Origin of the sequence: Marinobacter similis (genome assembly GCF_000830985.1) — a bacterium.
GTDB lineage: Bacteria > Pseudomonadota > Gammaproteobacteria > Pseudomonadales > Oleiphilaceae > Marinobacter > Marinobacter similis.
Window position 1 is genome coordinate 56,956 of record NZ_CP007151.1, and the last position, 115,343, is coordinate 172,298.

Here is a 115,343-nt window from a genome sequence, read left to right on the forward strand (position 1 = left end):
CCATGCAAACGGAGCTGTACCGGGTGCCGCTGACGATCACCGCACATACGCTGGGCATTTCAGCGACGGTGGTTTTTGTGTCGGCCATGGTGTCCGGTGGTGTTGCTTGGTGGCGTCTCAGACATCTGGATCTGGTGGCCGTGCTGAAAACCAGAGAGTGAACAAAATGAGAACAAGCATGAATGGACCAGGGACTGGCTATGGTGGTTAAACGTTTTTCGGCGAAATGGGTGTTCTGGGTGGTGTTCGTTGCCTTGGCCCTGGGTGCCTTGTTTGTAACTTTGCGCCCGGACCCGGTCTGGGTGGATCTGGCGCCGGCGACTCGGGGCGCACTGGTTGTGTCGATCACGGAGGAGGGCAAAACCCGGGTCAAGGACCGCTACCTGGTTTCATCGCCGGTGTCGGGGTACCTGCACAGGCTCTCGCTTGAGGTGGGCGATCCGGTTGCACCGGGTCAGTTGCTGACCGAGGTGGACCCCATGCCCGCCAGTGTTCTGGATGCTCGCAGCCGGGCAGAAGCCGAAGCCCGGATTGGCGCCGCCAGCTCAGCGTTGAATTCGGTTCGTCAGAAAGTGACGGCGGCCGAGGCCGAGGCGTCTCTGGCTCAAAAGGAATTGGTGCGTCTTCGGGCCCTGAGCGATAGCCGGTTTGTATCGGAAGACCGACTGCAGCAAGCGGAAGCCGCCGATGCCCGGGCACAGGCGAATCTGCGGTCGGCCCGTTTCGATGAGGAGGTTATGGCCCATGAGCTGAAGGCGGCGCGTACCCGGCTGGAGGTGTCGGCCGCTCGGTCGTCCGGTAATGGCGAGGTGGAGCGGGTACCGGTGAAATCTCCGGTCGCTGGAGCCGTTCTTAATCTGGTTCGCGAGAGTGAAGGCGTGATACAGGCGGGCGAAGCCATTCTGGAGGTGGGTGATCCTGGCGCGCTGGAGGTGGTGGTGGACGTGTTGAGTTTTGACGCTGTGAAACTGGCTTCTGGAATCCGGGTTCACCTCAACGGATGGGGTGGGCCCACCCTTGAGGCGACGGTGAGGCGTGTAGAACCGGTAGGTTTTGAGGACATCTCGGCCCTGGGTGTGGAAGAACAGCGGGTGCAAGTGGTGGCGGATATTGTCAGTCCCCCTGAGGACTGGCAGACGCTGGGTGATGGCTATCGGGTAGATGCCACCTTTGTGCTGTGGGAGGCAGAGGATATGCTGCGGGTGCCAGCCTCGGCGATATTCCAGGAGTCCGGGCAGGACCAGGTTTTCCGGGCGATTGAGGGCCGGGCCGAGCGTACGGCGGTTGCGACGGGCCGGAGCAATGGCCTGGATACGGTTATCCTGGACGGTCTGGCCGAGGGTGATCGGGTCGTGCGCCACCCGGACAGCCAGTTAAAGGACGGAGCAAGGATTCAGGAACGTTGAGAATGACCCGAAAAAACAGGGAAAAATCCCGCGTCGCTCGCTAGACTTGGTGTCCAAGAACAACAAGAGCAAAACAACAAAACGGGAGTTCAGCTCCATGACGCGTTACGACTCGCTCATCCTCGGCGGACGCTACTTTGACGGTACCGGCGGGCCTTCCAGTATTGCCCACATTGCCATTCGTGACGGCCGGGTCGAGCGGGTATTCAATTCAGAACCCGATCTCAGCCTCGCAGACCGTGTGATTGATGCAGAGGGCTGTTGGGTCATGCCAGGGTTTCTGGATACCCATACCCATTACGACGCCGAACTGATCGTGTCGCCTTCGCTGTCCGAGTCGGTGCGGCACGGCGTTACCACCGTGTTGATTGGCAGCTGCTCCCTGAGCATGGTCTGTTCCGACGCGGAAGACGCCTCGGACATCTTTACCCGGGTGGAGACTGTGCCGAGGGAGAAAGTATTGCCCATTCTCCAGCAGCATAAGAGCTGGCGGACGCCCTCGGGCTGGTTGAGCTTCATCCGGCAACAACCGCTCGGCCCCAATGTCATCAGCTTCCTCGGCCACAGTGATCTGCGAGTAGGGGTGATGGGACTCAACCGCGCCACGGATCGCAAGGTAACGCCAACGTCGGAAGAAATGGGGCGGATGGAGCAGCTGCTGGCGGAAGCTCTACAGCTGGGTTTTCTGGGCTTGTCGACCATGTGCCTGAAATGGGACAAGGTAGATGGTGACCGGGAATGGTCCAAGAGTTTGCCCAGTACCTACGCCCGTTGGCGTGAGGTCAGCCGGCTGAACCGGCTATTGCGGCGTTATGGCCGGGTGCATCAGGCGCGCCCAATGCTGCCAATCCGCTCCAGGTCACCCAGTATCTGCGGGAGACCCTGGGCTGGTTTCGCAAACCGCTGAAAACCACGCTGATCGCGATGATTGATTTGAAGGGCAATCCCACCGTTCGGCCCATGGCCAACCTGGTGGCCTGGATTGCCAATGCACTTCGAGGTAACTTTCGCTGGCAGCTCTTGCCAACGCCTTTTGCTATCTATGCCGATGGCATGGACGTCGTGCTGTTTGAGGAGTTCGGGGCCGGTGAGATGGCGCTGGATGTGCGCGATCAGCTTGAACGCAATGAATTGCTGCAAGACGAGAGCTATCGCCGCACCTTCCGGAAATTCTACCGGAACAAACTGTCGCCCCGGGTCTGGCAGCGGGACTTTGGCGACGCCACCATTCTTGGTTGCCCGGATCAGAGCCTGGTTGGACGCAACTTTGCTGAGCTGGCCGCCGAGCGGGGGGTTCACGTGGTGGACTTTTTTCTGGATACGGTGGTGGTTCATGGACGTGACTTGCGCTGGTTCACGGTGATCGGCAACCATCGTGAGGACCGGCTCAAGCAAATGGTCAAGAACCCCCATGCCTTGATCACGTTCTCTGACGCCGGTGCCCACATTCGTAACATGGCGTTCTACAACCTGCCGCTGAGGTTTCTCAAGCTGGTTCGGGACAGCCACCATCAGGACAGCCCAGTGATGTCACTGGAGCGCGCGGTGCATCGTCTCACCGGTGAGCAGGCAGACTGGTTAGGGATTGATGCTGGCCATATCAGAGAAGGGGATCGGGCTGATATCACCATCATCGACCCGCAGGGCCTGGACCAGGATCTGGAACAGGTGACTTGGGCCGAGATGGAAAACTTCGACCTGGAACGCATGGTTAATCGGGTGCCAGGCTGCGTGAAACACGTGCTGATCAATGGCCGCCCGGCAGTGACCGATGAAATGATAACGCCTGAGCTGGGTAAGGAAATGGGCTTTGGCCAATTCCTGTCGGCAACGAGGGATGCCTAGGAAATCACATGACCTCTAGACCTTGGCCTGCATTGATCTGGGCAACGGCTTTTCTTGCCGTATTGATCTGGTCCGCGATTGCTCCCAAAGATCGCGCAACCTGGGCTCTTGAAGTGTTGCCCGCAGTGATCGGGTTCGTACTCGTGGCCTGGTGTTACCTGCGCTTTCCACTGACACCGCTGGTGTATTGGCTGATCCTGGCTCACGCCATTATTTTGATGGTGGGCGGCCACTACACCTACGCCGAGGTGCCGGCGTTTGAGCGGTTGGGTGACTGGATGGGGTGGGAGCGCAACAACTACGACAAGCTTGGGCATTTCGCCCAGGGATTCGTGCCCGCGCTGATCGCCCGTGAACTGGTCATCCGGTTCGAGGTGTTTGCCCGGCGGGGCTGGCCCTCGTTTTTCATTGTCTGTTTCTGTCTTGCGGTGAGTGCCTTTTACGAGCTGATCGAATGGTGGGTCGCGCTCCTCAGCGACGAAGCCGCGGAGGCGTTCCTGGGCACCCAGGGCTATGTCTGGGATACCCAGTCGGATATGGCGTGGGCGCTGTCTGGTGCCATCCTTGCCCTGGTTCTGTTGGGGCGGGTACAGGATCGTCAGCTTGCAGCACTCGCCAGCACCTGAGTCTTAGAGTTCTATTCGCCCTGAATCTTGCTGAGCAGGTCCTTGGCCAGTTCGATAGCCGCAGACCGATGGCTGATATTCTGTTTCTGATACAGGCTACGAATGTGAGTCTTCACCGTGGTGGAGGCCACTTTCAGATGTTCGGCAATCTGATCGTTGGAAAGCCCGGCGTGAATCAGACTCAGGATCTGCCACTCCCTCCGGGTGAGTGGTGACGTACGGATCAGCTCGGGTACGTCCGGCCGGTCGATAATGTCCTGAATGATGGCCTCGTCCAATGAAATCCGGATAGCCCGGCTGAAGTCCCGTTGCTGTTGGGCCAGCTGAATAAGCCGTTCCGCCCGCTGCAGTTCCATGCCGTCAATGGCTTCTTCGTTGATCAGCGCTTTCAGGATAACGATCAGGACTTTGCCAAGCCGGAGGAAACTGCCGACGGCACCGGTAGTGCTGGCCTGCTGGAGCGCCAGGGTCATTTGTTCCAGGGCCTGCTCGCGGTCCTCCAGCTGCCAGTGCAGGTAGGCGAGACCGATGTGATTGCGGTTCTGGTCGGTTTTCAGACCATAGTGTTCGGCTACCCTGGTCAGGGATTCCAGCAGTGGCTTTGCTTCTTGAAGACGCCCCAGGCTCATCAGGCCCGGGCCCGGTTACGGCCGTTGCACTGATGAAAATGGTTGGTTGCCACAGCGGGATCGCAAGGTGGCGCCACGGTTAACCATCGCTGAATGGCATCCTGATCCTTGACTGCATCCCAGTACGACAACATGGTGGCTTGGGCGTTGGCGACCCAGTCCAGATGGTAGTCACCCGCGGCCAGCATCTTCTGAATCTTGCCGATGTAATCGGCGCACAGGCTCTGGCGGCCCCGAGCGTGAGCCACTTTGGCGAGCGACGTGTAGCTTTGCACGTACCAGCGCTCGCCCTGGGCTTCGAGAATCTCGATGCCCTGGAGGGCACAACGCTCTGCGCTCTCCAGGTGATGCCATTCCCACATGATCTGGCTGCGGATCCGGAACAGGAACTCAAGTATTGGCAGGTGGTTGAGTTGATTGTCCTCGGCGTACTGGAAAGCCCGCTCCTGGATGTTATAGGCCTTTTGCAGAAGGCCCATGGCAACGCTGATCTCACTCTGCTGACAAAGAGCCCAAAGGACATTCTGGTGGGCTTGGTGAGCGCGGGCCAAATGCTCGGTGTCTTGCATTCGGGCCAGCGCTTCCTCCAGTTCACCCCGTACAAACAGGGCTTCGCCAATCACCGATGCGGCCGCAACCCGGGATGTTGGAAGGAATCGCGCTTCCTGCTCAATCGCCTCCCGGGCCAGGATCAATGCCCGGTCGCCGTCACCATAGTTCATAGCGACCTGGGCGCGTATGGCGCTGAACTCACCGTGCACGGCTTTTTGTGTGTCCTCACTCATGGAGGCTTGCAGGCGATTTTCGGCCGCAGACAGCCAGTTCTCCACTTCATCAAACTTGTACTGACCCTGCGCGACCCAGGCGCGCAGCAGGGTCAGGGTCGGGTCTTGGGCAATCTGGTCCTGGGACAGGGCATCAAGACAGCGCTGCAGCAGGATGAACTGGCCCTCGGTGAAAAACTTGCGGCCGTGCAGGCTGAGCACGCGGTTAATGCGCTCGGGATCCTCTGCGGCTACTGCGTGCTTGGCAGCCTCTTCAGCGTCGTCCAACTCCAGCCAGGCATCTGCGGCCCGCTGGTGCAGCTCGCGCTGGTTTTCCTGGGTGGTGCAGGTCAGCAAGTGACGCAGGTACACCGAGAATAGCGGGTGGTAGCGGAACCAGAGTGCAGAGGGATCGACCGGCGCAATGAACAGACCCATGGACAGCAGGCTGCTGAGCAGCGACTGGCCATCGGTGTCATCCATAACCCGCATCACCATGCCAGCGTTAAACCGGTCAAGGATGCTGGTCCGCAGAAGGAAGGTACGTTGCTGGTCGCTCAGATCCTGGCCGACGAGTTCGTCGAAATAGTCGAAAACGTGCTGGTTGCCATATTCCAGTTGATCCACGAAGTCATTGAAATCCTGACTGGTGGGGGCAGTGGTCGCTAACAGCTGCAGTGCTGAGATCCAGCTTCAACTCTCCGTACCGCGCGCTCGATGCTTTCGCGAGACAGTTCAAATGGAAGTCGATTTTCCAGGTATGCCTGTGCTTCGTCGGCACCGAAGGCCAAGTCCCGGCTGGTGATTTCGACGAGCAGTCCTTGCATCCGGAGCTGGGCCACGCCAATGGGCGGCAGGGTTCGGCTCACCAGAACCAGGTGCAAGTTGGCTGGAAGATGCCGAAGCAGAAACCGGATGGCGTCGTGGATTTCCTGGTTGGTGATCAGGTGGTAGTCGTCCAGTACGACGAACAACGGCTCATCCCCCGGAACCAACTCCGCCAGCACGCCGGTTACCAGCGCTTCGAGACTCTCGAAGCCAGTGTCCTTCAGGGTTTGGAGCGTATGCTGGCACCCGCCCTCGGTGGCCAGATTCAGGGCATTGGCGAGATAGCTGCCGAAACGGGTCGGATCGTTATCGCTGGCCTCAAGCCTGTACCAGGCGGACTTCAGCTCCAGAGCCTCAATTCGCTCGGCTACTGTTGTGGTCTTGCCATAACCAGCCGGTGCGTGCACCAGCAGCAATTTGACGGGCCCCAGCCCCTGCAGGAAATCGTTAAATGTTTCCCTTGGCAAAAGTGCGGTGGGTGCCTGTGGTGTCGCGTTTTTGGCCGCGATAAAGGTAGTCAGCCCCGGATTTAATATTGTTGTCATCAGGATCTACATCTGGAAGTGGAAAACCCATCCGCGTTGATACCCGCTTTGGCGGTTGACGTCAACTTATGCCGCGGTCGCTAACCAAGCCTTGAACCAGTTCTCACAACCGATCCAGGGGGCGGCGCCTGCGGCTACAGATTTGAGGCACAGTTATCTTTCAGGGCGGAGGCTTTTCGGTATCTTACCGTAACAACGTGTAACCCCCAATTATTATGGCCAATAAAAACAGGGACTTCGTCTGACATGCTGCTGGTGCTCGCCGGATCCATTCTTACATTCACCATGGTGCAGGAAGCCACCGTGGTGGAGCCGTTTGAAAAGGGCAGCGTTGTCATCGAGCAGGACGTGGACTCGGGACCGGTGTTGTTGCGTTTCGATACCCGGGTAGAGCCATTGGTTGAGCAGAAGTACCGGAACATCGTTCGGCAGGCCTATGACTACAGCTGCGGCAGTGCCGCACTCACCACGGTGCTCAATTTCTACCTCGGGCGAAGCCTGTCAGAGCGACAGGTGATGGAGGGGCTGCTCCACTACGGAGAAAGCGAGCGCATTGTTGAGCGCCGTGCCTTTTCGATGCTGGATATGAAGCGCCTCGTTACTGCGCTGGGCTATCCCTCCGGCGGATTTCGGGCATCGATCGACGACCTTAAGGATCTGGATCACCCCGCCATCGTTCCGATCAATCATGCCGGTTTCAAGCATTTCGTGGTGCTGCGAACCATCCGGGATGGCCGGGTGTACCTGGCCGATCCGTCGGTGGGCAACATCTCTTTTCTGCTGGCGGAGTTTGAGGACAAGTGGGACGACAACGTGCTGTTCATCGTCTTCCCGGGCAGTGACAAGCCACTGGATAACCTCGAACTGAAAGAGGAAGACCTGCGTTTCGTTGACGACCAGACCATGACCATGCTGGCACTGGAACGAATTCCAGCATTCCACGAAGCAACCGAAAGACGAATCCAGAACTTGCTGGAACGCCAGAAAAACAATCCCGATGGCAGTGTCGAGAACACAAGAAAGCAGCTGCACTACCGTCGCAACTAATTTCCGGGTTCATTCCCGGGCCAGGAAACTAAAAATAAAATAAGGGAGTCAGGATGAATCGTTGGTTTGTGCGAGGCGTTATCCTTGTTTCCACGGCAGGACTGCTTCCGGGCATGGCCCTGGCGCAGGAAGGAAATGTGGACCAGGCGCGGGAAGCCCTGGCCAAGCAGGAGGGCGATGAGGATTCATCCCGCCAGTTGGAGGAGGTTTTCCAGGCTGCCGAGAAGAATTACTCGCTGCAGAAGAAGGGGACTCACTCCCTGACATACTCTTTTGATTACTCCTATACCGCTGATCAGCGTATTGATCTGAGCATTTCGGACAACTCGGTGGAGAATCTCGATGTGGTTCCCTCGGCCACTCACAACTTCACCAATGCCTTTTCCTACGACTACGGTCTTCTGGACAACCTGACCGTTGGTACCCGTGTCCCTTTGGTGGTGAAATACGACTCCCAGGATGAGCTCACCGTGTACGACTTCGGTGATATCTCCTTTACCGGGCGCTGGCAGCCGTTTGCCTATGTGCCGGGCAAAATGTCCACCACGCTGTTCAGCACCTTCACTTCGAAGACCGGCGTAAGCCCTTATGAAATTGATATCAAGGAGCAGTTGTCCACCGGTAGTGGTTATTACTCCCTGTCTGGTGGCCTGAGTCTCTCCAAAGTGCTGGATCCGGTAGTGGTGTTCGGTTCTACAAGCCTGACCTACAACTTTGAAGTTGACGGTTTGGACCAGGTTCGTGGCGCCCGGCGGCTGGTCAAGGTGGATCCCGGTTTTGGCCTGTCGGGTTCGGCTGGTTTTGCCTACTCCCTGTCTTACGACATTTCCCTCAGCATCTCGGCACAGCTCAGCTACAACGATGAAACAATACTGACCTTCAGCAACGGTGACGAGGCGGTGGCCCAGGACCAGATGACCGGCTTCCTGAGTATGTCGCTGGGCACACGGGTCAGTGACACCACCATTGTGAATACCAGCCTTGGTATCGGTTTGACCGAGGATGCCCCGGACTTCTCCCTGGGTGTATCCCTGCCCATTAATTTCTCCGGCCTCAAAGAGTGATTGGTGCCGTCGACGTTTTACGGGAAGGGAAGGACTTCATGGGACACAACAGCCACAAAAGGCAGATTCTCGCGGCCCTGATTGCTTCGACCATCGCGTGTGGTGCCGAGGCCCAGCTCGCACAGAACCTCACCATCCACCCAAAAGCATTGGCGTTGGGTAACGCGGTGACGGCGGATCCGCCAGGCATCATGGCGATTCATTACAACCCGGCGGGACTGACCAAGCTGGACGGTCGTCAGCTGGAAGTCACCCTAATGAACGTGTATCTGGATATTGATGCCGATTTCCACGCGCCGGATGGCTATGAAATTTTTGGTATTGATGGTCTGGAAACGGATCCGCTGACGGGCAGACAGAGAGATCCGGTCGCCAACACCCACAGTCACACCAATAACGTTGCCCTGTATGTGCCCGGCTACGGCATTCTGCGGGCACCACCCGGGCCTGCGGTTGCGCCGTCGGCCGGTATCAGTATCAACCCGCCCGGCTCCAAGCTGACCTTTGGTAATGCCTTCTATCTGCCCCTGGCGGCCGGCTTTTACCGCGACAAGGACGATCCGGGCCGATACCAGCCGCAGGCGACTGCGCTGCAGCGGACTACCTACCTTTCGCCCACAGTTGGCTATGAAATCAACGAACACTGGTCCGTGGGAGCGGGTATCCACCTGTCCCACATGGGCATTGCCGCCGACCAGTACATGCGGGCACCCAACATGTTGCTGGGGGTGGCCGAGATACTGCAGGACGCCTTCAACTGCGAAAGCGGCGATGAGCCACTGCAGCCGTGGCTGGCCCTGTGTGGCGGTAACATCGGTCCCTGGGATGACATCGGTGCCCTGAGTATCAATGTCCAGGAAACCCTGTCGCCTACCTATGCCCTCGGCGTGATGTGGGAGCCACGGACTGGTTCAGCTGGGGCGCCAGTTACACCTCCGAAGCCGCTATGAACCTCAAGGGCTCGTTTGAAATCGAGTACACCGACGACTGGTCGGGTTTCTGGCAAGGACTCAATGGCTCAGTGCTGGGTGCCATCACTTCGGCCATTCTCAGCTTGCCATCCGGTGCTCCCCGGGAAGCCGGTAATGTCAGCATGGACCTGGTGTACCCCCAGCATTTCCAGACCGGCATCAGTGTGGATGTACATCCGAAACTGACACTCAATGCGGACATTGGCTGGACCGACTACGCTCAGTGGGATGCGTTTGTGTTCCGCTTCGACCGCAATCTGGAATTCCTGAACGCCGCCAAGATTCTCTCTCCGGATAACGCCACATCAAACACCCTGCGCTTGCCCCTGGGCTTCAAAAGCCAGTGGAACTGGGCCTTTGGTGCCGAGTTTCATGCGTCTTCGCGGCTGGACCTGAGGGCAGGGGTGGAAATACGTGACTCGGTTATCCCTGACGATCAGCGCTCTATCATGGCTCCGTTTGGTGGTGCCAACCTCTACAGCATCGGGATGGGGTATCGCTGGGACAAAGACACCGAGATCGACTTGAACCTGAGCTATCTCCACTCGATTGAAACCATCCCGGCTGACACCAGTTGTAACGTAAACTGTGACAACATCACCAACATCATCTACAACCCCTATGCCGGGCTCGACGTGAAGACTCGCTTCGGGTGGTCATGGCCGGCCTGAGTTTTCGCACCAAATTCTGATAGGCTGACAAGTAACATCGGGGTATCCCATTCATAATGAGCAGACCCAAACTGGCAACGAACATAATGATTTGGGGCTTGGCGACCGTGCTTGGCGGTTGCCAGTTGGGTGGGTCCACCGTGTCCGAACGTGAGGGCTATTACACCTGGGTGGACGAGCAGGGGCGGGTGCGCTATTCGCCGATTGTTGCCACCTCCGACCAAACACCGGCCAAGGAATCAGCATCGGAAACCGCTGGCGCTGGCCAGCAAAAAATGCCTGAATCCAATGCCGCCGCGGCGCCCGCTGAAGAAGCCGGAGGCGCTGTCTCGTCAGAGGGCGAGGAAACCGAGTTCACCCTGGAGAATTATCCAGACGCCAACGAACTGGCAAAAGACGGCTATGTCCGCCCGGGCGAACGCCAACCTTATTTCACTTGGCGGGATGCCAGGGCAATGTCCGGGTGAGTTACTTTAAACCGGATACCCGAAGTGATGTCGAAAAGGGCGTCGTTGCTCCGCCCATTGAACTCACTCCGGCCAGCGTGTACCACAGCGCGCCCGATCTTGAACCAGTCAAGACGGAAAATCAGGGGGGGCTCGACGCCTACGCTGTCCTGGGTATTGAGGGCGGTGGTGATTATTTTGAACGATTCCGCGAGTTCTGCTGTCTTGGCCTGGACACCCAAGACGCGATGGAATGGCAGCAGGGCCGAGAGTTCGGGGTTAACGTTACCGAACTGTCGCCAACCCATAATTTTCTGACCGGAAGCAGCCCCTATCAGATGATTGACCTAGCCACTGTGCTCGGGGGCCGGATTTCATCATGCGAATCCGGTCTTACGCCCAGAACGGCGTCTTCGTACCTTCGTTGGCGTTTCTGGACCGGAATTTTGAACCCGTGCGGCTGGTTACCGATCTCGTTACCCCCTATGAGCCAGAAACCTGGAGTCGGCGGGGTTTTCTGGAAGCCTGGGTGCCGGTCTTTCCCGGCCAGGGCGAGCGTTGGGTAGTGCTTTACACCCGCAGCTCAGACCTTGCCGGCCAAACCGTGATTGAGGCCGGCGCTGGCAAAAAGCCGAAGGTCATTCCCCACGTCACCAAAGGTGAGGTGGGGTTGAAGATGGTGGAGCAGGACTGACCCCTGTGGGTCAGTCTTCCGGCTGTTGGGGATCAAGCCACTGGTGTGACAGCCAATAAAATTGACCGCCACCGGCGGGATAGGTGCAGTTGTAGCGCAGGCGCCGGCTGTTGAAGGCATCCGGTGCCTGTACCCGAACCTGACCATCCTCCACGCTAATGTCGATGCGGCCCTGGCCGGATGCGAAGCAGGTCAGTCTGGACGCCTCCATGGAATCGGGCAGCGCAAAGCTCAGGAGGGGCGGATTGTCGGTCATCACACCACCTGGCAGTTCGTCCGCAGCCACCGGAAAGGCCTTGCTCTGCAGCTTGTCTGGCAGGCCATTGAGCTGACCGTAGGCGTTGGCCATCGGGAAGCGGGGCAATCGAGTTGCACCGGAGCTCTCACCGATAGGGCCGGATTGCTGCCCATAGCCGTACCAATCCCGGTCAGCCAGTTTTTCTTCCAGCGCGGTATCAAACTCACCATAGGGGTAGGCAAACAACGGCGCTTCGGTTCCAAGTTTTTCCTCAAGCGTGGCCTGGGCGGCGTCGAGGCTCTGGTCGATTCTGCTATTCCACTGCTCAGCGGTCTCGCCGGGCTTTCGGGCCAGGTGGCCATGGTCGGCACTGTGGTTGGCAATGGTGACGTCGTCCCGTTGTTCCAGCTCGGCCAGTTGTTCCCAGGTCATATAACCGTGGCGCCCAACGGCTTCGGTGTTAACAAAAATGGTGTACGGGTAGTCCATGGACGACAGCATGGGTGCGGCCTTGGAATATACCGAGTCATAGGCGTCGTCAAAGGTAATGGCCAACTGGTTCTGCGCGCCTTTTCCTGCCCCAGCCAGCGCCCGCTGGGTCCCCGCCTGCAAGGGCACCACTTCCAGCTTCAGGTCCGCGATCATCTCCATCTGTGCCTCAAACAGCGACACCGAGGTGCTGGTCGAAGACGGCGTGGAATCGCTAACGTGGTGATACTGCAGCACCACCAGATCGGCGAGGGCCGGAAATGCAACGGAGCTCAATGCAAAGGTCAGCAGTGTTCGTCTTACCATGAACTATCCATCCTTTCGGTTGTGACTGTTGAATCGTGACTTTTGAATCGTGAGTAAACGAGCAGTGGAATGCTGTCAGCCGGGGCTACTGTCCAGGGCGGCTGAAATGGGCCTTGAGTACTGAGAACGCTTCGTTCAGGACCTGAATGCCTCGGGTATCTCCGCCGCGGTCAGGATGCGCCTGCATGACTGCGCGCCGGAAGCGTTGTTTTACCTCCGGAAAATCTCTGGGCACCTCATCAAATCCCAGCTCCTGCGCTGCGGCCAGAACCTCATCCGAGTCCGGCCCGGAGATCGGCCGACCTGACCAGAAATCATCCATCATCTGCTGAATCGCATCTTCTGGCATTCGGTACTGGGACAGGTCGAGATAAAACGCCCGGAGCTGGTCCGGTTCGTCCGGCAAACCGTGGCCGCCGACAACATCTTCCAGGGTCAGGCGGATGCCCAACGGCGATATCTTCAGGCTTTCACCGGATTCCACCAACTGATCCCGGAGCCGATACAGGGTATGGAACAGCAGGAAATGAACCGGATACAGTTTCTCCGGATCGTGGTAACTGACTTCACCAATCAGTTGCCAGGGCGGGCGCTGAAGGGCCTTGATCAATGCCAGTTCACTGATGCCGCCGGGGGCGTGGCGCAACTCGTGCTCTACGGCTACCAACAGATGTTGGATGTGTTGGCCCAGAAAGCCGTCATCATAGTGGCCGTCACTGTCCGCCTGGGCAGTCATTGAAGTCGAATCTGTCATGATTCAATGGTAGGGGAGTCGAAGCTCTCAGGGAAGCGCCGCTGTCACTCGATCCTTCTGATGCGTATAATTCGGCGTTCACTAATTTGATGAATGTTGTTGGTATGTCCGAAGCTATGATCGCCCGTTCCGAACAAGGCCAGAGCGCTGAGTCTGAGCGCCACCAGAAACTGGAACTCAACAAGCTGCAAAAACGCCTGCGTCATGACGTCGGACAGGCGATATCCGATTTTTCCATGATTGAGGCTGGTGACAAGGTGATGTGCTGCCTGTCCGGTGGCAAGGATTCCTACGCCATGCTGGATATTCTGCTGGCCTTGCAGAAGAGCGCCCCGGTTTCCTTTGACCTGATCGCCGTCAATCTCGACCAGAAACAGCCAGGATTTCCAGAGGAAGTACTGCCGGAATACCTGAATGCGCTGGGTATCGAATATCACATCATAGAAAAAGACACCTACAGCATTGTTAAGGAAAAGGTGCCCGAGGGGAAAACCACCTGTGGTCTCTGCTCCCGGCTGCGTCGCGGCATTCTCTACAATTTTGCCGAAGAGCATGGTGTGACCAAAATTGCGCTGGGTCACCACCGTGATGACCTGCTGGAAACCCTGTTCCTGAATATGTTCTACGGCGGAAAAATGAAGTCCATGCCGCCGGTCCTGCACAGCGATGACGGGCGCAACACGGTCATCCGTCCGCTGGCGTACAGCCGGGAGAAAGACATTGCCCGCTACGCTGAACTCAGGGAATTTCCGATCATCCCCTGTAACCTGTGTGGCTCCCAGGAGAACCTTCAACGCCAGGTCATCAAGGACATGTTCCAGAGCTGGGACAAACAGCACCCGGGTCGCCTGGAAACCATGTTCCGCGCCCTGTGTAATGTAGAGCCGTCGCACCTTGCTGATAACAAGCTCTATGATTTCCGCGAAGGGGAGCGTCGGGGTTCCAAGGTTGGGAGTACCGAGGTTGAGAGTACCGAGGTTGAGAGTACCGAGGTTAAGAGTGCCAAGGGGCAGGACGCTCAGTCCGCTGAGTCCGAAGATATGGCCAGTTTCGGTCGTTTGGACGTGCTGAACATCTAGCGTTAGTGGCTTTGACGGTTAGTGGTCCAGGCCGGGTGCGCGACAGGTTGGCGTGATCCGGTCAATGGCTCATAAAAGCAGTCAGCGGCAGTGTCCAGAGCCCGAATACGATCAGCATGACCGCCGTCCCCTTCCTGAATAACCGGTTCCCCTGTAATCCCTTGATCCAGCCCGCAGCGTAGCCGGTCGCCAGCATCGACGGCAGAGTGCCAAGTCCAAAGAACACCATGGTCAGGGCAGCCGAACCGACGGTGGGTTGCAGTGCGGCCCAGCCGAGGGTGCTGTAAATCAGGCCGCAGGGCAACCAGCCCCACAACACGCCCAGAGCCAGTGCCTGGCCCGGATGCCGCACCGGCAGCAATCGGCGGGTCAGCGGCGACAGTTTTGCCCACACTGGCGCGCCAAGACGTTCCACGTATCGGATCCCCTGCCACCACTGCGCCATCGACAATCCCATCAGGATCAACAGTAGTCCGGCGATGGTTCGCAACACTCCGCCAAGTTCGGCCCATTGGTCGGCGGCGGAGGTGCTCAATAAGGCAACCCCGGCTGCGATAACCGCATAACTGGCAATACGCCCGAAATTGAACGCCAGCAGCATCAGTGATTGCCGGAACCGGAAGCCCGAGCCGACCGGCAGAGCCATGGACAGCGATGCGCTAATGCCACCGCACATGCCCAGGCAGTGGGTGCTTCCGAGCAAGCCAATCAGAAAGGCACTGGGATAACTGAGGTAGAGTTCCGGACTCATGGGTGTTTCGGTGAATCCTTGTCAGGGTCTGGTGCGGGCTCTTCTTTTGGCTTTGGATCTAGCTCGGGTTCGGGATTACTCGATTTCTCGTCGCTGTTGTCGGTCGGCAGATCGGTGCGAGCTTCGTCCGGGATCATGTCCTTGTCGTCGTCATACAGGATCCGGTGGGCCGGGCCTTCAAGGTCATCATACTGGCCGTTCTTGACCGCCCAGGAAAACAGGGCAATACCCAGGGCAACGACAATCAGGACCAGTGGGACCAGAATCATAACGATTTGCACGGCAAGACCTCGCGAAAATTGTTTACAGCACGGTATCAGGACGCAACCTGGGCGCCAACCGCTGGATTATGCTGATGCTGGGGTTGAGTGGAGGCTTTGCCAAGGCGCAGGGCGTTCAGGACCACGATCAGGGAGCTGATCGACATGCCAATCGCGGCGAGCCAGGGTGGCACCATGCCCGCAGCGGCCAGCGGCAGGGCGCAAACGTTGTACACCAATGCCCATACCAGGTTCTGGCGGATCACTTTGCGCGTTCTGCGGCTGGTTTTGAGAGCCTCGATCAGCTGCACCAGTTGCCCATTCAGCAGTACCGCATCGGCGTGCAGCTGGGTCAGATCCGCAGCCGATCCCATGGCTACGGAAATACCGGCGCCGGCCATGGAGGCAGGTCATTGAGCCCGTCGCCCACCATCATGATCTGCCGGCCTTCACCCTTGAGCCGTTCCAGTACCTCGAGCTTCTGCTCGGGGGAAGCCTGCCCGATGGCCTCCGCAATACCCAGGGTTCGAGCCACCTGCTCGACATGCCCTGAACGGTCACCACTGAGTAGCAGGGTGCGAATGCCGAGGTCCTGCAACTCGCGAATGGCCTGGGCGGCATCTGGTCGAGGCTGATCATCCAGCGCGAAGCAGGCCAGCCATTCGTTGTCGGAGGCCAGCCAGATTTCCATGCCCGGGGCGCCCGGTGATTCCGGTGCAGGCGTGCTGACAAAACCCTGGACAAAGTCCTGGTGACCGATGAACAGGTTCTGGTCGCCGAGTTTTCCAGACAGTCCGCCCCCCAGATGGTTTCGAACCTGTTCCACCGCGGATGATGAGCGATCGTGGAACACCCGGGCGACCGGATGTTCCGAGTGTTTTTCCAGCCCGGCGGCCAATCTCAGGCAGGTGGTCTCATCCTGGCTGCCCATAAGGGTGGTATTGACCAGATTCAATTCGCCTCGGGTCAGGGTGCCGGTTTTGTCGAAAACAACGGTATCCACGGTATTCATGGACTCGAGGGTGTGTCCGCGGGTTGGCAGAAACCCGAGGCGTCGCAGCTTCACGGTGGCAGCAGTAATGGCGGTCGGTGTCGCCAGCGACAGTGCGCAGGGGCAGGTGACCACCAGCACTGACAGGGTGATGTCGAAAGCATTATCGGCACCGGCCAACCACCAGCCAAGCCAAACAATGGGTGCCAGAACCAGCACCCGGGCGACAAATTTGCCGGCCATCCGGTCCGCCATCAGTGAAATCGGCGGTTTTTCTGACTGCACCCGGTCCAGTACCCGAATGATGTTGGACAAGCGAGTCTGTGAGCCGGCTTTGGTTACCCGGATGTCCAGGGGGTGTTCGCCGTTGATACTGCCGGCATGCACCTGATCGCCTGGGTTACGGGGCTCCGGCAGATACTCACCGGTCAACGCCGCTTCGTTAAGTGTGGATTGGCCACTGACTATTTCACCGTCCACCGGCAGGGTTTCTCCGGGACGGACCCGGATGATGTCGCCGGGCTCTATAATGCGAGTTGGCACCACGTCTACGTCTTCGCCGCGTACCCGGGCCGCGACACCGGGCTGGAAACCGGCCAGGGCATTACCGGTCAATCCGGCCCGGAACCGGGCCTGAACCTCGATATAGCGGCCCAGCAACAGGAAGAAGGTGAACATGCACACCGACTCGAAATAGACTTCCTCGCCACCAAACGCCGTTACCCAGGCGCTGGCCAGATAGGCGAGGCCAATGGCAATCGCTACCGGCACGTCCATGGTGAGGTGCCGTGTCTTCAAGTCTCGTAGGGCGTTACTGAAGAATGGCCGCGCACTGTAAAACACCACCGGAGTGGCGATCAGAAGGCTGAACCATCGAAAGAAACTGACAAAGTCGGGGGAGAGGTCGTTCACCATTTCAAAGTACAGCGGGAACGCCAGCATCATGCTCTGGAACGAGCCTATGCCCGCCAGTACCAACCGAATCAGCATGGAGCGATGTTCGGCTCTCAGTAGTTGCTCGGCTTCATCGGGCTGGTAGGGGCGGGCGGTATAGCCGAGCTGGTGAATGGCAATCAGCAGATCGCTGAGACGGGTCTGGTCCGATGCCCAAACCAATCGTGCGCGTTGCGTGGTGTGATTAACGGTGAAGGCAAGCACACCGGCTGCTGCTTCATGTGGTTTTCAAGCAACCAGATACAGGCGGCGCAGGTGATCCCACCGATTAATAGCTGGGCTTCCTGGCCTGCTTTCACGGGTGTCACAAAGGTGTTCTGAATTAGCGGGTGGTCCAGTTCCCGGATCCGTTCCAGTTCGGAGCGGGCCAGTTCGCGGGGGGTAACTGCGGGTTCGGTGCGGATGTCATAGAATCCGGTTAGTCCCTCGCGATGGATGGTTTCACAAACCGCCTTGCAACCCTCGCAGCAGAAGTGCCGGACCTGGCCCCGGAGATCCAGTGTAATAGCCGGATCTCCGGGTGCTGGCTCGCCGCAGTGGAAGCACTCTCGCATCACTCTCGGGTCACTCTTGGACAGTACCTTCTGAGCTCACGGTCAGGCCGTTCTCAGCCGGCAACCAGGCCTCACCTTTCAGGCGCCAGTCATTGTCTGGCCCGCGCAGATCGTAGTACCAGCGTCCATCGATGTCTTCGAGCATGTTGCCACGGTATTTCCCGGTACCGACTTTTTGGAATTGCACGGTTCGGTCTCGGTCGGCCAAGGTAGGGTGGAACAGGTTCAGGATCAGATAGGGGAACTCTGCCGGGCCCTGAGCGGTGCTGAGATCAAGGGCGATGGTGCGCTGTTCGAAAGCCATTTCCGCCATAATGCCGAGATCAGCCGCTTTTTGATCCCGCGCGATCTGGAGGTTGATGCCACGGCCCGCTTTGGAATAGTCGTCGGTGACCATGGTGTCGTCGAGGTTGGTTGCCACGATGATCATGGAGATACACCAGATAATGGCAGCAATTGGAAAAATGGTCAGAAACCAGAACCAGGGCTGACGATACCAGGGGGCTATCGGGGCTTGTTCAGTCATATCATTCGTTCTCATAAAAACAGGGGGTGGTCGCTGCGCATTCCATTGATCAGCGCGTTGGACCGACAAATCGGCTCTCAGTTTCTAGCATCAGCGTTTCATCCGCTTCGGATTGCGCGCGGAAGAAAATCTCGTTGTTGGACTGACTGATCGATTCCGGTGGCACGTCGACAACGGTCGGCAGTGATCTGTTCTCGCCGCTAAGCACCGTGATCGAGGTCTGCGTCAGAATCTGAATGTCTTCCAGGCCCTGGACAGACAGTACGAAGGTCTGGGGCACTTCGGTCATGTTGGCGATCTTCAGGGTGTAGGAGTTCTCGATGCGACCTTGGCCATTGAAGCTGTAGAGCGCCCCCCGATCCCGAAGTGCGTCCATCTGGCCCGGAATCCGGGTGGCGATGGTGAACACAATCGCGCCCATCATGAGCAGCAAGGCCGCGCCGTAGCCGAACGTCCTCGGGCGCAGAAGTTTTGACGGTTTGCCCTCAAGCTCGTTTTCCGTGGTGTAGCGGATCAGGCCTCTCGGGTAGTCCATCTTATCCATGATCTCGTCGCAGGCGTCGATGCACAGCGCGCAGCCAATGCACTCATATTGAAGGCCATCGCGAATGTCGATGCCGGTGGGGCAGACCTGGACACACTGACCGCAGTCAATGCAGTCACCCAAGCCAGCCTCGGCCGGATCCACACCTTTCTTACGCCCGCCACGAGGCTCGCCCCGGTTGGGTCGTAGGATACGACCCGGGTGTCGGGATCAAACATGACCGACTGGAAGCGGGCGTAAGGGCACATGTACAGGCAGACCTGTTCGCGCATCCAGCCGGCGTTGAGATAGGTGGCGACGGTAAAGAACGCAACCCAGAAATAGGCCCAGCCATTGGCCTGCAGCGTGAAGATGTCGGCAATCAGCTCGCGAATGGGGTAGAAATAGCCAACAAAGGTCAGCCCGGTGGCCAGGGCGATTAACATCCAGACCGTGTGCTTGGCGGATTTCTTGAATAGTTTGCTACCGGACCCGGGCGCCTGGTCCAGCTTCATGCGCTTGTTCCGGCTGCCTCGATGCGTTCTTCCACCCACATGAAAATGAACGTCCACACGGTTTGTGGGCAGGTATAACCGCACCAGACCCGGCCGAAGAGGGTAGTGATAAAGAACAGGCCAAAGGCCGAGATGATCAGCATCCCCGACAGCAGGATGAAATCCTTCGGGTAGAAGGTGATACCGAAGAGGTGAAACTCCCGGGCGGGGAGATCAAACAGGATCAGCGGTTGGCCATCCTGAGTGATCCATACAAACAGGAAGTACATGCCCATGAGCAGCAGCAGGCTAACGTTCCTGATGCGCTGAAAGAAGCCTTTGACTTCTTTGACGTAAATCTTCTTTCGACTCGCGTAAAGTTCAACGCTTCCGGGTTTATTGTTGTTATCGGAGGGGTCAGAAGATGGGTCGATTTGTTTGACCGGAATCTCACTGCTCATCGAAACCTCCCGATGAAAGGGCAAAGCCCGAAATGGCCCCGGAGGGCGATCTGATCTGTTCTAGGCTGGGCCCGGACAAACAGGACTCAGGCTGGAAAAGACCAGGCCGGAGCTAGCGCTCCGGCCGGTTAACTCAGTTGGACAAGCTGTATACGTACGCAGCGAGTATCTGAATCTGGTCTTCAGTCAGACGGCCGCTTTGGGCGGGCATCTGGTTCTGGCGACCATAGAGTACGGTTTCCTTGATCCACTCGTAGTTGGATCCGTACAGCCAGATGTTGTCCGTCAGGTTGGGTGCGCCGACCGCCTGATTACCCTTGCCATCGGCGCCATGGCAGGCAGCACAGCCCTGCGCAAAGACAGCTTCGCCTGCTTTGGCGGCTTCGGCGTCCTTTTCGCGGCCGCTGTAGCTGAGCACATAGTTAACGACCTGATCAACTTGCTCGCTGGTCATGTTGGGCATAACGCCTTTTGCCGGCATGGCGCCCATACGCCCGTTGTGCAGAGTTTCCAGAATTGCTTCCGGGGTGCCGCCATAGAGCCAGTCGTCATCGGTCAGGTTAGGGAAGCCAACCTGGCCACGGGCCGCTGAGCCGTGGCAGACCTGGCAGTTGTTGGCAAACAGACGCTGACCGATCTTAAGGCATCGTCGTTGTTGGCCAGCTCTACAACCGGGGTGTTACCAAACTGGGCATAGATCTCGCCATACTTTTCCTCAGCTTCGGCCACTTCAGCTCCCACTGATTGACCGAGGTCCAGCCCAGAATACCCTTGAAGTTACCGAGGCCGGGATACAGGACCAGGTAGCCGAGGGCGAATACACAGGTTGCCAGGAACAGGTAGAACCACCACTTCGGCAGCGGGTTGTCGTATTCCTCGATACCATCGAAGGAATGGCCGGTGGTTCGGTCAGTCTCGGTATCGGTGGTCTGGCTTTTGCGGGTCGCCCACAGCAGCCATACACAGCCGAAAATCGTACCGAGCACGATCACGCTGATCCAGAGGCTCCAAAAGGTACTCATTGTTTCTTCTCCGTTTTTTCCTGTTCGAGAGTACGCTTTTCCACATCGTCGTCATCGAACGGCAGATGCGCTGCCTCATCATTGGCTTTCTTGCGGTGGGCGCTGTAGGCCCACCAGACAATGCCCAAGAATGCGATCATGACCAGAATCGTTTGGATACCGCGTAACTCGTTCATATCCATCGGGATCACCGCTTGTCTGAAATCACAGTACCTAATTGTTGCAGGTACGCGACCAGAGCCTCGATTTCAAATTTACCTTCCACTTGCGACTCGGCGTTCGCAATCTGCTCGTCGGTGTAAGGCACACCCAGGGTCTGCAGAGTTTCCATTTTGTCTGCGGTCTTGGTGTGATCTACCCGATCTTCGAACAGCCACGGGAAGGCCGGCATGTTGGACTCAGGCACAACACTGCGCGGGTTATACAGGTGCTGGCGCTGCCAGGCATCTGAATAACGGCCGCCAACACGGGCCAGGTCAGGGCCGGTGCGCTTGGAGCCCCACAGGAACGGACGGTCATACACGAACTCACCAGCCACGGAGTAGTGGCCATAGCGCTCGGTTTCGGCCCGGAACGGACGAATCTGCTGGGTATGGCAGACGTGACAACCTTCGCGGATGTAGATGTCTCGGCCTTCCAGTTCCAGAGCAGAGTAGGGCTCAAGGCCCTCTATTGGCTCATTGGTCTCTTTGAGGAAGAACAGGGGGACCACCTCAACCAGAAAGCCGCCGCTGATGGTCAGGATGATCAGTACGATCATCAGACCGAGGTTCTTTTCAACTATTTCGTGTTTCATCTGGTCTCTCTCTTCCCTTACGCCGCCTGAGCCACAGCATTATCCTGGGCAACCGCGTGTTTCTGGCGAACGGTCATGTAGGTGTTGTAAGCCATCACCAGCATACCGGTGAGGAAGATGGCGCCACCGATGAACCGAACGAAGTAACCCGGATAGGAAGCCTCCAGTGACTCGACAAAGCTGTAAGTCAGGGTGCCGTCTTCGTTGACTGCGCGCCACATCAGGCCCTGCATGATGCCGTTGACCCACATCGCGACTATGTACAGTACGGTACCGATGGTTGCGAGCCAGAAGTGCACGTTGATCAGGCCAACGCTGTACATGGATGGCAGGCCCCAGAGCTTCGGAACCAGGTGATAGATGGCGCCGATACTGATCATGCTACCCAGCCGAGGGCACCGGAGTGCACATGGCCGATGGTCCAGTCAGTGTTATGAGACAGCGCATTCACCGTCTTGATTGCCATCATCGGGCCTTCGAAGGTGGACATGCCGTAAAACGACAGGGACACCACTAGGAAGCGCAAGATTGGATCAGTGCGCAGTTTGTGCCAGGCGCCGGACAGCGTCATCATACCGTTGATCATGCCACCCCAGGACGGAGCCAGCAGAATCAGGGACATAACCATGCCTGCGGTCTGGGCCCAGTCGGGAAGTGCCGAGTAGTGCAGGTGGTGGCCGCCCGCCCATACATAAGTGGCGATCAGAGCCAGAAGTGGACGATCGACAGACGATAGGAGTAGATCGGACGATTGGCCTGCTTGGGTACGAAGTAGTACATCATGCCCAGGAAGCCCGCGGTCAGGAAGAAGCCGACCGCGTTGTGGCCCCACCACCATTGCATCATGGCGTCGGTTACGCCGGCGTAGGCGGAGTAGGACTTGAATGCTCCAGCCGGAAGCGCCAGGTTATTGCCGATGTGAAGAACAGCAACGGTAATGATGAAACCACCGTAAAACCAGTTGGCCACATAAATGTGCGGGCTGCTGCGCTTCATTACAGTGCCAAAGAAGACCAACGCGTAAGAAACCCAGACTATGGCAATGGCGATATCGATCGGCCATTCAAGCTCGGCGTATTCCTTCGTGGAGGTAAGGCCCTGAGGTAGGGTGATGATTGCTGCGACCATAATGGCCTGCCAGCCCCAGAAGGTAAATGCAGCCAGACTGTCCGAAATCAGTCTTGCCTGACAAGTCCTCTGGACGACATAGTAGGAAGTGGCAAACAACGCCGAACCACCGAATCCGAAGATGACCAGATTCGTGTGAAGTGGGCGGAGACGACCGAAGTGCGTCCAGGGCATGTCCAGGTTCATTGCTGGCCAGACAAGTTGGGACGCGATCAGAACGCCCATGCTCATGCCTGCAATGCCCCAGACCAACGTCATGATGGCGAACTGTCTCACCACCTTGTAGTTGTAAGTCAGGTTTGCATTTACTGTGCTCATAGCCTTACCAATGGGTTTCAAGTGAAAAATATGCGGGCGCAAGTATGGAGAAAGCATGAGCGCTTTGCAATGACTCAGGTCAACTCCAAAACCCTCTCAAAGGCGCCGAAATCAGCAACATGGCACCCTCGATAGTCCGCCGTGGAAGTCAGTTTGATTGGCGTAGATACCTCTGCCTGAGTTGCAATGATAGTTGCTAAAAACCGGAAGGTGAATTCAGTGGATTTGTTGAAAACGAAAAGTTTTGGGGCCAAATCCCGTGCGGTTTTGGTTCTGGCTCACGGTGCCGGTGCGCCGACGGACTCACCGTTTATGGAAGAGCTTGCGCAGGCTCTTGAAGTTAATGGTATTTCGACGGTGCGGTTTGAATTTCCGTACATGCAAAAGCGGCGCGAGGATGGCCGTAAGCGACCGCCTGACCGTCAGCCCAGATTGCTGGAATATTTTTCTGAGGTGGTCGACCAGGTTCGGCTGGAACTGAACCATGACTGCCCTGTGCTGGTCGGTGGCAAGTCCATGGGCGGCCGGATGGCGAGTGTGTTGGCCAGTGAACGATCAGACCTTGCCGGGGTTGTGGGGTTTGGTTACCCCTTTCATCCGCCGGGTCGCCTGGATAAGTGGCGCACGGATCACTTTGCTTCACTGCGCTGCCCCATGCTGGTTGTGCAGGGCACTCGGGACCCGTTTGGAAAGGTCGAGGAGCTGGACGGGTATCCCGAAACCTGGGACCGGGTTCAGGTTGAATGGCTGGAGGGTGGTAATCACGATTTTCAGCCGTTGGCCCGCCAAAAGAGTAGCCAATCGACGTTAATTGCTGATGCTGCGCGGCAGGCAAGGGCCTTTGTGGATGGACTGGGTCGGGCTCAGGTCTCGTCTACCGGGGTGTGATCCGACACGATAATTCGATTCCGACCTTCTGCTTGGCACGATAAAGGGCGTCGTCCGCGCGCTTGAACAGGCTGTCCTGATCTTCCCCCGGGCTCAATGCGGCGACACCGGCACTGACAGTAATTCGGGCTGAGGCTCCATCCGGGCTGGCCAATGTGTGGATTCAATGGCCCGGAGAATTGATTCGCAGACCTGGCGGGCGCCTTCAATGCCTGTTCCTGGCAAGAGCAGTGCAAATTCCTCCCCGCCAAACCGGATGGCCACGTCTCTTGGGCGCTTGGTATGACGGGTCAGGACGTCGGCAATCAGCTGTAGGAAGGTGTCGCCAAAGCTGTGGCCCCAGGTGTCGTTGATGGTTTTGAAATGGTCGGCGTCCAGCAGGGCGATAGTAAGAGGGTGCCCAGTCCGGCGCGCTTCGGCGCAGAGCTCGGGCAGGATGTTGTCCATGTGGCGCCGGTTCTGCAGTCCCGTTAAGGCATCATTCAGGCTGAGTGCAGCCAGCTGACGATTGGCTTCTTCCAGTTCCCGCATGGTGTTTCGAAGCTGTGAGGTGCGCTCGTGAACCTTGAATTCGAGGTTGGTGCGAGCCGAATGCTCCACCGCCAGAAGCTTCTCATTCAACAGGCGCCACCGTTGCACCATGGCGTAGTTCAGGAGCACCACCTGACCACCCACCACGACCTGCATAAGCGCTTCGCGGGCCAGGAAGTCGGCAAGATAGCCAAATGCTGCCAGGGCATAGATGAGCCCTCCGACGAGCATGACAAGCCAGGCGACCACGTACCACTTGGCGGCTGATAACCTTCGAGCCATCGGCCAATTGCGATGATGAACAGACTGCCTAACACCGTTAGGGCAAGGACGGTATTGAGCATAATACCCGTCCTGTAGGGCAGGAGCAGGGTTAAGCCCAGGAAGCCAAAGCAGGCCCAAGCCAGAGCTTTGGTGGTCAGGTCCGCCAGGGATTTCTCGCCAATTTCGAGGAACGAACGGCCGAACAGTGTCATCGATAACGCGCATAGCACCAGGCTCATTGGGATGGAAGTGTTGGCCAAGCTGGCGCTGTTGGGCCAGAAATACTGGTTGGCGAACCCGCCCATAGCAAACATGAATAACCCCATGGCAGCCATGTAGAATGCGTTATAGAAGTAGTAAATCGTTCCGGAGCTGAAGAACAGAAGTAGGTTAAACGCGGAGAAAACCAGCAACGCGCCGTAAAATAGCCCGTGCGTTAAAGTCAGGTGATTGCTCTCAACAATGAGCTCGCTGGGAGATTCGAAAGTAAGCGGCACATTAAGTGCCCCGCTGCTCTTTACGCGCACTGTGATGGTGAGAGTCTCGGTGCTGTCGAGCGTGACGGGAAGCAGGAAGTACCGGTAGTCTATGCCGCGGGAATCGAAAGGCGCTGGTCACCGGTTTCAATAATTCGGTTCGGGCCATTGCCTGACTGCCAGAAGGTTACCTCATCAATCAGCGGGTAGTTTAGCGTCAGGTACCAAAGATTCCGGTAATCGCCCGGATTGGTGACCTTAAGCTGTATCCAGTAAACCGATGGTGTGTGACTGAATACAAGATCCTGGCCTTTGGCAGGGCGCCAGTTTAGTTGCGCTGGCAGTTCATCGGGTGTGGCGGCGTCATGGGCAGGGTCGTCGGGTGCGGCACTGTAATAACAGACAAAATGCATCAGCGATTGCCTGGCCTGAGCACTGGTCGCGTCGAGTATCGGGCATTCCGTTCTCGAATCCGATGCATAGGAAAAAGCTGCCGCAGGCAGCAGGCAAAGGCTCAAGAGGACGATTTGGCGTAAGGCGCGCAACATCGGGTTTTCCACGGAGATTAGTCCGGGAAGTGTAGCCGAAGCGTTAACCCGCGGATGTTAAACAGTTTGAAATTTGCAGGGCCGTGTCAGTGGCCCACAAACACAGGTATTGCATGGAACAGGTTGTTGTATTTTGTCGCCCGGGGTTTGAAACCGAGGCCGGTCGGGAGCTGACAGACAGGGCCGCAGAGTCTGGCATCTTTGGTTTCTTTGAGCCGCAGAAAGACTCCGGACTGGTCTGGTTCTCCCTCGGTGGGCCGGAGACCGCGGACGACCTGCTGTCGCGGCTAGAGCTGTCGACGATGGTCTTCGTTCGAGACTGGTTCGTGGTGCTGGCGCGGATTCCGCTGCCAGAACATGATCGAGTAGGGGCGGTGATCAATGGCCTGAGAAGCCTTGAGCGGGGTTATCCGGGATGCGCGCGACTGGAAGTGAGGTTGCCGGAAACCAATGCCGACGGTGATCTTGGTAAATTCGCCCGCAAATGGGTGTCACCCCTGTCCCGGGGGATGCGTGGAGCGGGACTTCTGAAGGCGGATCAGAAGGCGCCGGCGCCAGCCCGTTTTGAAGTGCTGTTGTCAGAGTTCGCGGAGGCGGTCGTCGGGTTCAGCCTCGAAGAAAACCGTGCCCGTTTCGTCAGTGGAATTCCCCGACTGCGCCTGCCTGCTTCTGCACCGAGCCGATCCGCGCTGAAGCTTGAGGAAGCCTGGAAGGTATTCTTGCCGGCTGACCAGGAACTGGATTACCTGGGCGGCGGCAAGAAGGCCGCAGACCTTGGCGCGGCCCCGGGTGGCTGGACCTGGCAGCTGGTGCGCCAGGGCATGTTCGTCACCGCAGTCGATAACGGGCCAATGAATGACGAGCTGATGGCATCCGGTCAGGTTGAGCATGTTGAAGCGGATGGTTACAGCTGGCGTCCCAAGCGGGGCATTGACTGGATGGTATGCGATATCGTCGATCAGCCGAGGAAAACCGCGAACCTGGCGGTCGATTGGCTGGCCGGAGGGCATTGCCGTTACACGGTGTTCAATTTGAAATTACCGATGAAAAAGCGCTATGACGAGTGGCTGATTTGCCGTGATATTATTCATCAGGGGCTTAAAGAGGCGGGCCTCGGCTTCCGATTACGTGCGCGCCACCTCTACCACGACCGCGAAGAAATCACCTGCTTTATCGAGCGGACCGGCTAGGCGGTGTTGCGGTACTAGACCGCACTCTGTTCCAGCACCGTGATGATTTCCTCGCGATCCATCATGGGTACCAGTTCTGACATTAGCTGCCGACGTTCCTCGGAGTGGAACCAGCGATCCCAATCGGCTTCGGAGCGCCAGTTCGCCATGGTGATGCGATGATTGGGGTCGTGACGGTCAGACAGGGTCTCGCCGGAGATAAATCCCGGCTCACTAACCGCCTGCTGGAGAACCTTGCGGGCCCGCTGTTCGTAAGCATCCTCCAGGGTCTCGGCGATATGGCGTTCAATCAATACTCGGATCATGACTCACCTCTATTGTTTTAGTTTCTATAAACAATAATTTAGCAGGTTTCCCTGAAAAATCAGGTAAGGCATAGGAGACGTTTTTTTGACAGTACCAGAGTTCGATGCAGAGCTGGATGCGCGTGGGCTGTTCTGCCCGGAGCCGGTTATGATGCTGCACAACCGCATCAACGATGTGGAGCCCGGGCACTTGCTTCGCGTGGTCGCGACGGACCCGTCAACCACCCGGGATATTCCTCGATTCTGTCAGTTTCTCGGCCACGAGTTGGTCAAAGAGGAAGAGCAGGGCGGAGAGTTTGTGTTTCTGATCCGGCGCGGTGAGGCCTGAGCAAATTACACCCCAGTGGCCAGGCCGCCCAGGTGGCGCATGAATTCCTCTCGATCCATTTCTCCCAGGATGCGCTGATTCGGCAATTCCTGTCCGTTGCGACTGTAGAACAGGATGGCCGGCGGCCCGAACAGCCCAAGCTCATTGAGCAGGGCCTGTTGCGCGGGTGTGTTGTCGGTCAGGTCAATCTGCAGCAGGGTGTAGGGTGATAACGCCTGCACGACCTGAGGGTCGCCGAAGACATTTCGCTCCATGACCTTGCAGGAGATGCACCAGTCGGCGTAGAAATCGAGCACCACCGGGCGGCTTTGGCTGTGTGCCTCGGAAAGCATGGCGCGGATTTCAGCAGGTGACTCCACGCGCTGGAACGGCGCGTGGCTGGCACCACTGCTCAGCCGCTGGAAGGTGCTGACATGCTCGAGTTAGCCGTAAAGGGCGTCAGGGGATTCAGTGGATCCTGGGCACCGCCCACGGCGCCAGCCAATAACGCCAGACCGTAGGCGAAGAGGACCAGGCCAAAGCCTTTCCGGGTTCGTTCCCAGCCGGCTTTGGCAGCATCGAAAGCGCCAAGCTGAACACCGGTGATGGCCACCAGCAGTCCCCACAACGTCAGTGCCAGCCAGGCCGGCACCAGACGCTCGACCAGCCAGATGGCGACAGCCAGCAACATCACTCCGTAAAAGTGCTTCACCGTTGTCATCCAGTGTCCGGTGCTGGGAAGCAGCTTGCGGCCGCCAACGGCAACCAGGATGAGCGGAACACCCATGCCGAGGCCGAGTGCGAACAGGGCGGCACCGCCAACCACGGCGTCTTGGGTGGTTGAGATATACAGCAGGCTTCCGGCCAGTGGTGCGGATACGCAGGGTGAGACGATCAGTGCCGAGAGCGCGCCAATACCGAAGATACTGATCATCCGGCCACCGGTCAGGCGATGGCTGGCGTTGTCCAGCGGCTCGCGAATAGCCCGCGGTAACTGTATTTCAAACAGATCAAACATCGACAGTGCGAATAGGACAAACAGGGCAGCGAACCCGCCTAGCACCCAGGGCGATTGCAATTGCGCCTGCAGATTGAAGCTGGCCCCAAGCAGGCCAGTCAGGACGCCTGCGGCGGCATAGGTCAGTGCCATGCCCAGTACGTAGCTACTGGACAGCATTAGCGCCTGGCCTGAGCTGCGGGTGTTTCGGCCCGACACCAGGGTGGAAATGATTGGCACCATGGGCAGCACACAGGGGGTGAAAGTCAGCCCGAGCCCGAGCAGAAAGAAAACGCCGGCGATGACCAACGTCGACTGCTGCGACAGAAAACCTGCCAGGCCTGTGGCCGTGGTGGTGTTTATATCGGCCGTCGCAGGAGTGTTGGCGCCAGTATTGATACCGCTGGACGCATTATCAGAGGGTGTGGCAACGGCAGTGCTCGCGCTGGTATCACTGCCCGGAAAGTACAGGACATCGCGAGTTTGCGGCGGATAACACAGGCCGGCCTCGGCGCAGCCTTGGTAGGTTACTTTCAGTTCGGCTTCCCGGACGCCCTCGGGCAGGGTGACCGGAATGCGCACCTCGACTGGGTCATAGAAAACGGTCACTTCGCCAAAAAACTCGTCGTGGGTAGTTTTCCCGGCGAGTGAAAACTGCGGTTCACCGGTTTTGACGCCCTCGGTGACCGGGGTGACACTCAGTCGACCTTTATACAGATAGTGACCCGGGGTGACGTCCCAGGCCAGAATCACCGCGCCGTTATCGGTGCTGTGACGGAATGGCAGCGCTTCATCGACTGGCAGGAAACCACTGTTACTGCCACCGAACAGGGAGTTGCCGCCTGAGCCGAGAGCGAAGGCCGGGCTGGTAACCGTGAGAAGGCACAGAGAGCCAGTATCAGGGTAAGGGCGAGGCCCTGTCGGCCGGTGGAGGGCACTGCGGCAGGTGCTGTCATAGTAAATGTTGGTTCCTGGTTTCGCTCTAAATGTTAGTTGTTTGCGTTGAAGTCGAGTCGGTTCGACATTCTGTTCCACGTTCGATGCCAGTGGACAGAAACGGGTTCTCAAAGTTCCTCGCTTTCCGTCTCAAAGTTCCCTCTGGTATTGAACGCTGTAAAGTCGCACAATAGCGAGCCAATGAATCACAGTCCAAATGAGCTTATCATGCTGTTCAATGACCTGTTCCGGGAAAGTCACCGGACGATTCTGGTCAGGGGCGGCGATGAACCCGAGTACAGACCCGCCGACGGCGACAATGGCCTGGCGCAGATTGTTTTCGCACATGGCTATTATGCCAGTGCTCTGCACGAAATCAGTCATTGGTGTATCGCAGGTGAGTATCGGCGCACACTTCACGACTATGGTTATTGGTACTGTCCGGACGGCCGCACACCCGAACAACAACGCGCGTTCGAACAGGTTGAGATTAAGCCTCAGGCGCTGGAATGGTTATTTTCGATAGCGGCGGGTACGCGGTTTCACATCAGTGTGGATAACTTGTCTGGTGATGGCGCAGCCAATGAGCAGGCGTTCAGGCTGGGTGTAAGAGTCCAGGCAAGCCATTACCTGACACACGGTCTGCCCCACCGCGCTGGCTTATTGTTGGACGCACTGAAAACCTTTTACGGAACTACCGACACGCATGCCACTAACTGGCATCGGGATGCCGAGCGCATTGCACCGTCAACGTCCGCTAAGAACTCCTCAAGGAAAACTGAGACTGTATGACATCTGAACCCAAGCACACTGGCGACCTCCGGTTCCAGGACCTCAATCTGGACCAGAAGCTTCAGGACGCCATCTCGGCGATTGGCTTTGAATACTGCACACCGATCCAGGCTGAAACCCTGCCATGGACCCTGGCCTGCGAAGATCTGATCGGCCAGGCCCAGACTGGCACCGGCAAGACCGCAGCCTTTCTGATTACCGCTATCCAGGCGCTGTTGGAAACCCCGATTCCGAAAACCGACCGTTTCGCTTCCGAGCCCCGGGTACTGGCGCTGGCGCCCACCCGCGAACTGGCCATGCAGATTGCCAAGGATGCCGAACAGTTGTGCGAGCACACCGGCCACAATGTGGTCACGGTTGTCGGTGGTATGAACTACGACAAGCAGCGGGATCAGTTGCAGAACGAAGTAGTGGATATCCTGGTGGCGACACCGGGCCGTCTGATCGATTTCCTCGGCTCCCAGGACGTGTTCCTGGACCAGCTCGATATTTTGATCCTGGACGAAGCTGACCGCATGCTGGACATGGGTTTCATCCCGGACGTCAAGCGGATCATCCGCAAGTGCACGGCCAAGGAAAACCGGCAGACCCTGCTGTTCAGCGCAACCTTTAACCAGGACGTGTTGAATCTTGCCTCCATGTGGACCCAGAACGCTGAGTTTGTGGAAATTGAGCCCGAGCAGAAAACTGCCGAGCGTGTTGAGCAATCGGTTTACCTGGTGGGTGAGGATGAGAAGCTGCCGGTGCTGGTGAATTACCTCAAGCGCCCGGAAGTGGAAAAGGCCATTGTCTTTGCCAACCGACGGGATCAGTGTCGGGACTTGGAAGAAGACCTGCGTAACCAGGGCGTTAAAGTATCGTTGATGTCAGGTGAAATCGCCCAAAACAAGCGATTGAAGACCCTGGACCAGTTCAAAAAGGGCAGTATTCAGGTCCTGGTGGCCACCGATGTGGCCGGTCGTGGTATCCACGTCAACGGTGTGACTCACGTTTTCAACTACAATCTTCCCGATAATGCTGAAGATTATGTGCATCGCATTGGCCGTACCGGGCGTGCGGGTAAGCACGGGGTGTCGGTCAGTTTTGCAGGGGAGGACGATTCCTTTGCCCTGCCGGCGATCGAAACCTATATCAGCCAGAAACTGAATACCACAGTGCCGGATGAGGTATTGATGACGCCCATGGAGAACCCGCCCATTACCCGGAAGCGGGGTCGGCGTCCCCAGAGCGGTCGGGGTGGTCCCGGTGGAAGAAATCAGCGCCAGCGAAGGAACTGACAGGACTGGACGACAACATGTTGATCGTAGCTGACGAAAACATCCCATTATTGGATTCCTTCTTCGGAGAAATCGGCGAAATTCGCCGGGTGTCTGGCCGCACCATGACGGCCAGCGATGTCCGTGATGCGGAGGTGCTGCTGGTCCGTTCGGTAACTCGCGTTGGGCCGGAGCTGCTGGAAGGCAGTAAGGTCCGCTTTGTAGGTACGGCGACCATTGGCACTGATCATGTCGACGAGGAGTGGCTGGCGCGCAACGGCATTCGTTTTTCTGCCGCGCCCGGTTGCAATGCCAACAGCGTAGCGGAGTACGTTCTGTCCGTGCTGTCGGTGCACGCCGAGCGGCGCGGACTGGCGGACTGGACCCGGCTAAGTGTTGGCATTGTCGGCGTCGGAAATGTTGGCAGCGAGCTTTCCCGCAAACTCGATCGACTTGGCTTCGATGTGCGCCTGTGCGATCCGCCTCGGGCCGAGCTTGAGGATGAAGCCGATACCTCGTTCGTATCCCTCGAAGAAGCTATGACCTGCGATGTTGTGACGTTGCATACCCCTCTGACCCGGAATCAGCCTCATGCCACTTATCACATGGTGGGTGCCGCTGAGCTGGAAGGTCTGTCGGCCGATCAGTTGCTGATCAATGCTGGACGGGGCGAGGTAATCGATACCCAGGCCTTGAAGGCCCGCTTGTCTCAGACCAGCGCACCAGTGGTGGCGCTTGATGTCTGGGAAAGCGAGCCCGCGATAGATCCGGAGTTGGTCCAGCAGGTCTGGCTGGCGACTCCGCACATTGCTGGATATAGTCTGGAAGGTAAGGTGCAGGGCACCGAAATGATCTATCGGGCCCTGAGCCGTTACCTGGGGTTTCCGGTGCGCAAGCAGGCGGGGCAGTTTTTGCCCGAGCCGGCATTGAGCAAGGTGTCTTTTACCAGTGCGGCTGACGAAGACGACGCGATTAAAATTGCGTTGCGGGCGTGTTACGACCCGCGCCGGGATGATGCTCGGTTGCGGATAGCGATGCGGGGATCAGACCAGGAGCGGGCTGCTGCGTTCGATCAGTTGCGCAGGGATTATCCGGTGCGCCGGGAGTGTTCCAGCTTGAAAGTCCAGTTGAAGGGTACCAGCAAATCGCTGCAAGATAGCTTTCGGGCCATCGGTTTCAAACTGAAAATCTGATTGATCGACCAATAAAAAAAGCCGGGGCAAATGCCCCGGCTTTTTTGTTTAGAGCCCCGCCTGCTTGAGGGCCTGAATCCGGTCCTCCAGCGGTGGATGGGTCATGAACAGGGCGCTCAGTCCGCCCCTGGCGCCCCGGTTAATACCGAAGGCCTGCAGCGTATCCGGCATTTGATCCGGCATTTCGCTTTCCTGTTTCAGTCTGGCCAACGCGCTGATCATGGCCGATCGCCCGGCCAGCTGTGCGCCAGCAATGTCTGCCCGGAACTCTCGCCGCCGGGAGAACCAGAACACAATGGTGCTGGCCAGAATGCCCAGGACGATTTCGGCGGCAATGCTGACCACGAAGAAGCCGATGCCGTGACCACTCTCGTTCTTGAAGATGACCCGGTCGACGAACGAGCCGATTACCCGGGAGGCGAAGATCACGAAGGTATTCACCACCCCCTGGATCAGTGCGAGGGTAACCATGTCGCCGTTGGCCACGTGGCCAATTTCATGCCCCAGAACTGCGCGGATTTCGTCTTTGTTAAATCGGTGCAGAAGCCCTTCACTGACTGCAACCAGCGCATCGTTCTTGTTCCAGCCGGTGGCGAAGGCGTTCGACTGTGAGGCCGGGAAAATGGCGACATCCGGCATGCCGATGCCGGCATTCTTGGCCAGGTCAGCCACTGTCTCCATCAGCCAGCGCTCCGCCGGCGTGCGAGGAGATTCGATGATCTTGGCCTTGGTGCTCCATTTCGCCATGGGCTTTGAGATCAGCAGCGAAATGATGGCGCCGGCAAAGCCGAAGACTGCAGCAAACGCCAGCAGCGGTCCGTATTGAATGCCGTGCTGCGAAAGGTAGCTGTCGACGCCAAGCAGTCTTAGCGTAAAACTCGCGACCAGGATGACCGCAAGGTTGGTGGCCAGAAACAACAGAATCCGCATTTTAATTCCCTGAATTATCTATCGAACACTTAGAAGCCGTGCTTAAGACCGGAATATAGGGTCGCAGTTCACGGCTTCAATGCCTGCCGCTGAATTTACCTGTTGCGATCAGCAAAAAAAGTGGCTTGAACGATCTGACTGATGCGCCCGGAATGGCCGGATTTAAGTGCTCTGCGAATCAGATGGATGTAGGTCGACAGGTCCTGCTGGACCGACGGTGGCAGCTGTCCCTCGCTCGGTTGAGATGACGGCGTGACCAACTGGTTCAGCGGCGCCGGGGCGGGAGCACTGAGCCGAACAAACGCGGCATGAGTGAGCACCGCCTGGTCCAAAGCCTCTTGCCGGATGGTATCGACGTAGCGCAACAAACCTTCTTCCTGGAGCCAGAGCAGCGCACCAAAGCAGGCCATGTGGCGTTTGCTGTGCAGTCCAAACTCGTCCGGCTCATCCGGGCCGGCAATGTCCTCGACGAACAGATTGACCCGGCGAGGAAAGACGCCATAAAGCTGGACCAGCGCAATGGCGACGTCCTTGTAGAATTCCTCAACGTGAATGTCAGCCATGAAAAACCTTATTGCTGATAGTTACCGAGGAAGCGACCCAGGCGCAACATGGCGTCATCCAGGGCGTCTTCGCGGGGCAGGAATACAACCCGCAGGTGCTGCTTGTCGTCAATGTTGAACGCCGAACCTTGAACCAGCAGGATCTTTTCCTGCAACAGCAGGTCCAGCACCAGCTTCTCGTCGTTTACGATCGGGAAATGCTTGGGGTCCAGTTTCGGGAACAGGTAAAGAGCGCCCTGTGGTTTCACACAGCTCACGCCGGGGATGTCATTGAGCATTCGCCATGCTGTCTCCCGTTGCTCGTAGAGCCGTCCTCCCGGAGCCACCAGATCGTTGATCGACTGATAGCCACCCAAGGCTGTCTGGATGGCCAGTTGCGCCGGCACGTTGGCGCATAGCCGCATGTTGGAGAGCATCTCGATGCCTTCGATCAGGTCGGTGGCCCGGTGCTTGGCGCCACTGATGATCATCCAGCCCGAACGATAGCCCGCGGCCCGGTAGTTTTTCGACAAGCCGTTGTAGGTGAAAAACAGCACGTCATCGGCCAGTGCGGCGGTGGACACGTGCACCGTGCCGTCGTAGAGGATTTTGTCGTAGATCTCGTCCGACAGCACGATCAGGTTGTGCTGGCGAGCCAGCTCGATCACCTGCTCCAGCAGTTCCCGGGTGTAAACGGCCCCGGTGGGATTGTTCGGGTTGATCAGGACAATGGCGCGGGTCCGGCGAGTAATCTTTTTCCGGATGTCGTCGATGTCTGGAAACCAGTTCTGCTGCTCATCGCAACGGTAGTGCACGGGTTTGCCGCTCGACAGGGTGACAGCGGCCGTCCAGAGTGGGTAGTCTGGAGCAGGAATGAGCACCTCATCGCCGGTGTTCAGCATCGCCTGCATCGACATCACGATAAGCTCGCTGACGCCGTTGCCCAGGAAGATATCATCGATGTCGACCTTGTCGATGCCGCGCTGCTGGCAGTAGTGCATGACTGCTTTGCGCGCCGAGAACAGGCCCTTGGATTCCACGTAACCCTGGGCCTGATGCATGTTGTAGATCACGTCCTGCTGGATTTCCTCGGGAACGTCCAGCTCAAATGCGGCCGGGTTTCCGATGTTCAATTTGAGAACCCGGTGGCCTTCCTCTTCCAGTCGACGTGCTTCCCGCAGAACTACGCCACGAATTTCATAGCACACGTTATCCAGCTTGGCGGATTTGTAGTAGTTCTGCATAAGGCCCAGGTTTCCTTGGTCTGAATTCGTAAAAATAAAACAGTCAGTTAATGGCTCTTCATTCTAGCGGAGCGAGGGGCGGCGGCAACAGGGAAATTATGATGAATTGTGGCGGGTTAAGGCAGATTTAGCGGTTAAGCCTGAAGTTCTGTTTCAGGTTTGAGGCCGGACTCGAATCCATTCCTTGGCTTTTCAAGAAACATTGTGCACAATTTAATTTCGAAAAATTAGAATCAGTAATGGCGAAGGAGACTGTTGTGTCAGCAACCAGCGTTTACGACTTTACCGCTCGCGACATCAAGGGTAACGAAAAAAGCCTGGCGGATTACCGTGGCAAGGTGCTTCTGATCGTGAATACGGCCAGCAAGTGCGGGTTTACGCCTCAGCTTGAGGGCCTGCAGGGCCTGCACTCAGACTTGGGCGAGCGCGGCCTGGAGGTGCTTGGGTTCCCGTGCAATCAGTTTCTGAATCAGGATCCGGGCAATGACGATGCCATCAGCGAATTCTGCAGCCTGAATTATGGCGTCGATTTCCCGATGTTCTCGAAGATTGAAGTGAATGGCGATGGCACCCATCCGCTCTTCCAGTTCTTGAAGAGCGAAGCCAAGGGCCTGATGGGATCGGAAAAGGTAAAGTGGAACTTTACCAAGTTCCTGGTGGGCCGGGACGGTCAGGTGATCAGGCGCTATCCGCCCACGGCCAAGCCGCAGGACATCCGCAAAGACATTGAGAAGCTGCTGTAGCTATGACCAAGCCGGACGACGCACTGTCGCTCGACAATCAGGTCTGTTTTGCCCTCTACGCTGCTAATCGGGCGGTAACAGCCCGATACCGGCCGTTGCTGGCAGATTTGGATCTGACCTATCCGCAGTATCTGGTGATGCTGGTGCTCTGGGAGGAGGGGCAGTCCGGCGCGCTTACCCGGGTGTCCGATCTCGGTCGGCGATTGCGGCTGGATTCGGGCACGCTGACCCCGCTGCTGAAGCGGCTTGAAGGGCGTGGGCTGCTGAATCGTCAGCGCATCAGCCAAGATGAGCGGGTGGTAACGCTGGCTCTGACCGACGCCGGCTGGGCATTGCAGGAGCGGGCCAGGTCCGTGCCACAAAAGTTGCTTTGCGGCGTGGCGCTCCAGCCGGAAAGGCTGCAGGCGCTGCGCAAGGAATTGCGGGCGGTGCTTACGGCTCTTGAGGGCGAGGCGGGGTCCAGCGATTGATGGCTGCGCGCAATTCTTCACGTTTGAAAGGCTTGGTGACGTAGTCGTTCATGCCGGCCGTGATGCAGTCGTCCCGATCACCCTGCATCACGTTAGCGGTCACGGCAATGATCGGAACCGCTTGCCAGTCCGAGTTCTGCCGTATTCTCCGGGTGGCTTCGTAGCCGTCCATAATCGGCATTTGGCAATCCATCAGGATCAGGTCGAATTCCCCGGCCGCCATGGCATCCAGCGCGCGCTGCCCATTCTCGGCACTTTCAACCGTGTGCCCCAACTTCTTCAGAATACTGCTGGCCACCAGTTGGTTAACCTGGTTGTCCTCCACCAGAAGAATCCGAAGCGATTGAGCGGTCTGCTCCGGTTCAAGCGCGTCTGGACTGCGCAGGGCGGGATCGCTGTCGACGATGCCGGCAGCCCGGCACAGGCAGCGGTAGAGTTCGTCCCGGCGAAGGGGCAGGGAAAGGATTGGATTATCGGATTTTCCTTGCGCTGAAATTCCCAGTGAATCAGCCAGAATCAGCCCCGGCCCATGCCAGTTTGCGGCCTGCACCGCACTCTCGATACCGTCCTTTCCTATCAGTGTGAGCAGGATGCCCCGTTGTTCCGTGCCAGTCTCCCAGACTGGGATTTGCCAGGCCCGAAGTTGGCGTTCGATAGCAGGCCGATGCGGATTGTCGGCCGGGATCGCCAGGGTAACGCCAGTATCCACGAGTTCCTTGGCAGCCTGGGGCAGTTGATCCGGACTACTGTCTTCGTGCATGGGTAGCGGCACGGTGACGGTGAAGTGGGTGCCGTGACCCTCGGTGGAATCCACCATAATTCGGCCGTGCATGCGTTCAACCAACTGTCGGCACAGGGTCAGCCCAAGTCCGGTTCCTCCATACAGCCTCGTCGTGTCGGCGTCAGCTGGGAAAACGGTGAGAATATCTTGTGCAGACCATCGGTGGACATGCCGATGCCGGTATCAATGACGTCCAGCCTGAGCATACCAGCGGAGTAAGCGGCCTTAATGAACACGGACCCCTTGTCGGTGAACTTGATCGCATTGCTGAGCAGGTTGTTGAGAACCTGGCGGGTCCGGGTAGGATCGCCAAGGAAGCTTTGCGGCAGCGATGGATCGATTTCGTTGACCAGTTCTATGCGCTTTCTCCGGGCCTGCTGGGCGTGCAGGGTTGAAGCCTCCTCAATCAGGTTCCGCAGGTTAAACGGAATATTCTCCAGGCTCAGTTTGCCAGCCTCCACCTTGGAGATATCGAGAATGTCATTCAGAAGGCCAAGCAGACTTTCGCCGGCACTGAAGGCGACCTCAAGTCGATAGCGCTGGCTAGAGTCAAGATCGCCTTCGAGGGCCAGTCCCAGCATGCCCAATACGCCATTCAGTGGTGTGCGAATTTCGTGGCTCATGCTGGCCAGAAAGTTGGCCCGGGCCCTTGCCCTGCGCACCGCATCCTCCTTGGCCTTGATCAGAGCCCGGTTGCTGCGCTGGAGGGCGTCGTTCTTCTCGGATATCTCGCGAGTGCGATCGTCAACTTCTCGCTCGAGCTGGGAGGAATAATCCTTCATCGCGCTCTCGGCGGAGCGCAGCTGGTCCAGACTGGAATCCATGGTTTCCAGGTGTCGGTTGATAATGCCCACCATGGTGCCAATTTCGTCCTGCTGATGATTCGCCGGAACGGGCAAGCGGGCCTTTTCCGGTGAGTTGGCCTGCACCTCGCCAAGTGCATTAATGACGTTCAGCATCGGCCGGGTCAGTATCAGATAGAAAATGCCCAGCAGGGCGGCGGTGAGGGCCAGGCTTTTGAGCAGACCGCTGATCAGCGTGTAAGTGGCCCGCTCCAGAAACTGAAGCCCGTAGTGATAGGTGTCGATGGTAACAATGAGTCGGCCGAGCGGTAGGTCCTCCAGTTGAGGCACACTCAATTCCTGGCTAAACACCCGGTTTGATTCGAACAGCAGGTCGCTGGCCCAGCGGTAGGGGGAGTCCGGGCTGCTCTGGCTGGCAGCTGCCATGGTCTGGTCGTCGTTGTCGATGATTCTGGCGTCAGTGGTCGCCGGGTGGCGCAGCAGGCCATCAAGAAGTTCTTCGGCGAGGCGGACATCGATGTTGTAGGCAATCTGGGAAGCCGGACTGACGCTGATGTCGATCAGTGCGTGAACGTCCTCTTCCATGGCGGCCCGGGCGTTGACGTAGTCGATGGTGATCTGGATAAGGTTAAGCACCAGTCCCAACGCCATGGCGATCAACACCGTATCCCGGGTCAGCCGGAAGGAAAGCCGCTTTCTGAAACCATTGATCACGAGTAGTTACTGTCCCTGTGTCAGGGCAGCGTCTGCTGCCCGAGTGCCAAAGCCGTCACTCGTCGTAATCGGCCTTTTTCTTCCATTCCTCGTCGTGCAGGAAGGTGTCCCATTCCCGATCCAACTTCGCCTGAGACCCGGAATGTGCGGTGTCCTTTCCTTCCACAATCAGGGCTTCCAGTTCTTTTATCCGGATCCGGAAACTTTTGACGGCTTTCATTGCTAGCGGGTTGTCTCGGGACTTACCCATTTCAGTACTGGCGAGATGGTAAGCGTGAATGGCCTTTCGGATCTCGTTCTGACGGACGTAATCCCTGGCCTGGAACATGTGCAGGTCAGCGTGGGTTTTATGGACGAGAAACAGCACGAATTTGAGGTTTTTCTTGGCTGTTGCGGCGTCCAGCTTACTGCTCTTGTGCATGTCTTCGATCATTTTGAACAGATTCTGCAGCAGCTCCTTTACGTAGGTAGCCTTTTCCGGCGTATCGATTTTTACCGGAGACCGGGTGTCCTGCTTGGCCTGAATCTGGTCTTTCAGCTGCTGGGCCGCTTCTTGCCATTTTTTGACAGGGAGATCGGACTTGAGGCCTGCCAGCTGCACGCATGCTTCTTCCATGCGTTTGATCAACAGCAGTTTCAGATCCGATGTCAGGTATTGCCCGGGGATTTCCGACAGCAGTCGATTGGCTCGGTTGTACGCATCCTGCTGATTTGTGATCTTTCGGGCACGCTCAATGCGGGCCTTCTCGCGCATCTGGCTTAACACGATCAGGAAGATCGACACCGCCACGACGGCTGCCAGTATTATTACAATGGTGGTGGTATCCATTAGATCTTTAGTGGCTCCGGCTTCAGTTTGAGAGTTAGCTGGCGCATTGCCCCGCCTCAAGTTACCGATATTATTCAGCAAGCGTCACAAAGACTAGCAGAAATACCGTAGTCAATCCGTTGCGAAATGTGACTGATGCAATCATCCATTGATTACGTGAATTTTGAACTCCTGTATATTGCTTCGGTGAATAAAGGGTAAGGCCTTTTGTTCGATGTTTTTTGATGTACGACGTACCCGGAGTTGCCCATGGATATTTCCCGTGTTGACCTGAACCTGCTTGTGTACCTGGACGTTCTGTTGCGGGAGCGAAACGTCACCAAGGCTGCCAACCACCTTGGCATTACCCAGCCGGCGATGAGCAACGGGCTGCGACGCTTGCGGGATCTGTTCGGTGATCCCTTGTTGATCAGAACCAGTGAGGGCATGACGGCTACCGAACGAGGCCGCGAGCTGCAACCCCTGGTGCGAGGCATCCTGTCGGATATTGAGCAGGCAGTGCAAGAGAAAACCCCGTTTTCAGCGCTGGAAAGCCAGCGGGTCTTCCGTATTATGGCCAGTGATTACGCCGAGTCCTGCCTGATGCCCCGGGTGTTACGCCGGATTCGCCAGGAAGCTCCGCATGTCACCCTGGATGTGCTGACCCCCAGTGACGTCAGCTTTCTGGACGTGGAGCAGGGCCGGCTCGATATGGCGATCAACCGGTTCGACAAAATCCCCCAATCGTTTCATCAGAAAACCCTGTGGACCGAGTATTTCGCCTGTCTGATGAACGCCCGCAATCCGATTCTGAAGGCGCCGTTCACGCTTGATACCTATCTGGATGCGAGCCACATCTGGGTCAGCAAAACCGGGTTTGGAGTCGGTGTCGGGGTTAATCCCAAGGATGTGCAGCGCTTGGGTTGGGTGGATGAGGCGCTTTCCCGCATGGGTCGTAAACGCCAGATATCGGTGTTTACCCGGCACTACCAGGTGGCGATGCTGCTGGCTGAGCAGCACGACCTGATCGCCACGCTGCCGTCGCGAGCGGCATGGCTGCAGAAGGATAATTCGAATCTTGTGGTAAAGGTGCCACCGTTCGAGATCCCGCCATTTGAGCTGAAAATGGCGTGGAGCCCTCTGCTCCAGCACAACTCGGATCACCAGTGGTTACGTAAGCTGATTGCGGAAGTGGCCAGTGAAGTAGATCAGGAGTTCGCGCCGTTTGGCGCCCAGTTTGAGTCTGCCGAAAGTCCTCAGGCCCATCACTCAGAGCGGTAACTCTCTCAGCTCCAGGGAGCTTCGACCTGCGTCCCACATACGCTGGAAATTCTCGGCCAGCAGTTTGACCCGGCCAGGGTCGGAAAACTTGGCATAACCTTCCGGTTTGGAAAAGTCATGACGATAGACCAGCCCGTCACGGTCGGCCAGCATGAATGGCTGGTCTTCCACCGGATAGTCCTGGCTTACCAGCCTTAGTTCAATCCTGCTTGGTAGTCGTCGCATCAATTCCACCAGCTTATGTCTGCGCTTTACCAGCGGGCCGTCATCGTGGATGAGCAAGCGCACTTCGCTGAGCCGGTGCCGGCGGGCAAGGGCGGAGATCAGTTCCCGAAAACGATGTCGGTCATAGAGGTTGTGCTCAAGTACGCGATCGTAAAGCCAGAGCCGCTGTCCGGCCTGGCCGGCTACGGAATCGATCAGGTCGAGCATGCGATTCTCGTCGGAGAACAGCCAGGTGTCGGAGTCTTCGCCGAGAATCATGGGCGCCGACTTTTGTTCCAGTGCTTCGGCGAGTAAAGCGGGCGCCAGGCAGCGCATGTCGATATGGCTGATGCCGGCGTCATCGTAGCGATCGGAGAAGGCATGAAAACCGGAACGCTGGTAGAAGGGGATGGCGTATTCCTGCGCCGAGAGCCGGATCTCGTGGTAGTCACCGGCGGCTTCGGTAATCAGGTGGCGCAGCAGCGCCTCACCAACGCCGCGGCCACGGAACCCCGGCATAATCGCCATGCGGCCGATGTGCGCAGTTTCGCCAAGGGTGGAAAATAGCCGCGCCGTGCCTACGGGCGTGTTATCCGGCAGCACCGCGAGATAGTGGTCGGCAATCTCGTCAGTATCGTCCCACTCCAGCTCAGGTGGCACCTTTTGTTCGTCAATAAACACACGTTGACGGATGTCATGGATATGACCCGGAGCCAGTTGCCAGCTGTACTTTCTGAATTTCACTCTCATGGCGACCAACTATTCGAAGTAGACCGATCCCTGATTATACAACGTGCACAGCAGTCCGAGCAGGGCTTCGTCATCGGTGAACTGCGCCAGGCGATCGGCATCAATGTAGGCGCCGGCGCAGAGCAGCGGTGCCATCGGTCGGGCATCACCTTTCAGCAGATACTGTTCGCCATCCACGAACAGCGCGGTATCGTCGTCAAAATCGTAGTAGGCAAAGCGGGAGCCTCGTTCCAGCGCAGCTGTTCTCCGGCTTGAATGGCCGCGGCCAGCTCCTCGGGTGACGCCGGCTCCTCGGCGGGAACGACAATGTCCATGCTCTTCGGCGCGGTGGCGTATTGGCCGAACCAGAGTGAGAGCTTTCGACGATCCCCCAGTTTTTCGCGCAGCAGGTCGTCGAGAGTGTCGATCACGGCGGGCTGGATGGTGCCGGGGTTGTCCTGAACCTGAAGGTCTGGATCGCCCAGGTGCTCGCTGGAATCGGCCTGGCTGCACAGGAAGTCGGTGAAGCCGGTCAGCACGTCATCAACAGTGGGGGCCCTGAAACCAATGGACAGGGTAATGCAGTCGTCGACGGCAACCCCATGGTGGCCAACGCCCGGGGGCAGGTAAAGCATGTCGCCCGGTGCCAGGGTAACGGTTTCCTCACCATCCCAGCCGCTGAGAATGCGCAGGGGGGTGCCTTCTACCCGTGGCGATGCCTGGTCGCAGTGTCCACCGAAGGTCCAGCGGCGTTCACCCTGGGCTTGCAGCAGGAACACATCGTACTGATCGTAGTGTGGGCCTACGCTTCCGCCTTTGGGGGCGTAACTGGCCATGATGTCATCAAGGCGCCAGTTGGGTACGAAGCGGAAGTGTTCCAGCACATCTGCCACCTCGGGAACCCAGTGGTCGAGGCCCTGCACGAGCAGGGTCCAATCCTGCTCTGGAAGCTGGCTGAAGCGTTCGGGCGTGAACGGGCCATTGTGCAGCTGCCAGGGTTTACCATTGTCGTTTTCCAGGACAATGCGGGATTCCACGCCCTCTTCGCACGCCAGTCCGGCCAGTTCGTCGGGACTGACGGGTGAGGTCAGCCCCGGAAACGCCTGGCGGATGACCAGCGGCTTTTTCTGCCAGTAATCCCGCAGAAATTCAGAGGCGGTCAGCCCACCGAGCATATCCATGCCTACACTCCAAGTTTCAGATGTTGCGTGCCTGATCGACAGCGTTGCCAATATAGCCGCCCGGTGTCAGCGCCATCAGCTCGTGCTTGGCGGTGTCGGGAATATCCAGTGACTGAACAAAGCTCTGGATGACTTCCGGCGTCATGGCCTTGCCGCGGGTCAGGGCCTTGAGTTTCTCGTACGGCTTTTCAATGTTGTACCGGCGCATCACAGTCTGGATCGGTTCGGCCAGAACTTCCCAGGCGTGATCAAGGTCCTCGTCCAGGCGGGCCGGGTTGATTTCCAGTTTGCCCAGTCCTTTCAGTGTCGCCTCGTACGCGATCAGGCTGTGGGCAAAGCCGACACCCAGGTTACGCAGCACGGTGGAGTCGGTCAGGTCTCGTTGCCAGCGGGAGATTGGCAGCTTGGCGGCGAGGTGATTGAGCAGGGCGTTGGCAATGCCCAGGTTGCCTTCGGAGTTCTCGAAGTCAATCGGGTTCACCTTGTGAGGCATGGTGGAGGAGCCCACTTCGCCTTCCACAGTCTTCTGCTTGAAGTAGCCCAGGGAGATGTAGCCCCAGATATCGCGGTCCAGATCAATCACGATGGTGTTGAAACGCGCGACCGCATCGTACAGCTCGGCGATGTAATCGTGGGGTTCGATCTGGGTGGTGTACGGGTTCCAGTCCAGGCCCAGGCTTTCAATGAACTCACGGGCGTTGGCGGCCCAATCAATCTCGGGGTACGCCGACAGGTGGGCGTTGTAGTTGCCGACAGCACCGTTGATCTTGCCCAGCAATTCGACGGCGCGAATCTGCTTAACCTGGCGACGCAGGCGGTGCACCACGTTCGCGAATTCCTTGCCAACGGTGGTCGGCGAGGCTGTTTGACCGTGGGTGCGGGACAGCATCGGTTGCTCAGCGTGTTCTTGCGCCAGTTCGCCCAGTTTGTCGACAAACCGAGCCATGGCGGGAAGCAGGCCATGATCAAGGCCTTCGCGCAGCATCAGTGCGTGGGACAGGTTGTTGATGTCCTCGGAGGTGCAGGCGAAGTGAACAAACTCGGTCACCGCGTGCAGTTCAGGGAATTCAGCAATCTGTTCCTTGATGAAGTACTCAACGGCTTTTACGTCGTGATTGGTGGTGCGCTCGATGTCCTTGATGCGCTGGGCATCTTCGAGGTTGAACTCGCTGACCAGTTTGTCCAGAAACGCATTGGCTTCGGCGGAGAACGCCGGAACCTCGGTAACTCCGGGGTGCGCGGCCAGCTTCTGGAGCCAGCGGATCTCGACGGTTACCCGGTTCCTGATCAGGCCATACTCACTGAAAATGTCTCGGAAGACGCTGACTTTACTGCCGTAGCGTCCATCGACCGGGGAAATGGCGGTCAGGGCGGTGAGTTCCATCGAAAACCTCTCAAATCGTTAACGGATCGGGCCAAAAGAAAATTAGGGGCGCATATGATACACCAGCGCCGCGCCGGACGCAGTTGTGTGGGAACTGTTGTTCCAGAGCTACAGTGGACTGTTGGCCTTGTCGGCCAGCTGCCGGGCGTGCTCGATGACTTTCTTGCGATTGAAAATCAGCTGCCAGCGTCGGCCGCCTGTTTGGCGCCACAGAACCGCGGAACGGATGCCTGCAAGCAGCAGGGCGCGGACTTTGGCGGCGTTTTCCTCGCGCTGCAGGACACTGGGATTGCCGCTCACCTGAATGCGTAACCGAAAGGTGCTTATGGTATCGGCGTACACTGAGGCGAGATTGCTAATCAGGTTGCTGTGGGTATAGCCAAAGTGGCTGGCTGTGTGACGAGCCTGATCAATGCGGGAGCCAATGGCGTCCAGCATTTCCGGGCTGCGATTAAGTTTAGCTTCCAGCTGGATCAGGTTGAGCACGTACCTTAGTACCTCAATGTCCTGCTGCTTGCTCTGCTGGCTCAGCACCGATGAGAGTGTAACCAGTCCCTCGTGAATGTCCGCGAGATCGCCGCCATAGACATCCAGGGTTGAGGCCGGATCGGTGGCGAACAGCGAGCGGATGCAGGTTTCGAGGCTGGTCTCCGAGCACTGGCCGTTGTGAGCAATTTGCTGGACCAGGTTGGCAGCTTGACACACGCCAGCCAGGGCGAGGGTCTGATCGTTCAGGGATCGACTCATGCGCCCAATTCCTGCTGGCATTGTTCGGAGAGGCGGGCCGGCAGTGCTTCACCATCACGCCAGGTTTCCTCGATCACGCCACCGCCCAGGCAGACCTCGCCATCGTAGAAAACCACGGACTGACCCGGAGTGACTGCTCGCTGAGCATCATAGAAGACCACCTTGACGCCCTCATCCAGCACCAAAACCTCGCAGTCCTGATCAGGCTGACGGTAACGGGTTTTGGCCTTGCAACGGAATTGGGAGGCCGGTGGTTCGCCGGCCACCCAGTCGATTGGGCCGGACACCAGTCCGCGCGCGAACAGGAGCGGGTGGTGCTTTCCCTGAACCGCAATAAGAACGTTGCGGGTAAGGTCTTTCTCGGCAACGTACCAGGGTTCATCGCCAAATTCGCTGAGGCCTCCAATACCGAGGCCCTGGCGTTGGCCAATGGTGTGGTACATCAGGCCCTGGTGACGACCGATGACCTTGCCATCCGGTGTCTCGATGTCACCCGGTTGCGCGGGCAGGTACTGCTTCAGGAAATCGGTGAACTTGCGTTCGCCGATGAAGCAGATGCCGGTGGAATCTTTTTTGTCATGAGTGACAAAACCCTGGGCTTCGGCAATCCGACGAACTTCAGGTTTTTCCAGCTCACCGACCGGAAACAGGGTGCGGGCGATACGCTCACCTGAGACTGCGTGAAGGAAGTAGCTCTGGTCTTTGTTGGCATCCAGGCCTTTCAGCAGCTGAGCCCGGCCGGAATCGTCGGACAGTGGACGCTGGCGGGTGTAATGACCGGTGGCAATATAATCGGCACCCAGGGTAACGGCGTAATCGAGAAATGCCCGGAACTTAACCTCTTTGTTGCACAGAATGTCCGGGTTAGGGGTGCGACCGGCGGTGTATTCCGACAGGAAGTGCTCAAACACACGGTCCCAGTACTCGGCGGCAAAACTGGCAGTGTGAAGCTTGATGCCGATGCTGTCCGCAACCGCCTGGGCGTCTGCCAAATCGGTCATTGCGGTGCAGTACTCGGTGCCATCGTCTTCGTCCCAGTTTTTCATGAACAGGCCTTCGACCTGATAGCCTGGTCTTTCAGCAACCAGGCGGCGACAGAAGAATCGACGCCGCCGGACATGCCGACGATTACTCGGGTATTTGCTGCGGGAGGTGTTTCGGATGCGTGTGTCATGAAAACGTCAGTCTGGGTGAAAAGCTGCCAAGTCTACCATTTGTCCGGCATTACGTCTGCGCGTCGACGATGACATCGAGCGGGTAGCGCCGGCCATTTCGGTAATCTTCTATGCATTCGAGCACCAACGGGCTGCGGAGCTGGTCTTTCAGCCCACGGATGTCCTCCAGCAACAGCCAGTGCGCGGCAATGATGCCGGTATCGAGTTCCTCGCTGACCTGTTCAAGGGCTTTGGCCGAGTAGCAGAAGCGGTAGTAGGTGACGCCGTTGGCAGGCGCCTTGTAGGTGTAAACGCCAAGGAAATGCTCGGGCTCCACCACCCAACCGGTTTCTTCCAGGGTTTCACGCTTGACCGCGTCCAGAATGGCCTCGTCCTCCTCGACATGGCCCGCAGGCTGATTGAAGACGACGCGGCCGCCGCTGGTTTCTTCGACCACCAGAAACCGGCCTTCCTGGTCTTCAACAATAACGGCGACAGTGGCGTGGGGTGTCCAGGTCATGGCTGTTTTCTGCTCCTGCTGCTGTGGGGTTTGCCCGGTTTTCGCCGCCCCGGATGGTTGCGACGTGGGGGCGCCGTAGGGACGTGGACGGTGATACCGCGGTGCTGGCCCGGCAATAAGCTGCCCAGGGTCCAGTCTCCTATACGGTAGCGGATCAGCCGGAGGGTTGGGAAGCCGACCGCAGCGGTCATGCGTCGTACCTGTCGGTTTCGGCCCTCGGTAATGGTCAGCTCCAGCCAGCTGGTGGGCACCGATTCCCGGTACCTGACCGGCGGTGTTCTGGGCCAGATCTCGGGCTGGTTGAGTCGGCGGGCCTTCGCCGGTGCCGTATTGCCATCCTTGAGCCGGACGCCGCGCTCGAGTCGGGAGAGAGCGTCATTGGTTATGTCACCCTCCACATGTACCCAGTAGGTTTTAGGCATTTTGGCGGTAGGTGAAGCAATGCGATGCTGTAGGGCGCCTTCGCTGGTCAGCAGCAGCAGGCCCTCGGAGTCGTAATCGAGCCGGCCGGCCGGATACACGCCGGGTATCTGAATCCAGTCCGCAAGGGTCGCCCTGACCGGTTTCCCGCTGTCCTGGCGATCGTCAGTGAACTGGCTGAGTACACGAAAGGGTTTATTGAAGAGAATCAGGTTGGCCATTACTTCCAGCGCGTCCGCAGTGATAGGTTGGAGCTCAGCAAAAATATCGATTGCAGGGTTACTTTACCAATGGTGGCCGGCAAAGTCGTTGTGGGGCTATGAGGTCGGCTACAAAGAGTGCAGGTTTCAGGAGGCAACAGGCAGAGCTGCCTGAATTGGGTTCAGGGTGTCGCAGGGAGAAAGTGCGCAAGCCCGCTTACAGTTTCATTATCGCGCACTACATCGTCGCCTGCCTCAGGGCAGGCGTGCCAGGGCCACTTGTCAACGATTGGTCAGGCGTTTGCTGCACGCGGCGGGAAATCGCTCCGACCTGGGTCCGGGTCATCAGTTTTGACCTCCTCTGATGCGCCAGCATTCTCTTGCGTCGCTTTCTGGGGCTGTGCATCGGGGACAATATTGATGGCGTGGACGCCTTTATCGCTGGGTTTTTTGTCAAAGGTAACGGGTTGGCCAGCCTTCAGTGTCTTGTAGCCGTCCATTTGGACCGATGAAAAGTGGGCAAACAGATCGTCACTGCAGCCGTCCTCAATGATGAAACCGTACCCTTTGGCATTGTTGAACCATTTAACCTTGCCTCTTGGCATGATGAACTCCCCTGTTCATGTGCTGTCACATTTTATTATTGGTGTTGTGAACATTCCGCTCTATGTCACTGGAAGCGGATTTCGGTTACATAACCCTCATTGATCGGTGCCGGTTACATAACATGCGTTGGAATTTACATTATTTAACAATGCAAGTTAACTTTCGGCCAATCGGCGCGTCGAGTCAATAGTTTCTATTGCCGGAATGTGTGGTTGAAGGCGGTCTGGAACCGGTATCATGCGCGTATAGTTGAATTCCTCGCGCCCGGTTCTCGACTTAGCTTGAAAACACGGGGTCAGACAACCACATTATGCAAAGGGCACCGATAAACCGGTAAAGAATGATGCGGACTATCGAAGATTCTCTACTAGTATTTAATCAGGGGGAGGACGAACAACCGGGACGCCAAGACGATCTCAGTGTTGCGCCCGAAAAACCTGCCCTGAAGCGCCCGGCGCGATTTCGCGTAGTGCTTCTGAATGACGATTACACGCCCATGGATTTTGTTGTGGAAGTGTTGATGAAGTTCTTCGGCATGAACGAAGAGAAGGCGACGCAGGTGATGCTGCTCGTCCATACGCAAGGAAAGGCCGTATGTGGGTATATACCCGAGACATCGCAGAAACGAAGGCAGCACAGGTGAACCAGTATTCCTCGGAATGCGAACATCCGCTGCTTTGCGAGATTGAACGTGCGGACTGACAGACGTTGGGGTGGCCCATGCTGAGTAAAGATCTAGAAATTACGCTGAATACGGCTTTCAAGAGTGCTCGCGACAAGCGTCATGAATTCATGACCGTGGAGCACTTATTGCTGGCCTTGTTAGATAACGAATCGGCGGTGGGCGTTCTGAAAGCGTGTGGAGCAGATCTCCAGCGACTTCAAGAAGAGCTTATGGAATTCGTAGACTCAACAACACCGCTCATTCCGAGCAGTGACAGTGAGCGCGAAACCCAGCCTACCCTTGGATTTCAGCGCGTGCTGCAACGGGCTGTATTTCATGTCCAGTCTTCCGGCAAGAAGGAAGTGACTGGCGCTAACGTTTTGGTTGCTATCTTCAGTGAGCAGGAGAGCCAAGCGGTCTACGTTCTGAAGAAGCAGAACATTGCTCGTATTGATGTGGTTAACTTCGTGTCCCACGGCATCTCCAGGGTGCAGGGTGCGGAAGACCAGGAGGGCCATGATCAGGCCGCTCCGGATGAAACCGGTGAAGAAGGCGGGCATTCCAAGCCGCTGGAAAGCTACGCCACCAATCTCAATGAGCAAGCTCGCCAGGGGCGGATTGATCCGCTGATTGGGCGAGAGCACGAGGTTGAACGGGTAGTACAGATCCTGGTTCGGCGCCGGAAAAATAACCCGCTTCTGGTCGGTGAGGCCGGTGTCGGCAAGACTGCGATCGCCGAAGGTTTGGCTAAGCGCATCGTCGATGGCCAGGTGCCGGATATCATTTCCGACGCGGTGGTCTACTCATTGGACCTCGGCGCACTGCTGGCCGGCACCAAGTACCGGGGCGATTTTGAAAAGCGCCTTAAAGGCCTGTTGGCTGAGCTGAAAAAAGAGCAGCACGCGATCCTGTTCATCGATGAGATCCACACCATCATCGGGGCTGGTTCCGCGTCTGGTGGCGTGATGGATGCCTCCAACCTGCTCAAGCCCATGCTGAGCTCGGGCGAGATCCGCTGCATCGGTTCAACAACTTTCCAGGAATTCCGTGGAATTTTTGAGAAAGACAGCGCCCTGGCGCGTCGTTTCCAGAAGATCGACGTGAACGAGCCAAGTGTTGAAGACACGTATCAGATCCTGAAGGGGTTGAAGCCCAACTTCGAAAAGCACCACGATCTGAAATACACCGACAAGGCCCTTCGAGTTGCGGCGGAACTGGCCGACCGCTACATCACTGACCGTCATCTGCCCGATAAGGCCATCGACGTCATTGACGAAGCGGGCGCACGGCAACGTCTGCAGCCGGAGAATAAGCGCAAGAAGGCTATCGATGTGACCGACATCGAAGATGTGGTGGCCAACATCGCGCGGATTCCGCCGAAGAACGTATCCACCAGCGACAAGGATCTGCTCCGCAACCTGGAGCGCGACCTGAAAATGGTTGTCTTTGGCCAGGATCCGGCCATCGAGTCCCTGTCCACGGCTATCAAGTTGGCGCGTGCCGGGCTGAAAGCGCCGGAGAAACCGGAAGGGGCGTTCCTGTTTGCCGGTCCGACTGGTGTCGGTAAAACCGAAGTCACCAAGCAGTTGGCGAAAGTGCTGGGCATCGAGCTGGTTCGATTCGATATGTCCGAGTACATGGAGCGGCATACCGTGTCACGCCTGATTGGTGCGCCTCCGGGGTACGTAGGTTACGACCAGGGTGGTCTGCTGACCGAATCGGTCAACAAGCATCCGCACTGCGTGCTGCTGCTGGATGAGATCGAAAAAGCCCATCCGGAAGTGTTCAACCTGCTGTTGCAGGTGATGGACCACGGCACCCTGACTGACAACAACGGCCGCAAGGCGGACTTCCGCCATGTGATCCTGGTGATGACAACGAACGCGGGGGCAGAAAGTATGGCTCGCCGTTCCATCGGCTTCAGCGAGCAGGATCACAGCACTGACGGCATGGAGATTATCAGCAAGACCTTCACGCCGGAGTTCCGCAACCGTCTGGATGGCATCATCCAGTTTGCCGATCTGCAGAAGGAGACCATCACTCACGTGGTCGACAAGTTCCTCACCGAGCTGCAGGCGCAGTTGGATGAGAAGCATGTTGTCCTGCATGTGGATGAGGACGCCAAGGTGTGGCTGGCAGAGAAGGGTTATGATGTCACTATGGGGGCACGGCCGATGTCCCGCTTGATTCAGGACAAGATCAAGCGACCGCTGGCCGAGCAGATCCTGTTTGGGCGCCTTTCTGAGAAGGGCGGGGATGTGTTCATCCATCTGCGCGATGATGAGCTGGTCTTCGATTATGAGGACGAGCCAGCAGAGGCGGTGTAAGAAACCGGCACTCTGTAAGCAATAAAAAACCGCTGCCTATGGCAGCGGTTTTTTTATATCGGCGACTAACTGTTTTTACCAACAAAAAAGCCCCGGGCGGGGCTTTTCAGATGTCAGTCGGCCTTAACGGGCGCGGTACACAATGCGGCCCTTGCTCAGGTCATAGGGAGTCAGCTCAACCTTGACCTTGTCGCCGGTCAGGATGCGGATGTAGTTTTTGCGCATCTTTCCGGAGATATGAGCAGTCACCACGTGACCGTTGCTGAGTTCAACACGGAACATGGTATTTGGAAGGGTATCGATAATGACGCCTTCCATTTCAATGACATCTGATTTCGCCATTCAGTAGAAACCTCTCGTGGAATGTACTTCTCGTGATTTTAAATTGCGCAATTCTGCCTGATTTATCAGCCTTTGGCAAAAATCAGTTTAACTCCATGGGCAGCCATTGCCCTTCCCGCAAGGCTTCAATGGGCTGGAATCGGGTTTTGTAGTTCATTTTCCGGCATTCCCGAATCCAGTAGCCCAGGTAAAGATGGGGCAGACCCCGTCGCTTGGCTTCCTCGATTTGCCACAAAATGGCGAAAGTGCCGAGGCTTCGGTGCTCAAGCGAAGGTTTGAAAATGGTATAGATAGCGGAAAGACCGTCGTCGAGCAGATCAACCGCTGCCAGGCCAATCAACTCATGGTTCAGGCGAATCTCCAGGAACCAGGAATCGGTGGCGCCTTCCACCAGGAACGAAGAAAACTGTTCCGGGGAGGGCGGGTACATGTCACCGTCCTTATGGCGCTCTTCGATGTAGCGGGCATACAGCCGGTAATAGTGTTCGTTAAACCGGGCCGGAACCAGGCTGTATTCCAGGTCCTCGTTCTTGCGTAGTACTCGCTTCTGGTTCCGGTCGGGCTCAAAGTCATCCACTTTCAGGCGAACGGGAATGCAGGCGTTACAGTTTTCGCAGTGGGGGCGGTAGTAGTGTGAGCCACTACGACGAAAACCGAGGGCGGTAAGCTGGCTGTACAGTTTCTTGTCGATGTGAGCCCGCGGATCCACAAACATGGTGGTCGCTTCTCGATCCGGAAGGTAGCTGCAATCGTGAGGTGGGGTTGCGAAGAACACCAATGTTCTAAGATTGCTCATTCACGCCTCCGGCCCAGACCATTGCCAGCGGATTTTCCAGTCACGTTGGTTCGGTTTTCGATCAACGCATGCCCTGAGTATAGATAAAAACTCGCTGCGTGAAATGGTTCGCGCCCCCATAGTCAGCAGGTGTCGGCTCTCGACCTGACAGTCCATGATCCTGTAATCCCACTCCTGAAGCTGGTGGGCCAAGTGCACCATCAACACCTTGGAGGCGTTGGTTTCCAGTGAAAACATGGACTCCCCGAAAAAACATTGCCCAATTGCGAGCCCATACATGCCACCGGCGAGTTCGCCGGACTGATTCCAGACTTCAATGGAGTGGGCCACACCCTGCCGGTGCAGTTCGGAGAAGCTGGCGATCATGTCTTCGGTAATCCAGGTGCCCTCTGCCCGTGTGGTCGCACACAGGCGAATAACCCGGCCGAAGCCTGATCGGCGGTAACCTGAAAGCGACCCTGATTCAGGGTTCGGCGCAAGCTACGGGATACGTGGATGTCTCCGGGCAACAATACGCAGCGTGGATCGGGGGACCACCAGAGGATGGGCTGGTCATCGCTGTACCAGGGGAATATGCCATTTCGGTAGGCAAGGAGGAGTCGTTCGGTGGACAGATCTCCGCCGAGAGCCAACAGCCCATCGGGGTCGTCCAGTGCTTCATCTACAGGAGGGAACCAGAGTTGGTCCGGGTCAAGCCAAGGTAGTGAGGTCATCCTGCTCCACTGAGGAAGTCAAACTGAGTGGTATCTACTTCCGTGTTTGGACCCGTGGCAATCTATCGCTGAAACACGCTGTGAATACGTCCGTGTACGCTTGGCTACGCCATCCATGGCTCCGCACAGTTTCAACGATAGATTCCCACAGGTCCTTTCAAGTTATTGATGGTGCGTCCCCAGTTTAGTTCAGTCTTGCTGATCCAGGAATTTCTCGGCATCCAGTGCGGCCATGCAGCCGAAGCCGGCCGAGGTGACTGCCTGACGGTAGACGTGGTCGGCCACGTCGCCGGCGGCAAACACGCCAGGAATGCTGCTCTGGGTTGCCATGCCCTCAAGACCGGAGCGGATGCGGATGTAGCCGTTCTCCATATCAAGCTGGCCCTGGAAAAGGTCAGTATTGGGCTTGTGGCCGATGGCGATGAACACGCCCGCCAGATCGATTTCCTGGGTGGAATCGTCTTTGGTGCTCTTAATGCGCATGCCGGTTACACCGGTGGCATCGCCCAGTACCTCATCCAGGGTGTGATCCCAGACGATCTTCACGTTGCCGTTCTCGGCTTTTTCGAACAGCTTGTCCTGCAGGATCTTCTCGGCACGCAGGCTGTCGCGACGGTGAACCAGGGTCACTTCGTCGGCGATGTTGGACAGGTACAGGGCTTCCTCGACCGCCGTGTTACCACCGCCAATTACCGCAACTTTCTGTTTCTTGTAGAAGAAGCCGTCGCAGGTTGCGCAGGCGGATACGCCCTGGCCTTTGAATTTTTCTTCCGACTCAAGGCCCAGGTACATGGCGGAAGCACCAGTGGAAATGATCAGGGAGTCGCAGGTGTACTCACCATTGTCGCCTTTCAGGCGGAACGGACGGCTGTGCAAGTCGGCTTCGTTGATAGTGTCATAGACAATGCTGGTCTCGAAGCGCTCGGCGTGTTTGAGCATGCGTTGCATCAGTTCCGGACCTTGGACACCATCGTTATCGCCAGGCCAGTTGTCCACGTCTGTGGTGGTGGTGAGCTGACCGCCGACTTCGATACCGGTAATCAGGGTCGGGTTCAGGTTGGCTCGGGCTGCATATACGGCCGCGGTGTATCCGGCAGGGCCAGAGCAAGAATGATCAGTCGGGAGTGCTTGGTATCGGTCATGTCTATCTCTCACTAAATTCAGTACGACGCTGAGCGCCGATTCCGGGCCCAGTTCTGTCAAGAAAGGGCGAAAGGCTAACACGAATGCTGCTTTCTGCCATTCGATTTGGCCAATTCCGCTTATAAAACTTTGCTATTTACTCAAGGACAGAGACGGTCGCCAGAAGTTGCCGAACCCGCTCGGCGCTCTTGCCGGACTCACCCTGTTCCAGGCGGTGCTCAGCAATTGAGGGGAACACGGTCTGGATGTCGTCGGGCAGCACGTGCTGGCGGCCTTCCATCAGGGCCCAGGCCTTGGCAGCGCGCACCAGGCCAAGGCCTGCGCGGGGAGACAGGCCGTACAGCAGGCCTGGCATGCGCCGGCTTTGTTCCAGCAAGCGCTGAACATAGTCGAGTAGGGCGGGGCTGGCTTTAACCTGGCTGACCGCATCCTGCAGTGTTGCCAGTTCGGCCTGGGGCAGCATCGCCTTGAGCCGGTCGGTCATTACTTTGCGGTCTTCGCCTTCAAGCAGTTCCCGCTCCGCTCGCGGGTCCGGGTAACCCAGGCGCAGGCGCATCAGAAAACGGTCAAGCTGTGATTCGGGCAGCGGGAAGGTGCCGCCCTGTTCAATGGGATTCTGGGTGGCAATGACGAAAAACGGCTGGGGCAGCGGGCGAGTCTCGCCCTCAATCGAAACCTGGCGCTCTTCCATGGCTTCGAGCAGCGCGCTCTGGGTGCGCGGTGACGCCCGGTTGATTTCGTCCGCAAGCACCACCTGGGCAAAGATCGGGCCCGGGTGGAACACCAGGCTGCCCGCTTCCTTGTCGTACATGGAATAGCCCAGTACGTCGGCAGGCAACAAATCATTGGTGAACTGGATACGCTGATAGCTCAGGCCCATGATTTTGGCGAGCGCATGTGACAGGGTGGTCTTACCCATGCCGGGAATGTCTTCGATCAGCAGGTGGCCGCGAGCGAGCAGGCCGCACATGGCCAGGCGCACCTGCTGATCCTTTCCAAGCAGTATCTGGTTCAGCTCGTGAACAACGGTATCAATCAGTTTCTTCATTCCGGGGTCAGTCCCTTACGCGTTTGAGGATGTCGCTGTACGCATCGATGCGACGGTCTCTCAAATACGGCCAGATGCGGCGGACCGATTCACTTCGGGTTCGGTCGATGGTGACGCTCAGAATGCATTCGCTGGATTCGTCGGCGCGGGCGAGGAATTCGCCCTGAGGACCACAGACAAAACTGTTACCCCAAAAACGGATGCCATCCGATTGTCTGGAGGGATCCGGCTCGGTGCCGACCCGGTTCGGGGCAACCACGGGCAGATTATTGGCGACCGCATGGCCTCGCTGCACCGTCACCCAGGCTTCAAGCTGACGCGCCTGCTCGTCCGGGTCGTCGGTCACGTCCCAGCCAATGGCCGTGGGGTAAATAAGGATTTCGGCGCCGGCTAGTGCCATCAGGCGCGCAGCCTCGGGATACCACTGATCCCAGCACACCAGTACGCCCAGTTTGCCAACAGAGGTCTCAATCGGGGTGAAGCCGCTGCGACCATCGTTGAATTCGGCATCGCCGGGGGTGAAGTAAAACTTCTCGTAAAAACCCGGGTCGTCCGGTATGTGCATTTTCCGGTACATGCCCGCCAGTGAGCCGTCGGATTCAAACACCACTGCGGTGTTGTGGTAGACACCATTCATCCGGCGTTCGAAGATGGAGCCAACCAGAACGACGCCGAGTTCATTCGCCAGGCTGGAAAGGCGCTCGCTGGTAGGGCCTGGAATCGGCTCGGCCAGCTCGAATACATCGGTGTCTTCGGTTTGGCAGAAATAGAGCGTGGCGTGAAGCTCTTGTAGCACAACCAGGTTGGCGCCATTGGCGACGGCTTCGCGCACCAGTTTTTCGGTAGTAGCGAGACTCGCTGCCTTATCGGAACTGCATGCCTGCTGGATAGCGGCCAGGTTCAACAGTTGACTGTCGTGGCGGCTGCTCATGAGGCGACAACTCCTTCGGGAATTTGCATGGTGACGCAATGCAGGCTGCCATGCTGCAAAACCAGCGCCCGACAATTAATGGGCACTATTTCCCGGTCCGGGAACAGGTCCGCCATGATGCTGATGGCGTCTTCATCCTGTGGTGCGCCATAGATGGGCAGCAGAAGGGCGCCATTGATGATCAGAAAGTTTGCGTAGGTGGCCGGAAGCCGGGTGCCTTCGTCGTCGTGAATAGGATCGGGCAAGGGCAGGGCAGTCAGCTGATAGGGCGAACCGTCGCGCTGGCGGAATTCCCGCAGTTCTTCAGCCATGGCCGACAGGGCACCATAGTGCTCGTCTTCCGGGTTGTCACAGGCCACGTAACAGATACGGTCCGGGCTGCAGAACCGCGCCAGGGTATCGACGTGGCTGTCGGTATCGTCGCCAGCCAGGAAGCCGTGGTTGAGCCAGAGCACGCGATCGGCACCCAGTTGGTCGAACAACAGCTGTTCGATAGCGGCGCGATCATGGGCCGGATTCCGGGTCGGTGTCAGCAAGCATTCGCTGGTGGTGAGCAACGTGCCTTCACCATCGGATTCAACGGAGCCGCCCTCCAATATGAAATCCACCGCTTCCAGAGGTGTGGTCCCAAAAGCGCCGGCATTGGCCAGGTGGCGATTGAGGGCGTCGTCTTTTTCCCAGGGAAACTTCCCGCCCCAGGCGTTGAAACGAAAGTCCAGCAGGGTCAAACCATCGTCCGTCTGCACCGCCAGCGGGCCATGATCCCGGGCCCAGGTATCGTTGGCGGGCGCAGGAACGCACACGGCTCGTCCCGGCAGCCCCTGTTCGCGGGCGAAGCGATTCAGAGTCTGTTCCAGTTCCTGGACTCGAACCACATGTTCGCAGCTGATCAGCAGATGCTCGAAACGCAGCACCGCTTCAGCAATGGCTATGAAGACGGGTTCAACCTGGTCGAGAACAGCAGCCCAGTCCGTTCCCGGATGCGGCCAGGTCAGCATTACTGCGCTTTGCGGAGCCCATTCTGCGGGCATCACACGTCTGGATGTCACTTTACTGCCACCTTAAATCGTAAAAGCCGCCATTCTAACCAAAACAGGCGTCAAAACATCAGGGGCGATGCCAGCAATGGCATGCCCGTCCAGGTTGTTGGACTGTAACAGAGTTCAGCGCTTGGGCTTGAGTACTGTATGCAGTACGTGGTTATTTTCGAAGTAGACGATGAAGTCCTGGTAGTACCATTGGCTGATGGGCGGCTCACCAACGGTCCCCGGATTTCCATGGGTGCGCCCCACTTGGCGCGTACAGAGGCTTGGCTCATGCCGATTTGGGGAATGCTGATGCTTGCGCGATCCGTCTGTGAGCCCACCGGGATGGTGATCTGCTCGGCAACGACGGTGCCGGACGGTGCCAGGATAAAGGCCGTCAGAGCCAGTGCACTCAGCATCATGTTTTTTTTCTTCATTGACTGTTCTCCATTAGAGCCTGATTTGCCTGAAAATTGTTATCGGATCGATGTGGATAAAGCGTAATGTCTTTCTGCACCGGGGAAAAGTCATAAACGTGCGGCAATTTATTCTTTTTTGCGTTGTCGAATTTGCCAGCGCATCACATGCCGCGCAATTTGCTGTCGGTCGCTGTCGTGGATGTGCACGAATTGGCTGTGGATGCGCATACCGCCAGCGTTATCAGGGTGGGTATGAATAACCTCGGCAATCGCCCGGGGCTGAAAAAGCTCCGGGGGCAGAGTCATCCGGACGGTAAGCAGGTTGCCAGTCCTGAAGGTTTCCGGGGCGGCGGTGAAGGCGAGTCCGCCCTCGCTAAGCGTAACTTCCTGCCAGTCTTCCGGTTGCAACGGATTTTGCTCAAAGGCCATAATGCGCGCGAGCGTATCGAGCTTGCCATTCAGGGACTTAATTAACCCGGTAAGCAGGCGGTCCCGCTCGGCGAGGCTGGCAAGCTGGGATTTAATATCCTGGTCCAGTCTCCGGTACTCGGCCTTCAGGCTTTCCAGATGATCGTCGCCAAACGCATTTTCGTCAGGGTTAGCCATCGGTGAGAGCTTTCGGATTTCGAGACCGATCCGGTCCTCAATACGGAAGTAATCTCGACGTTCCAGGCTTTGCTCGGCCGGTTCGCTGGGATTGTTGGGTGATGTCATCCTGACTCCGAAGCGTTCAATTATCATTATTTCAGAATAGTTTAGCAGTTTCCCGATGCGCAGGTAGGCGGTCGGGGAAACCAGACCACGACAGATCCGCAGGTAGCGACAGGCGCCTCCCCATGTTTAGACCTTTATCGTTTTATATCGGCTTGCGTTACACAGCGGCCAAACGTCGAAATCACTTTATTTCCTTTATATCACTGACCTCCATGATCGGGCTGATGCTGGGTGTGGCGGTGTTGATTATCGTGCTGTCAGTGATGAACGGCTTTGACCGGGAGCTCAAGCAACGCATCCTCGGCATGGTTCCTCATGCCGTCATCGAAGGCTCCGGCCCGCTACAGGACTGGGAATCGATCGATGAACAGGTTCAGCAGCATCCACGGGTTTTGGCAGCGGCGCCGTTTATCCAGGGTCAGGGCATGGTGACCGGTGGCGGCAACGTGCGCGGGGTGCTGTTGAATGGCGTCCTGCCGGAGCAGGAAAAAACCGTATCGATTATCGAACAGCACATGGTCGATGGCACCTTCACGACCTCAAATCCGGTGAGTTCGGCATTATTATCGGCCGGTTGATGGCTGCCAGCTTGCGCCTGAAACTGGGCGACAAGGTTACGGTGGTGCTGCCCGAGGCCTCGGTAACGCCAGCTGGTGTTTTGCCGAGGTTGAAGCGGTTCACGGTGAAGGGGGTGTTTAGCGTTGGTGCCGAACTTGACGGGAATTACACTCTAATCCACATGGACGATGCCTCCAAGCTTATGCGCACTGGCGGCAAGGCGCTTGGGGTTCGACTGCTGGTGGATGACCTGTTCGCAGCGCCCAAGGTGGCGGAGCAGGCCGCCCGTTCGCTCCCGGGCCGGTACTACATCTCCGACTGGACTCGTACTCATGGCAACCTTTTTCAGGCTATTCGCATGGAGAAGACCATGATTGGTCTGCTGCTTATGTTCATCGTCGCGGTTGCCGCCTTCAACATCGTCTCGACCCTGGTCATGGTGGTGACCGATAAAACCGCAGATATAGCAATTCTGAGAACCATGGGCGCAACGCCCGGGCGAATCATGCGTATTTTCATGGTGCAGGGCGCTGTGATCGGTATATTCGGTACGCTCATCGGTACTGCCCTTGGCATCGTGGGTGCGCTCAACATCAGTGCCTTTATCTCCTGGCTGGAGGATGCGCTTGGGCACCAGTTCCTGAGTGCCGATGTTTACTTCATTAGTTATCTGCCGTCCCAGCTGCAATGGCAGGACGTGTTTATCATTAGCGGTGCCGGCCTTGCCATGAGTCTGCTGGCGACGATCTATCCCGCGTGGCGGGCTTCCCGAGTCGATCCGGCGGAGGCGCTGCGTTATGAGTAAGGAAAACGGGAACATGCACGAAACAGCGCCGGTTATCGATTGTCGTCAGGTTACCCGCACCTACAGCGAGGGGCCGGAAAAACTGACAATCTTCTCGGACATTTCGCTGCAGGTGGCGGCCGGAGAGACGGTGGCCATAGTGGGTAGCAGTGGTGCCGGTAAAACCACCCTGCTGAACCTGCTGGGTGGCCTGGATCGGCCGTCCTCGGGCCAGATCTCAATCTGTGGGAACGATATTCACCGGCTGTCGGAGGCCGGGCGGGCCCGGTTCCGCAACAAGCACCTCGGCTTTGTCTATCAGTTTCACCACCTGCTGCCAGAGTTCCCTGCCTTGGAGAATGTGATGATGCCGTGCGCGCTTGGCGGTATGGCGATTAGCGCTGCCAAGAAAAAGGCGGAAGGTTTTCTGACCCAGGTGGGACTGGCGGAGCGGCTTGCCCACAAGCCTGGTGAGCTATCTGGCGGCGAGCGTCAGCGTGTGGCCATCGCCCGCGCCTGGTGAACGAGCCCCAGTGCGTGCTGATGGATGAGCCGACCGGCAACCTCGACGAACAAACCGGGGAAGGTGTGCGCAAGCTGATCGAATCGCTTCGGGATGAATTGGGTATTTCGTTCGTGATGGTTACTCACGACATGAAGATGGCACGAAGCCTGGGGCGGGTTTTGCGTCTTGAGCAGGGGCGGCTAGTTCAGGAAGTTTGATCAGCGGCCCGTTGGCGCTTGAGGCGGTCGCCACGGCGTAACCGCCAATCGGAACGTATCTTCCGGCGCCACAGGAACTGGATGATCAGATAGGCTATGCAGGCAGAAACCGTGGCTACCATCAGCGAGCGAGGTAAAGGGGAATCCCGATATCGAGCAGGCGCTCGCTGATCCAGGCCCAGGACAGCTCGAATTCGAAGTTGAGGACTGGCCGGTCCAGGACCCAGGCGCCGACCTTGTAATTGAAATAGAAGATTGGCGGCATGGTAACCGGGTTGCTGATCCATACCAGCACTACAGATAGCGGCAGGTTCGAGTTAAACCATATCGCGAACAGGGCGGCACCAATCATCTGGAAGGGCATAGGGATAAAGCAGAACCAGATGCCGACCAGAAATGCGCGGGCAACGCTGTGGCGGTTGATGTGCCAGAGATTGGGTTCATGAAGGATATCGCCAAGAAAGCGGAGCGATTTCATCGCTTGCACCTTCTCTGGTGTTGGCAGATAGCGTTTCATGAACTTCTTTGGCATTGGAAGCTCTGCCTGTTGTTTGCGTGTGAATTCCGGAAGCATGGATGCTGCCGGTGGATCATCAAACCGGAGGACAAGGATTGTCCGGACAATCAATTACCCGACCCGGGTCCGCATCTGGGCGCGGTTTAGCGGTCGCGGCTGCATTCGCCTTCTCGTGCGGCGTTATCTTACTGTATTGGCTGTCGATGTTGCCACCTCCGCAATGGATCGTGGCGAGCTTTATTACAGCTTTTTGCATTGCGTTTCGAGCCCGCCAGTATCCACTCCGCCGTATGGCTGTCGTGAGCATGGCCCTGATCATAGGATTGGCTTGGGCCAGTTGGCACGCTGACCGGCGCCTGGCTGAGAGATTGCCTGCCGGCATGGAAGGGCAGCGCCTGTCGGTTTCCGGCTACGTCTGTGACATCCCATCGCCCGGAAGCTTTAACAGTCTCCGTTTCAGCTTCTGTGTCACTCAATGGCACGAGCGCCCGCATTCCCCGAATCAAGCCATCAAGCTACCACAACTTCTGCGCCTTGCTTGGTACGGACATGCCGAACGCCGTTTGCCTTCACACCGCTTGAGACTTGAGCTTGTCCTGAAGCGACCTCACGGTGCCCTGAACGATGCTGGATTCCGCTATGAAGACTGGCTTTTCCGTAAAGGCTACCGGGCAACGGGGACGGTCCGGGAAGTAGTTCCGGATCAGGCCGTGATGTGCAGCTTAAAATGCCGATATCACGAGGCACACCACTGGATTGCAAATTGGGTTGAGCATCGGTTTGCCAGTGCCGAACATCGGCCCTTGATCAGTTCCCTGTTGGTGGGTGATCGGGGGCACCTGACGCCCACCCATTGGAAGGTGTTGCAGGCCACCGGCACCATCCACCTGGTGGCCATCTCCGGTCTGCACCTGGGGTTGATTGCCCTCGGCGCCGGCTTTCTGGTGCGCAGGCTTCTATTGGCTTTGCCGTTGACCTGGGTGGGTGAGGTTGTTCAGCGGCGCTGCCTTTTTGCGGCGGTAATGATCTGTTGTCTGGTCTATGCCCTGATGGCCGGGTTCACCGTTCCAACCCAAAGAGCGCTGCTAATGGTGTTGGTGGGCGGTTGGTCGTTGCTGTTTGCGCGTCAGCTTCCGGCCTGGCAGGCATGGGTCTGGGCCTTGGCAGCGGTTCTATTGCTGGATCCGTTTGCGCCGCTGGATCAGGGTTTCTGGCTGTCGTTTGGCGCGGTTGCCGTTCTGATCTGGGTCTTTGCAGCTGGGCTTCGGCCTCTGGGGTGGCTCGGGACACTTCTGCTGGCCCAGGGCGCCTTGTTTGCCGGGCTCTGGCCGCTGCTACAGGTGTTCGGGCAGGATCAGCCTTTGATCGGTGGGCTGGCCAATTTGTTGGCTATTCCCTGGGTGTCGCTGGTGGTTATGCCCGGTCTGATTGGCGGTGCTGTAGTGGTGGCGATCGTGCCGGCCGCAATTGAGGTGGTGGTTCCGTTCTGTGACGGACTCATGGGAATACTCTGGGTGGTGTTGACCTACCTGGCGGAATTGCCGTCTCCGGCCATTAATGTGGGGCCGTGGGAGGTGATTGGGCTGGCGGGACTGGTGCTGTTGCTGGTGAAAGTGCCGACGCCCGGAGGTGGCACTTGCGCTGGTTTGTTGTTCGTGGCTTGGCTGGCAGTGGTGCAACCACCGACATTGCAACGGCCCAACGCCCATCTGGTTGAGCCAGAGTTACGAGTCTGGGATGTCGGGCAGGGCCTGGCGGTCCTGGTGCGGCATCAGGACACGGTGTTGTTGTACGACACCGGGCCAGCAGTACCGGGTGTGTTCTCGGCTGTGGAGTCGACTTTGCTTCCGAATCTGAAAGCGCTGGGAATAAACCGTATCGATACCCTGGTAATCAGTCATGCCGACAGCGATCATTCCGGTGGTCTGGCAACGTTGGCCAGGTCTATCCAGATCGGAAAGTTGGTCACCGGTGAGGTGTCGGCCGTTCAGGAGAAGCTGGGCGAAACGTCCGGCCTTGTTGTGCAGCCCTGCGCGGTGGCGGGTGAGGAGTTAGCAGGGCTGCACATTCACTATTGGCACGCCGGTGATTCGCGTACCGGCAACGATGCCTCCTGCGTGGTGCGGATTGAGCATGCGCCATCTCGCACTGAGTGGCTGCTGCCCGGCGATATCAGTGCGGCAACTGAGGCGCTCTATTTGTCACACCTGCGCGGGCAGGGATCTTTGGCGGCGGATGTGACGCGGCTGGTGCTTGCGCCTCATCATGCAGCAAGACATCCTCCTCGCCGCAGTGGGTGTCAGCTTTGACTCCAGAGGTGGTGATCTATTCCGCCGGTTACCGGCATCGATACGGGCACCCTCACAGCAGCGTAACGGCCCGCTATCGTAATCGTGGGGTGAGCGCATTCAGTACTGCCTGTTCCGGAATGTTGGTGGCAGCCATTGAAGATAACCGCCTGACCATCAAAGAGAAGCGTCTGGATACACCGTTCTGGATTGGCGAGAAAGGCCAGGCCCGTGATGAATGTTCGATACCGTGACATAACGGGTGTGGCCTGCCACGGCAGCTATGCTAAAGTAGCGCGGCTTGTAAACTATCAGGGAGACCGAGCGTGTTCGAGCTGTTGAAAGCCGGTGGCATTTTGATGGTGCCTATTGTTGCGTGTTCCATTCTGGCCCTTGCCATTATTCTGGAGCGTTTCTGGACCTTGCGTGCGTCCAGGGTGGCACCATCCCAGACCCTTAATGAGCTTTGGCGCTGGATCAAGAAAAAAGAACTCAATGGCCGTAAGCTGAAGCGCTTCAGGGATCTTCTCCCATGGGCCGCGTTCTGGCGGGTGGTCTGCTCAATGCCAAGCACGGTCGCGAGATCATGAAAGAGAGTATTGAGCATGAAGCCAGCCAGGTGATTCATGACCTCGAACGGTTCCTGAACCCGCTGGGCACGGTGGCTACCATCACACCACTGCTTGGTCTCCTGGGTACCGTGATTGGCATGATCAAGGTGTTCGCGGAGATTCAGCTGGCTGGTGTTGGCAATGCCGGTAATCTTGCAGGCGGCATTTCGGAGGCCCTGATTACCACGCAGCCGGTCTGAGCGTTGCGATTCCGGCCCTGATTGCCCACCGCTATTTCATTCGTCGTGTCGACGAACTGGTGGTCAGCATGGAACAAGAGGCCATCAAGCTGGTTGAGGTTGTGCACGGAGACCGCGAAATCGACGTGGAAGGAGCCTGAACGCCGTGAAGTTCAAGCGCCAGAGAAGTCAGGAAGTCGCGGTCGACCTGACACCACTGATCGACGTGGTGTTCCTGCTGCTGATTTTCTTTATGGTCTCCACCACCTTCACCCGCGAGAGCCATCTCCAGGTGGAACTGCCTGAGGCTAGCGGGGAGCCGGTATCGCCTTCAGAGGTTCGCCAGATTGATGTGGTGATCAACGCCGAGGGCCAATACCTGCTCAATGACCAGGCCCTGGTCAACAACCGCCGCGAGACCCTGGAAAGGGGTGTGAAAGAGCTGGCGGAGGGTGACAAATCCCTGCCGTTCATTATTACCGCCGATGCCCGCACCCCCCATGAGTTTGTGGTTCGTGCCATGGACGTCGCCGGTCGTCTCGGCTTTGCCAAGCTGAGCATCACCACTGAGCGGGAGACGGAAACAGAATGAGCAGTCCAGACCCGCTCCCGGCCCAGGGGCCCGCCGTCCAACCTTCCGGCAGCTGGGATACCTACAAGCGCCTGCTGGCCTATGTGAAACCGTTCTGGTTGGCATTTTCCCTTGCCGTGTTAGGCAACATCATTTATGCAGCGGCATCCACCGGTATGGCGGCCGCCATGGAGTATGTGATTGCCGCCATCGAAAACCCGACTGACGGCAATCGGATTCTTCTCACCCTCCTGATCGTTGGCGTATTTGCTTTCCGAGGGGTGGGTACATTTTTGAGTCAGTATTTTATCGGGTACGTTGGCCGACACGTTATAAATGCCCTGCGCAATGATGTATTCGATCGTCTACTTTCTCTTCCATCCCGTTATTTTGATGACAACGCGGCCGGCCGACTGGTGTCCAAGCTGACCTTCAATGTGGAGCAGGTGGCGGCAGCGACGACCGATGCCGTGACCATCACCCTCCGTGAAGGGCTGACCATTATTGGCCTGCTGTGTTTCATGCTCTATACCAACTGGGTTCTCACCCTGATCTTCCTCGCGGTTGGGCCGGTCATTGGCGCCGTGGTGAGCTATGCCAGCAAGCGTTTCCGTCGAATCAGCAAACGCATCCAGGGCTCCATGGGCGACATTACCCATGTGGCCTCTGAGTCCATTGCCGGTTACCGCGTGGTGCGGACGTTCGGTGGCGAAGACTATGAGCAGCAGCGATTTCGCGAGGTCAACGACCGTAACCTCGCGCAGAGTCTGAAGATGGCCTCGACCCAGGCCATCAGTGTGCCGGTCATTCAGGTGCTGGTAGCCATCGCCATCGCGGCGCTGGTGTGGACCATGTTGGCGCCGGAAATTCGGGGTGGCATGACCACTGGCCAGTTGGTCGCCTTCATTACCGCCGCGACCACCATGGCGAAACCGATCCGCCAGGTAACCTCGGTGCACGCCAAGATCCAGAAAGGCCTGGCCGCCGCGTACGATGTGTTCGAAACCATGGACGAACAGCCCGAGCAGGATCCAGGCACCTACGCGCCGTCACGAGTGGAAGGCAACATCCGGTTTGAGGACGTATCTTTCCGATACCGGGATCAGCTCGACAATGTGCTCGAAGGCATCACGCTCGACATTCCAGCCGGTCAAAGTGTCGCCCTGGTTGGCCGCTCAGGCAGCGGCAAGTCCACACTGGTCAGCCTTTTGCCGCGCTTCTACGAGTACACCGGTGGCGATATTCTGATCGACGACCACTCGTTGCGAGATTACTCCCTGAAAGCCCTGCGCTCGCAGATAGCCCTGGTAACCCAGAACGTTGTGCTGTTCAACGACACCATTGCCGCCAACATCGCTTACGGCGCCTTGCGGGATTGCAGTCGCGAGGAAATCCGTGAGGCAGCGGCCAAGGCCCATGCCCTTGAGTTTATCGACCGGATGCCCGAGGGGCTCGATACCATGATTGGTGACAACGGCGTGATGCTTTCGGGCGGTCAGCGCCAGCGCTTGGCCATTGCCCGGGCACTGCTCAAGAACGCGCCGGTTTTGATCCTTGATGAGGCCACCTCGGCGCTCGATACCGAGTCTGAGCGTCACATTCAGGAAGCTTTGGAAATGGTCATGAAAGGCCGGACCACACTGGTCATCGCGCACCGTCTGTCCACCATTGAGAAAGCCGACCGAATCCTGGTGATGGAAAACGGCCGAATTGTCGAATCCGGGCGGCACGACGAGCTGCTGAAAACCGGTGGCGCCTACGCCCAGCTGCATCAGATGCAATTCAGCGATTCGGTATGAGCTCGCTGATTGACCGGCTCTGGTATGGCAAGTCGCGCCCGTTGTGGCCCCTGGCTCCGCTGAGCTGGCTATTCCAGATGGTCGCTGCCTCCCGGCGCCGCAAGGCGTGGGAGGCGAGAAATGACGCGCTGCCCGTGCCGGTGGTGGTGGTGGGCAATATCACCGCGGGCGGTACCGGAAAGTCCCCTCTCACTGCTTGGCTGGTCGCCGAACTTCGGTCAGTGGGTTGGCGCCCGGTGATCATCAGTCGCGGTTATGGCGGCAAGTCTCCGCACTACCCGGCACTGGTCAGTGCCGACAGCAACCCCTCCGAAATGGGCGATGAGCCGGTGATGCTGGCGCAAGCAACCGGTGTTCCAGTAGTAGTCGATCCCATTCGCCGCCGTGGTGCCCTCTGGGCACTGGATCAGAAGCTTGGCGATATTCTCGTCTGCGACGATGGTCTGCAGCACTACGCCTTACCCAGAGATGTCGAGCTGGCGGTTTTCGACGGTGCCCGTGGTACTGGCAATGGTGCCGTAATTCCTGTCGGGCCGCTACGTGAGCCCGTATCGCGCCTGTCTTCTGTGGACTTTGTGGTGGTGAATGGTGGCGAGTTTGAGGCCGGCCAGCATCTCGACGCCTTCGGCGATATTGAGCATCCGGAAATCCACACCATGGCGCTTGAGCCATCGACGCTGGTTAACCTGAAAACCGGACAGGCGCGGCCAATCACCGATTTGCAGGGGCAGGCCGTGCGAGCGGTTGCCGGAATCGGCAATCCTGGACGGTTTTTCGATACACTAAGAAACTTGGGGGCCACGGTCACCGAGGCACCTTTTGCGGATCATCACAGCTTCAAGGCCAGCGATCTTACTGCGGAAGCGGGCCAGTGGGTGGTGATGACCGCCAAAGATGCGGTGAAGTGCCGTCCGTTCGCGCCAGACAACGCCTGGGTTTTTTCCGTACAGGCCAGTTTGTCGGATGAATTTTCACGTTCGGTGATCTCCCGCATCGGGCAGAGTTCCGAACAGCTAATCTCTTAAACCTGGATGGGACATCATGGACAAAAAACTGCTGGCAATGCTGGCGTGCCCGGTCTGCAAGGGCGATCTGAAACTTAACGAGGCTCGAACCGAGCTGGTCTGCTATCAGGACGCCATGGCGTTCCCCGTGCGCGAGGGGATACCGGTCATGCTATCCAGTGAAGCTCGTACGCTCACTACCGACGAGCGCCTCGATAAACGCTAAGTCACTGTTTCAGGATACTTCTGCTCATGTCTTTCTCTGTGGTTATCCCAGCTCGTTATGCCTCCAGTCGTTTGCCTGGCAAGCCGCTGGCGGACATCGTGGGCAAGCCGATGATTCAACATGTATACGAACGGGCGTTGGCGAGTCGTGCTGATCGGGTGGTGGTGGCCACCGATGATGACCGTATTCGCGAAGCCTGCGAGCGCTTTGGCGCCGATGTTGTGATGACATCGCCGGACCATGCCAGTGGTACTGATCGGCTGGCAGAAGTGGCGCGAAATCTCGACTTGGAAGGCGATCACCGGGTGGTCAACGTGCAGGGTGATGAGCCCCTGATTCCATCGGTGCTGATCAATCAGGTAGCGGACAATCTGGAATTCTATCCCGATGCCGCCATTGCCACCCTGTGCGAGCGCATCCACGATGTTGATCAGTTGATTAACCCTAATGCCGTGAAAGTTGTGTTTGACCACCAGGCATGGCCCATTATTTCAGCCGGGCGCCGATTCCGTGGCCCCGGGATACCTGGATGAACGGCGGCCCACTGAGTGGCGACGACGTAGCGATGCCGGCCGGTGTCGATTATTTCCGTCATATCGGCATTTATGGCTACCGTGCCCATGTCCTGGAGCAGTTCGTGAACTGGGCGCCGGCACCCACCGAAAAGGCGGAATCTCTGGAGCAGTTGCGGGCTTTGTACAACGGTGCCCGTATCCACGTGGATGTAGCCGCTGAAAAACCACCTGCCGGCGTTGATACCGAAGCCGATCTGGAGCGCATCCGGGAATGGCTGGCGACGAGGAACGTGTAATGTCGAAACAAGTGAGTGTGCTGTTTGTCTGCCTGGGTAACATCTGTCGCTCGCCCAGCGCCGAAGGCGTGTTTCGGTCACTGGTAGAGAAATCGGGTCTTGAAGACTCCATCAAGATCGATTCCTGCGGTACAGGCGACTGGCACATAGGCAAGGCGCCTGATTCCAGGGCGACACAGGCAGCCCGCAAACGCGGCATCGACATCAGCAACCTGAGGGCTCGGCAATTCGTTGCCGATGATCTCGATGGCTTTGATTATGTGCTGGTGATGGATCAGCAGAATCTGGCTGATGTCACTGACATCTGGCGCCAGAGTGGTGGTACCCGGCCGGAACTGTTCCTTGGCTATGGGCGGTCCCACCATCAGGAGGTTCCCGACCCATATTACGGTGGCACGGACGGTTTTGAGTTTGTGCTGGACCTGATCCACGAGGCAGGCGAGGGCCTGCTGGTCGATATCCGGGAGCGCCTGGCTTGAGCTTGAACACGCAACCCCAGGAATATGTCGAGCTGGCTGAGCTCAACACCCTGCGGGTAGCTGCCATTGCCCGTTACTACCTTGAGGTCCGGGATGCTGAAGAGCTTTCTGAGGCCCTGGCTTGGGCTGAGCGCCAGGAACTCCGTACCCTGATTCTGGGTGGTGGCAGCAATCTGGTGTTTTACGGCGACTTCGACGGGCTGGTGGTGCGCATGGCCATGCGCGGTCGACGGTGGGAACAGGCTTCGGGTCAGGACGCCACATTGGTACTTGGCGCTGGCGAAAATTGGCACGAGGCTGTTCTCTACGCTGCTGGAGCCGGTTACCGGGGAATTGAAAACCTGGCCCTGATTCCCGGCACGGCGGGCGCGGCGCCGGTACAGAATATTGGTGCCTACGGGGTGGAGCTTCGTGACACACTGGTGTCTGTTACGGCGCTGGATCGTGAGACTGGTAAGGTTATCACCCTGGAGCGTGAAGACTGTGAGTTTGCCTACCGGGACAGCCTGTTCAAGCGCACTCCGGGGCGTTACGTCATTATCGAGATCCGGCTCAGGCTGTCGCGCAGTAAGCCCTTGCAGTTAGGTTATCGGGATCTGGAGGAGTACCTGGCAGGGACCTCACCCTCTGAATTGACGGTTACGGATGTGGCCACCGCAGTGATGGCGATCCGTCGCCGCAAGCTTCCAGACCCGGAAATGATCCCCAACGCCGGCAGCTTCTTCAAGAACCCGGTGGTACCGTCGGCTGACTATGAGAACTTGCTGGCACGTTATCCCGATATGGTGGGCTATGCCCAGAGCTCGAGCGTCAAACTCGCCGCGGCCTGGCTCATTGACCAGTGCGGTTGGAAGGGGTTCCGAAATGAGAATGTCGGTGTTCATAACCGTCAGGCGCTAGTGCTGATCAATCATTCTGGCGGTACCGGACGGGATATCCTGGAGCTGGCCGCCAAGATACGGGCATCGGTGCAGGACAAGTTCGGGGTGGAGCTGGAGATGGAGCCCGGGATCGTTAGCTAATCTGCCTGCTGTGATGAGCGTGTCGTGCTGCTAGCGGTTTGAAAGGCAGGGAAGTGCGAATGGGTGGTAAGACGAAAAAAGAAGGGCAGACCTTAACGGTTTGCCCTTCTACCTTCTGAGGCTATCGGGCTCAGAGCCCTTTGCGCGGAGACGCATTGATCAGGAAAGGCAGGGCTTCCTCGATCGGAAGATCCTGCTTTTCGGCGTCCCGGCGGCCCTTGTATTCCAGGGTCCCCGCGGCCAGGCCGCGATCGGAAACCACGAACCGGTGCGGAATACCAATCAGCTCCATGTCAGCAAACTTCACGCCCGGGCGCTCGTTCCGATCATCCAACAAGACGTCATAGCCCGCCTGGCGCAGCTGTTCGTACAGCTTGTCGCCTGCTTCGGCGACTGCCTCAGACTTGTGGGCGTTCAGGGTGACGATGGCAACCTGGAACGGGGCAATGGCGTCTGGCCAGATAATGCCTTTGTCATCGTGATTCTGCTCGATCGAGGCGGCGACGATACGGGACACGCCGATGCCGTAGCAGCCCATGTCGAGTACCGCGCTCTTGCCATTTTCATCCAGCACCGTGGCGTTCATGGCGCTGCTGTACTTGTTGCCAAGCTTGAAGATGTGGCCCACTTCGATGCCCCGGCGGATTTCCAGGTGGCCTTTGCCATCCGGCTTGGATCGCCTTCAACCACGTTGCGAAGGTCCTCAATACGGCCCAGCGGTACGTCCCGCTCCCAATTCACGCCGGTCAGGTGGAAATCATCCTTATTGGCGCCACAGACAAAGTCGGCAAGGTGGGCGGCACTGCGGTCCGCGATCACCGGCACTGAAAGGTTCACGGGGCCGATGGAACCAGGCTTGCAGCCGATAGCTGCTTCGATTTCCTCATCGGTTGCCATGGTCAGCGGTTCTGCGATACCCGCCAGGTTCTCCGCCTTGATCTCGTTCAGGGTGTGGTCACCGCGCAGGATCAGGCAACAAGACCGCTGTTGCCGTCTTCATCCGGCTCGGATTTAACCAGCAGGGTTTTGACCGTGCGAGTGGCGTCGACATTCAGGAATTCGGCGATGGCGTCGATGGTGCGTTGTCCCGGGGTCGCGACTTCCTTCAGGTCTTCGCTCGGCGCAGCGCGTTCTCCGGCCGGGGCTACCGCTTCCGCCTTTTCAATGTTGGCGGCGTAGTTGCTGTCGGAACTGAACACGATGGCGTCCTCGCCAGAGGAGGCCAGCACGTGGAATTCGTGCGAGGCGCTGCCACCGATGGCGCCGGAATCGGCCTGAACCGGGCGATAGTCCAGGCCCAGTCGATCGAAGATTGCGCAATAAGCCTGATGCATTTCCTGGTAAGTCTCATCCAGCGACTCGGCATTCAGGTGGAAGGAATAGGCGTCTTTCATGACGAACTCGCGAGCGCGCATCACGCCGAATCGTGGCCGACGCTCGTCCCGGAACTTGGTCTGGATCTGGTAGAAGTTCGCCGGCAGTTCCTTGTAGCTTTTCAGTTCATTGCGAATCAGGTCGGTAATGACTTCTTCATGGGTTGGGCCGAAGCAGAAGTCGCGCCCATGCCGATCCTGCATGCGCAGCAGTTCACCGCCGTATTGGGTCCAGCGGCCCGACTCCTGCCAAAGCTCTGACGGCTGCACGGCCGGCATCAGGACTTCCTGGCCACCGCTCTTGTCCATTTCCTCGCGAACAATTCGCTCTACCTTGCGAAGGGTGCGCAGGCCCATCGGCAGCCAGGTGTACAGACCGGCTGCAAGCTTTCGGATCATGCCCGCGCGGAGCATGAGCTGATGGCTGATGATCTCGCGTCTGCCGGTGTCTCTTTCTGGGTTGCAATCAGGTAACGGCTTGCTCGCATCGTGTCTTCCGTTTGGTTCCAATCAGGGATTATCAGGGGCTCGAGACCGTGCTTGGCCATCGGTCGCCCGAGAGGGAGTTGTAGAGCATTAAGTGCCGGTTATTGTACGGAGCCTCTGTCTTCAGGTACAGGTGGTCACCGATGAAACCGATGTGGTTTCATGGTTTTTTGGTGGATGCAGTGTGGCTCGCTTCCGGGTCAGGACAGGTAGCCCAGAGGCAGGGCGGTGGAGTCGAGCACCCGCCTTAGCACGAAGCTCGAATGCACGCCGCTGACCCCTTGGATACGGGTAATCCGATTTAGCAGGAAATGGTGGTAGTGGTCCATGTCCGGCACCACCACCTTGAGCATGTAATCCGCATCCTGCCCCGTGATCAGATAGCACTCCTGGACTTCCGGATAAGCCGACACCTTTTCTTCAAAGGCGGAGAACCGCTCCGGTGTATGTCGGTCCATGCCGATCAGGATGATGGCGGTGAGCGATAGTCCCAGTTTCTTGTGGTCCAGGATAGTGACGGTCCGGACGATGACCCCGGCCTCTTCCAGCGCCCGAACCCGGCGCAGGCAGGGAGAAGGGACAGGCCCACTTTGTCGGCCAATTCCTGATTGGTCAGGGCGCCGTTGTTCTGGACCTGCTCAAGGATTTTTCGGTCGGTTTTATCGATTTTGACAAGCGTCGTGTTTTTTTCTGGCATAGTATTGCTCGTTTAGTATTTTTAATAGTCGAATATGGCTAAAAATAGCTATTTCGAGCGTAATTAGCAATCACGTGCCCGGAGATCGGCGTTACACTGTTAATCACTGCATGATGTTTCACCGGCAACCGCAAGGATTGATTGAAATGGCTTTTGATTATCGTAAATACGCTGCGTTCAAGCCCGTCAGGAAGACCAATCGCCGTTGGCCTGACCAAATTATCGAAAAGGCACCCACCTGGTGTGCCGTCGATCTTCGGGACGGTAATCAGGCGCTGGTCAAGCCGATGACCGTTGCGCAGAAGCAAAGGCTGTTTGATCTGCTGGTGAAACTGGGCTTCAAACAGATTGAAATCGGTTTCCCGTCAGCCAGTCAGCCGGATTTCGATTTTTGCCGGAAACTGATTGATGAAGGCCGGATTCCCGACGACGTCAAGATTCAGGTGCTGACCCAGGCGCGTCCTGAGTTGATTGAGCGCACCTACGAAGCCCTTAAAGGCGCCAAGCAGGCGATTGTCCATGTTTACAACTCCACCTCCACGGTGCAGCGGGAGCAGGTGTTCGGGCTGGATAGGGCCGGCATTCGCGAGATCGCGGTAAAGGGTGCGACCCACGTGAGGGATTTGGCAGCCAAGCGCCGGAAACCGAGTGGACCTTCCAGTATTCGCCAGAAAGCTTCACCGGCACTGAGCTGGATTTTGCCGCCGAAGTGGTCGACGCCGTGACCGAGGTCTGGCGCCCGGACCAGGGTCAGCCGGTCATTATCAACCTGCCGGCGACCGTGGAAATGGCGACGCCGAACGTGTTTGCGGACCAGATCGAGTGGATTTGCGACAACATCCAGCATCGCGAGCATCTGAGCATCAGCGTTCACACCCATAACGACCGGGGCTGCGGGGTGGCTGCCGCCGAACTGGCGGTGATGGCCGGTGCGGACCGGGTTGAAGGTACCTTGATGGGTAATGGGGAGCGGACCGGGAATATGGATCTGGTCACCATGGCATGAATCTCTATTCCCAGGGCGTTGACCCGACACTGGATCTGTCCGGGATGGCCGAAATCACCGAGGTGGTCGAAGCCTGCACCGAAATTTCCACCCATCCCCGTCATCCGTACGCCGGCGAATTGGTGTTTACGGCGTTCTCGGGCAGTCATCAGGATGCGATTCGCAAATGTCTCGCCCGCCGCACCGAAGGCGAGACCTGGAATGTGGCCTACCTGCATCGATCCGTTTGATGTCGGTCGTCGTTACGAAGAAGTCGTGCGCATCAACAGTCAGTCGGGCAAGGGTGGCGTGGCCTATGTGCTGGAGCGGGACTACAACATCAGCCTGCCGCGCTGGCTGCAGATTGAATTCAGCAAGACCGTTCAGCGGGAGGCGGAAACCAACGGTGGTGAAATCGACTCGCTGACTATCCACCGCTTGTTTGAAGAACGCTATCTCAAGGTACACAAAGACTGGGAGCTGCGCGGCTATGACCTGCACCGCGATGCCAATGGTGTCCGTGCCGACGTGACGGTGGGTTCTGAAGCGCAACCAGTAACTCTTCAAGGCCGCGGGCTGGGCGCGGTTGAAGCCGTCTCAGACGCCCTGGAGCAACGTTTCGGGATCGCCATTGCCGTTGAGGCCTATGACGAATTTGCCCTGGGCGAGGGCACCAATGCCAATGCCCTGCCTGTATCCGCTTGATGGTCAACGAGACCCATTGCAGCGCCGCCGCCCTGGCGGAGGATACGACGTCGGCAACTTTGCAGGCGCTGTTCTCGGCAGTTGCCAGGTGGTTGGATCGTCCGGGGTAGCACAGCAGTCGGACCGGCAGGCGGCTGAGGTCTGAGGGAAATGACCGGGCCAGAACGTATTAAGCCGGCACAGGATGCCGGCTTAATGATTTCCCTTTGCCCGTGAGGGGCAGAGGGCGGAAGCAGTAACCTCAGACCGGGGTTACGTTTTCCGCCTGGGGACCTTTCGGGCCCTGAGTAACGGTAAACTGCACTTGCTGGCCTTCGGTCAGGGTGCGGAAACCGCTTGCGTTGATTGCACTGTAGTGAACAAACACGTCACTGCCGCCATCCTGAGCGATGAAGCCAAAGCCTTTGGACTCGTTGAACCACTTAACGTGGCCAGTTTTTGTATCGGACATTGATCTTTCCTGTCTTTCTGTAATTTGCCCTCACGGGACCTTCATATTCCGTTTGGAATCAACGCTGAGAAATCCAGAGAGTACTGAGGAAGGAGCAACGAAGAGCACGTGGGCAGGACGTTATAGCGCTTTCACCAAATACCGCTGTATTTTCACAGCAATTTCAGTATAGACCGAGTTTGGGGAGCGTCAACGCTTTTTTTAACCCCGTTTTGAGGGTCTTTACTGGTTAAAAAACAGGTGGTTGGCCAGAGCGGGCATGAGGGTGCTCCGGGCCTCTACGTAAGGCCCGGAGGTCTTCTTTCTGGTGCAGGGTCAGCGTCGGAACTGCGTGCTGATCTCCTCCAGAATGGCGGGGTCGTCAATCGTGCTTGGCACCGTGTACTCTTCGCCGTCGGCAATCTGTCGGATAACCCGGCGCAGTATCTTGCCAGACCGGGTCTTGGGCAGCCGCTCAACCACCATGGCCCGGCGGAAGCAGGCAATGGCACCGATCTTGTCCCGAACCATCTCGATCAGCTCGTCCTCAAGCTCGTCGTGCTCAATGGTTGCACCGTCTTTGATCAGTACCAGCCCGACCGGTACCTGGCCTCTCATGTCGTCATGGGCGCCAACGACGCAGCATTCGGCAATAGCGGGATGCGAGGCAACCACCTCTTCCATTTCGCCCGTTGACAGCCGGTGGCCTGCGACGTTGATGACATCATCGGTGCGGCCCATGATAAAGACATAGCCGTCTTCGTCTACAAAGCCACCGTCGCCGGAGCTGTAAAAGCCGGGAATAGGCGCCAGATAGCTCTTGTGGAATCGCTCGTCGTCACCCCAGACGGTTAGCAGGCAGCCTGGCGGTAGGGGTAGTTTGACCGCTATCTGGCCCTGTTCGCCTGCGGGCATTTGCTGGCCGCTCGGGTCGACAACCTGCACATCGAAGCCTGGTGAGGGTACGGTCGCCGAGCCCGGTTTGGTGAGCATCATTTCGATGCCCACCGGATTGCAGCAGATTGCCCAGCCGGTTTCGGTTTGCCACCAGTGATCAAGAATGGGCAGGTTGGTGTGCTCGCGGAGCCAGTCATAGGTAGCGGGTCCAGCCGTTCGCCAGCCAGGAAGATGCGCTTCAATGAGCTGATATCGTACTGGCCGAGATGGTCGGCCTCGGGGTCTTCCTTGCGCACAGCCCGGAACGCGGTCGGCGCGGTGAACAGCAAGTTCACCTGATGCTCTTGAACCACCCGCCAGAACGCACCAGCATCCGGGGTTTTTACCGGTTTGCCTTCATAGAGAATGGTGGTGCAGCCTGCGAACAGAGGGCCGTAGACAATGTAGCTGTGGCCCACCACCCAGCCTACATCTGAGGCAGCCCAGTAAACGTCGCCCGGATTGGCATCGTAAACCAGCTTCATGCTGTAGCTCAGGGCGACTGCGTGGCCGCCATTGTCCCTGACCACGCCCTTTGGCTTACCGGTAGTGCCTGAGGTGTAAAGGATGTACAGCGGATCGGTGGATTTCACCGGCACCGGCTGCTCTGGCTGGGCTTTGGCCATGAGCTGACTCCAGTCCCAGTCCCGCCCGGACTGCAGCTGCGCTTTTACCTCAGGTCGCTGGTACACGATGCAGTGTTCAGGCTTATGAGCCGCCTGCTCAATGGCCTTGTCGACCAGGGGCTTGTACTCGATCACCCGATTGATTTCGATGCCGCAGGAGGCGGTGATGACCGCCTTGGGTTCGGCGTCGTCAATCCTTACCGCCAGCTCATGGGCGGCAAAACCACCAAAAACAACGCAATGAACCGCGCCGATGCGGGCGCACCCGAGCATGGCGATCACGCTTCGGGAATCATCGGCATGTAGATGATCACCCGATCGCCTTTCTCGATGCCCTGGTTCTTGAGCACGCCGGCAAACCTGGCCACTGCATCGGTCAGTTCGTTGTAGGAGAATGCTTGCTGGGTGTTGGTGACCGGAGAATCGTAGATGAGCGCGGTCTGGTCGCCACGTCCGGCCCGGATGTTGGCGTCCAGGGCAACATCGGAGCTGTTCAGGGCGCCATCAGGGAACCACTGGCCATGGCCGTTGTCAGTGGGTGTCCAGATGGTCCCGGGGGGCTGGATCCATTCTATCTGTGCCGCCTGCTCGCGCCAGAAGTCTTCCCGCCGGTGAATCGACCGGCGAAACTCTGAGTGGTAGTCCATGCGTTCCACCTCACTGGGCCTATTGTTGTTTTATTGACTGACGTAACAACTCTAGGCCGTTTGAAATCATGGACTAGTAGACCATTGGCTTAGTCGCGATCTCCGATGGTTATTCCGCTGGCAGCTCTACGCTGGTGACATCGGCGGCGATCTCGCCCCGAGCTGTTCGGGCGTTGATTCGGTCGCCGGGGGCAAGGCCCGAGGCGTCGCGTACAATGTTGCCGTCGGCATCGCGAACGATGGCGTAACCGCGCCCCAGGGTGGCCAGTGGGCTGACCACGTTGAGTGTTTGGGCGACGTGCTCAAATTGATCCTGGCGCTGCTTCAATTGAATCTGGATGGCTGAGGTCAATTTTTCCGAAACGCGCGCCAGGGCATTCTGACTATCTGCAAGTCGGCGACCCGGTGATTGCGTCATCAGCCGTTGACCCAGGTTTTCACTGCGCACGGTCAGGCCCCCGAGCCGCTGACTGATAGCCTGCATCAGGCGCAGATCCAGATCATCCATTCTTTGGGCTTTTTCGAGTAGGTCGCGGCGCGGGTCTCTGAGTCGCGCGCCCAGATGCTCAAGTTCGGTTCCGAATCGCTTCAGAGCGCGCCGGGCGGCGTTCGCCAGTCGGAGCTCGCGTTCGTTGAGCTGTCGGAGCCAGTCCCGCTGGTCCGGAGAGACCTTTTCGGCCGCTGCAGATGGCGTTGGCGCCCGCAGGTCAGCAACAAAGTCGGCGATGGTGACGTCTACTTCATGGCCGACTGCACTGACCGTGGGGATCGAGCAGTTGGCAATGGCGCGCGCCACCACCTCTTCGTTGAAGCACCAGAGGTCCTCAAGGGAGCCGCCGCCCCGACCAATGATCAGAACATCGGCCACGCCGTGGCTTTGTGCGCGCTCTATTGCCTGAACGATGTCGCCGGTTGCGGCTTTGCCCTGAACCACAGTCGGGTAGAGTGTAACCGGTATGGCGGGACAGCGGCGGGCCAGTACCGTCAGGATGTCGTGGATGGCGGCACCGGTCGGCGAGGTGACAAAGCCGATGTGCCTGGGTGTGGGTGGAAGCGGTTTCTTTCTGGCAGCGTCGAACAGGCCCTCGCCCTGCAATTTGCGCTTCAGTTCTTCGTAGGCCTGCTGCAGTTCGCCCAGTCCCGCGGGTTCCAAATGCTCGACAATGATCTGAAAATCACCGCGGTTCTCGTACAGGGTGACCTTGCCGCGAATCCGGATCTGGTCGCCTTCCTTCGGTATTTCACGAATGCGCTGGTTGAAACCCCGGAACATCGCGCAGCGAACCTGGCATTTGCGATCTTTCAGGGAAAAGTACCAGTGGCCCGAAGAGGGTCGGGACAGGCCAGAGATTTCGCCTTCCACCCACACCTGCATAAAGCTGGATTCCAGAAGGTGTCGGGCCTGGTGATTCAGTTCGCTGACACTCAGAGCTTGCGGCCTGGTGTCCTGAAAAGCGGGGGTTGTCCGGGGTGATCGGTAGTCATCCATACGCAATAGCCGAAAATCAGAAGGATAAAAAATGCCAGAATTCAAGAGGATGCAATCGTACCTTAAAAAAGGTGCGGTTTACTGTCTCGATACGCCCCTTTATAATGGATCGATTAAGGATTTTGCTTTGCTGTGCCGCCGCGAGTACAGCAGGTAATCTCCCAACTTAGCACGATCAAAAGGCGGATCCCAATGCTGCGAATTGCCGAAGAAGCCCTCACATTTGATGATGTTTTGCTGGTCCCCGGATATTCCGAAGTTCTACCTCACGAAGTCAGCCTGCAAACGAAGTTGACCAAGGGGATTACCCTCAATATTCCGCTGCTGTCGTCTGCTATGGACACAGTAACTGATGCCGAGCTGGCTATTGCCATGGCTCAGGAAGGCGGCATTGGCATCATGCACAAGAATATGACGGTTGAACAGCAGGCAGCTGCGGTCCGCAAGGTGAAGAAGTTTGAGAGCGGTGTGGTTAAGGATCCGATCACCGTTTCTCCGGATACCACTGTGCGGGAGCTGGTCGATATCACAACGGCAAATAGCATTTCCGGTTTGCCAGTGGTTGATGGTAACGATCTGATCGGAATTGTAACCGGTCGCGACATTCGTTTCGAAAGCCGTATGGACACTCCGGTTCGGGACATCATGACGCCCAAGGATAAGCTGGTAACGGTGAAAGAGGGTGCCAGCCTAGATGACGTTAAAGAGCTGCTTCACCGTCATCGCATCGAGAAGGTGTTGGTTGTTAATGACAACTTTGAACTGCGCGGCCTGATTACCGTCAAGGATATCCAGAAGGCGAAGGACTATCCGCTGGCGTGCAAAGACGACCAAGGCCGTCTGCGTGCCGGCGCAGCGGTGAGCACCGGCGGTGATACCGAAGCCCGTATTTCGGCCCTCGCAGAGGCCGGCGTGGATGTGATTGTTATCGATACCGCACATGGGCACTCGAGAGGTGTTCTTGAGCGGGTTCGCTGGGCCAAACAGAACTTCCCGGAAGTGCAGATAATTGGCGGCAATATTGCCACTTCAGCGGCCGCGATTGCCTTGGCGGACGCGGGTGCGGATGCGGTCAAGGTGGGTATCGGCCCCGGCTCCATCTGTACAACCAGGATCGTGGCTGGTATTGGCGTGCCCCAGATCTCGGCCGTTTCCAATGTGGCGGCAGCCCTGAAAGACCGAGGTGTTCCGCTGATCGCTGACGGTGGCATCCGGTTCTCGGGTGATATTGCCAAAGCTATCGCAGCCGGCGCCCACAGCGTAATGATCGGCAGCCTGCTTGCGGGCACCGATGAAGCACCGGGCGAGGTCGAGTTGTTCCAGGGCCGTAGTTATAAGGCGTATCGCGGCATGGGTTCCATCGGTGCCATGGGGCAGGGCTCCAGTGACCGGTACTTCCAGGACGCCAGCAAGGGTATTGAGAAGCTGGTTCCGGAAGGCATCGAAGGCCGTGTGGCCTGCAAAGGCCCGATGCGCAATATCGTGCATCAGCTTGTTGGCGGCCTGCGCGCTCCATGGGTTACACCGGTAGTGCGACCATGGAAGAGATGCGCACCAAGCCCGAGTTTGTACGCATCACCAATGCTGGTATGCGGGAGAGTCACGTGCACGATGTGACCATCACCAAAGAAGCGCCCAACTACCGTATCGGTTGATCATTGCCTTATCCAAACGCGGCTCACCCTTGAGCCGCGTTGCTTTTTCTGACCCGAGGACTTCATGGCCCAGAATATTCACGACCACCGCATCCTGATTCTCGATTTCGGTTCCCAGTACACCCAGTTGATTGCGCGTCGCGTGCGGGAGATTGGCGTTTACTGCGAAATCAAAGCGTTCGATATTACCGATGAAGAGCTGGATGACTTCAATCCCAAGGGCATCATCCTGGCTGGCGGCCGGAATCGGTGACCCAACTGGGTGGGCCGCGTGCGCCTGAAGGTCTGTTTGAGCGGGGCATTCCGGTTCTGGGTATCTGCTACGGCATGCAGACCATGGCAGAACAGCTTGGCGGCCGGGTAGCCAGCTCCGAAAAGCGGGAATTTGGCTACGCCCAGGTGAAAGTTCGGGCCGCCGGTCCGCTGTTGCAGGACATTACCGACCATCTGACCGGTACCGGCGACTCCCTGCTGGATGTCTGGATGAGTCACGGTGACAAGGTTGTTGCGATGCCGGAAGGCTTCGAGCTGCTGGCTCAACCGAGAGTGCGCCGATTGCCGCGATGCAGGACCTGGAGCGAAACCTCTATGGTGTGCAGTTCCACCCGGAAGTCACCCACACCCTGCAGGGTAAGCGCATTCTTGAGCATTTTGTTCACAATATTTCTGGCTGTGAAGCGCTCTGGACACCGGCGAAGATTGTGGACGACGCGGTGCGCCAGATCCGCGAACAGGTCGGCACCGATAAAGTCTTGCTCGGTCTGTCCGGCGGTGTTGACTCCTCGGTGACTGCGGCGCTGCTGCACAAAGCCATCGGAACACAGCTGACCTGTGTATTCGTGGATAACGGCCTTTTGCGCCTGCACGAGGGCGACCAGGTCATGGATATGTTCGCCAGCAACATGGGCGTGAAAGTTATTCGGGTGGATGCCGAAGACTTGTTCCTGTCCAAGCTCAAGGGAGTCGATGATCCCGAGCAGAAGCGCAAGGTGATTGGCAACACCTTCATCGACGTGTTCGATGAAGAAGCGACCACCATCAAGGACGTGAACTGGCTGGCCCAGGGCACCATCTACCCGGATGTCATCGAGTCCGCGGCGTCCAAAACGGGCAAGGCCCATGTTATCAAGTCGCACCACAACGTTGGTGGTCTGCCTGAAACCATGAAGCTGAAGCTGGTTGAACCCCTGCGCGAGCTGTTCAAGGACGAGGTTCGTCGCATCGGCCTGGAGCTTGGACTGCCGTACGATATGGTCTACCGGCACCCGTTCCCGGGACCAGGTCTCGGGGTTCGTATCCTGGGTGAAGTGAAAAAGGAATACGCCGATATTCTGCGCCGGGCCGACGCCATCTTCCTGGAAGAATTGCACCGGGCAGACCTGTACCACAAAACCAGTCAGGCCTTCGCCGTGTTCCTGCCGGTCAAGTCGGTCGGGGTTGTCGGTGATGCTCGTCGCTACGAGTACGTCGTGGCCTTGCGTGCAGTGGAAACCATCGACTTCATGACCGCGCGTTGGGCTCACCTGCCGTATGATTTGCTGGAGACCGTCTCCAACCGCATTATCAACGAAATCTCTGGCGTTTCCCGGGTGACTTACGACGTCTCGTCCAAGCCACCTGCAACCATTGAATGGGAATAAGCGGGCAGAAATGCCTGTGCCAGCGGGGACCGAGAGGACCGAGATGACCGATGAGGCCTGGATGGCGCGGGCGCTTGAGCTCGCTGCCCAGGCTGCATCGGTTGGTGAGGTGCCCGTTGGCGCAATCGTTGTGCTTGACGGCCGGGAGGTCGGGGCTGGATTTAACGCCCCGATCACCGGCTGTGACCCCACCGCCCACGCCGAGATCCGAGCCCTGCGCGATGCCGCAGCTCGTGTTGGCAACTATCGTTTGTCCGGAGCTACTCTTTACGTAACACTTGAGCCTTGTACGATGTGCGTTGGTGCTATCGTGCACAGCCGGGTTAGCCGTTTGGTCTATGGCGCTACCGAGCCCAAGGCCGGTGCGGTGGAGTCGGCGAGAAGAACGTTGGAAGAGCCGCATCTGAATTGGAATGTGGAGGCGGTAGCGGGGGTTCTGCAGCAGCGATGCAGCTTGATCATCAGCGAATTTTTCAGCGCCCGACGCGAGGAGCGCCGGCAGGCTCGGAAACAATCTTCAGGGAAAGGTGTATAGCAGCATGAAGGTACTGGTTACCGGCGGAGCCGGATATATTGGCAGTCATGTGGTGCGTCAGTTGGCGCAGGCGGACCACGATATTGTGGTGTTCGATAACCTATCGACCGGATACCGTTGGGCGGTTACAGCCGGTGAGCTGGTGGTTGGGGACCTGGCTGACGAAGCCGCCATCGACGATGTATTTGCCCAGCATAAGTTTGATGCGGTGCTGCACTTTGCCGCGCACATTGTGGTCCCGGAATCGGTCGCCAATCCGCTCAAGTATTACAGCAATAACACCCGTAACACCCTGAATTTGCTCAAGGCGGTTGAGCGGTATGAGGTGCCCTACATGGTGTTCTCGTCCACCGCGGCGGTGTATGGCATGCCCGAGCAGGCCGTGCTGACGGAAGATCTGCCGCTAGCGCCGATTAATCCTTACGGTGCCTCGAAGATGATGAGTGAGCGGATGATCATGGATCTGGCTGCCGCTTCCAATCTCAACTATGTAATTCTTCGCTATTTCAACGTGGCGGGTGCCAATCCTGACGGTAAGTTAGGGCAGGCGACCCCTGAGGCCACTCACCTGATCAAGGTGGCCTGCGAATGCGTTACGGGTCAGCGCAATGGCATGAGTGTGTTCGGAACTGATTACGACACTCGCGACGGTACCTGCGTCCGTGATTACATCCATGTCGAAGATCTCGCCAAGGCCCACGTGATGGCGCTGGACTATATGGCGCAGGGTGGCGAATCCAGCGTTCTTAACTGCGGATACGGCCGCGGCTTCACCGTTAATGAGGTGATTGATGTGGTCAAGGCGCAATCTGGCGTGGATTTTCCAGTTGAACAGGTCGGTCGCCGCGCCGGTGATCCAGCTGCCTTGATGGCCGATAACGCTCGTATCAAGGCGACTCTGGGCTGGACCCCAGATTTTGACAATCTCGATACCATCGTCAGCACTGCGCTGGCGTGGGAAGCTATCTGGCAGAAAAAAAAGAGCTCTACAGTGTGAGGGCAGAGTTTGTCCACCTCTCACCAGGCCTCTCACCACGCCTCTCACCATGGCAGGATTGATTGAATGAATATTACGATTTTCGGAACTGGTTACGTTGGGTTGGTTACAGGCGCGTGCCTGGCGGACGTTGGCCACAATGTGCTTTGCATGGACGTCGATAAGGCCAAGATTGAAAAACTGGAAAACGGCCAGATCCCTATTTTTGAGCCAGGTCTTGAGTCCATCGTCAAGCACACGGTCGCCGCCGGGCGTCTGTCGTTTACCACCAATGCGGAAGCTGCGGTCAAGCACGGTGTGCTCCAGTTTATTGCGGTTGGCACGCCTCCCGACGAGGACGGTTCTGCCGACCTTCAGTACGTGACAGCGGTGGCCCGATCCATCGGCCAGTACATGGACGATTACAAGGTGGTGGTGGACAAGTCCACGGTGCCGGTCGGGACAGCCGATAAGGTGCGCGCCGCGGTTCGGTCTGAGCTGGATCGCCGCAATCTTGAGCTTGATTTCGATGTCGTTTCGAACCCTGAGTTCCTTAAGGAAGGGGCTGCCATCAACGACTTCATGAAGCCGGACCGGATTGTCGTCGGTACCGACAGCGATAAGGCTGCCGAGATGCTGCGTGAGGTTTATTACCCGTTCAACCGCTCCCATGACCGCATGATTTTCATGGACGTGCGCTCAGCGGAGCTGACCAAGTACGCCGCCAACGCCATGCTTGCCACCAAAATCAGCTTCATGAATGAAGTGGCGAACCTGGCGGAGCGATTGGGTGCCGATATTGAAGCCGTGCGTCAGGGTATCGGGTCTGATCCGCGCATTGGCTATCACTTCATCTATCCCGGTTGCGGCTACGGCGGTTCCTGCTTTCCGAAGGACGTTCAGGCGCTGGCGCGCACGGCCCGTGACTGCGATTACGAGTCTCGCCTGCTGAATGCCGTGGAAGCAGTGAATTACGCTCAGAAGCACGTTCTGTTCGACAAGGTATCCCATTATTTCCAGGGTGATGTGAAGGGCAAGGTGGTCGCGGTGTGGGGGCTGGCATTCAAGCCGAACACCGATGACATGCGTGAGGCCTCCTCACGAACCCTGATGGAAAATCTCTGGAAAGCTGGTGCGGTGGTGCAGGCGTTCGATCCCGAGGCCATGGAAGAAACGCAACGGATTTACGGCGACCACGATGGTTTGACCCTGTGTGGTACCAAGGAGCAGGCTCTTAAAGGAGCGGATGTCCTGGTTATCTGCACCGAGTGGAAGGAGTTCCGTTCGCCGGATTTCGAGGCCATTGCGGCGACTCTGAGAGAGCCGGCGGTATTTGATGGTCGCAACCTTTATGAACCTGAGATGCTGCATCGTTATGGCCTGACCTACTACGCCATCGGGCGGGGCCAAAACCAGTTCAGTGCGGTGTGATTATGGCGGATGATACGGACTTTCAGCTCCATCAACGTCTGGCGTCGGATACCGTCAGTCTCGGGCGCAGCCAGTTGTGTGAGATTCGCCTGAAGAACGACAGCACCTGGCCCTGGTTGCTGCTGGTGCCAGCGGTGGCTGGCATTCGGGAGATCTATGAGCTCTCCGATCAGCAGCAGGCGCGGTTAGTGTACGAGTCCTCGGAGCTGAGTCGCGGCATGATGGAGTTGTTCGCCGGCGACAAAATGAACGTTGCGGCGCTGGGTAACATGGTTCCCCAGCTTCACCTGCATCACATTGTCCGGTTTGTGGACGATCCGGCCTGGCCGGGCCCGGTTTGGGGTGTTCAGCCTCCGGTGCCCTATAGCCAAGAGGCCCTGGCGGTGGTTCAGGAGAAGCTTGAGCCGGTTCTGGCGCGGCTTCGGTAGCGGTAAAAAGTAGGCATAAAAAAAGCCCGCCAACGTGGGCGGGCTTAAGGCTACCTGGAAAGGTAACGACTCAACAATGGAAGGTGTATCGTCTTCCATTACCAACCACGGAGCCGCTTTCAAAAAGGTTCCAACGAATTTAATTTTTTTGTGACTTTGCTCTTTGGGCAATGCTTTGCGAGCCCAGCAAAATCATCCGCAGTTCGGTCTTCAGCTTCAATTTCAGCTCTTCTCGTTCCTTGGCATTGGCATCCAGCGCCTCTGCGCCCTGATTGAAAACCAGTGTAACCATGGCTTCGGCAACCAGGCGGGCGTCTGCCAGTGGTTTTCCCTGTTCGTCGGCAAAGCGGCGCAGGTCGTCAGCGAGTTCAGTGACGAAATGGTCGATTTCGGCCTTGATGGCGGTGCGGAAGGGTTTGGATACCCCGGTGCGCTCCCGCAGCATCAGCCGGAACAGGTTGGCGTTGTTGCGAGGTATTCCATGAACGTCTCGACCGACGTGGAAATGGCGCTACCGTCGCGGGCAATGCGCTTGCGGGCCTGGCGCATTAACTGCCGTAAGGCGACGCCACCTTCGTCCACCAGGGCAAGGCCGAGCTCGTCCAGTTCGGAGAAGTGGCGGTAGAAGGAAGTGGGAGCGATGCCAGCTTCACGAGCCACCTCGCGCAGGCTCAGGCTGCCGAAGCCCCGGTCGGCACTCAGTTGTGCCAGGGCAGCGTCCATGAGGGCGCGACGGGTACGAAGTTTCTGCTCGGCTCTGGACGACAAGGTGGGGCTCCATCTACTGCGTGAACAGTGCATTCTAGCGGTCTGTCGGCGGTGAGTCATCCGCCTGCCGAGAACGCCGCGAATGACGCCTGATTTTCAGCGACATTGTGTTTATAATGGGCGGCTTTTCCAGTATGGTCCCGACGATATTTTTGCGGGCCAAATTTAAGCAGCAAGCTAAGCCACGCCCGCTTACTTGCCCAGACATTACGCACACATCAGAAATAACGGGAACCGGTATGCGCAGTCATTATTGCGGTGGGATCAACGAATCCCACATCGATCAGGAAGTCACACTCTGCGGATGGGTACATCGCCGCCGTGACCATGGGGGTGTCATCTTCCTCGATCTGCGGGATCGGGACGGTATGTCCCAGGTTGTGGTCGATCCAGACACGCCCGAGAGTTTCGCGCTGGCGGAAAAAGTGCGCAGCGAGTTCGTTATCAAGGTAACCGGCCGGGTCCGTCGTCGTCCTGCAGGTACCGAGAATAACAGCATGCCGACTGGCCAGGTTGAGCTGCTGGGTAAAGAGCTGAGCATCCTCAACGCTGCCGCCACGCCGCCGTTCCCGTTGGATGAGCATGTTGATGTGGGCGAGGATGTGCGCTTGCGTTACCGCTTTGTCGACCTGCGTCGTCCGGAAATGATCAATCGCCTGCGTTTCCGCTCGCGGGTAACCAGCTACATCCGGAACTATCTCGACGGCAACGGCTTTATGGACGTGGAAACGCCTATCCTGACCCGTGCCACCCCGGAAGGTGCCCGTGACTACCTGGTGCCAAGCCGTACCCACGAGGGTTCTTTCTTTGCGTTGCCGCAGTCGCCCCAGCTGTTCAAGCAGCTGCTGATGGTGTCCGGCGTTGATCGCTACTACCAGATTGCCAAGTGCTTCCGTGACGAAGACCTGCGGGCAGACCGTCAGCCGGAGTTCACCCAGGTGGACATCGAGGCCTCGTTCATCGACGAAGAAATCCTGATGGGCCTGAACGAAGACATGATTCGTTCGCTGTTCAAGGACGTGCTGGACGTTGAGTTGCCCAGTTTCCCGCGCATGCCGCACGCCGAAGCCATGCAGCGCTACGGCAGTGACAAGCCGGACCTGCGTATCCCGCTGGAACTGATTGATGTTGCGGACCTGGTTGAAAGCGTCGACTTCAAGGTGTTTGCCGGTCCTGCCAAGGATCCGAAGGGTCGGGTGGCGGCGCTGCGCGTGCCCAAGGGCGGCGACCTGAGCCGTAAGCAGATCGACGAGTACACCAAGTTCGTTGGTATCTATGGAGCTAAAGGTCTGGCCTACATCAAGGTCAACGACCTGGACAAGGGCGTTGAAGGTCTGCAATCGCCGATCATCAAGTTCCTGGGCGACGACGTTGCTCTGGCGATGATGGAGCGTGTAGGCGCAGAAGATGGTGATATTGTGTTCTTCGGTGCCGACAAGACCACAGTGGTCAATGAGGCCCTGGGCGCACTGCGTATCAAGGTTGGTCACGATCTTGAGCTTCTGACCAGCGATTGGGCGCCGCTGTGGGTTGTTGATTTCCCGATGTTCGAGGAAACGCCGGACGGCAGCCTGACCGCTATCCACCACCCGTTCACCGCGCCGTCTTGCAGCGTGGAAGAGCTGGCCGCGAATCCTGCCACTGCGCTTTCCCGGGCCTATGACATGGTTCTGAACGGTACCGAGCTTGGTGGCGGTTCGATCCGTATCCACAACGAGCAGATGCAGGAAGCGGTGTTCCGCATCCTGGGCATTGGCGAAGAAGAAGCCCGTGCGAAATTTGGCTTCCTGCTGGACGCACTGAAATACGGTTGCCCGCCGCACGGTGGTCTGGCGTTTGGTCTGGATCGACTGATCATGCTGATGACTGGATCATCATCCATTCGCGACGTGATCGCTTTCCCGAAAACCCAGAGCGCGACCTGCCTGATGACCCAGGCGCCCGGTGAGGTGGACGATAAGCAGCTGAAAGAGCTGCACATTCGTCGCCGAAAGTCTGCCAAGGCCGCCGAAGGCGCTGAGCAGGCAAAGAGCGAGTAAATCCGAAGACCGGGCGTGCGGACAATCGCGCGCCCAGACGATGGATGGAGTGGTTTTATGGCTGGTCACAGTAAATGGGCCAACATCAAACACCGCAAAGCAGCCCAGGATGCCAAGCGTGGCAAGATCTTCACCAAGATCATCCGAGAGCTGAGTGTTGCCGCCCGCCAGGGCGGTGGCAACCCTGATGATAACCCGCGATTGCGGGCAGTCATCGACAAGGCGCTTACCGCCAATATGAAAAAAGACACCATTGAGCGTGCCGTAGAGCGAGGCGCTGGTGGTGGCGATGACAGCAACTACGAAGAGCTCACCTATGAGGGCTATGGTCCCGGTGGTGTCGCGGTGTTCGTAGAGGCGATGACCGATAACAAGAACCGTACCGTTGCCGAAATCAGGCACGCCTTCAACAAGATGGGCGGTAATCTGGGTACCGACGGTTCGGTTGCCTATTTGTTCAGTAAACAGGGCATAATCAGCTATGGCCCTGATGTAGCTGAGGACTCGCTCCTGGAGGCGGCCCTCGAAGCCGGAGCGGAAGACCTGGAGGCCCAGGAGGACGGCTCGTTCGAGATCGTCACTCTGCCCGAGGAGTTCCTGGATGTTAAGGACGCCCTGGTGGCCTCGGGGTTCAAGCCTGACAACGCCGAAGTGACCATGGTGCCGGCCACCCGTGTTGAATTGGACCGAGACGGAGCCGAAACCGTACTGAAACTGATCGATATGCTGGAAGATCTGGACGACGTCCAGAACGTCTACTACAACGCCGATATCTCCGGCGACATCATGGATTCGCTGTAACGCAACGGGAGTATCGATTTGGCGATCATTCTGGGCGTGGATCCGGGATCCAGAATTACCGGTTTTGGTCTGATCCGGGTGGAAGGTCGCAGCATCGAGTACATCGACAGCGGCTGTATCCGGGTGGGCGAGAAACCAATGGCCCAGCGTCTGCAAACCATCTTCCATAGCCTCGCCACGCTTATCGGTGAGTACCGACCCGAGGAATTTGCCATTGAACAGGTGTTCATGGCGAGGAATCCGGATTCTGCGCTGAAACTTGGCCAAGCCCGTGGTGCGGCCATTGTCAGTGCGGCCAATAGCGGCCTGCCTGTCCATGAATACTCTGCCCGCCAGGTCAAGCAGGCGGTTGTGGGCAAGGGTAGTGCCGATAAGTCCCAGGTTCAGCACATGGTTCAGGCCCTACTAGCGCTCTCGCGCAAGCCTCAGGAAGATGCGGCGGACGCTCTTGCCATTGCTCTGTGCCATGCCCACATGAGCCAGAGCATACTGCGCGTCGCCGGTGCCGGCGGCAAGGCCAGAAGTGCCGAATGCGGCAACAATAAACTGCTCCCAGGAGCGACAGGAGAGAGCCCTTGATTGGTCGTATCCGAGGAATACTGATAGAAAAAGCGCCAGGTCAGGTGCTGGTGGAAAGTGCCGGCCTGGGCTATGAAGTCGACATCCCCTACACCTCGTTTTTTCACCTCCCCGAAACCGGACAGGAAGTCACTCTGCATACCCACTTTGCCGTCCGGGAGGATGCTCAGCACCTGTATGGGTTCGCTTCGCGCCTGGATCGAGATGTATTTCGTCTGCTGATCAAAGTAAATGGCGTGGGGCCAAAGCTCGCGGTTGCCATTTTGTCGGGGCTGGATGCGGAGCAGTTTATTCGTTGCGTTGAGAACCGAGATGTTAATGCGCTGGTCAAGCTGCCGGGTGTTGGTAAGAAGACCGCTGAACGCCTGCTTATTGAAATGGCGGATAGGATAGGGCAACTTGAAGGTCAGTTTGTGCCAGCGTCGCCAGAAGCGACAGGCTCTGGCGAGCCTCGTGCGGCTGTGCAGGCAAGAGGGCCGGCCCCGAAGGACGAGGCCGAGGCTGCATTGATTGCCCTGGGCTACAAACCCCAGGAGGCCGCTAAAGCGATTTCCAGGGTCGCTGAAGATGGGATGACCAGCGAGGCGCTGATCAGGCTCGCCCTGCGTAATATGATTCCGGCCTGATGACGATGCCGTAATATGTCGCCCATGTAGAGCCAAACCTGTAGAGAGCGTAACGTGACACCCCGCAAGCTGTTTGTACAATTGGTGCCACTGGTTAACTTAAAGGTAAGCGCTAAAGGCACGATATTGAATCCCAATGAACGGATGATGCCATGATCGAATCCGACCGACTGATTTCAGCCAGGGCCGGTGATTACGAAGAAGTTCAGGATCGGGCGATCCGTCCTAGCTTGCTGGCCGAGTATGTTGGTCAGCCGGCAGTGCGCGAGCAGATGGATATCTTCATCTCTGCCGCCCGAGGCCGCGACGAAGCGCTTGACCACGTATTGATATTCGGTCCGCCGGGTCTCGGTAAGACGACCCTGGCCAACATCATTGCCAACGAAATGGGGGTGTCGATCAAGACGACCTCCGGACCGGTGTTGGAGAAGGCTGGCGACCTCGCCGCTATGCTGACCAATCTGGAAGAAGGGGATGTGCTTTTCATCGATGAGATCCATCGCCTGAGCGCAGCCGTGGAAGAAGTGTTGTACCCGGCGATGGAAGACTATCAGCTCGATATCATGATCGGTGAGGGGCCTGCGGCCCGTTCAATCAAGCTGGATCTGCCACCTTTTACTCTTGTAGGCGCCACGACCCGAGCCGGCCTGTTGACGTCGCCGCTGCGGGATCGTTTTGGCATTGTCCAGCGGCTCGAGTTTTATAACACGGATGACCTGACCAACATCATCATGCGTTCGGCCAGGCTGTCGTCGGTCGCCATTGATGAGGCCGGCGCCTTTGAAATTGCCCGTCGGTCCCGCGGTACGCCGCGAATTGCCAACAGGCTGCTGCGCCGGGTACGGGATTTCGCCGAGGTGCGGTCCGATGGCCATATCAGTTCTGATATCGCCGACCAGGCGTTGAACATGCTGAAAGTGGACAGTCGGGGGTTCGATCACATGGACCGTCGACTGTTGCTGGCGATGATTGAAAAATTCGACGGCGGCCCGGTCGGCGTCGAAAGTCTGGCTGCCGCAATCAGTGAGGAACGGGGCACAATTGAAGATGTCCTGGAGCCTTTCCTGATTCAGCAGGGCTACATGGTACGCACGCCGCGGGGGCGGATGGTTACGTCCAACGCCTATCAGCACTTCGGTGTGGTGCCACCGAAATCGGGCAAAGAGGAGGATCTCTTTGGCTGAGCTGTCTAGCGGTGAAGTGTTTGAATTGCCGGTTCGTGTCTACATCGAGGATACCGATGCCGGTGGCATAGTATTCCATGCCAAGTACCTGCATTACATGGAGCGGGCCCGCACCGAGTGGGTGCGCAGCTGCGGGGTAGGGCTGCGGGCCGGCCTCGCAGAGAATATCAGCTATGTTGTACAGCGTATGGCGATACATTACGCGGTGCCGGCACGGCTGGACGATCAGCTACTGATCACGGCAGAGCCTCAGGGTTATGGCCGGGTGTGGATGAACTTCAAGCAGCGGGTGCTGCGCGCAGAAGATCGCGCATTGCTGTGTGAAGCCGATGTGAGAGTGGCCTGTGTGGCGCTGGACAGTGGCCGCCCACGCCGATTACCCGAGAATATGCAGGCGTTGCTTGAAAGCAACGTTCAGACAACGGAATAAGCCAGGAGCAAAAGGTGGAATCAGAAGTTTCAGTCTGGTATCTCGTGTCCAATGCCGGTGTGCTGGTGCAGCTTGTCATGCTGCTGCTAGCGCTGGCTTCCGTAGTGTCTTGGGCGCTGATCTTTCAGCGTTTCCAGGTGTTTCGGAAGGCCAAGCAATCCCAGGTGGCCTTCGAGGAGCGCTTCTGGTCCGGTATGGATCTGGGACAACTTTATCGCGAAGTGAATGCCGAACCCACGCCGTTCTCCGGCATGGAATCGGTGTTCCGCTCGGGCTTCAAAGAGTTTTCCCGCCTTCGTCAGCAAAGCCGCGACGCAGACGCCGTTATGGAGGGCACCCAACGTGCCATGAGGGTAGCTTTCTCCCGTGAGCAGGAACGTCTGGAAACCCATCTGCCATTCCTGGCAACGGTGGGGTCAACCAGTCCTTACATCGGCCTGTTTGGCACTGTATGGGGCATCATGAACTCGTTCCGGGGCCTGGCCCAGGTGCAGCAGGCAACCCTGGCCACGGTGGCTCCCGGTATCTCAGAGGCCCTGATTGCTACCGCCATGGGTCTGTTCGCAGCCATTCCGGCGGTTATCGCCTACAACCGGTTCTCGGCTATGTCCGATGCCTTGCTCAAAAACTACGAAACCTTTGCCGAGGAGTTTTCGAGCATTCTGCATCGCCGTGTTCACCACAGTGAAAAGAGTGCCGCGTAAATGTGCTTGTTCGGTGATGGTCGGAGGATAACGCGATGAAAGGCATGGGCATGATGCCGCAGCATCGGCGAAAGCCGATGTCAGAGATCAACGTGGTGCCGTACATCGACGTGATGCTGGTGCTGCTGGTTATCTTCATGGTAACCGCGCCTATGTTGACTCAGGGCGTAAAGGTAGACCTTCCAGAAACGACGTCGGATCCGATTCAGGCTGACAAAAACGTCGAGTCGATCGTGGTGTCGGTAGATGCCAATGGCGCCTATTTCGTTGAGGTTGGGGATCGCGGCAGTGACCCCATGTCTCTGACTGAGGTTCGCGAACAGATCTCTAAAATTCTTTCACAGCGTGCCAGCAGTGAAATCCTTGTACGCGGCGACGAGCACGTGGAGTACGGAACCGTGGTTCGGCTGATGGCAGAGTTGCAGGGTGCAGGTGCCGGGAGTATCGGTTTGATCACTGAATCACCCCTGGACGACAAGTGACACCGGTGCAGGCAGGTATTTTGTGATAGGTCACGAGCGTGAAGTAACCAGCACGGGTGTTCCACCCTGGAAGTCACCCGTCGCCTTGTCGCTGATCTTGCACCTGCTCATCGTGGGAGTCGCGCTGGCGGGCTGGACCTGGAGTAGTCCAGAGCACGAGCCGCCGCCACGCAGCATCTCCGCTCGATTGGTCACCCAGCAGCAGCCGGAGCCCAGTCCGATAGAGACCCTGGATGATCAGCCGGACCGTGACGAAGAGCGACGGCTGGAAGAGCAGAAGCGGGAGGCGGAGGAGAAGCGGAAGGAAGAGGCCCGGAAGCTGGCTGAACAGGAGGCCAAAGAAGAGGCTGAACGTAAGGCTCAGGAGCAAGAGAAAGAGCAAGAACGAAAGCGTCAGTTGGCTGAGCAGCGTAAGCGCGAAGAAGCAGCGAACGCCAAGGAGGCTGCTCGTCAGAAAGCGGAAGCTGAGGCGAAAGAGCGCGAACGCCAGAAAGCCGAGGCAGAAAAAAAGCGTAAGGAAGAACAGCGCAAGGCCGAGGCTGAAGCTGAAGCTGAAAGGAAGCGCAAAGAAGAGCAGCGCAAGCGTGAAGAGGCCGAGCGAAAGAAGCGGGAAGAAGAGGCCCGAAAGGAAGCCGAGCGTAAACGTCAGGAGCGGAACGTCGGTTGAAGGAGCAGCAGTTGGAAGCGTTGGCTGAGGAAGCCAGCGAGGCCAAGCAAGCCGAGGCCCGGCGGCAGGCCCAAGCGGCAGCTGCCAAGCCCGCGAGGCGCAGATGCTGACCGAAAGTGAGAAGTATCAGGCACTGATCCGGGAGCGGCTCAGTCAGGCCTGGTATCCGCCTTCGTCGGCCACCGAGGAAATGACGGCGCGCCTACAGATTACCTTGTTGCCTACGGGCGAATTGGCCGGAGTTAAGCTGGTGAGCAGCAGCGGCAACACCGCTTTTGATAATTCGGCGCTGAGCGCGGTGCGCTCGCTCAGTCGGTATCCGATTCCGGATAAGCGGGACACATTCGAGCGGTATTTTCGCCAGTTCACCATCGAGTTCAACCCTCGCCGGTTGAAATAGGGAATGGAACACACTTTGACACAGCGGGCTTGGACCATGTTGTTAAGAAAGCTAGTTACAGTGCTGACCTTGGCGCTGGTTGCAGCAGGTACGGTGCGTGCCGAGTTGTTGATTCGTATCACCGAGGGTGCCGATGCCGCCGTTCCGATTGCGGTGGTGCCATTTGCTGAATCCGGCAACATCCCCGCCGGCGACAAGCTCAGTACCGTCGTTCGAAGCGATCTCGCCATGAGTGGCGAGTTCAGCCCGTTGCCGGCGGAAAAAATGCTCAGTCTGCCATCTAAGCGGGAAGAGGTGTTTTTCCGGGACTGGCGTTTGCTTGGCCAGCGTTATGTGCTGGTCGGTGAGCTGACTCGCAAAGGGGACCGGGTCTCGGCTCGCTATGAGCTGTTCGACGTGAATACGGAGGAGCGTTTGCTGGGTGAAACCGCTGCTGCACCAGCCAGCAACCTGCGCTCTCTTGCCCACCACGTCAGTGATAAGGTTTACGAGGCGATCACCGGGGTGCCGGGTGCATTTTCTACCAAGCTGGCTTATGTGACTCTCGATAAGTTCAATGGCAAGCCGCGTTACCGGCTGCAGGTAAGCGATGTTGACGGCAAGCGGGCGCGGATCCGGCTGGAAAGCCAGGAACCCATTCTCTCGCCGGCCTGGTCACCTGATGGCAAGAAGCTGGCCTATGTCTCATTCGAAACCGGCAAGCCCGTGATTTTCATTCACGAACTAGCCAGTGGGAAGCGCACCAAGGCTGCGGATTTCCCGGGCCTGAATTCGGCACCTGCCTGGTCCGAGGATGGCCGCTCGTTGCTAATGACGTTGTCAAAAGACGGCAATGCCGAAATTTATCGCATGGACCTGGCCACCAAAAACCTGACCAAGGTCACTAATCACTGGGCGATCGATACCGAAGCCAGCTGGGATCACACTGGCGATGGTTTGTTTTTTACCTCTGATCGCTCCGGTGGTCCGCAGATTTATTACAAGGAGAGCGAGCGTGCCTCGCCCCGACGGATCACCTTTGGCAGCCGTTACAACGCGCGGCCACGGCCTGACAACAGCGGTAAGTTTGTCTATTACGTGCATCAAAGGGATCGGGCGTTCCATATTGCCCGGACCAACCTGAAAACCGGTGAGGAGACGATTCTCACCCGAACTGAATCAGACGAATCCCCAAGCGTGTCCCCGAACGGCCGCATGCTGATTTATGCAACCAAGCAGGGCGCAGACAGTGTGCTTACGGTTATCTCAGCCGATGGCGGTGCCGCGTACAGTCTTCCGGCGTCGGAAGGTGATGTCCGCGAACCTGCCTGGGGGCCGCTGGTGCGGTAGCAGGCAGATGGTTATGCCTGTCAATTGATTCAGAAAGCAAGTCCACCAACTGAAAGGAAAGTGTTATGAAGTTGTCAGCTCAATCCAAGGCTTTTGCAGTCCTTCTGTCCGCCGGTCTGTTTGCCGGCTGTAGCTCCACGGGTGAAACGCAGGACGACGGCGCTTACGGGTCCGACGTGGCCGCGATTGATCAGGAAGGCGGTTCCACTGTGTACGGTGGCGATGATCAGGGTGGTGTGTCTTCCTCAGCGATGACCGAAGAAGAGCGCATGGCGGCCCAGCAGCAGGCCGAGCAGGAAGCACTGCGTGATATCACCGTATTCTACTTTGATTTCGATACCGCCGAGATCAAGCAGGAAGCACGTGACGTACTGGTGGCTCACGCCCAGTTCCTGGCCAACAACCCGGGTCAGCAGGTCCGTCTCGAAGGCCATGCCGATGAGCGTGGTACCAAGGAGTACAACCTGGCACTGGGCGAGCGTCGTGCGAATGCCGTTCAGCGGTTCCTGATCGTCAACGGTGCTTCACGCGGCCAGATGGAAACCATAAGCTATGGTGAAGAGAAGCCGGCGGTCATGGGTTCCTCAGAAAGCGACTGGGCCCAGAATCGTCGTGTGGAGCTCGTGTTCGAGTAAACACACCAGAAGTCGGGAATGCCCATGAGAACAAGACTCATGGCGACAGTGGCCGTATCGCTTGCCCTCGGGCAGGCGAGCGCGGCTCTGGCGCAATCGTCTACCCCCGCGTTCCAGAACACCAGTTCGGAAGCGCAGCGGAAAGCTAATAGCAGCCAGGCGACAGCCGAACTGTTCTATATGATCCAGCAATTGCAGGGCGAAGTTCGTCGCCTGCAGGGTGAGGTCGAGGAGCAGAGGCATGAGATCGACCGCCTGAAAGAGCAAGGCCGGGATCGTTACATCGATCTCGATCAACGTATTCTGGACCTGTCCGAGAAGGTTTCCTCACAGCCTGAGACTGCAAATGCGGCTGCAGCTGGAGCTGGAGCGGATACCGGTAGTGGTTCGGGCATGGCGACCAAAAAATACCGCCAGCCCGGTGCCGAGGAGCGCAAAGCCTACCAGGACATTGTCGACCTCATTCGAAATCAGAAAAAGTACGATCAGGCGATCAGCCAGTTGTACGAGTTCATCGACAAGTATCCGGAAGGAGACCTCACGGTTAACGCCTATTACTGGCTGGGAGAGGTTTACCTGGTAAAGCCTCAGCTTGAGCAAGCGAAACAGGCGTTCACCATTGTTGCCACGCGCTATCCGGATCACCGTAAAGCTCCTGACGCTGTCTACAAGCTGGGTGTCACGCTGGATCGCCTGGGTGAGTCCGAGGAAGCGAAGCGTCGGATGAATACCGTTGTCAGGGACTATCCGAACAGCAGTGCGGCCAAGCTGGCCAAGAAGTTTTTGGACTCCGGTAGTTCTTAAGCCGGTGTCGAGGGAAAAATGTTGAGAAACCTGAAAAAAAGGGGTTGATCAGCGCCAAAAAATCATTACTATATGCGCCTCGTTTGGGTCGTTAGCTCAGTTGGTAGAGCAGTTGGCTTTTAACCAATTGGTCGAAGGTTCGAATCCTTCACGACCCACCAAACAAGATTTCCGAGCAGGCTGAGTTGCTCGGGAATGGGTCAGAGAAAGACGTCTGGCCGGCAGTTCCGGGTCGTTAGCTCAGTTGGTAGAGCAGTTGGCTTTTAACCAATTGGTCGAAGGTTCGAATCCTTCACGACCCACCAAATGCTGAAGCCCGAAAGTTTTTGCGAAAAAAGAGCCTTCGGGCTCTTTTTTTTGCGTATAAGTTCCTACCTACTCAGTGAGGGCGCTAAAATCCCGATCAGAGTTCTGTTACCACGCCGTGTCAGAACCCGAATTTGAAGGGTGTAAAGTGGTATACTTCCATAGACATAGCAACACAGAGACGCAGTAATGACTCGAGCTGAAGATCGTATCCTTGTTCAGGAACACCTTGCCCATGCGGCAGAGCCAAAACCGCTGAGTGCTGACGAGAAGGCTGATCTTGAGGCTCGCATCAAGGCGGCCCTGAAGGCCGAAGATGCGGTTCTGGTGGCTCATTACTACACCGATCCGGATCTCCAGCGCCTTGCGGAAGAGACCGGAGGCTGCGTTGCCGATTCCCTGGAAATGGCGCGTTTTGGCAACCAGCACCCGGCGTCTACGGTGGTGGTGGCCGGTGTGCGCTTCATGGGAGAGACGGCGAAGATCCTCAATCCCGAGAAGCGGGTGCTGATGCCTACTCTCGAGGCCACCTGTTCTTTGGACGTGGGCTGCCCGGCCGATGAGTTTGCCGACTTCTGCGACCAGCATCCGGACAGGACGGTGGTGGTGTATGCGAACACCTCCGCAGCAGTCAAAGCGCGCGCCGATTGGGTTGTTACGTCCAGCTGTGCCCAGTCCATCGTCGAAGACCTGGATGCCCGGGGCGAGAAGATCCTGTGGGCCCCTGACAAACACCTTGGGCATTACGTCCAGAAGACCACTGGGGCTGATATGCTGCTCTGGGATGGGTCCTGCATCGTGCACGAAGAGTTCAAGTATCGTGGCCTGGAGGACCTGAAGGCGTTGTATCCCGATGCCGCCGTACTGGTGCACCCGGAGTCCCCGAGTGCTGTTGTGGATATGGCTGATGTGGTGGGGTCCACCTCGCAGCTGATTCACGCGGTGCAGACGCTTCCCAATGAAAAGTTCATTGTTGCAACAGACAATGGCATCTTCTACAAGATGCAGCAGCTCGCGCCCAATAAGACCCTTCTTGAGGCGCCCACTGCGGGCAATGGTGCCACCTGCGCAGCTGTGCCCACTGCCCGTGGATGGCCATGAACGGCCTCGAGAACCTTCTGCACGTTCTGGAGCAGGGTGATCAGGAAGTTCTGGTGGACGATGCTCTGCGGGAGCGCGCACTTAAGCCGTTGCGGCGGATGCTCGATTTTACCGCCAACATGAACTTGAAAGCCGCGGGCAACTCCTGAGGGCGAGGGGGTTCAGCCTCGGCGCTGGACGTTCAGGCGCCTGGTGATCTCCGCCAGGCGCTCAGTGACTACCTGACGTTGCGGGGAGCCGGCCGGGAGTTTCTCCTGAGCCTGGCGTAACTGGCGCTGAGCCGCCTCCAGATTGCCCATGAGTGCATCGTATTCTGCCCGGGCCCTGTGCACGCCAACGATGTTCCTCGCCATTCCCTCAGCCTCGGCCAACCGTAGCCAGAGGTTTTCCTGCCCAGGAAGCATTCGCGTGAGCTGAGTCAGAATTTCTGCTGCGGCCGCGCCATTGCCGTCGGCCAGTTCGGCCTCGGCCAGCGAGTGCATGATCGGATAATTCTCGGGGTTTCGGGCCAAGGCGTCCTCAAGCAGCGTGCGAGCCTCCTGTGCCCGCTTTTGGCCGGTCAGAACATCCGCCAAGGTGACCTGGAAGGTGATCCGGCCGGGGTTCTGCCTCAACAGTTCTTCCAGAAGTGCGATCGCTTTTTCTGGCTGGTTGTTTTCCTGATAGGCGACGGCCAGGCCGTATCGGACCGCCTCGTTTCGACCGGTATCGTCGCGGTCCAGATAGGCTTTAAAGGTTTCCACTGCAATATCTGCTGACGCAGCGTAACGAACCTGCAAGCGGCTGCGGACCAGGTGAAATTCCTTGCTATCACGGACCGCTCGCTCTGGATACTGTTCAGCGCGGTTTCGGGTGTCTGCGACCCGGCTTTGGGTTAGTGGGTGGGTAGACAGGTATTCGGGCGGCCGATTCCCCTGCAGTCGGTTCTGGCGCATCATGATCTCGAACATTTCGGGCATGCCATCGGGGTCCATGCCCGCCGATGCCAGGATGTCGAGGCCGACCCGGTCCGCTTCCTGTTCATGGGCGCGGCTGTACGCCAGCATATTTTGAACGGCAAGCGCCTGAGTGCCAGCGATCGCGGCGATCCCCAGGTCAGACTGGGTGACCGCAGACAGCACGATGCCGGCGATCATGCCGGCGATGGTCAGCGGCGCGCTGGTTTCCTGCTGCTCCAGACGCCGGGCAAAATGTCTCTGGCTAAGGTGGGCAAGCTCGTGCGCGAGTACCGAGGCGAACTGCTGTTCAGTGGTAGCATTCAGAAAAAGGCCGCCGTTCACGCCGACAATGCCGCCTGGCACCGCAAAAGCGTTGATTGCGGGGCTATCGATCAGCGCTAGCGTCAGGTCTCGCTCCTGGAGTGGGGCAGAGGGCACCAGTTGATAAGTAATCGCGGTCAGGTAGTCAAACACCAGGGGATCGGTGATGCGCGGCGCTGAGCGGCGAATCGATACCATGACCTGTTCGCCAATCTCGGATTCCTGCTGGCCCGAAATCAGTCCGCCTCCTGCGCCGCCGATGTTTGGCAGCTCGGTGTCCTGGGCCTGTAGTGGCGAAGCAGCCAGAAAGAGGCCAAGAGCGAGAGTCACTGCTTTGGCGGCAGACTTGGGACGGAGCCTGGATCGGGGCGAGGTCATGTAGCGAGTATTGCCTTCCATTCTGTGTGTCATTGAGACAGAAGCCTGCGGTAAAAAGTTCTGACTTTTCGATTAAAAACTATTGTGGTGCAATACATTACCACTGACGGCATAATGCCAGCCCGTTAATTCGCTTTACAGTTCTGCGTTGGTGTTTGTCTCCTATGGTTGATCGTACTCTGGATGCTTCCGGGCTTCTCTGTCCCATGCCGCTGCTTAAAACCAAGCTTGAGCTCAATAGCATGACACCTGGCGAAGAGCTTGAGGTCATCGCTACCGATTCCGGTTCTGCTCGCGATATTCCTGCCTTTATCAAACTGTCCAGCCATCAGCTGGTGAGCTCGGCTGAGACCGATGGCCAGTACCGGTTTGTGATAAAGTGCGGCGCATAACCTTTCGGAGATACTGATGCTCAGGATTTTACGCGGTCTGGCCCACAAGTACTTTTCCGATGAAGAAGCGGTCATCCTGTTTCTGATTCTGGTTACTGGTACCGTCTTTGTGATCTGGTTTGGGGCCATGCTGGCGCCCGCCATCGCCTCGCTGATCATTGCCTTTATACTGCAGGGTCTGGTGACCAAGCTGACCAAGCTGGGCGTTCCTGAGGTGGTGTCCATCGTCAGCGTGTTCCTGGTCTTTCTCGGTATTCTCGTGGGTGTCACCTTTGGCCTGTTGCCGTTGATCTGGACTCAGCTCAGCAATCTTGCCGGTGAAACTCCGAGGATAATCGGGGAGTTGCAAACCTATCTTGAGTTGCTTCCTGAGGAGTATCCGCAGCTGATTTCTGCCGATGCGGTCAATACGCTGTACCAGCAGGTGTCGACCGAAGTAGGGCACATGACCCAGTGGCTGGTGTCGTTCTCGCTCTCCAGTATCCCGGATCTTGTGGCCCTATTGATCTACATGGTCCTGGTGCCGATCCTGGTGTTTTTCTTCCTGAAAGATCGGGAAGTATTGCTTGGGGCCATTGGTCGACTTTTGCCGCCCCAGCGTCCGATGATGTTGCAGATCTGGCATGAGGTGAATCTGCAGTGTGCTAATTATGTGCGCGGTAAGGCGGTCGAGATCCTGATCGTAGGCGGTGCTACCTACGTGGCCTTTAAGTTGCTGGGTATGCCATACGCTGCCCTCCTGTCTCTGCTGGTAGGGCTTAGTGTGGTGATTCCCTATATTGGTGCCGCAGTAGTGACCATTCCTGTTGCGATGATTGGTCTCTTTGCCTTCGGCTGGGGCAGCCACTTTATCTGGGTCATGGTGATTTACGGTGTTATTCAGGCGCTGGACGGCAACGTTCTGGTGCCGGTACTCTTCTCCGAGGTGAACAACCTCCACCCGGTGGCCATTATCGTAGCGGTTTTGTTTTTCGGTGGTATCTGGGGCTTGTGGGGAGTGTTTTTTGCTATCCCCCTGGCGACGATGCTCAAGGCAGTTTTTGCTGCCTGGCCGGTAAAAGATTACGTACCACCGCCAACTGTTAAAGAGTCCTGAATTCATTAGTTGAACAGCCCTGGGCCGGAATCCGGTTCAGGTCCTCGGGGGAACATTCGAACACAGGGAATCCCGAGTCTTTAATTCCCTTGTGTCAGTTCGTGCCCAACATTACCATATCGGTTTTATTCGGACGGAGCTTTTATGATTACGGGTAGCCTTGTCGCACTGGTCACGCCCATGGATCCAAATGGTGACATTCACTGGCAGGAGCTGGATCGGCTGGTGGACTTTCATATCGAAAACGGCACCCATGGCATCGTTGCTGTGGGCACTACGGGTGAGTCCGCAACCCTGGATCCTGAAGAACATTGCCAGGTGATAGGCCATATCATCAAACGTGTGGACGGTCGCATTCCGGTCATTGCAGGTACTGGTGGCAACAGTACTCGCGAGGCGATCGAGCTCACCACGGAAGCTCACAAGCTGGGCGCCGATGCCTGTCTGTTGGTTGTGCCTTATTACAACAAGCCGACGCAGGAAGGGCTGTACCAGCACTTCAAAACCATTGCTGAAGCCGTGCCGGGCATGAAGCAGATGCTTTATAACGTGCCAGGGCGCACCGCTTGCGACATGCTCAACGAGACGGTTCTGCGGCTTGCCGACATTCCGAACATCGTGGCCATCAAGGACGCAACCGGCAATATTCCCCGTGGCGCCGAGCTGATTGAAGCTCTGGAAGGTCGTCTTGCGGTCTACTCAGGCGATGACGCCACCGCCGCTGAATTGATGCTGGCGGGCGGCAAGGGTAACGTCTCGGTTACCGCGAACGTTGCCCCAAAGGGCATGTCTCAGCTTTGCGAAGCCGCCATTGCCGGCAATCGCGAAGAAACCGAGCGTCTCAATGAGCTTTTGATGCCCCTGAACCGTAAGCTGTTCCTTGAGGCGAATCCTATCCCGGTAAAATGGGCATTGCACCGCATTGGGATGATCAGCGAAGGCATCCGTTTGCCACTGACGCCGCTGAGTGAGAAGTTCCATGCAGAAGTGGAAGATGCGCTGAAAGCCTCAGGTGTGCTCTGAGTTTACTGAAACTGTGTCCGACCCGGAGTGACCCGATGCCGGTTCTTCTTGGAACCCGTAGTACCCTGTTGTCAAATTCTCTGGCTGCTGCCTCCGGATTGCTGCTGATAACAGCGCTGTCCGGATGCGGCATGCTGGACGATCGATCCGAACGTTACGTATCCGCAAAAGAAGGCAAACCGCTGGAGCTTCCTGCCGGATCCGAAAAAGCTAACTTCAGTCAGGTGATGCCCATCCGGGATGTCGCCGTGGCGGATGCCAGCAAACTCTACCCATCCAGTATTCCCAACCCGCCGGACATGACTTCCGAGATTCTCGATGAGAACTACGCCATTGAAGAACTCGATGGCCGGGTCTGGCTATTGGTGAACGATGTGCCTGGCCGGATTTGGCCTGCTGCCAACGCCTACATGACGGAGCGGAGCCTCGGAGTAAGTTTCGATAGCCCGCAGCTGGGTCTGTTGCAGAGTGAGCTGCTGAATTTCAGCAAACGTGCGCGCCAACTGGCTGAGCTGCCGAGCAATCCCGGTGCGGATGAGTCCAAAGTTGTGCTACAGGTGCGCATGGCTCCGGGCGTGCGTCGCAAGACCACAGAGATCCAGATTCGGAAACTGACGGTTGATGGTCAGCCACAGGAGCTGGTGCCCTGGTCGGGGATCGCGAACCCAACTCCTGAGGCCCTGGATTTGCAAAAGCGCTTGCTGGCCGACATGGGGGGGTTCCTGAAGGCCAGAGAAGAGAACAAGTCCTTCTCACGCGCTGCGTCGGGCATGGTCAGTGATCCGCTGGTCAAGCTTCTCTCAAGCGATGAACAAGCTTCAGCGATCCGTATGAGCCTCGATTATGGCCGCTCCTGGGCGGAAGTGAGTCGGGGACTTACGGAGGCCAAGGTTCCAGTAGTGGACCTGAACCGCAGTGAAGGCTGGTTTTACGTTGACTATCGCACCGAGGACGAGCGCGAGTCTGGTTGGTTCGACTGGTTCAGCGATGCTGAGGAACCCCGGCATACTCACACGGTGACTCTGATCGAGAGCGATGAGGACATCGTCATTACCGCTGAGCGCCTTCAGACCTACGACGGTGAGAACACTGCGCCGGATCTGCTGAAAGAACTGTTCGACTATCTATACTGATTGAGTGGTTGCCGTTGCTTCGGCACCACTTCGGAGACCCTAATGGAAAAGCGTGAAGAGCTATACGCCGGCAAGGCAAAGTCTGTCTACAAGACCGACAACCCAGACCGATTCATCCTCGAATTTCGGGATGACACCTCGGCCTTTGATGGCGAAAAGAAAGAGCAACTCAGCCGCAAGGGCATGGTGAACAACAAGTTCAATGCCTTCGTGATGGAAAAGCTTGAGGCTGCCGGCGTGCCTACCCATTTTGAGGGTCTGCTGTCCTCGACTGAATCTCTCGTGAAAAAGCTCGACATGATCCCGGTAGAGTGCGTGGTACGGAACATTTCCGCGGGTAGCCTGTGCCGCCGGATCGGTGTGGAAGAGGGGCTCGAATTGACGCCTTCGACCTATGAGCTGTTCCTGAAGAACGACGCCCTGCATGATCCGATGGTTAATGAGTCCCTGGCTGTCAGCTTTGGTTGGGCCTCAGCCGACGAGCTGGAGCAGATGAAGCAGCTGACCTACCAGGTGAATGACGTGCTGAAGGCGTTGTTTGATGACGCCGGCATGCTGCTGGTGGATTATAAACTGGAGTTTGGCCGCAGTGGTGGCGGGATTGTCCTGGGGGACGAGTTCAGCCCCGACGGCTGCCGCATCTGGGACAAAGAGACTCGGAAGAAAATGGATAAAGACCGGTTCCGCCAGGGGCTGGGTGATGTGATTGAAACCTATGAAGAAGTGGGGCGCCGTTTAGGCATCCAGTTCGATTAATCCAGACACACAACAAAGAAAAGGTATTCTATGCGTAACTTGATTGTCGCTGCCGGTGGTTCCTTGCTTCTGGCCGCACCATTCGCCCACGCGGACGTAGTGGGTCTTGGTGCAAGTGTAAGTTACTGGGATTCAGAGCTGACAGGTGAGGCCGCTGACAAAAGCGGCGGCGAGGTAGACGTCGAGAACGACCTGGACCTTGAAAACGATTCCAACGCAAACGCTTCCTTATATTTCGAGCACCCAGTTCCTGTGCTGCCTAATGTGAGGCTCAACTACACTCTGGTCCAACAGAGTGGCCGGGGTGAGCTAGGCGCAAATTTTGGTGGTATTAATGTGGGTTCAGGTGTGGATGTCCGATCCGAGTTGGACCTGGAACAACTTGATTTTACGTTTTACTACGAAGTGCTAGATAACTGGGTCAATCTGGACCTTGGTCTTACTGCTCGTGATCTTTCGGGTGAACTGGTTGTGCGTGAAATTGGGGGGGCAGCCCAGGTGAGCAAAACCGAAGTTGATGCAGTGTTACCAATGGGCTATCTGGCCGCACGGTTCGACTTGCCGTTGACTGGCGTGTCTATCGGCGCTGAAGGCAATTTCGTCAGCTACAGCGGCGATTCGCTTCACGACTTTAACGCCTACGGCCAGTTTGAAATGGCGGTCATTCAGCTCCGAGCTGGATACCGTCAAATGTCTATTGATTACGAAGACGATGACGACAGACTGGACGTCGAGATCGATGGGCCGTTTGTCAGTGCCGGAGTTGTCTTTTAAAGGGAGTTTAACGTGAAGATTCTCGTGACCGGAACGGCGGGCTTTATTGGCTCGCACCTGGCGCATCGCCTGCTGGACCGTGGCGATGAAGTGATCGGCGTTGATAACGTCAACGACTATTACGACGTCAACCTGAAAGAGGCTCGCTTGGCGAGACTGACAGGCAAGTCCGGCTTTACCGAGGTTCGTCAGGATGTGTCGGACCGGAGCGCCATGGAGGCGCTCTTTGCCGAACACAAGCCTGAGCGCGTGGTCCATTTGGCAGCTCAGGCAGGCGTTCGCTACTCCATCGAGAATCCTCACGCTTATGTCGACGCCAACCTTGTGGGGTTCATGAATATCCTGGAAGGTTGCCGTCACAACGACGTTAAACACCTTGTCTACGCTTCCAGCAGCTCGGTGTATGGCGCCAACGAGACCATGCCTTTTTCTGTGCATGACAACGTCGATCATCCCCTGAGCCTCTACGCGGCCTCCAAAAAGGCCAACGAGTTGATGGCTCACACCTACAGCCATCTCTACAATCTGCCCACCACCGGCCTGCGGTTCTTTACTGTGTACGGTCCTTGGGGCAGGCCTGACATGGCGCTGTTCATTTTTACCAAGAAAATTCTGGCGGGCGAGCCAATCGATGTGTTCAATCACGGCCAGCACCGGCGTGATTTCACCTACATCGATGACATTGTCGAAGGCGTGATCCGTACCCTCGATCATGTTGCGGAGCCCAATCAGGAATGGACAGGTGAGAATCCGGATCCGGGTACTGGTAAAGGTCCTTACCGGATCTACAACATCGGAAGTAATAACCCGGTTGAGCTGTCGCGCTTCATTGAGATCATTGAAGAGCGTGTCGGCAAGAAAGCAGAGAAAAATCTATTGCCGTTGCAGCCTGGGGATGTCCCCGCCACCTACGCCAACGTGGATGACCTGATTGCCGATGTCGGTTACAAGCCCGGCACAACGGTGGAAGAGGGTATCGCCAACTTCGTTGACTGGTATCGCGATTTTTATCACGTTTGATTTCAGTGTGACGGAATCTGATTTCCAGAAAAAGCCGGCTAATTGCCGGCTTTTTTATTTGTCCTAGGTGAGGCTGTTCAGGTGTTCTGGTAGTTGGATCTTCACCCGCCGCCGTTCTAATGGGCAGTCAAACTCCAAGAAGCGTGCCAGCAGTTGCAGAGGAACTGGCGCAGGGCGGCCATAAAGCCGGTCACCGATGATGGCATGGCCGATGCCAGCCAGGTGCTTCCGGATCTGGTGTTTTCGTCCCGTTTCAATGCTTATCTGAAGCAGCGATGTCTGATCGGTTTCGTTAATACTGAGGGTTGAGATTCGGGTAATGGCTTCTTTACCGTCTATTGGAGCATCTATGAGTCGATCCTGAGCGGTAATCTCTCCCTCTACTCGTGCCCGGTAGTGCTTGGTGATCGCTCGCCCTGAGAAACACTTTGAGAGCGCGCCAGCAGCCTTGGAGTCGTGCGCAATGAGCATCAGCCCGGCGGCATCGGCATCCAGGCGATGAATCAGAAAGCAATCCCGGCCAAGAGCTACTTCCGCTTCGCGAAGCAGACTGCAATGATCGCCCCACTGTGAGCCCTGGGCCAGCAGGCCATGGGGTTTGAACCAGATGGAATAGCGGCGCCTGTCTTCCAGCAGGGTGGCAGGCTCCGGTTTACGGGCGAGCACGGCCTCATCGTAGAAGAGTTGCAGGCGGGTGCCGGCTCGGACTTCCCGTTTTGCTTTGCGCAGTCGAACCCGTTTGCCCTTGTGCGTCCACCAGCAAGCGCCCTTGTTCATGGCGTCTTTGATCCGCTGCTTGGGCAGGCCAGAGGCTTCGCTGAGGGCGTCGACCGCAGTCTGCGAGTGTTCCAGTGTGAAGTCGATTGTGGTTCGCATGGGGAAATACCGGGCAAGAGGTCCGGGGAAGGGATTAAAGAAGTCCGGACATAAAAAAAGCCAGTTCTTACGGCATCGCAAGTAACTGACTTTCTTTGCAGAAATGGTAGGACCAGGCAGATTCGAACTGCCGACCTCTGCCATGTCAAGGCAGCGCTCTAACCAACTGAGCTATGGTCCTGTGTCCTGCAACGGGGACGCAATATACTGATTCTACGGTTTTTGGTCAACTACTTTCACGAGGTTTTTTGATTGCGCAGCCAAGTCTTGAGCGCTTTGCTGAGTGCACCCCAGCGGTTGACCAATAATGCAGCGAAAATAAGTGCGCAGCCGCCAAGTTGCAGGCCGCTCATGGTTTCTCCAAACCATAGAGCCGCAAACAGGCTTACCCATACCGGTTCCAGAATCAGGATTACGACGCCATGGCTATGAGCCGATAGGCTCTGTGCGTATGTTTGAATCAGGAAACGACCTGCAGTGCCGATTATGGCGCTGGCCAGGATCCAACCTACCAAAGCGCCAGATGGCTCGAGCAAGGCCTTTTGCCAGGGCTCAAGCACTGATGAGGCGGCAAGCGTGACAAATCCTACTGTGGTGAGTACCAAGCTGGTCAACGGCAGGGCCGGGACCCGGCGTTTTTCGATGGTTTCACCGCGCCGATTGATCACCGTGCGCTGGTTCGCAGCCCGGGTGTTCATGGTGAAGTACAGCGCCAGAATAAATGCTGCGCCGACAAAGAACAGCTGGGCTGGCTCTGGCCTGAAGCCGTTCTTGAGTGACAGCAGGGCAAGCCCGGCAACCGCGATGGGAATGGCAACCCAGGTGCTTTTAGGCTGCTCTTCTTTGAACAAAAGTCTGGCAAGTATCGGAACGATCACCACACCCAGACTGGTCAGGAATGCCCCTTCACCCATGCTTTCGCCATGGAACAGGCCCATAATCCAGAAGGTCATGGCGACGCCAAACACCAGCCAACGCCAAGCTTCGGCGAATTTGATCTGCGCTGAGACGGGATAGAGGGCGCCACGCCACTATGGCCAGAACGAGACCGGCGAGGAGAAAACGCTCGGCCATGAAAAGAAGGGGCGGCATCAGCAATATCGCCTCCTTGGAGAAGATCCAACTGACGGCCGCTATTAAAGTAACGGCGAACAACAAAGCATCGGATTTTTGGGTATCGGACATGAGTAACCGCTTGAGCGTCGATCAGTAGGATGGCAAGCGGATCAATGTATAGTTTGCGAACTAAAAAGAAAAGGTGGCAAGCTATTGCTTAATCTGGGCAGGCCCGTCCTTGGGCCTTGTTTTTTCCTTAATAACAGGTGGTTGAAATATCAGTTGTTGAGTGTTGAGTAGACCAAAGTCGACATGTCGGTGTCTTTGGATCCAGGCACTTCGATGTAGCGGTCGCCGGAGCCCCACCATTGCCACCAGGCTCTTTTGTTGTATGTGCGGCTGGCGAAATCGACTCTCAGTCCGTTCAAGGTCGTATTGTTGACCACAGGCACTGACGTGTTGCCGGTTTCGGAGCCAAGTACCCCGCTGTGTGAGGCGCCTTCGTTCATCAGAACAGGGAAGTGGTTATACCAGAGCCCATCCGGACCATTCTGGCTTGTTACTTTGCCAGCCAAGCTCAGGCTGTTCGAGCAGGAATCGATGCCTGTTGCGGAGGTTGCACCGCAGGCGGAGTGGGTTGGAACAACGCCGTCATCCTTGCCTTCGATAAATGGTTTGGTAATACCGCCGAATGAGGATCCGCCGGCAACAAACCGCAAACGGGGAATCGGGTTCGGAGTCATCGCCAGATTCCGGGCGGCGTTGGTCTGCAGGTCGTTGACCACGCCGAGTTTATCCGGCTGGGGTTCTATTCCGGTAAAGGCTTGAACAGCAGTCTTCAGGGGCCAGTTGTACCAACTGTCGTTGTAGGCAATATTGAGGGCAAGGTCGGCCAACTCGGTGCCGCCGCCGGCACCGGAATAGTCAATGGCGGCAAGGATTTTTAGTGGTGCAAGTCCCTCGGATTGCAGCCAGCGCGCCTGGTTTTCCAGTAGATAGCGGGTTACCAGATCTCCGGTGGAATGAGAGACGATAATACAGAAGTTATTGCACAGGCCCTGTTGGCTAATCTCGCGCATTTGTTGATACGCCTGTTGGGCAATGCCCCCCTCAACCCGGCCGTCGCTGCCCCAGTCGATGCGTGCATCGGATCTGGTCAGCCAGAAGGTGCGCCAGTAATCCTCACCGGCGTTTTTTACCGCCTGCAGGTTTGGGGGCGGGTTCGCCAGATCTTCCTGCTGGAAGCCGTGAACGAGGATAACGTTATGCCCAGCTAACTGGGCCTGGGCGGTTCCGGCACACAGGCTCCCGGCGATGGCCACCGCAAGCCCGGCCTTACCGGCACTTAGGGTCTTTATTGTTGTCATGTTTACTCCGTCTTCGTTGAGTTATTTTTGTTTCAAGACGTTCAATCCGTCGGCCCCACATTGCAGGCTCCAATGACGGTACTGCCCGACGTCTGTCGGAACAGGGCCCTCCTGGCCCTGAGGTCAGAACTTGTTGGCCAACTGCCTGAGCAGTGCCGCTCGTTGTTCTGATTCGGGATCACTGGCCGGAGTGTCTCGCAAACTATCGAGATCCGGTGGTGAAAATGAATACCCCTCATCCGGTCCAAAAGCGTAGTGGGTGCGCTGGCCAGGCTTGGCCGGTAGTTGCCTGATTTGGAGGTGTCGAAGCGACATCGGCCCCTTCCACTGACGGTTTACCAGTACGGTTCCGTGCGCTTTCAGATCGATGGTATCTGTAGTCAGATCCAAACGCTGCTCAGCCTGCAATAGTGCAATCGGCTGTTGGCCCGCGTAGAGCTGGGCAGAGAGAGAATAGTAACCAGGCTGGTCGGGTTCGAAGCGCAACGGAATAACCAGGTTGTTGTTTGTGATGTAGCTGGCTTCCAAGCCGTCGAAGGTGCCCAGAAATGGCTCAATGGTCAGCGTGGAGACGTGACGGACTTTTTTGCCGTCAATGTTTGCTTCAACGATCAGTCGGTACTCTCCCGGGGATTCGTTGGAGTCGATGCTGCCTTCGTAGAAACCATCGCCGTCTTTAGCTATCAATTGGGCAGAGGCCACCGTGTCCCGGGTCAGGGAGTTTTCCAGTGAAAGTTCGAGGCGATCTGTCACCACCTGCGGGCCTTGAATCGAGGCCGCGACCAAAATCGACTCTCCGCGGGTAAAACGGTATTGCTCAAGAGTAACGGTAAAGTGGCCGTTATTGCCTAGGGGAAGGCTGACCGGTTCGTAGCGATTGCCGCGATAGCCCTCGGCTTGTGCTGGGGTTAGAGGAGTGGACCATGGTGGATAGTGTGCATTCTCAGCGTATTGGTCCGCCACACTGGCCAGCATGAACCCAAGCGCGTTGTCGCCCGGTGGGGTTGGGGAAACCTGCTGCTTGGCATTTGATTGCGAAGAAGGGTCGAAGATCTTGGCCTTCGACGGGACTGATCGGCTCATGGTAGAGCCTCACTGAACCAACTAAAGCTGGCGTGGTTGTTTGAGGCTAACCAGTAGGCTGTTCCTGCAACAAGCGAAGCAGCAACAGCCAAGACCACAACAATTTTGCCAAGCATTCATCAGGACCTTGTTGTCATTGTTGTTCTGATCAACAAACATACAGAATCTGGAATACCTTCGGCAAAGGAACGGGTTATTTGTGTAACAGAATGTGTTCCAGATGTGAGCTCGGTCACACAATTAGGGATTTCAGAACCAGCCTGACTTCTGGTTGGCCTCAAAGCCAAATCGTAATCGAACCTCATCACCGACCAATGCAGGATTCAGCCGTAGGTCATTCCCCAGTCACTTCGGCGCAGCGTAGTCTCGGCGCTGATTCCCAGGGTGAAGTCTTCATGCCCGATTGGGTAGTCAGCGGATTTATTCAACGTCACATCCAGGATGACCGGATTGGATTGCCCCAACATCGTCAGATCTCCGGTCACTTTGCCGGTCTTTTCACCCGTCGCTTCAAATCCAGTGAGGTTGAAGGTGATTTCCGGGTATTTGCTGCTATGGAGAAAATCTGAACCTCGAAGATGCTCATCCCGCTTCTTATGGTTGGTGAACACGCTACGACTTTCGAACACCAGGGTGCCCGATTCCAGCTCGCCGGTGGCGTCGTCGTAAACAAACTGTCCTTCCACGTCCCGGAACATGCCGATCACCGGGGCGAAACCGATATGCATGATTTCAAAGGACATGGAAAAGTGATCGGAGTCCACTTCGAACGTTGCAGGTTCGGCAAATGCCGTGGTCGGCATAGCAAATGTACCTAGAACCAGGGCGCAGCATGCGGCTTTGCCAATGGGATTTCCGTTAATCATGGGAGAACCTCCTTCGATGAAGCCAGCGAATATCCAGTCCAAATGACCATGCCAACAGAGCCAGGGCCGTGGCTAGTGTGATACCGGCAAACGCGGGTGATACGGGGGGCAGCAATGCTACCATCAGGGTGACGAGTTGCCACACGCAGACAGTTTTGCGCCGGAAACTGTCGGGAAGCGGGTGCTTAAGCCAATGCCAGATTGCGCTCCCAGCAATAAAAGCATAGCGCATCAGGCCTAGACAGAGCACCCACGCTCCGGCTTTATCCAGAGTCAAAACCGCTATGCACAAACCCAGAATAAGAGCGGCGTCCAGCTCCATATCAAAGCGTGCGCCGAACCGGCTCTCACATCGATTGGCCCGTGCCAGCGCACCGTCCACTCCGTCCAAGAGCAGGGCCGTCAACGCAACGATGGCGTAACACCAAAGCTGCGCATCAAGGTGCCCATTGGTCAGATGCCCGATAAAGGGCGCACTGGCCACGAGCGTTACAACCAGAGAGCTTCGAGCCAGGGTCGCCCTGTTGGCGGGGTTGAAGTCCTGGTCCGCAGGCCAGTGCGTCACAACGCCCCACCCAATGAAGGCAAACAATCCTACCGCAATCGCCGGTGCAGCCGGCGTGAGCTGCCAGAACCAGGCCGCGGCCAGACAGACTGCAGTGGTTAGTGTAAAGCCCCAAACCAGATCCTGACGGATCGATAAGACTGGCGGAGCCGTGTTGTCTCGAGAATCCATAGCTGAGCCCTGGCGTATAGCTACTACACGGTGTAGACAGTGAAGCACTCACAGACTGACTATAGTTGTGAAGAGCTGAGGGTGCTTACGCACAAGGGTAGTGTTCGGACCCAGTTTTATTTGAAAAAACAGGGAGAGGGCTGTGCAGCTGGATAACGGGCAGGAAATTGGGGATAGCCTGGCATGGTGGGTGACCGGTCCGGGCGAGGGAGCGCTGCGCCATGTTCCGGTGCGCTCCGGGGAGAACAATGCCAACTGTGGGTGGGTAACCGTTGAAGCTCGTTATTCTGGTATCAGCCGAGGTACTGAGGCATTGGTTTTCCGGGGGCAGGTCCCAGAGAGCGAATTTCAGCGTATGCGTGCTCCGTTCCAGCAGGGTGAATTTCCGTTTCCGGTAAAATACGGCTATGCCAATGTAGGACGGGTGATTTCCGGGCCGAAACACTTGGAAGGGCGACCTGTCTTTTGCCTGTTTCCTCATCAACAACGTTTTCAGGTACCCCAGGAAGCCGTGCAAGTGATTCCTGACAATGTTCCGGCTGAACGTGCGGTGCTGGCAGCCAACCTGGAAACCGCAATCAACGGCCTGTGGGATGCCTTGCCAGCCGTTGGTGATCGAATCCTGGTAGTCGGGTTGGGCGTGGTCGGATTGCTGGTCGCTTGGCTGGCCAGGCAGATACCAGGGACACAAGTCACCGCGATTGATCTCAACCCTGCAAGACGCACCCAGGCGGAGGCCTTGGGGCTCAGGTTTGCAGAATGCCCTGACGAAAACGACTACGACCTGGTGTTTCACACCAGTGGCCACCCGTCAGGCCTACCCACCGCATTGTCAGTCGCGGGCCAGGAGTCCAAGGTTGTTGAAATGAGCTGGTACGGAAGCCAGCGCGTGGAAGCGCCTCTTGGCGAAGCTTTCCATTCCCGTCGATTGACGCTCAGATCCAGCCAGGTCGGCCAGATTCCTTCCTACCAACAACCTCGATGGAACTATGGCCGGCGTATGAGGCTGGCGTTGGAATTACTGGCCGATGACCGACTCGACTGCCTGATTACTGGTGAGACCCGGTTCGCCGACTTGCCAGAGGCTATGGGCGATATATTAGCGAATGACGGTCATACCCTGTGCCATCGAATTGTCTACTAAATTCTACCCACCGTTACTTTTTGGAGAGCGATCTATGTTCAGCTTGACCGTCCGAGACCACATGATGATTGCCCATAGTTTTCGGGGCGAGATTTTCGGCCCTGCCCAGCAGGTCCACGGGGCCACTTATGTCGTGGATGTGGCCTTTGAGCGGCAAGAGTTGGATGCGGACAACCTGGTGGTCGATATTGGTCTGGCGGCGTCAGTGCTTAAAGACGTTCTCGCAGAATTTAATATGAAAAATCTGGACGACCTTGAGCAACTGCAGAATCAGAACACGACGACTGAGTTCATGGCCAGTCAGGTGTTTGAGCGCTTGGCAGCTGCGATCAGGGCAGGTCGTCTGGGCGAGTCCGCCCAAGGTATGAACAGCCTTAAGGTGACCTTGTCTGAATCCCACATCGCCTGGGCCAGTTTCCATGGCAAGCTCTGATCCGAGCCCGGTCCTTCGATTTTTAGTGCCTGGTGATCCTGGTCAGAACACTGGTGGCTACCGCTATGTTCGCCGCGTTGTCGATGCAATAGACGAACTGGGTGTCCAGGCTGTTGTCACCGGGCTGGCTGGGCAGTTTCCGCGTCCCGACCAGCGGGCACTGGCGGCGATGAATCATTGCCTGGAACAGTGTCCGGACTCGGCGGTGGTGGTGCTTGATGGTCTTGCTATGAGTGGCATGCCTCAGGTTTTAGAGCAGCATGCGCAGCGTTTGAAATTAGTAGCGTTAATCCATCACCCACTTGCCGATGAATCGGGGTTGTCGGAGGACGAACGCCTGTGGTTCTTCGAGCAGGAGCGCCGAGCCCTGGCTGCAGTCGCTCATGTGGTTACTACCAGCGCCTTCACTGCCAGGCGCCTTGCGGCTTTCGGTGTTTCCGCTGAGCAAATCGATACCGCGCATCCAGGCGTTGCGATAAAAGCCAGGGTGCAAACGAGCAATGGCGTCCGCTGCGCACCGGTTCCCCAGTTGCTCTGTGTTGGCCATCTCTCTCAACGCAAAGCGCAACATCAGCTGGTAAAAGCCTTACAGAACCTTCAATCCCTACCGTGGCATTGCACTCTCGCAGGTTCCCTGGATCGTGATTCTGTCTACAGCCAGGGAGTCATCGCCCAGATCCGAGCGGCCGGGCTGGAAGGGCGGGTAGAGCTCACCGGAGAAGTCGCCGAAAGCCACTTAGTGGAGCTGTACCAACAGGCTGATGTGTTCGTGTTCCCCTCCCTCTATGAGGCTACGGGATGGTGATTGACGAGGCTATTGCATTTGGCTTGCCCGTCATCACCTCGGACGGTGGCGCTTTATCCAATACTGGCGACCAGCCAGGTGTTCTTCAGTACCCGGCTGGCGACGTTGAGGCTTTGGAAGCGGCGTTGCGAGCCTGGCTTAGTGATCCTGAAGACTGATACGTCAAACCGCACAGGCCCAATGTCCGTCAAGACCGCTTCGCACCTGGGAGAATGCTGCGAAGGTTTTTTTGAAGGTGGCAGAGTTGGGCTGCGTCGCGACGGGCAGTGTGTTCGAGAATAGCTGGCTGGAACTCCGTGAGGGCGCGGACCACCGCGCGAGATCGATGGCGCTGACTGAAGCCGTGGATAGTTGCTTCATCGGGATGTTGCCGGGCAAGCTGGTTGTGCGTCCCGCGAGCCAGTGACGATTGTCGACCTTGGCGCGGGGAGTGGATCCAACGCCGTGTTTCTGGCGTCAAGGCTTCGTGTGCCAAAGCAGTGGCTGCTGCTGGATCACGATGCCTCATTGCTGACGGTGGCGAAGGATCGGTTGACCCAGCTGGGGGTATCGAGTTCGGTGGCTGAGGCATGGCTGACAGCTGACTCGCTGGCCGCACATATTCCCTCTGATGCAAGGCTGATCACCGCTTCTGCACTGATCGACCTTGTCTCAGAGGAATGGCTGGACGCGCTGGTGGCGTCGGCTCGGTCGCGGAGAGCGGCGCTGCTTGTGACCCTGAGTTACTCCGGTCAATTTCGCTTGGAACCCGCACACCCAGACGACGAACGAGTGCAGGCGCTGGTCAATCAGCATCAGAGAGGCGAGAAAGGTACCGGACGGGCATTGGGACCAGATGCACCTCGCGTACTGGCAGAAAAACTGAAACAGGCGGGCCACTCCGTTGAAGTTTTCGAAAGCCCATGGCGGCTTAATGCCCGTGACGGAGCACTGATCAGCCAGTTGCTGGAAGGTTGGGTGGCAGCCGCGGCTGAGCTGGCTCGTGGCAACAACGACGATGGTTCAGAATGGCTGTCGGATTGGTTGTCGGATCGCAAGCGTCGGCTGGCCGAGGGCAGTCTGTCGGTCAGCGTCCACCACTTGGATCTGATGACGCTTCCTCCGGATCAAGTCTCATGAGGCAGGTTTCTCCGCTTTGGCGCTGGCTCATGGCATTCCTGTTGCTCGCCGGTCTGGCTTTGTTTCTGGACCTGGATCGACTGTGGCTTGAGCTTCAGCGTTTGCCCGCATCTTT

At 57.5% G+C, this 115,343-nt stretch carries 90 protein-coding genes, 3 tRNA genes and 30 pseudogenes (2 of these 123 only partly in view); 67 read left to right on the forward strand and 56 right to left on the reverse strand.

Features of this window, described 5'->3' with window-relative positions:
* The 5 genes from AU14_RS20020 to AU14_RS00260 form a co-directional block, all read left to right on the forward strand.
* Positions 1-161: the end of an ABC transporter permease gene (locus tag AU14_RS20020; RefSeq protein WP_236744239.1), read on the forward strand. It extends 364 nt beyond the left edge of the window; 161 of the gene's 525 nt are visible here — the last part of the coding sequence; the start codon falls outside the window, past its left edge; it ends in the stop codon at positions 159-161.
* A 21-nt stretch (positions 162-182) separates the two neighbouring features.
* Positions 183-1,406 (forward strand): efflux RND transporter periplasmic adaptor subunit, encoded by a 1,224-nt coding sequence (locus AU14_RS00250; RefSeq protein ID WP_236744240.1) that lies wholly within the window; start codon positions 183-185, stop codon positions 1,404-1,406.
* A gap of 97 nt (positions 1,407-1,503) precedes the next feature.
* Positions 1,504-2,313 (forward strand): amidohydrolase family protein, encoded by an 810-nt coding sequence (locus AU14_RS20025; RefSeq protein ID WP_236744241.1) that lies wholly within the window; start codon positions 1,504-1,506, stop codon positions 2,311-2,313.
* Between the two features lie 17 nt (positions 2,314-2,330).
* On the forward strand, positions 2,331-3,251 hold the full coding sequence (locus tag AU14_RS20030; RefSeq protein ID WP_236744242.1) for an amidohydrolase family protein: 921 nt from the start codon (positions 2,331-2,333) through the stop codon (positions 3,249-3,251).
* Positions 3,252-3,259: 8 nt separating this feature from the next.
* The gene (locus AU14_RS00260; protein ID WP_041338106.1) at positions 3,260-3,877 is read left to right on the forward strand and encodes a DUF2238 domain-containing protein; all 618 of its coding nucleotides are present in this window, start codon (positions 3,260-3,262) and stop codon (positions 3,875-3,877) included.
* A gap of 11 nt (positions 3,878-3,888) precedes the next feature.
* Here the strand turns inward: AU14_RS00260 and AU14_RS22475 are convergent, their stop codons facing one another.
* Genes AU14_RS22475 through AU14_RS20045 form a run of 3 tightly spaced genes read right to left on the reverse strand, consistent with a single transcriptional unit; the run spans position 3,889 to position 6,643 of the window.
* Positions 3,889-4,506, reverse strand: coding sequence for a LuxR C-terminal-related transcriptional regulator (locus AU14_RS22475; RefSeq protein ID WP_269079074.1), 618 nt, complete (start codon positions 4,504-4,506; stop codon positions 3,889-3,891).
* Entirely contained in the window at positions 4,506-5,957 is a 1,452-nt protein-coding gene (gene malT, locus AU14_RS20040; protein ID WP_330218002.1) for an HTH-type transcriptional regulator MalT, read from the reverse strand. The genes AU14_RS22475 and malT overlap by 1 nt, the downstream gene beginning before the upstream one ends.
* A complete protein-coding gene (locus tag AU14_RS20045; protein WP_236744243.1) occupies positions 5,936-6,643 on the reverse strand; it encodes a MalT transcriptional regulator family protein in 708 nt (235 codons plus the stop codon). The genes malT and AU14_RS20045 overlap by 22 nt, the downstream gene beginning before the upstream one ends.
* 246 nt (positions 6,644-6,889) lie before the next feature.
* Between AU14_RS20045 and AU14_RS00270 the strand changes: the two genes are divergently transcribed.
* From AU14_RS00270 to AU14_RS20050, 4 genes and pseudogenes are all read left to right on the forward strand, one after another.
* Positions 6,890-7,690, forward strand: a complete 801-nt coding sequence (locus AU14_RS00270) for a C39 family peptidase (protein ID WP_041338108.1) — start codon at positions 6,890-6,892, stop codon at positions 7,688-7,690.
* 53 nt (positions 7,691-7,743) lie between these two features.
* Positions 7,744-8,754 carry a hypothetical protein gene (locus AU14_RS00275; protein WP_041338110.1) on the forward strand — a complete coding sequence of 337 codons (1,011 nt, stop codon included), beginning with the start codon at positions 7,744-7,746 and terminating at the stop codon, positions 8,752-8,754.
* 38 nt (positions 8,755-8,792) lie between these two features.
* Positions 8,793-10,416 (forward strand): annotated as a pseudogene (locus tag AU14_RS00280) (OmpP1/FadL family transporter).
* 120 nt (positions 10,417-10,536) lie between these two features.
* Positions 10,537-10,863, forward strand: coding sequence for a hypothetical protein (locus AU14_RS20050; protein WP_236744244.1), 327 nt, complete (start codon positions 10,537-10,539; stop codon positions 10,861-10,863).
* Here AU14_RS20050 and AU14_RS20055 read toward each other — a convergent pair.
* On the reverse strand, positions 10,824-11,150 hold the full coding sequence (locus tag AU14_RS20055) for a hypothetical protein (protein ID WP_236744245.1): 327 nt from the start codon (positions 11,148-11,150) through the stop codon (positions 10,824-10,826). The two genes, AU14_RS20050 and AU14_RS20055, sit on opposite strands and share 40 nt — an antisense overlap.
* 71 nt (positions 11,151-11,221) lie before the next feature.
* Between AU14_RS20055 and AU14_RS20060 the strand changes: the two genes are divergently transcribed.
* Complete coding sequence (locus tag AU14_RS20060; protein WP_236744246.1) at positions 11,222-11,536, forward strand: MalM family protein; 315 nt, start codon at positions 11,222-11,224, stop codon at positions 11,534-11,536.
* A 10-nt stretch (positions 11,537-11,546) separates the two neighbouring features.
* Here AU14_RS20060 and AU14_RS00290 read toward each other — a convergent pair whose 3' ends face one another.
* A complete protein-coding gene (locus tag AU14_RS00290) occupies positions 11,547-12,569 on the reverse strand; it encodes a polysaccharide deacetylase family protein (protein ID WP_041338111.1) in 1,023 nt (340 codons plus the stop codon).
* Between the two features lie 85 nt (positions 12,570-12,654).
* Positions 12,655-13,323 (reverse strand): DNA-J related domain-containing protein, encoded by a 669-nt coding sequence (locus tag AU14_RS00295; protein ID WP_041338112.1) that lies wholly within the window; start codon positions 13,321-13,323, stop codon positions 12,655-12,657.
* A 104-nt stretch (positions 13,324-13,427) separates the two neighbouring features.
* Between AU14_RS00295 and ttcA the strand changes: the two genes are divergently transcribed.
* Positions 13,428-14,402: a tRNA 2-thiocytidine(32) synthetase TtcA gene (gene ttcA / locus AU14_RS00300; RefSeq protein WP_041343402.1), complete on the forward strand. Its 975-nt coding sequence runs from the start codon at positions 13,428-13,430 to the stop codon at positions 14,400-14,402.
* A gap of 61 nt (positions 14,403-14,463) precedes the next feature.
* Here the strand turns inward: ttcA and AU14_RS00305 are convergent, their stop codons facing one another.
* The 9 genes and pseudogenes from AU14_RS00305 to ccoN form a co-directional block, all read right to left on the reverse strand.
* Complete coding sequence (locus tag AU14_RS00305) at positions 14,464-15,153, reverse strand: sulfite exporter TauE/SafE family protein (RefSeq protein WP_041338114.1); 690 nt, start codon at positions 15,151-15,153, stop codon at positions 14,464-14,466.
* The gene (gene ccoS / locus AU14_RS00310; RefSeq protein WP_052471898.1) at positions 15,150-15,422 is read right to left on the reverse strand and encodes a cbb3-type cytochrome oxidase assembly protein CcoS; all 273 of its coding nucleotides are present in this window, start codon (positions 15,420-15,422) and stop codon (positions 15,150-15,152) included. Before ccoS ends, AU14_RS00305 begins: the two co-directional genes overlap by 4 nt.
* 47 nt (positions 15,423-15,469) lie before the next feature.
* A pseudogene (locus tag AU14_RS00315) lies at positions 15,470-17,912 on the reverse strand (heavy metal translocating P-type ATPase).
* Positions 17,913-17,922: 10 nt separating this feature from the next.
* Complete coding sequence (locus AU14_RS00320) at positions 17,923-18,438, reverse strand: FixH family protein (RefSeq protein WP_041338118.1); 516 nt, start codon at positions 18,436-18,438, stop codon at positions 17,923-17,925.
* A gap of 49 nt (positions 18,439-18,487) precedes the next feature.
* Positions 18,488-19,916, reverse strand: a pseudogene (ccoG, locus tag AU14_RS00325) (cytochrome c oxidase accessory protein CcoG).
* 133 nt (positions 19,917-20,049) lie between these two features.
* A pseudogene (gene ccoP, locus AU14_RS00330) lies at positions 20,050-20,938 on the reverse strand (cytochrome-c oxidase, cbb3-type subunit III).
* Complete coding sequence (locus tag AU14_RS00335) at positions 20,935-21,120, reverse strand: CcoQ/FixQ family Cbb3-type cytochrome c oxidase assembly chaperone (protein WP_041338120.1); 186 nt, start codon at positions 21,118-21,120, stop codon at positions 20,935-20,937. The pseudogene ccoP and the gene AU14_RS00335 overlap by 4 nt, the downstream one beginning before the upstream one ends.
* A gap of 5 nt (positions 21,121-21,125) precedes the next feature.
* The gene (gene ccoO / locus AU14_RS00340) at positions 21,126-21,734 is read right to left on the reverse strand and encodes a cytochrome-c oxidase, cbb3-type subunit II (protein ID WP_041338121.1); all 609 of its coding nucleotides are present in this window, start codon (positions 21,732-21,734) and stop codon (positions 21,126-21,128) included.
* A 17-nt stretch (positions 21,735-21,751) separates the two neighbouring features.
* Positions 21,752-23,180, reverse strand: a pseudogene (gene ccoN / locus AU14_RS00345) (cytochrome-c oxidase, cbb3-type subunit I).
* A 186-nt stretch (positions 23,181-23,366) separates the two neighbouring features.
* Between ccoN and AU14_RS00350 the strand changes: the two are divergent.
* Positions 23,367-24,068 (forward strand): alpha/beta family hydrolase, encoded by a 702-nt coding sequence (locus tag AU14_RS00350; protein WP_148312693.1) that lies wholly within the window; start codon positions 23,367-23,369, stop codon positions 24,066-24,068.
* On the opposite strand, the pseudogene AU14_RS20070 reads toward AU14_RS00350, so the two are convergent.
* Both AU14_RS20070 and AU14_RS20075 read right to left on the reverse strand, forming a co-directional pair.
* Positions 24,055-24,710 (reverse strand): annotated as a pseudogene (locus tag AU14_RS20070) (GGDEF domain-containing protein). The gene AU14_RS00350 and the pseudogene AU14_RS20070 sit on opposite strands and share 14 nt — an antisense overlap.
* 8 nt (positions 24,711-24,718) lie before the next feature.
* A pseudogene (locus AU14_RS20075) lies at positions 24,719-25,887 on the reverse strand (7TMR-DISM family protein).
* Between the two features lie 113 nt (positions 25,888-26,000).
* Here AU14_RS20075 and rlmM point away from each other — a divergent pair.
* Positions 26,001-27,077 (forward strand): 23S rRNA (cytidine(2498)-2'-O)-methyltransferase RlmM, encoded by a 1,077-nt coding sequence (gene rlmM / locus AU14_RS00360; protein WP_041338123.1) that lies wholly within the window; start codon positions 26,001-26,003, stop codon positions 27,075-27,077.
* A 14-nt stretch (positions 27,078-27,091) separates the two neighbouring features.
* On the opposite strand, the gene AU14_RS00365 is transcribed toward rlmM, so the two are convergent.
* The gene (locus tag AU14_RS00365) at positions 27,092-27,382 is read right to left on the reverse strand and encodes an antibiotic biosynthesis monooxygenase family protein (RefSeq protein WP_041338125.1); all 291 of its coding nucleotides are present in this window, start codon (positions 27,380-27,382) and stop codon (positions 27,092-27,094) included.
* 85 nt (positions 27,383-27,467) lie between these two features.
* Between AU14_RS00365 and tusA the strand changes: the two genes are divergently transcribed.
* Entirely contained in the window at positions 27,468-27,710 is a 243-nt protein-coding gene (gene tusA, locus AU14_RS00370; RefSeq protein ID WP_041338127.1) for a sulfurtransferase TusA, read from the forward strand.
* A gap of 5 nt (positions 27,711-27,715) precedes the next feature.
* Here tusA and dsbD read toward each other — a convergent pair.
* A pseudogene (gene dsbD / locus AU14_RS00375) lies at positions 27,716-29,574 on the reverse strand (protein-disulfide reductase DsbD).
* A 276-nt stretch (positions 29,575-29,850) separates the two neighbouring features.
* Between dsbD and AU14_RS00380 the strand changes: the two are divergent.
* Genes AU14_RS00380 through pdxB form a run of 3 tightly spaced genes read left to right on the forward strand, consistent with a single transcriptional unit; the run spans position 29,851 to position 32,863 of the window.
* Positions 29,851-30,414 (forward strand): elongation factor P hydroxylase, encoded by a 564-nt coding sequence (locus AU14_RS00380; protein WP_407942806.1) that lies wholly within the window; start codon positions 29,851-29,853, stop codon positions 30,412-30,414.
* Entirely contained in the window at positions 30,411-31,691 is a 1,281-nt protein-coding gene (locus AU14_RS00385) for a DEAD/DEAH box helicase (protein WP_041338131.1), read from the forward strand. The genes AU14_RS00380 and AU14_RS00385 overlap by 4 nt, the downstream gene beginning before the upstream one ends.
* Positions 31,692-31,708: 17 nt before the next feature.
* Entirely contained in the window at positions 31,709-32,863 is a 1,155-nt protein-coding gene (gene pdxB, locus AU14_RS00390) for a 4-phosphoerythronate dehydrogenase PdxB (RefSeq protein WP_041338133.1), read from the forward strand.
* Positions 32,864-32,911: 48 nt separating this feature from the next.
* Here pdxB and htpX read toward each other — a convergent pair whose 3' ends face one another.
* The 3 genes from htpX to AU14_RS00405 all read right to left on the reverse strand — a co-directional run bounded on the left by htpX (position 32,912) and on the right by AU14_RS00405 (position 35,579).
* Positions 32,912-33,793, reverse strand: a complete 882-nt coding sequence (gene htpX / locus AU14_RS00395; RefSeq protein WP_041338135.1) for a protease HtpX — start codon at positions 33,791-33,793, stop codon at positions 32,912-32,914.
* A 95-nt stretch (positions 33,794-33,888) separates the two neighbouring features.
* Complete coding sequence (locus tag AU14_RS00400) at positions 33,889-34,356, reverse strand: hypothetical protein (RefSeq protein WP_041338137.1); 468 nt, start codon at positions 34,354-34,356, stop codon at positions 33,889-33,891.
* 8 nt (positions 34,357-34,364) lie between these two features.
* Positions 34,365-35,579 (reverse strand): pyridoxal phosphate-dependent aminotransferase, encoded by a 1,215-nt coding sequence (locus AU14_RS00405; protein WP_041338138.1) that lies wholly within the window; start codon positions 35,577-35,579, stop codon positions 34,365-34,367.
* 239 nt (positions 35,580-35,818) lie between these two features.
* Between AU14_RS00405 and AU14_RS00410 the strand changes: the two genes are divergently transcribed.
* A complete protein-coding gene (locus AU14_RS00410) occupies positions 35,819-36,322 on the forward strand; it encodes a glutathione peroxidase (RefSeq protein ID WP_041338140.1) in 504 nt (167 codons plus the stop codon).
* Positions 36,323-36,324: 2 nt separating this feature from the next.
* The gene (locus AU14_RS00415) at positions 36,325-36,792 is read left to right on the forward strand and encodes a MarR family winged helix-turn-helix transcriptional regulator (RefSeq protein WP_041338142.1); all 468 of its coding nucleotides are present in this window, start codon (positions 36,325-36,327) and stop codon (positions 36,790-36,792) included.
* Here AU14_RS00415 and AU14_RS23580 read toward each other — a convergent pair.
* Together AU14_RS23580 and AU14_RS00425 are read right to left on the reverse strand one after the other, a co-directional pair.
* A pseudogene (locus tag AU14_RS23580) lies at positions 36,755-39,090 on the reverse strand (response regulator). The gene AU14_RS00415 and the pseudogene AU14_RS23580 sit on opposite strands and share 38 nt — an antisense overlap.
* A 55-nt stretch (positions 39,091-39,145) precedes the next feature.
* Positions 39,146-39,919, reverse strand: coding sequence for a hypothetical protein (locus AU14_RS00425; protein ID WP_041338143.1), 774 nt, complete (start codon positions 39,917-39,919; stop codon positions 39,146-39,148).
* A gap of 249 nt (positions 39,920-40,168) precedes the next feature.
* Between AU14_RS00425 and AU14_RS00430 the strand changes: the two genes are divergently transcribed.
* Positions 40,169-41,179 carry a LysR family transcriptional regulator gene (locus tag AU14_RS00430; RefSeq protein ID WP_041338144.1) on the forward strand — a complete coding sequence of 337 codons (1,011 nt, stop codon included), beginning with the start codon at positions 40,169-40,171 and terminating at the stop codon, positions 41,177-41,179.
* On the opposite strand, the gene AU14_RS00435 is transcribed toward AU14_RS00430, so the two are convergent.
* The 8 genes and pseudogenes from AU14_RS00435 to AU14_RS23075 form a co-directional block, all read right to left on the reverse strand.
* Complete coding sequence (locus AU14_RS00435; protein WP_041343408.1) at positions 41,168-42,133, reverse strand: GNAT family N-acetyltransferase; 966 nt, start codon at positions 42,131-42,133, stop codon at positions 41,168-41,170. The genes AU14_RS00430 and AU14_RS00435 overlap by 12 nt on opposite strands.
* Positions 42,134-42,142: 9 nt before the next feature.
* Positions 42,143-43,293: pseudogene (locus AU14_RS00440) on the reverse strand (JmjC domain-containing protein).
* A gap of 16 nt (positions 43,294-43,309) precedes the next feature.
* The gene (purB, locus tag AU14_RS00445; protein WP_041338145.1) at positions 43,310-44,677 is read right to left on the reverse strand and encodes an adenylosuccinate lyase; all 1,368 of its coding nucleotides are present in this window, start codon (positions 44,675-44,677) and stop codon (positions 43,310-43,312) included.
* Between the two features lie 108 nt (positions 44,678-44,785).
* Positions 44,786-45,424, reverse strand: a complete 639-nt coding sequence (hflD, locus tag AU14_RS00450) for a high frequency lysogenization protein HflD (protein WP_041338147.1) — start codon at positions 45,422-45,424, stop codon at positions 44,786-44,788.
* Positions 45,421-46,598, reverse strand: a pseudogene (mnmA, locus tag AU14_RS00455) (tRNA 2-thiouridine(34) synthase MnmA). The gene hflD and the pseudogene mnmA overlap by 4 nt, the downstream one beginning before the upstream one ends.
* 50 nt (positions 46,599-46,648) lie before the next feature.
* Entirely contained in the window at positions 46,649-47,098 is a 450-nt protein-coding gene (locus tag AU14_RS00460) for an NUDIX hydrolase (protein WP_041338148.1), read from the reverse strand.
* Positions 47,095-47,739, reverse strand: coding sequence for a pseudouridine synthase (locus AU14_RS00465; protein ID WP_041338151.1), 645 nt, complete (start codon positions 47,737-47,739; stop codon positions 47,095-47,097). The genes AU14_RS00460 and AU14_RS00465 overlap by 4 nt, the downstream gene beginning before the upstream one ends.
* 272 nt (positions 47,740-48,011) lie before the next feature.
* A complete protein-coding gene (locus AU14_RS23075; RefSeq protein ID WP_041338153.1) occupies positions 48,012-48,323 on the reverse strand; it encodes a cold shock domain-containing protein in 312 nt (103 codons plus the stop codon).
* A gap of 344 nt (positions 48,324-48,667) precedes the next feature.
* Between AU14_RS23075 and clpS the strand changes: the two are divergent.
* Positions 48,668-49,026: pseudogene (gene clpS / locus AU14_RS00475) on the forward strand (ATP-dependent Clp protease adapter ClpS).
* Between the two features lie 18 nt (positions 49,027-49,044).
* A complete protein-coding gene (clpA, locus tag AU14_RS00480; protein ID WP_041338155.1) occupies positions 49,045-51,315 on the forward strand; it encodes an ATP-dependent Clp protease ATP-binding subunit ClpA in 2,271 nt (756 codons plus the stop codon).
* Between the two features lie 123 nt (positions 51,316-51,438).
* Here clpA and infA read toward each other — a convergent pair whose 3' ends face one another.
* The 9 genes and pseudogenes from infA to AU14_RS00525 form a co-directional block, all read right to left on the reverse strand.
* A complete protein-coding gene (gene infA, locus AU14_RS00485; protein ID WP_014421226.1) occupies positions 51,439-51,657 on the reverse strand; it encodes a translation initiation factor IF-1 in 219 nt (72 codons plus the stop codon).
* An 82-nt stretch (positions 51,658-51,739) separates the two neighbouring features.
* Entirely contained in the window at positions 51,740-52,453 is a 714-nt protein-coding gene (locus AU14_RS00490) for an arginyltransferase (RefSeq protein ID WP_041338158.1), read from the reverse strand.
* Positions 52,454-53,166, reverse strand: a pseudogene (aat, locus tag AU14_RS00495) (leucyl/phenylalanyl-tRNA--protein transferase).
* Between the two features lie 189 nt (positions 53,167-53,355).
* Positions 53,356-54,308 (reverse strand): annotated as a pseudogene (trxB, locus tag AU14_RS00500) (thioredoxin-disulfide reductase).
* 137 nt (positions 54,309-54,445) lie between these two features.
* Complete coding sequence (locus AU14_RS00505) at positions 54,446-55,357, reverse strand: AAA family ATPase (RefSeq protein ID WP_041338160.1); 912 nt, start codon at positions 55,355-55,357, stop codon at positions 54,446-54,448.
* A gap of 7 nt (positions 55,358-55,364) precedes the next feature.
* Positions 55,365-56,288 carry a carbon-nitrogen hydrolase gene (locus AU14_RS00510; RefSeq protein ID WP_041338162.1) on the reverse strand — a complete coding sequence of 308 codons (924 nt, stop codon included), beginning with the start codon at positions 56,286-56,288 and terminating at the stop codon, positions 55,365-55,367.
* Entirely contained in the window at positions 56,285-57,319 is a 1,035-nt protein-coding gene (locus tag AU14_RS00515) for an agmatine deiminase family protein (protein ID WP_094191109.1), read from the reverse strand. The genes AU14_RS00510 and AU14_RS00515 overlap by 4 nt, the downstream gene beginning before the upstream one ends.
* A gap of 68 nt (positions 57,320-57,387) precedes the next feature.
* Entirely contained in the window at positions 57,388-57,750 is a 363-nt protein-coding gene (locus AU14_RS18840) for a hypothetical protein (protein ID WP_236744250.1), read from the reverse strand.
* A 108-nt stretch (positions 57,751-57,858) separates the two neighbouring features.
* Positions 57,859-58,446, reverse strand: coding sequence for a PilZ domain-containing protein (locus AU14_RS00525; RefSeq protein ID WP_041338168.1), 588 nt, complete (start codon positions 58,444-58,446; stop codon positions 57,859-57,861).
* A 122-nt stretch (positions 58,447-58,568) separates the two neighbouring features.
* Here AU14_RS00525 and AU14_RS00530 point away from each other — a divergent pair.
* Both AU14_RS00530 and AU14_RS00535 read left to right on the forward strand, forming a co-directional pair.
* A pseudogene (locus tag AU14_RS00530) lies at positions 58,569-59,809 on the forward strand (lipoprotein-releasing ABC transporter permease subunit).
* A 13-nt stretch (positions 59,810-59,822) separates the two neighbouring features.
* Positions 59,823-60,511, forward strand: a pseudogene (locus AU14_RS00535) (ABC transporter ATP-binding protein).
* On the opposite strand, the pseudogene AU14_RS00540 reads toward AU14_RS00535, so the two are convergent.
* Positions 60,499-61,043 (reverse strand): annotated as a pseudogene (locus AU14_RS00540) (DUF2062 domain-containing protein). The pseudogenes AU14_RS00535 and AU14_RS00540 overlap by 13 nt on opposite strands.
* Before the next feature lie 188 nt (positions 61,044-61,231).
* Here AU14_RS00540 and AU14_RS00545 point away from each other — a divergent pair.
* From AU14_RS00545 to murB, 9 genes and pseudogenes are all read left to right on the forward strand, one after another.
* Positions 61,232-63,337: a DNA internalization-related competence protein ComEC/Rec2 gene (locus tag AU14_RS00545; protein ID WP_236744251.1), complete on the forward strand. Its 2,106-nt coding sequence runs from the start codon at positions 61,232-61,234 to the stop codon at positions 63,335-63,337.
* Positions 63,338-63,642: 305 nt separating this feature from the next.
* A pseudogene (locus AU14_RS00550) lies at positions 63,643-64,267 on the forward strand (MotA/TolQ/ExbB proton channel family protein).
* Positions 64,268-64,272: 5 nt separating this feature from the next.
* Positions 64,273-64,698 carry an ExbD/TolR family protein gene (locus tag AU14_RS00555; RefSeq protein WP_041338169.1) on the forward strand — a complete coding sequence of 142 codons (426 nt, stop codon included), beginning with the start codon at positions 64,273-64,275 and terminating at the stop codon, positions 64,696-64,698.
* Positions 64,695-66,476 carry a lipid A export permease/ATP-binding protein MsbA gene (msbA, locus tag AU14_RS00560; RefSeq protein WP_041338170.1) on the forward strand — a complete coding sequence of 594 codons (1,782 nt, stop codon included), beginning with the start codon at positions 64,695-64,697 and terminating at the stop codon, positions 66,474-66,476. Before AU14_RS00555 ends, msbA begins: the two co-directional genes overlap by 4 nt.
* Positions 66,473-67,501, forward strand: a complete 1,029-nt coding sequence (gene lpxK, locus AU14_RS00565) for a tetraacyldisaccharide 4'-kinase (protein WP_041338171.1) — start codon at positions 66,473-66,475, stop codon at positions 67,499-67,501. The genes msbA and lpxK overlap by 4 nt, the downstream gene beginning before the upstream one ends.
* Before the next feature lie 16 nt (positions 67,502-67,517).
* Positions 67,518-67,706: a Trm112 family protein gene (locus AU14_RS00570; RefSeq protein WP_041338173.1), complete on the forward strand. Its 189-nt coding sequence runs from the start codon at positions 67,518-67,520 to the stop codon at positions 67,704-67,706.
* Between the two features lie 26 nt (positions 67,707-67,732).
* Positions 67,733-68,517, forward strand: a pseudogene (gene kdsB, locus AU14_RS00575) (3-deoxy-manno-octulosonate cytidylyltransferase).
* Positions 68,517-68,996 carry a low molecular weight protein-tyrosine-phosphatase gene (locus tag AU14_RS00580; protein ID WP_041343411.1) on the forward strand — a complete coding sequence of 160 codons (480 nt, stop codon included), beginning with the start codon at positions 68,517-68,519 and terminating at the stop codon, positions 68,994-68,996. The pseudogene kdsB and the gene AU14_RS00580 overlap by 1 nt, the downstream one beginning before the upstream one ends.
* Positions 68,997-68,998: 2 nt before the next feature.
* Positions 68,999-70,018 (forward strand): UDP-N-acetylmuramate dehydrogenase, encoded by a 1,020-nt coding sequence (gene murB / locus AU14_RS00585; protein WP_041343414.1) that lies wholly within the window; start codon positions 68,999-69,001, stop codon positions 70,016-70,018.
* Between the two features lie 130 nt (positions 70,019-70,148).
* Here murB and AU14_RS00590 read toward each other — a convergent pair.
* Together AU14_RS00590 and AU14_RS00595 are read right to left on the reverse strand one after the other, a co-directional pair.
* Positions 70,149-71,879: pseudogene (locus AU14_RS00590) on the reverse strand (proline--tRNA ligase).
* A 198-nt stretch (positions 71,880-72,077) separates the two neighbouring features.
* Positions 72,078-72,574, reverse strand: a pseudogene (locus tag AU14_RS00595) (Lrp/AsnC family transcriptional regulator).
* Between the two features lie 146 nt (positions 72,575-72,720).
* Between AU14_RS00595 and leuA the strand changes: the two are divergent.
* Positions 72,721-74,374, forward strand: a pseudogene (gene leuA / locus AU14_RS00600) (2-isopropylmalate synthase).
* A 131-nt stretch (positions 74,375-74,505) separates the two neighbouring features.
* On the opposite strand, the gene AU14_RS00605 reads toward leuA, so the two are convergent.
* The 3 genes and pseudogenes from AU14_RS00605 to xseA form a co-directional block, all read right to left on the reverse strand.
* A complete protein-coding gene (locus AU14_RS00605) occupies positions 74,506-74,715 on the reverse strand; it encodes a cold-shock protein (RefSeq protein WP_008169155.1) in 210 nt (69 codons plus the stop codon).
* A 315-nt stretch (positions 74,716-75,030) separates the two neighbouring features.
* A pseudogene (locus AU14_RS00610) lies at positions 75,031-76,903 on the reverse strand (propionyl-CoA synthetase).
* A 109-nt stretch (positions 76,904-77,012) separates the two neighbouring features.
* Complete coding sequence (gene xseA, locus AU14_RS00615) at positions 77,013-78,392, reverse strand: exodeoxyribonuclease VII large subunit (protein WP_041338175.1); 1,380 nt, start codon at positions 78,390-78,392, stop codon at positions 77,013-77,015.
* Positions 78,393-78,584: 192 nt separating this feature from the next.
* Here xseA and guaB point away from each other — a divergent pair.
* The 6 genes and pseudogenes from guaB to AU14_RS00645 all read left to right on the forward strand — a co-directional run bounded on the left by guaB (position 78,585) and on the right by AU14_RS00645 (position 85,057).
* A pseudogene (guaB, locus tag AU14_RS00620) lies at positions 78,585-80,047 on the forward strand (IMP dehydrogenase).
* A gap of 64 nt (positions 80,048-80,111) precedes the next feature.
* Positions 80,112-81,687 (forward strand): annotated as a pseudogene (guaA, locus tag AU14_RS00625) (glutamine-hydrolyzing GMP synthase).
* A gap of 43 nt (positions 81,688-81,730) precedes the next feature.
* Complete coding sequence (gene tadA, locus AU14_RS00630; protein ID WP_041343416.1) at positions 81,731-82,222, forward strand: tRNA adenosine(34) deaminase TadA; 492 nt, start codon at positions 81,731-81,733, stop codon at positions 82,220-82,222.
* Positions 82,223-82,226: 4 nt separating this feature from the next.
* A complete protein-coding gene (galE, locus tag AU14_RS00635) occupies positions 82,227-83,219 on the forward strand; it encodes a UDP-glucose 4-epimerase GalE (protein WP_041338176.1) in 993 nt (330 codons plus the stop codon).
* 66 nt (positions 83,220-83,285) lie between these two features.
* Positions 83,286-84,629 carry a UDP-glucose dehydrogenase family protein gene (locus tag AU14_RS00640; protein ID WP_041338178.1) on the forward strand — a complete coding sequence of 448 codons (1,344 nt, stop codon included), beginning with the start codon at positions 83,286-83,288 and terminating at the stop codon, positions 84,627-84,629.
* Positions 84,630-84,631: 2 nt separating this feature from the next.
* A complete protein-coding gene (locus tag AU14_RS00645) occupies positions 84,632-85,057 on the forward strand; it encodes an HIT domain-containing protein (RefSeq protein WP_041338180.1) in 426 nt (141 codons plus the stop codon).
* Between the two features lie 139 nt (positions 85,058-85,196).
* Here the strand turns inward: AU14_RS00645 and fabR are convergent.
* Positions 85,197-85,825 (reverse strand): annotated as a pseudogene (gene fabR, locus AU14_RS00650) (HTH-type transcriptional repressor FabR).
* A 239-nt stretch (positions 85,826-86,064) separates the two neighbouring features.
* Between fabR and aspS the strand changes: the two are divergent.
* The 15 genes and pseudogenes from aspS (at position 86,065) to nadA (ending at position 98,061) form a co-directional block, all read left to right on the forward strand.
* A complete protein-coding gene (gene aspS / locus AU14_RS00655; protein ID WP_041338181.1) occupies positions 86,065-87,864 on the forward strand; it encodes an aspartate--tRNA ligase in 1,800 nt (599 codons plus the stop codon).
* Between the two features lie 57 nt (positions 87,865-87,921).
* Positions 87,922-88,665 carry a YebC/PmpR family DNA-binding transcriptional regulator gene (locus tag AU14_RS00660; RefSeq protein ID WP_041338183.1) on the forward strand — a complete coding sequence of 248 codons (744 nt, stop codon included), beginning with the start codon at positions 87,922-87,924 and terminating at the stop codon, positions 88,663-88,665.
* 18 nt (positions 88,666-88,683) lie between these two features.
* Positions 88,684-89,244, forward strand: a complete 561-nt coding sequence (gene ruvC / locus AU14_RS00665) for a crossover junction endodeoxyribonuclease RuvC (protein WP_052471900.1) — start codon at positions 88,684-88,686, stop codon at positions 89,242-89,244.
* Positions 89,241-89,870 carry a Holliday junction branch migration protein RuvA gene (gene ruvA, locus AU14_RS00670; RefSeq protein WP_041338185.1) on the forward strand — a complete coding sequence of 210 codons (630 nt, stop codon included), beginning with the start codon at positions 89,241-89,243 and terminating at the stop codon, positions 89,868-89,870. Before ruvC ends, ruvA begins: the two co-directional genes overlap by 4 nt.
* Before the next feature lie 152 nt (positions 89,871-90,022).
* A complete protein-coding gene (ruvB, locus tag AU14_RS00675; protein WP_041338186.1) occupies positions 90,023-91,054 on the forward strand; it encodes a Holliday junction branch migration DNA helicase RuvB in 1,032 nt (343 codons plus the stop codon).
* Positions 91,047-91,484 carry a tol-pal system-associated acyl-CoA thioesterase gene (gene ybgC, locus AU14_RS00680; RefSeq protein ID WP_041338187.1) on the forward strand — a complete coding sequence of 146 codons (438 nt, stop codon included), beginning with the start codon at positions 91,047-91,049 and terminating at the stop codon, positions 91,482-91,484. The genes ruvB and ybgC overlap by 8 nt, the downstream gene beginning before the upstream one ends.
* Positions 91,485-91,498: 14 nt before the next feature.
* Positions 91,499-92,188, forward strand: coding sequence for a protein TolQ (gene tolQ, locus AU14_RS00685; protein WP_041338189.1), 690 nt, complete (start codon positions 91,499-91,501; stop codon positions 92,186-92,188).
* A gap of 35 nt (positions 92,189-92,223) precedes the next feature.
* Positions 92,224-92,670 carry a protein TolR gene (gene tolR, locus AU14_RS00690; protein WP_041338191.1) on the forward strand — a complete coding sequence of 149 codons (447 nt, stop codon included), beginning with the start codon at positions 92,224-92,226 and terminating at the stop codon, positions 92,668-92,670.
* An 85-nt stretch (positions 92,671-92,755) separates the two neighbouring features.
* Positions 92,756-93,737 (forward strand): annotated as a pseudogene (tolA, locus tag AU14_RS00695) (cell envelope integrity protein TolA).
* A 36-nt stretch (positions 93,738-93,773) separates the two neighbouring features.
* Entirely contained in the window at positions 93,774-95,066 is a 1,293-nt protein-coding gene (tolB, locus tag AU14_RS00700; RefSeq protein ID WP_041338193.1) for a Tol-Pal system beta propeller repeat protein TolB, read from the forward strand.
* 65 nt (positions 95,067-95,131) lie between these two features.
* A complete protein-coding gene (gene pal, locus AU14_RS00705; protein WP_041338195.1) occupies positions 95,132-95,701 on the forward strand; it encodes a peptidoglycan-associated lipoprotein Pal in 570 nt (189 codons plus the stop codon).
* Between the two features lie 24 nt (positions 95,702-95,725).
* Positions 95,726-96,505, forward strand: coding sequence for a tol-pal system protein YbgF (gene ybgF / locus AU14_RS00710; protein WP_041338197.1), 780 nt, complete (start codon positions 95,726-95,728; stop codon positions 96,503-96,505).
* Positions 96,506-96,590: 85 nt separating this feature from the next.
* Positions 96,591-96,666, forward strand: a tRNA-Lys gene (locus tag AU14_RS00715).
* Positions 96,667-96,734: 68 nt separating this feature from the next.
* A tRNA-Lys gene (locus tag AU14_RS00720) sits at positions 96,735-96,810 on the forward strand.
* A 190-nt stretch (positions 96,811-97,000) separates the two neighbouring features.
* A pseudogene (nadA, locus tag AU14_RS00725) lies at positions 97,001-98,061 on the forward strand (quinolinate synthase NadA).
* Between the two features lie 12 nt (positions 98,062-98,073).
* On the opposite strand, the gene AU14_RS00730 reads toward nadA, so the two are convergent.
* Positions 98,074-99,570 carry a M48 family metalloprotease gene (locus tag AU14_RS00730; RefSeq protein WP_236744252.1) on the reverse strand — a complete coding sequence of 499 codons (1,497 nt, stop codon included), beginning with the start codon at positions 99,568-99,570 and terminating at the stop codon, positions 98,074-98,076.
* Between the two features lie 143 nt (positions 99,571-99,713).
* On the opposite strand from AU14_RS00730, the gene AU14_RS00735 reads away from it, so the two are divergent.
* The 7 genes from AU14_RS00735 (at position 99,714) to AU14_RS00765 (ending at position 105,743) form a co-directional block, all read left to right on the forward strand.
* Positions 99,714-99,941 carry a sulfurtransferase TusA family protein gene (locus AU14_RS00735; protein WP_041338199.1) on the forward strand — a complete coding sequence of 76 codons (228 nt, stop codon included), beginning with the start codon at positions 99,714-99,716 and terminating at the stop codon, positions 99,939-99,941.
* A 16-nt stretch (positions 99,942-99,957) separates the two neighbouring features.
* On the forward strand, positions 99,958-101,037 hold the full coding sequence (locus AU14_RS00740; protein ID WP_041338201.1) for an AI-2E family transporter: 1,080 nt from the start codon (positions 99,958-99,960) through the stop codon (positions 101,035-101,037).
* A 144-nt stretch (positions 101,038-101,181) separates the two neighbouring features.
* Positions 101,182-102,060, forward strand: coding sequence for a 4-hydroxy-tetrahydrodipicolinate synthase (gene dapA, locus AU14_RS00745; RefSeq protein WP_041338203.1), 879 nt, complete (start codon positions 101,182-101,184; stop codon positions 102,058-102,060).
* Between the two features lie 35 nt (positions 102,061-102,095).
* Positions 102,096-103,193: an outer membrane protein assembly factor BamC gene (bamC, locus tag AU14_RS00750; RefSeq protein ID WP_041338205.1), complete on the forward strand. Its 1,098-nt coding sequence runs from the start codon at positions 102,096-102,098 to the stop codon at positions 103,191-103,193.
* A 42-nt stretch (positions 103,194-103,235) separates the two neighbouring features.
* Positions 103,236-103,949: a phosphoribosylaminoimidazolesuccinocarboxamide synthase gene (gene purC / locus AU14_RS00755; RefSeq protein ID WP_041338207.1), complete on the forward strand. Its 714-nt coding sequence runs from the start codon at positions 103,236-103,238 to the stop codon at positions 103,947-103,949.
* Positions 103,950-103,979: 30 nt separating this feature from the next.
* Positions 103,980-104,723, forward strand: coding sequence for a TIGR04219 family outer membrane beta-barrel protein (locus AU14_RS00760; protein WP_041338209.1), 744 nt, complete (start codon positions 103,980-103,982; stop codon positions 104,721-104,723).
* Positions 104,724-104,735: 12 nt separating this feature from the next.
* Positions 104,736-105,743 (forward strand): NAD-dependent epimerase, encoded by a 1,008-nt coding sequence (locus tag AU14_RS00765; RefSeq protein ID WP_041338211.1) that lies wholly within the window; start codon positions 104,736-104,738, stop codon positions 105,741-105,743.
* Between the two features lie 63 nt (positions 105,744-105,806).
* On the opposite strand, the gene AU14_RS00770 is transcribed toward AU14_RS00765, so the two are convergent.
* From AU14_RS00770 to AU14_RS00800, 7 genes and pseudogenes are all read right to left on the reverse strand, one after another.
* On the reverse strand, positions 105,807-106,619 hold the full coding sequence (locus AU14_RS00770; protein ID WP_041338213.1) for an RluA family pseudouridine synthase: 813 nt from the start codon (positions 106,617-106,619) through the stop codon (positions 105,807-105,809).
* 104 nt (positions 106,620-106,723) lie between these two features.
* Positions 106,724-106,800: transfer RNA gene (locus tag AU14_RS00775), tRNA-Val, on the reverse strand.
* 55 nt (positions 106,801-106,855) lie between these two features.
* Positions 106,856-107,804 (reverse strand): annotated as a pseudogene (locus AU14_RS00780) (DMT family transporter).
* A gap of 149 nt (positions 107,805-107,953) precedes the next feature.
* A complete protein-coding gene (locus AU14_RS00785; protein ID WP_041338215.1) occupies positions 107,954-109,042 on the reverse strand; it encodes a hypothetical protein in 1,089 nt (362 codons plus the stop codon).
* 123 nt (positions 109,043-109,165) lie between these two features.
* The gene (locus AU14_RS00790) at positions 109,166-110,125 is read right to left on the reverse strand and encodes an AsmA family protein (RefSeq protein ID WP_052471901.1); all 960 of its coding nucleotides are present in this window, start codon (positions 110,123-110,125) and stop codon (positions 109,166-109,168) included.
* 323 nt (positions 110,126-110,448) lie between these two features.
* On the reverse strand, positions 110,449-110,991 hold the full coding sequence (locus AU14_RS00795; RefSeq protein WP_236744253.1) for a YceI family protein: 543 nt from the start codon (positions 110,989-110,991) through the stop codon (positions 110,449-110,451).
* Positions 110,984-111,727 carry a CDP-alcohol phosphatidyltransferase family protein gene (locus tag AU14_RS00800; RefSeq protein WP_041338216.1) on the reverse strand — a complete coding sequence of 248 codons (744 nt, stop codon included), beginning with the start codon at positions 111,725-111,727 and terminating at the stop codon, positions 110,984-110,986. Before AU14_RS00800 ends, AU14_RS00795 begins: the two co-directional genes overlap by 8 nt.
* A gap of 142 nt (positions 111,728-111,869) precedes the next feature.
* Here AU14_RS00800 and AU14_RS00805 point away from each other — a divergent pair, with 142 nt between their 5' ends.
* The 5 genes and pseudogenes from AU14_RS00805 to AU14_RS00820 all read left to right on the forward strand — a co-directional run.
* Entirely contained in the window at positions 111,870-112,871 is a 1,002-nt protein-coding gene (locus tag AU14_RS00805) for a zinc-dependent alcohol dehydrogenase (RefSeq protein ID WP_094191110.1), read from the forward strand.
* Between the two features lie 34 nt (positions 112,872-112,905).
* Positions 112,906-113,304: a 6-pyruvoyl trahydropterin synthase family protein gene (locus AU14_RS00810; protein WP_041338218.1), complete on the forward strand. Its 399-nt coding sequence runs from the start codon at positions 112,906-112,908 to the stop codon at positions 113,302-113,304.
* A 238-nt stretch (positions 113,305-113,542) separates the two neighbouring features.
* Positions 113,543-114,267, forward strand: a pseudogene (locus AU14_RS23080) (glycosyltransferase family 4 protein).
* 193 nt (positions 114,268-114,460) lie between these two features.
* Positions 114,461-115,228, forward strand: a complete 768-nt coding sequence (locus AU14_RS20105; protein WP_236744256.1) for a class I SAM-dependent methyltransferase — start codon at positions 114,461-114,463, stop codon at positions 115,226-115,228.
* Between the two features lie 29 nt (positions 115,229-115,257).
* Positions 115,258-115,343: the 5' end (the start) of a lysylphosphatidylglycerol synthase transmembrane domain-containing protein gene (locus AU14_RS00820; protein ID WP_236744257.1), read on the forward strand. It continues 556 nt past the right edge of the window; 86 of the gene's 642 nt are visible here — the first part of the coding sequence; it begins with the start codon at positions 115,258-115,260; the stop codon falls past the right edge of the window.

What these genes read in the sequence shown, in the direction of transcription:
- AU14_RS22475 (WP_269079074.1), bottom strand. Translation starts at nt 4,506, where the DNA reads ATGAGCCTGGGGCGTCTTCAAGAAGCAAAGCCACTGCTGGAATCCCTG.
- pdxB (WP_041338133.1), top strand. Translation starts at nt 31,709, where the DNA reads ATGTTGATCGTAGCTGACGAAAACATCCCATTATTGGATTCCTTCTTC.
- AU14_RS00350 (WP_148312693.1), top strand. Translation starts at nt 23,367, where the DNA reads ATGATAGTTGCTAAAAACCGGAAGGTGAATTCAGTGGATTTGTTGAAA.
- htpX (WP_041338135.1), bottom strand. Translation starts at nt 33,793, where the DNA reads ATGCGGATTCTGTTGTTTCTGGCCACCAACCTTGCGGTCATCCTGGTC.
- AU14_RS00735 (WP_041338199.1), top strand. Translation starts at nt 99,714, where the DNA reads ATGGTTGATCGTACTCTGGATGCTTCCGGGCTTCTCTGTCCCATGCCG.
- pal (WP_041338195.1), top strand. Translation starts at nt 95,132, where the DNA reads ATGAAGTTGTCAGCTCAATCCAAGGCTTTTGCAGTCCTTCTGTCCGCC.
- ttcA (WP_041343402.1), top strand. Translation starts at nt 13,428, where the DNA reads ATGTCCGAAGCTATGATCGCCCGTTCCGAACAAGGCCAGAGCGCTGAG.
- AU14_RS00405 (WP_041338138.1), bottom strand. Translation starts at nt 35,579, where the DNA reads ATGCAGAACTACTACAAATCCGCCAAGCTGGATAACGTGTGCTATGAA.
- AU14_RS00800 (WP_041338216.1), bottom strand. Translation starts at nt 111,727, where the DNA reads ATGGATTCTCGAGACAACACGGCTCCGCCAGTCTTATCGATCCGTCAG.
- ybgF (WP_041338197.1), top strand. Translation starts at nt 95,726, where the DNA reads ATGAGAACAAGACTCATGGCGACAGTGGCCGTATCGCTTGCCCTCGGG.
- tolR (WP_041338191.1), top strand. Translation starts at nt 92,224, where the DNA reads ATGAAAGGCATGGGCATGATGCCGCAGCATCGGCGAAAGCCGATGTCA.
- AU14_RS00740 (WP_041338201.1), top strand. Translation starts at nt 99,958, where the DNA reads ATGCTCAGGATTTTACGCGGTCTGGCCCACAAGTACTTTTCCGATGAA.
- dapA (WP_041338203.1), top strand. Translation starts at nt 101,182, where the DNA reads ATGATTACGGGTAGCCTTGTCGCACTGGTCACGCCCATGGATCCAAAT.
- AU14_RS00385 (WP_041338131.1), top strand. Translation starts at nt 30,411, where the DNA reads ATGACATCTGAACCCAAGCACACTGGCGACCTCCGGTTCCAGGACCTC.
- AU14_RS00645 (WP_041338180.1), top strand. Translation starts at nt 84,632, where the DNA reads ATGGCGGATGATACGGACTTTCAGCTCCATCAACGTCTGGCGTCGGAT.
- clpA (WP_041338155.1), top strand. Translation starts at nt 49,045, where the DNA reads ATGCTGAGTAAAGATCTAGAAATTACGCTGAATACGGCTTTCAAGAGT.
- bamC (WP_041338205.1), top strand. Translation starts at nt 102,096, where the DNA reads ATGCCGGTTCTTCTTGGAACCCGTAGTACCCTGTTGTCAAATTCTCTG.
- AU14_RS00380 (WP_407942806.1), top strand. Translation starts at nt 29,851, where the DNA reads ATGCTGTTCAATGACCTGTTCCGGGAAAGTCACCGGACGATTCTGGTC.
- AU14_RS00790 (WP_052471901.1), bottom strand. Translation starts at nt 110,125, where the DNA reads ATGAGCCGATCAGTCCCGTCGAAGGCCAAGATCTTCGACCCTTCTTCG.
- msbA (WP_041338170.1), top strand. Translation starts at nt 64,695, where the DNA reads ATGAGCAGTCCAGACCCGCTCCCGGCCCAGGGGCCCGCCGTCCAACCT.
- AU14_RS00250 (WP_236744240.1), top strand. Translation starts at nt 183, where the DNA reads ATGGACCAGGGACTGGCTATGGTGGTTAAACGTTTTTCGGCGAAATGG.
- AU14_RS18840 (WP_236744250.1), bottom strand. Translation starts at nt 57,750, where the DNA reads ATGAAGAAAAAAAACATGATGCTGAGTGCACTGGCTCTGACGGCCTTT.
- AU14_RS00785 (WP_041338215.1), bottom strand. Translation starts at nt 109,042, where the DNA reads ATGACAACAATAAAGACCCTAAGTGCCGGTAAGGCCGGGCTTGCGGTG.
- AU14_RS00425 (WP_041338143.1), bottom strand. Translation starts at nt 39,919, where the DNA reads ATGGATACCACCACCATTGTAATAATACTGGCAGCCGTCGTGGCGGTG.
- AU14_RS00580 (WP_041343411.1), top strand. Translation starts at nt 68,517, where the DNA reads ATGTCGAAACAAGTGAGTGTGCTGTTTGTCTGCCTGGGTAACATCTGT.
- ruvB (WP_041338186.1), top strand. Translation starts at nt 90,023, where the DNA reads ATGATCGAATCCGACCGACTGATTTCAGCCAGGGCCGGTGATTACGAA.
- hflD (WP_041338147.1), bottom strand. Translation starts at nt 45,424, where the DNA reads ATGAGTCGATCCCTGAACGATCAGACCCTCGCCCTGGCTGGCGTGTGT.
- AU14_RS00415 (WP_041338142.1), top strand. Translation starts at nt 36,325, where the DNA reads ATGACCAAGCCGGACGACGCACTGTCGCTCGACAATCAGGTCTGTTTT.
- AU14_RS00320 (WP_041338118.1), bottom strand. Translation starts at nt 18,438, where the DNA reads ATGACTGAACAAGCCCCGATAGCCCCCTGGTATCGTCAGCCCTGGTTC.
- AU14_RS00295 (WP_041338112.1), bottom strand. Translation starts at nt 13,323, where the DNA reads ATGACAGATTCGACTTCAATGACTGCCCAGGCGGACAGTGACGGCCAC.
- AU14_RS00570 (WP_041338173.1), top strand. Translation starts at nt 67,518, where the DNA reads ATGGACAAAAAACTGCTGGCAATGCTGGCGTGCCCGGTCTGCAAGGGC.
- AU14_RS20025 (WP_236744241.1), top strand. Translation starts at nt 1,504, where the DNA reads ATGACGCGTTACGACTCGCTCATCCTCGGCGGACGCTACTTTGACGGT.
- AU14_RS00270 (WP_041338108.1), top strand. Translation starts at nt 6,890, where the DNA reads ATGCTGCTGGTGCTCGCCGGATCCATTCTTACATTCACCATGGTGCAG.
- AU14_RS00510 (WP_041338162.1), bottom strand. Translation starts at nt 56,288, where the DNA reads ATGAGCAGCCGCCACGACAGTCAACTGTTGAACCTGGCCGCTATCCAG.
- AU14_RS00335 (WP_041338120.1), bottom strand. Translation starts at nt 21,120, where the DNA reads ATGGATATGAACGAGTTACGCGGTATCCAAACGATTCTGGTCATGATC.
- AU14_RS23075 (WP_041338153.1), bottom strand. Translation starts at nt 48,323, where the DNA reads ATGCCAAGAGGCAAGGTTAAATGGTTCAACAATGCCAAAGGGTACGGT.
- AU14_RS00515 (WP_094191109.1), bottom strand. Translation starts at nt 57,319, where the DNA reads ATGCCCGCAGAATGGGCTCCGCAAAGCGCAGTAATGCTGACCTGGCCG.
- AU14_RS00465 (WP_041338151.1), bottom strand. Translation starts at nt 47,739, where the DNA reads ATGGCCAACCTGATTCTCTTCAATAAACCCTTTCGTGTACTCAGCCAG.
- AU14_RS00795 (WP_236744253.1), bottom strand. Translation starts at nt 110,991, where the DNA reads ATGATTAACGGAAATCCCATTGGCAAAGCCGCATGCTGCGCCCTGGTT.
- AU14_RS00290 (WP_041338111.1), bottom strand. Translation starts at nt 12,569, where the DNA reads ATGGTAAGACGAACACTGCTGACCTTTGCATTGAGCTCCGTTGCATTT.
- AU14_RS00605 (WP_008169155.1), bottom strand. Translation starts at nt 74,715, where the DNA reads ATGTCCGATACAAAAACTGGCCACGTTAAGTGGTTCAACGAGTCCAAA.
- AU14_RS20060 (WP_236744246.1), top strand. Translation starts at nt 11,222, where the DNA reads ATGCGAATCCGGTCTTACGCCCAGAACGGCGTCTTCGTACCTTCGTTG.
- AU14_RS00660 (WP_041338183.1), top strand. Translation starts at nt 87,922, where the DNA reads ATGGCTGGTCACAGTAAATGGGCCAACATCAAACACCGCAAAGCAGCC.
- AU14_RS00410 (WP_041338140.1), top strand. Translation starts at nt 35,819, where the DNA reads ATGGCGAAGGAGACTGTTGTGTCAGCAACCAGCGTTTACGACTTTACC.
- xseA (WP_041338175.1), bottom strand. Translation starts at nt 78,392, where the DNA reads ATGGATGACTACCGATCACCCCGGACAACCCCCGCTTTTCAGGACACC.
- AU14_RS00275 (WP_041338110.1), top strand. Translation starts at nt 7,744, where the DNA reads ATGAATCGTTGGTTTGTGCGAGGCGTTATCCTTGTTTCCACGGCAGGA.
- AU14_RS00365 (WP_041338125.1), bottom strand. Translation starts at nt 27,382, where the DNA reads ATGATCCGAGTATTGATTGAACGCCATATCGCCGAGACCCTGGAGGAT.
- AU14_RS00640 (WP_041338178.1), top strand. Translation starts at nt 83,286, where the DNA reads ATGAATATTACGATTTTCGGAACTGGTTACGTTGGGTTGGTTACAGGC.
- aspS (WP_041338181.1), top strand. Translation starts at nt 86,065, where the DNA reads ATGCGCAGTCATTATTGCGGTGGGATCAACGAATCCCACATCGATCAG.
- rlmM (WP_041338123.1), top strand. Translation starts at nt 26,001, where the DNA reads ATGGAACAGGTTGTTGTATTTTGTCGCCCGGGGTTTGAAACCGAGGCC.
- galE (WP_041338176.1), top strand. Translation starts at nt 82,227, where the DNA reads ATGAAGGTACTGGTTACCGGCGGAGCCGGATATATTGGCAGTCATGTG.
- lpxK (WP_041338171.1), top strand. Translation starts at nt 66,473, where the DNA reads ATGAGCTCGCTGATTGACCGGCTCTGGTATGGCAAGTCGCGCCCGTTG.
- AU14_RS00770 (WP_041338213.1), bottom strand. Translation starts at nt 106,619, where the DNA reads ATGCGAACCACAATCGACTTCACACTGGAACACTCGCAGACTGCGGTC.
- purB (WP_041338145.1), bottom strand. Translation starts at nt 44,677, where the DNA reads ATGGAACTCACCGCCCTGACCGCCATTTCCCCGGTCGATGGACGCTAC.
- ccoS (WP_052471898.1), bottom strand. Translation starts at nt 15,422, where the DNA reads ATGATTCTGGTCCCACTGGTCCTGATTGTCGTTGCCCTGGGTATTGCC.
- ccoO (WP_041338121.1), bottom strand. Translation starts at nt 21,734, where the DNA reads ATGAAACACGAAATAGTTGAAAAGAACCTCGGTCTGATGATCGTACTG.
- purC (WP_041338207.1), top strand. Translation starts at nt 103,236, where the DNA reads ATGGAAAAGCGTGAAGAGCTATACGCCGGCAAGGCAAAGTCTGTCTAC.
- AU14_RS00810 (WP_041338218.1), top strand. Translation starts at nt 112,906, where the DNA reads ATGTTCAGCTTGACCGTCCGAGACCACATGATGATTGCCCATAGTTTT.
- AU14_RS00545 (WP_236744251.1), top strand. Translation starts at nt 61,232, where the DNA reads ATGTTGCCACCTCCGCAATGGATCGTGGCGAGCTTTATTACAGCTTTT.
- AU14_RS00435 (WP_041343408.1), bottom strand. Translation starts at nt 42,133, where the DNA reads ATGAGAGTGAAATTCAGAAAGTACAGCTGGCAACTGGCTCCGGGTCAT.
- tadA (WP_041343416.1), top strand. Translation starts at nt 81,731, where the DNA reads ATGACCGATGAGGCCTGGATGGCGCGGGCGCTTGAGCTCGCTGCCCAG.
- AU14_RS00400 (WP_041338137.1), bottom strand. Translation starts at nt 34,356, where the DNA reads ATGGCTGACATTCACGTTGAGGAATTCTACAAGGACGTCGCCATTGCG.
- AU14_RS00525 (WP_041338168.1), bottom strand. Translation starts at nt 58,446, where the DNA reads ATGACATCACCCAACAATCCCAGCGAACCGGCCGAGCAAAGCCTGGAA.
- AU14_RS00730 (WP_236744252.1), bottom strand. Translation starts at nt 99,570, where the DNA reads ATGGAAGGCAATACTCGCTACATGACCTCGCCCCGATCCAGGCTCCGT.
- AU14_RS00760 (WP_041338209.1), top strand. Translation starts at nt 103,980, where the DNA reads ATGCGTAACTTGATTGTCGCTGCCGGTGGTTCCTTGCTTCTGGCCGCA.
- AU14_RS20055 (WP_236744245.1), bottom strand. Translation starts at nt 11,150, where the DNA reads ATGGGTTGGCGACAGTTCGGTAACGTTAACCCCGAACTCTCGGCCCTG.
- AU14_RS00460 (WP_041338148.1), bottom strand. Translation starts at nt 47,098, where the DNA reads ATGACCTGGACACCCCACGCCACTGTCGCCGTTATTGTTGAAGACCAG.
- AU14_RS00505 (WP_041338160.1), bottom strand. Translation starts at nt 55,357, where the DNA reads ATGAAGAAACTGATTGATACCGTTGTTCACGAGCTGAACCAGATACTG.
- AU14_RS00305 (WP_041338114.1), bottom strand. Translation starts at nt 15,153, where the DNA reads ATGAGTCCGGAACTCTACCTCAGTTATCCCAGTGCCTTTCTGATTGGC.
- AU14_RS00260 (WP_041338106.1), top strand. Translation starts at nt 3,260, where the DNA reads ATGACCTCTAGACCTTGGCCTGCATTGATCTGGGCAACGGCTTTTCTT.
- AU14_RS20045 (WP_236744243.1), bottom strand. Translation starts at nt 6,643, where the DNA reads ATGACAACAATATTAAATCCGGGGCTGACTACCTTTATCGCGGCCAAA.
- AU14_RS00490 (WP_041338158.1), bottom strand. Translation starts at nt 52,453, where the DNA reads ATGAGCAATCTTAGAACATTGGTGTTCTTCGCAACCCCACCTCACGAT.
- tolB (WP_041338193.1), top strand. Translation starts at nt 93,774, where the DNA reads ATGTTGTTAAGAAAGCTAGTTACAGTGCTGACCTTGGCGCTGGTTGCA.
- AU14_RS20030 (WP_236744242.1), top strand. Translation starts at nt 2,331, where the DNA reads ATGATTGATTTGAAGGGCAATCCCACCGTTCGGCCCATGGCCAACCTG.
- infA (WP_014421226.1), bottom strand. Translation starts at nt 51,657, where the DNA reads ATGGCGAAATCAGATGTCATTGAAATGGAAGGCGTCATTATCGATACC.
- AU14_RS00430 (WP_041338144.1), top strand. Translation starts at nt 40,169, where the DNA reads ATGGATATTTCCCGTGTTGACCTGAACCTGCTTGTGTACCTGGACGTT.